At 44.8% G+C, this 115,014-nt stretch carries 123 protein-coding genes and 1 tRNA gene (1 of these 124 only partly in view); 42 read left to right on the plus strand and 82 right to left on the minus strand.

Annotated elements, in window-relative coordinates; genetic code table 11:
• Positions 1–533: 533 nt before the first annotated feature.
• The 3 genes from B5D54_RS11065 to B5D54_RS11075 all read right to left on the minus strand — a co-directional run bounded on the left by B5D54_RS11065 (position 534) and on the right by B5D54_RS11075 (position 4,607).
• Positions 534–1,796, minus strand: a complete 1,263-nt coding sequence (locus B5D54_RS11065; RefSeq protein ID WP_078926612.1) for a cyclic di-GMP phosphodiesterase — start codon at positions 1,794–1,796, stop codon at positions 534–536.
• A gap of 86 nt (positions 1,797–1,882) precedes the next feature.
• Positions 1,883–4,330 (minus strand): EAL domain-containing protein, encoded by a 2,448-nt coding sequence (locus B5D54_RS11070; RefSeq protein WP_078926613.1) that lies wholly within the window; start codon positions 4,328–4,330, stop codon positions 1,883–1,885.
• 192 nt (positions 4,331–4,522) lie between these two features.
• A tRNA-Leu gene (locus tag B5D54_RS11075) sits at positions 4,523–4,607 on the minus strand.
• A gap of 191 nt (positions 4,608–4,798) precedes the next feature.
• On the opposite strand from B5D54_RS11075, the gene B5D54_RS11080 reads away from it, so the two are divergent.
• Entirely contained in the window at positions 4,799–5,272 is a 474-nt protein-coding gene (locus B5D54_RS11080; protein ID WP_078926614.1) for an RDD family protein, read from the plus strand.
• 109 nt (positions 5,273–5,381) lie between these two features.
• Here B5D54_RS11080 and lptG read toward each other — a convergent pair whose 3' ends face one another.
• Together lptG and lptF are read right to left on the minus strand one after the other, a co-directional pair.
• Positions 5,382–6,452 (minus strand): LPS export ABC transporter permease LptG, encoded by a 1,071-nt coding sequence (gene lptG, locus B5D54_RS11085; RefSeq protein ID WP_078926615.1) that lies wholly within the window; start codon positions 6,450–6,452, stop codon positions 5,382–5,384.
• Between the two features lie 3 nt (positions 6,453–6,455).
• Positions 6,456–7,559 (minus strand): LPS export ABC transporter permease LptF, encoded by a 1,104-nt coding sequence (gene lptF, locus B5D54_RS11090; protein WP_078926616.1) that lies wholly within the window; start codon positions 7,557–7,559, stop codon positions 6,456–6,458.
• Between the two features lie 191 nt (positions 7,560–7,750).
• Here lptF and pepA point away from each other — a divergent pair, with 191 nt between their 5' ends.
• The 3 genes from pepA to B5D54_RS11105 all read left to right on the plus strand — a co-directional run bounded on the left by pepA (position 7,751) and on the right by B5D54_RS11105 (position 12,719).
• Positions 7,751–9,259 (plus strand): leucyl aminopeptidase, encoded by a 1,509-nt coding sequence (pepA, locus tag B5D54_RS11095; RefSeq protein WP_078926617.1) that lies wholly within the window; start codon positions 7,751–7,753, stop codon positions 9,257–9,259.
• Between the two features lie 53 nt (positions 9,260–9,312).
• On the plus strand, positions 9,313–9,762 hold the full coding sequence (locus B5D54_RS11100) for a DNA polymerase III subunit chi (RefSeq protein WP_078926738.1): 450 nt from the start codon (positions 9,313–9,315) through the stop codon (positions 9,760–9,762).
• Between the two features lie 95 nt (positions 9,763–9,857).
• Entirely contained in the window at positions 9,858–12,719 is a 2,862-nt protein-coding gene (locus tag B5D54_RS11105; RefSeq protein WP_078926618.1) for a valine--tRNA ligase, read from the plus strand.
• Between the two features lie 66 nt (positions 12,720–12,785).
• On the opposite strand, the gene B5D54_RS11110 is transcribed toward B5D54_RS11105, so the two are convergent.
• On the minus strand, positions 12,786–13,748 hold the full coding sequence (locus B5D54_RS11110; protein ID WP_078926619.1) for a D-2-hydroxyacid dehydrogenase: 963 nt from the start codon (positions 13,746–13,748) through the stop codon (positions 12,786–12,788).
• Positions 13,749–13,778: 30 nt separating this feature from the next.
• A complete protein-coding gene (gene rluA, locus B5D54_RS11115) occupies positions 13,779–14,516 on the minus strand; it encodes a bifunctional tRNA pseudouridine(32) synthase/23S rRNA pseudouridine(746) synthase RluA (RefSeq protein WP_078926620.1) in 738 nt (245 codons plus the stop codon).
• Between the two features lie 375 nt (positions 14,517–14,891).
• Between rluA and B5D54_RS11120 the strand changes: the two genes are divergently transcribed.
• On the plus strand, positions 14,892–16,163 hold the full coding sequence (locus B5D54_RS11120; RefSeq protein WP_078926621.1) for an Nramp family divalent metal transporter: 1,272 nt from the start codon (positions 14,892–14,894) through the stop codon (positions 16,161–16,163).
• Between the two features lie 68 nt (positions 16,164–16,231).
• On the opposite strand, the gene rapA is transcribed toward B5D54_RS11120, so the two are convergent.
• Entirely contained in the window at positions 16,232–19,141 is a 2,910-nt protein-coding gene (rapA, locus tag B5D54_RS11125) for an RNA polymerase-associated protein RapA (RefSeq protein WP_078926622.1), read from the minus strand.
• A gap of 415 nt (positions 19,142–19,556) precedes the next feature.
• Between rapA and B5D54_RS11130 the strand changes: the two genes are divergently transcribed.
• The 5 genes from B5D54_RS11130 to B5D54_RS11150 all read left to right on the plus strand — a co-directional run bounded on the left by B5D54_RS11130 (position 19,557) and on the right by B5D54_RS11150 (position 24,245).
• Positions 19,557–20,933, plus strand: a complete 1,377-nt coding sequence (locus tag B5D54_RS11130) for a PhoH family protein (protein ID WP_078926623.1) — start codon at positions 19,557–19,559, stop codon at positions 20,931–20,933.
• A 120-nt stretch (positions 20,934–21,053) separates the two neighbouring features.
• The gene (locus B5D54_RS11135) at positions 21,054–22,058 is read left to right on the plus strand and encodes an ornithine carbamoyltransferase (RefSeq protein ID WP_078926624.1); all 1,005 of its coding nucleotides are present in this window, start codon (positions 21,054–21,056) and stop codon (positions 22,056–22,058) included.
• 250 nt (positions 22,059–22,308) lie between these two features.
• Complete coding sequence (gene pyrB / locus B5D54_RS11140; RefSeq protein ID WP_078926625.1) at positions 22,309–23,238, plus strand: aspartate carbamoyltransferase; 930 nt, start codon at positions 22,309–22,311, stop codon at positions 23,236–23,238.
• 12 nt (positions 23,239–23,250) lie between these two features.
• Positions 23,251–23,718, plus strand: a complete 468-nt coding sequence (pyrI, locus tag B5D54_RS11145) for an aspartate carbamoyltransferase regulatory subunit (RefSeq protein WP_078926626.1) — start codon at positions 23,251–23,253, stop codon at positions 23,716–23,718.
• A gap of 137 nt (positions 23,719–23,855) precedes the next feature.
• Positions 23,856–24,245, plus strand: a complete 390-nt coding sequence (locus B5D54_RS11150; protein ID WP_078926627.1) for a RidA family protein — start codon at positions 23,856–23,858, stop codon at positions 24,243–24,245.
• Between the two features lie 54 nt (positions 24,246–24,299).
• Here the strand turns inward: B5D54_RS11150 and B5D54_RS11155 are convergent, their stop codons facing one another.
• The 8 genes from B5D54_RS11155 to mlaF all read right to left on the minus strand — a co-directional run bounded on the left by B5D54_RS11155 (position 24,300) and on the right by mlaF (position 29,688).
• A complete protein-coding gene (locus B5D54_RS11155) occupies positions 24,300–25,043 on the minus strand; it encodes a 1-acylglycerol-3-phosphate O-acyltransferase (protein ID WP_078926628.1) in 744 nt (247 codons plus the stop codon).
• A 71-nt stretch (positions 25,044–25,114) separates the two neighbouring features.
• The gene (gene murA / locus B5D54_RS11160; RefSeq protein ID WP_078926629.1) at positions 25,115–26,380 is read right to left on the minus strand and encodes a UDP-N-acetylglucosamine 1-carboxyvinyltransferase; all 1,266 of its coding nucleotides are present in this window, start codon (positions 26,378–26,380) and stop codon (positions 25,115–25,117) included.
• Positions 26,381–26,390: 10 nt separating this feature from the next.
• Positions 26,391–26,645 (minus strand): BolA family iron metabolism protein IbaG, encoded by a 255-nt coding sequence (ibaG, locus tag B5D54_RS11165; protein WP_078926630.1) that lies wholly within the window; start codon positions 26,643–26,645, stop codon positions 26,391–26,393.
• 3 nt (positions 26,646–26,648) lie between these two features.
• Positions 26,649–26,966 carry an STAS domain-containing protein gene (locus tag B5D54_RS11170; RefSeq protein ID WP_078926631.1) on the minus strand — a complete coding sequence of 106 codons (318 nt, stop codon included), beginning with the start codon at positions 26,964–26,966 and terminating at the stop codon, positions 26,649–26,651.
• Positions 26,966–27,604: an MlaC/ttg2D family ABC transporter substrate-binding protein gene (locus B5D54_RS11175; RefSeq protein WP_078926632.1), complete on the minus strand. Its 639-nt coding sequence runs from the start codon at positions 27,602–27,604 to the stop codon at positions 26,966–26,968. Before B5D54_RS11175 ends, B5D54_RS11170 begins: the two co-directional genes overlap by 1 nt.
• A 2-nt stretch (positions 27,605–27,606) precedes the next feature.
• On the minus strand, positions 27,607–28,101 hold the full coding sequence (gene mlaD / locus B5D54_RS11180) for an outer membrane lipid asymmetry maintenance protein MlaD (protein ID WP_078926633.1): 495 nt from the start codon (positions 28,099–28,101) through the stop codon (positions 27,607–27,609).
• 2 nt (positions 28,102–28,103) lie between these two features.
• Positions 28,104–28,895 (minus strand): lipid asymmetry maintenance ABC transporter permease subunit MlaE, encoded by a 792-nt coding sequence (gene mlaE / locus B5D54_RS11185; protein ID WP_078926634.1) that lies wholly within the window; start codon positions 28,893–28,895, stop codon positions 28,104–28,106.
• Positions 28,885–29,688, minus strand: a complete 804-nt coding sequence (gene mlaF / locus B5D54_RS11190) for a phospholipid ABC transporter ATP-binding protein MlaF (RefSeq protein ID WP_078926739.1) — start codon at positions 29,686–29,688, stop codon at positions 28,885–28,887. Before mlaF ends, mlaE begins: the two co-directional genes overlap by 11 nt.
• A gap of 358 nt (positions 29,689–30,046) precedes the next feature.
• On the opposite strand from mlaF, the gene B5D54_RS11195 reads away from it, so the two are divergent.
• From B5D54_RS11195 to mgtE, 12 genes are all read left to right on the plus strand, one after another.
• Complete coding sequence (locus tag B5D54_RS11195) at positions 30,047–31,012, plus strand: calcium/sodium antiporter (RefSeq protein WP_078926635.1); 966 nt, start codon at positions 30,047–30,049, stop codon at positions 31,010–31,012.
• Between the two features lie 19 nt (positions 31,013–31,031).
• Positions 31,032–32,006, plus strand: a complete 975-nt coding sequence (kdsD, locus tag B5D54_RS11200) for an arabinose-5-phosphate isomerase KdsD (RefSeq protein ID WP_078926636.1) — start codon at positions 31,032–31,034, stop codon at positions 32,004–32,006.
• Positions 32,006–32,563 carry a 3-deoxy-manno-octulosonate-8-phosphatase KdsC gene (gene kdsC, locus B5D54_RS11205; protein WP_078926637.1) on the plus strand — a complete coding sequence of 186 codons (558 nt, stop codon included), beginning with the start codon at positions 32,006–32,008 and terminating at the stop codon, positions 32,561–32,563. The genes kdsD and kdsC overlap by 1 nt, the downstream gene beginning before the upstream one ends.
• Positions 32,560–33,123, plus strand: a complete 564-nt coding sequence (gene lptC, locus B5D54_RS11210) for an LPS export ABC transporter periplasmic protein LptC (RefSeq protein ID WP_078926638.1) — start codon at positions 32,560–32,562, stop codon at positions 33,121–33,123. The genes kdsC and lptC overlap by 4 nt, the downstream gene beginning before the upstream one ends.
• On the plus strand, positions 33,104–33,601 hold the full coding sequence (gene lptA / locus B5D54_RS11215) for a lipopolysaccharide transport periplasmic protein LptA (protein ID WP_078926639.1): 498 nt from the start codon (positions 33,104–33,106) through the stop codon (positions 33,599–33,601). Before lptC ends, lptA begins: the two co-directional genes overlap by 20 nt.
• A 2-nt stretch (positions 33,602–33,603) precedes the next feature.
• Positions 33,604–34,329 (plus strand): LPS export ABC transporter ATP-binding protein, encoded by a 726-nt coding sequence (gene lptB, locus B5D54_RS11220; protein WP_078926640.1) that lies wholly within the window; start codon positions 33,604–33,606, stop codon positions 34,327–34,329.
• A gap of 166 nt (positions 34,330–34,495) precedes the next feature.
• Entirely contained in the window at positions 34,496–35,959 is a 1,464-nt protein-coding gene (locus tag B5D54_RS11225; protein ID WP_078926641.1) for an RNA polymerase factor sigma-54, read from the plus strand.
• A 23-nt stretch (positions 35,960–35,982) separates the two neighbouring features.
• The gene (gene hpf, locus B5D54_RS11230) at positions 35,983–36,270 is read left to right on the plus strand and encodes a ribosome hibernation promoting factor (RefSeq protein WP_078926642.1); all 288 of its coding nucleotides are present in this window, start codon (positions 35,983–35,985) and stop codon (positions 36,268–36,270) included.
• Between the two features lies 1 nt (position 36,271).
• Positions 36,272–36,724, plus strand: a complete 453-nt coding sequence (gene ptsN / locus B5D54_RS11235) for a PTS IIA-like nitrogen regulatory protein PtsN (RefSeq protein WP_078926643.1) — start codon at positions 36,272–36,274, stop codon at positions 36,722–36,724.
• Between the two features lie 8 nt (positions 36,725–36,732).
• Positions 36,733–37,593, plus strand: a complete 861-nt coding sequence (rapZ, locus tag B5D54_RS11240) for an RNase adapter RapZ (RefSeq protein ID WP_078926644.1) — start codon at positions 36,733–36,735, stop codon at positions 37,591–37,593.
• A gap of 8 nt (positions 37,594–37,601) precedes the next feature.
• Positions 37,602–37,883, plus strand: coding sequence for an HPr family phosphocarrier protein (locus tag B5D54_RS11245; protein ID WP_078926645.1), 282 nt, complete (start codon positions 37,602–37,604; stop codon positions 37,881–37,883).
• Between the two features lie 190 nt (positions 37,884–38,073).
• The gene (mgtE, locus tag B5D54_RS11250; RefSeq protein WP_078926646.1) at positions 38,074–39,429 is read left to right on the plus strand and encodes a magnesium transporter; all 1,356 of its coding nucleotides are present in this window, start codon (positions 38,074–38,076) and stop codon (positions 39,427–39,429) included.
• An 85-nt stretch (positions 39,430–39,514) separates the two neighbouring features.
• Here the strand turns inward: mgtE and pmbA are convergent, their stop codons facing one another.
• Positions 39,515–40,858, minus strand: a complete 1,344-nt coding sequence (gene pmbA, locus B5D54_RS11255; protein ID WP_078926647.1) for a metalloprotease PmbA — start codon at positions 40,856–40,858, stop codon at positions 39,515–39,517.
• Positions 40,859–40,967: 109 nt separating this feature from the next.
• On the opposite strand from pmbA, the gene yjgA reads away from it, so the two are divergent.
• The gene (yjgA, locus tag B5D54_RS11260) at positions 40,968–41,495 is read left to right on the plus strand and encodes a ribosome biogenesis factor YjgA (protein WP_078926648.1); all 528 of its coding nucleotides are present in this window, start codon (positions 40,968–40,970) and stop codon (positions 41,493–41,495) included.
• Between the two features lie 124 nt (positions 41,496–41,619).
• Here yjgA and thiQ read toward each other — a convergent pair whose 3' ends face one another.
• From thiQ to mpl, 5 genes are all read right to left on the minus strand, one after another.
• Positions 41,620–42,324, minus strand: a complete 705-nt coding sequence (gene thiQ / locus B5D54_RS11265; protein ID WP_078926649.1) for a thiamine ABC transporter ATP-binding protein — start codon at positions 42,322–42,324, stop codon at positions 41,620–41,622.
• Positions 42,318–43,916, minus strand: a complete 1,599-nt coding sequence (gene thiP, locus B5D54_RS11270; protein ID WP_078926650.1) for a thiamine/thiamine pyrophosphate ABC transporter permease ThiP — start codon at positions 43,914–43,916, stop codon at positions 42,318–42,320. Before thiP ends, thiQ begins: the two co-directional genes overlap by 7 nt.
• Positions 43,917–43,922: 6 nt before the next feature.
• Positions 43,923–44,918 (minus strand): thiamine ABC transporter substrate binding subunit, encoded by a 996-nt coding sequence (gene thiB / locus B5D54_RS11275; protein ID WP_078926651.1) that lies wholly within the window; start codon positions 44,916–44,918, stop codon positions 43,923–43,925.
• Between the two features lie 224 nt (positions 44,919–45,142).
• Entirely contained in the window at positions 45,143–45,775 is a 633-nt protein-coding gene (locus tag B5D54_RS11280) for a flavin prenyltransferase UbiX (RefSeq protein ID WP_078926652.1), read from the minus strand.
• Between the two features lie 14 nt (positions 45,776–45,789).
• Positions 45,790–47,157 (minus strand): UDP-N-acetylmuramate:L-alanyl-gamma-D-glutamyl-meso-diaminopimelate ligase, encoded by a 1,368-nt coding sequence (gene mpl / locus B5D54_RS11285; RefSeq protein ID WP_078926653.1) that lies wholly within the window; start codon positions 47,155–47,157, stop codon positions 45,790–45,792.
• Between the two features lie 262 nt (positions 47,158–47,419).
• On the opposite strand from mpl, the gene fbp reads away from it, so the two are divergent.
• Positions 47,420–48,433, plus strand: coding sequence for a class 1 fructose-bisphosphatase (gene fbp, locus B5D54_RS11290; RefSeq protein ID WP_078926654.1), 1,014 nt, complete (start codon positions 47,420–47,422; stop codon positions 48,431–48,433).
• Positions 48,434–48,678: 245 nt separating this feature from the next.
• On the plus strand, positions 48,679–49,209 hold the full coding sequence (ppa, locus tag B5D54_RS11295; protein ID WP_078926655.1) for an inorganic diphosphatase: 531 nt from the start codon (positions 48,679–48,681) through the stop codon (positions 49,207–49,209).
• Positions 49,210–49,277: 68 nt separating this feature from the next.
• On the opposite strand, the gene B5D54_RS11300 is transcribed toward ppa, so the two are convergent.
• From B5D54_RS11300 to tamA, 3 genes are read right to left on the minus strand one after another with little or no spacing between them, the layout of a single operon-like run.
• The gene (locus tag B5D54_RS11300; RefSeq protein ID WP_078926656.1) at positions 49,278–49,622 is read right to left on the minus strand and encodes a gamma-glutamylcyclotransferase family protein; all 345 of its coding nucleotides are present in this window, start codon (positions 49,620–49,622) and stop codon (positions 49,278–49,280) included.
• A gap of 11 nt (positions 49,623–49,633) precedes the next feature.
• Positions 49,634–53,389, minus strand: a complete 3,756-nt coding sequence (gene tamB / locus B5D54_RS11305) for an autotransporter assembly complex protein TamB (RefSeq protein ID WP_078926657.1) — start codon at positions 53,387–53,389, stop codon at positions 49,634–49,636.
• Positions 53,386–55,053 carry an autotransporter assembly complex protein TamA gene (tamA, locus tag B5D54_RS11310; RefSeq protein ID WP_407834911.1) on the minus strand — a complete coding sequence of 556 codons (1,668 nt, stop codon included), beginning with the start codon at positions 55,051–55,053 and terminating at the stop codon, positions 53,386–53,388. The genes tamB and tamA overlap by 4 nt, the downstream gene beginning before the upstream one ends.
• A 299-nt stretch (positions 55,054–55,352) precedes the next feature.
• Between tamA and msrA the strand changes: the two genes are divergently transcribed.
• From msrA to B5D54_RS11350, 8 genes are all read left to right on the plus strand, one after another.
• Positions 55,353–56,000: a peptide-methionine (S)-S-oxide reductase MsrA gene (gene msrA / locus B5D54_RS11315; RefSeq protein ID WP_078926659.1), complete on the plus strand. Its 648-nt coding sequence runs from the start codon at positions 55,353–55,355 to the stop codon at positions 55,998–56,000.
• 163 nt (positions 56,001–56,163) lie between these two features.
• Positions 56,164–56,718 (plus strand): YtfJ family protein, encoded by a 555-nt coding sequence (locus B5D54_RS11320; protein WP_078926740.1) that lies wholly within the window; start codon positions 56,164–56,166, stop codon positions 56,716–56,718.
• An 84-nt stretch (positions 56,719–56,802) separates the two neighbouring features.
• Positions 56,803–57,108 (plus strand): DUF2607 family protein, encoded by a 306-nt coding sequence (locus B5D54_RS11325; protein WP_078926660.1) that lies wholly within the window; start codon positions 56,803–56,805, stop codon positions 57,106–57,108.
• 60 nt (positions 57,109–57,168) lie between these two features.
• A complete protein-coding gene (zrgA, locus tag B5D54_RS11330; protein ID WP_078926661.1) occupies positions 57,169–57,840 on the plus strand; it encodes a zinc uptake protein ZrgA in 672 nt (223 codons plus the stop codon).
• A 54-nt stretch (positions 57,841–57,894) separates the two neighbouring features.
• Positions 57,895–58,617, plus strand: a complete 723-nt coding sequence (locus B5D54_RS11335) for an ABC transporter ATP-binding protein (RefSeq protein WP_078926662.1) — start codon at positions 57,895–57,897, stop codon at positions 58,615–58,617.
• Positions 58,608–59,867 (plus strand): ABC transporter permease, encoded by a 1,260-nt coding sequence (locus B5D54_RS11340; protein ID WP_078926663.1) that lies wholly within the window; start codon positions 58,608–58,610, stop codon positions 59,865–59,867. Before B5D54_RS11335 ends, B5D54_RS11340 begins: the two co-directional genes overlap by 10 nt.
• Before the next feature lie 9 nt (positions 59,868–59,876).
• The gene (locus tag B5D54_RS11345; RefSeq protein ID WP_078926664.1) at positions 59,877–60,377 is read left to right on the plus strand and encodes a DUF3299 domain-containing protein; all 501 of its coding nucleotides are present in this window, start codon (positions 59,877–59,879) and stop codon (positions 60,375–60,377) included.
• Between the two features lie 298 nt (positions 60,378–60,675).
• Complete coding sequence (locus B5D54_RS11350) at positions 60,676–61,572, plus strand: TIGR03899 family protein (RefSeq protein WP_078926665.1); 897 nt, start codon at positions 60,676–60,678, stop codon at positions 61,570–61,572.
• Between the two features lie 45 nt (positions 61,573–61,617).
• On the opposite strand, the gene cysC is transcribed toward B5D54_RS11350, so the two are convergent.
• The 4 genes from cysC to cobA all read right to left on the minus strand — a co-directional run bounded on the left by cysC (position 61,618) and on the right by cobA (position 65,539).
• The gene (gene cysC / locus B5D54_RS11355) at positions 61,618–62,235 is read right to left on the minus strand and encodes an adenylyl-sulfate kinase (protein ID WP_078926666.1); all 618 of its coding nucleotides are present in this window, start codon (positions 62,233–62,235) and stop codon (positions 61,618–61,620) included.
• Positions 62,232–63,665, minus strand: coding sequence for a sulfate adenylyltransferase subunit CysN (cysN, locus tag B5D54_RS11360; RefSeq protein WP_078926667.1), 1,434 nt, complete (start codon positions 63,663–63,665; stop codon positions 62,232–62,234). Before cysN ends, cysC begins: the two co-directional genes overlap by 4 nt.
• 17 nt (positions 63,666–63,682) lie before the next feature.
• The gene (gene cysD, locus B5D54_RS11365; RefSeq protein WP_078926668.1) at positions 63,683–64,591 is read right to left on the minus strand and encodes a sulfate adenylyltransferase subunit CysD; all 909 of its coding nucleotides are present in this window, start codon (positions 64,589–64,591) and stop codon (positions 63,683–63,685) included.
• Positions 64,592–64,657: 66 nt separating this feature from the next.
• Positions 64,658–65,539 (minus strand): uroporphyrinogen-III C-methyltransferase, encoded by an 882-nt coding sequence (gene cobA / locus B5D54_RS11370; protein ID WP_078926669.1) that lies wholly within the window; start codon positions 65,537–65,539, stop codon positions 64,658–64,660.
• 289 nt (positions 65,540–65,828) lie between these two features.
• On the opposite strand from cobA, the gene cpdB reads away from it, so the two are divergent.
• On the plus strand, positions 65,829–67,805 hold the full coding sequence (gene cpdB / locus B5D54_RS11375; RefSeq protein WP_078926670.1) for a 2',3'-cyclic-nucleotide 2'-phosphodiesterase: 1,977 nt from the start codon (positions 65,829–65,831) through the stop codon (positions 67,803–67,805).
• Between the two features lie 68 nt (positions 67,806–67,873).
• Here the strand turns inward: cpdB and dbpA are convergent, their stop codons facing one another.
• Positions 67,874–69,256, minus strand: coding sequence for an ATP-dependent RNA helicase DbpA (gene dbpA / locus B5D54_RS11380; RefSeq protein ID WP_078926671.1), 1,383 nt, complete (start codon positions 69,254–69,256; stop codon positions 67,874–67,876).
• Positions 69,257–69,428: 172 nt separating this feature from the next.
• Between dbpA and B5D54_RS11385 the strand changes: the two genes are divergently transcribed.
• A complete protein-coding gene (locus tag B5D54_RS11385; protein ID WP_078926672.1) occupies positions 69,429–69,887 on the plus strand; it encodes a GNAT family N-acetyltransferase in 459 nt (152 codons plus the stop codon).
• 5 nt (positions 69,888–69,892) lie between these two features.
• On the opposite strand, the gene B5D54_RS11390 is transcribed toward B5D54_RS11385, so the two are convergent.
• Complete coding sequence (locus B5D54_RS11390; RefSeq protein WP_078926673.1) at positions 69,893–70,492, minus strand: LysM-like peptidoglycan-binding domain-containing protein; 600 nt, start codon at positions 70,490–70,492, stop codon at positions 69,893–69,895.
• Between the two features lie 230 nt (positions 70,493–70,722).
• Between B5D54_RS11390 and bamJ the strand changes: the two genes are divergently transcribed.
• Positions 70,723–71,343 carry a BamJ family beta-barrel-assembly machinery protein gene (gene bamJ / locus B5D54_RS11395; RefSeq protein ID WP_078926674.1) on the plus strand — a complete coding sequence of 207 codons (621 nt, stop codon included), beginning with the start codon at positions 70,723–70,725 and terminating at the stop codon, positions 71,341–71,343.
• Between the two features lie 82 nt (positions 71,344–71,425).
• On the opposite strand, the gene B5D54_RS16930 is transcribed toward bamJ, so the two are convergent.
• The 37 genes from B5D54_RS16930 to kefG form a co-directional block, all read right to left on the minus strand.
• Entirely contained in the window at positions 71,426–71,647 is a 222-nt protein-coding gene (locus B5D54_RS16930; RefSeq protein ID WP_139364781.1) for a hypothetical protein, read from the minus strand.
• Positions 71,648–71,743: 96 nt separating this feature from the next.
• Complete coding sequence (gene rplQ, locus B5D54_RS11400) at positions 71,744–72,124, minus strand: 50S ribosomal protein L17 (protein ID WP_005383141.1); 381 nt, start codon at positions 72,122–72,124, stop codon at positions 71,744–71,746.
• A 26-nt stretch (positions 72,125–72,150) separates the two neighbouring features.
• Positions 72,151–73,143, minus strand: a complete 993-nt coding sequence (locus tag B5D54_RS11405) for a DNA-directed RNA polymerase subunit alpha (protein ID WP_078926675.1) — start codon at positions 73,141–73,143, stop codon at positions 72,151–72,153.
• A 24-nt stretch (positions 73,144–73,167) separates the two neighbouring features.
• Positions 73,168–73,788, minus strand: a complete 621-nt coding sequence (gene rpsD / locus B5D54_RS11410) for a 30S ribosomal protein S4 (protein ID WP_078926676.1) — start codon at positions 73,786–73,788, stop codon at positions 73,168–73,170.
• Between the two features lie 27 nt (positions 73,789–73,815).
• Complete coding sequence (rpsK, locus tag B5D54_RS11415) at positions 73,816–74,205, minus strand: 30S ribosomal protein S11 (RefSeq protein WP_001118870.1); 390 nt, start codon at positions 74,203–74,205, stop codon at positions 73,816–73,818.
• A 19-nt stretch (positions 74,206–74,224) separates the two neighbouring features.
• Entirely contained in the window at positions 74,225–74,581 is a 357-nt protein-coding gene (gene rpsM / locus B5D54_RS11420) for a 30S ribosomal protein S13 (RefSeq protein ID WP_004394544.1), read from the minus strand.
• Between the two features lie 148 nt (positions 74,582–74,729).
• Positions 74,730–74,843 (minus strand): 50S ribosomal protein L36, encoded by a 114-nt coding sequence (gene rpmJ, locus B5D54_RS11425; protein WP_000868186.1) that lies wholly within the window; start codon positions 74,841–74,843, stop codon positions 74,730–74,732.
• A 39-nt stretch (positions 74,844–74,882) separates the two neighbouring features.
• Positions 74,883–76,217: a preprotein translocase subunit SecY gene (gene secY, locus B5D54_RS11430; protein ID WP_078926677.1), complete on the minus strand. Its 1,335-nt coding sequence runs from the start codon at positions 76,215–76,217 to the stop codon at positions 74,883–74,885.
• Positions 76,218–76,237: 20 nt separating this feature from the next.
• Positions 76,238–76,672 (minus strand): 50S ribosomal protein L15, encoded by a 435-nt coding sequence (gene rplO, locus B5D54_RS11435; RefSeq protein WP_078926678.1) that lies wholly within the window; start codon positions 76,670–76,672, stop codon positions 76,238–76,240.
• Between the two features lie 5 nt (positions 76,673–76,677).
• Positions 76,678–76,854: a 50S ribosomal protein L30 gene (gene rpmD / locus B5D54_RS11440; protein ID WP_078926679.1), complete on the minus strand. Its 177-nt coding sequence runs from the start codon at positions 76,852–76,854 to the stop codon at positions 76,678–76,680.
• A gap of 6 nt (positions 76,855–76,860) precedes the next feature.
• Positions 76,861–77,364, minus strand: coding sequence for a 30S ribosomal protein S5 (rpsE, locus tag B5D54_RS11445; protein ID WP_078926680.1), 504 nt, complete (start codon positions 77,362–77,364; stop codon positions 76,861–76,863).
• Positions 77,365–77,378: 14 nt separating this feature from the next.
• Entirely contained in the window at positions 77,379–77,732 is a 354-nt protein-coding gene (gene rplR / locus B5D54_RS11450) for a 50S ribosomal protein L18 (RefSeq protein WP_078926681.1), read from the minus strand.
• Between the two features lie 9 nt (positions 77,733–77,741).
• Positions 77,742–78,275: a 50S ribosomal protein L6 gene (rplF, locus tag B5D54_RS11455; protein WP_078926682.1), complete on the minus strand. Its 534-nt coding sequence runs from the start codon at positions 78,273–78,275 to the stop codon at positions 77,742–77,744.
• 17 nt (positions 78,276–78,292) lie between these two features.
• Positions 78,293–78,685: a 30S ribosomal protein S8 gene (gene rpsH / locus B5D54_RS11460; RefSeq protein WP_078926683.1), complete on the minus strand. Its 393-nt coding sequence runs from the start codon at positions 78,683–78,685 to the stop codon at positions 78,293–78,295.
• A gap of 29 nt (positions 78,686–78,714) precedes the next feature.
• Entirely contained in the window at positions 78,715–79,020 is a 306-nt protein-coding gene (rpsN, locus tag B5D54_RS11465; protein WP_078926684.1) for a 30S ribosomal protein S14, read from the minus strand.
• 17 nt (positions 79,021–79,037) lie between these two features.
• Positions 79,038–79,577, minus strand: a complete 540-nt coding sequence (gene rplE / locus B5D54_RS11470) for a 50S ribosomal protein L5 (protein WP_078926685.1) — start codon at positions 79,575–79,577, stop codon at positions 79,038–79,040.
• 22 nt (positions 79,578–79,599) lie between these two features.
• Positions 79,600–79,917 (minus strand): 50S ribosomal protein L24, encoded by a 318-nt coding sequence (gene rplX / locus B5D54_RS11475; protein WP_078926686.1) that lies wholly within the window; start codon positions 79,915–79,917, stop codon positions 79,600–79,602.
• A gap of 13 nt (positions 79,918–79,930) precedes the next feature.
• On the minus strand, positions 79,931–80,302 hold the full coding sequence (gene rplN, locus B5D54_RS11480) for a 50S ribosomal protein L14 (protein ID WP_004394532.1): 372 nt from the start codon (positions 80,300–80,302) through the stop codon (positions 79,931–79,933).
• 160 nt (positions 80,303–80,462) lie between these two features.
• The gene (gene rpsQ, locus B5D54_RS11485) at positions 80,463–80,717 is read right to left on the minus strand and encodes a 30S ribosomal protein S17 (protein ID WP_078926687.1); all 255 of its coding nucleotides are present in this window, start codon (positions 80,715–80,717) and stop codon (positions 80,463–80,465) included.
• The gene (gene rpmC / locus B5D54_RS11490; RefSeq protein WP_078926688.1) at positions 80,717–80,908 is read right to left on the minus strand and encodes a 50S ribosomal protein L29; all 192 of its coding nucleotides are present in this window, start codon (positions 80,906–80,908) and stop codon (positions 80,717–80,719) included. The genes rpsQ and rpmC overlap by 1 nt, the downstream gene beginning before the upstream one ends.
• The gene (gene rplP / locus B5D54_RS11495) at positions 80,908–81,318 is read right to left on the minus strand and encodes a 50S ribosomal protein L16 (RefSeq protein WP_004394529.1); all 411 of its coding nucleotides are present in this window, start codon (positions 81,316–81,318) and stop codon (positions 80,908–80,910) included. The genes rpmC and rplP overlap by 1 nt, the downstream gene beginning before the upstream one ends.
• 11 nt (positions 81,319–81,329) lie before the next feature.
• Complete coding sequence (rpsC, locus tag B5D54_RS11500) at positions 81,330–82,028, minus strand: 30S ribosomal protein S3 (protein WP_004394527.1); 699 nt, start codon at positions 82,026–82,028, stop codon at positions 81,330–81,332.
• 19 nt (positions 82,029–82,047) lie between these two features.
• Positions 82,048–82,380, minus strand: a complete 333-nt coding sequence (gene rplV, locus B5D54_RS11505) for a 50S ribosomal protein L22 (protein WP_078926689.1) — start codon at positions 82,378–82,380, stop codon at positions 82,048–82,050.
• Between the two features lie 10 nt (positions 82,381–82,390).
• Positions 82,391–82,669 (minus strand): 30S ribosomal protein S19, encoded by a 279-nt coding sequence (gene rpsS / locus B5D54_RS11510; RefSeq protein WP_004394525.1) that lies wholly within the window; start codon positions 82,667–82,669, stop codon positions 82,391–82,393.
• 20 nt (positions 82,670–82,689) lie between these two features.
• Positions 82,690–83,514, minus strand: coding sequence for a 50S ribosomal protein L2 (gene rplB / locus B5D54_RS11515; protein WP_078926690.1), 825 nt, complete (start codon positions 83,512–83,514; stop codon positions 82,690–82,692).
• Positions 83,515–83,530: 16 nt separating this feature from the next.
• Complete coding sequence (gene rplW, locus B5D54_RS11520; RefSeq protein ID WP_004394523.1) at positions 83,531–83,833, minus strand: 50S ribosomal protein L23; 303 nt, start codon at positions 83,831–83,833, stop codon at positions 83,531–83,533.
• A complete protein-coding gene (gene rplD / locus B5D54_RS11525; protein ID WP_078926691.1) occupies positions 83,830–84,432 on the minus strand; it encodes a 50S ribosomal protein L4 in 603 nt (200 codons plus the stop codon). Before rplD ends, rplW begins: the two co-directional genes overlap by 4 nt.
• A 16-nt stretch (positions 84,433–84,448) precedes the next feature.
• A complete protein-coding gene (gene rplC / locus B5D54_RS11530) occupies positions 84,449–85,078 on the minus strand; it encodes a 50S ribosomal protein L3 (protein ID WP_078926692.1) in 630 nt (209 codons plus the stop codon).
• Between the two features lie 14 nt (positions 85,079–85,092).
• On the minus strand, positions 85,093–85,404 hold the full coding sequence (gene rpsJ, locus B5D54_RS11535) for a 30S ribosomal protein S10 (protein ID WP_001181007.1): 312 nt from the start codon (positions 85,402–85,404) through the stop codon (positions 85,093–85,095).
• 351 nt (positions 85,405–85,755) lie between these two features.
• Positions 85,756–86,496: a 23S rRNA (guanosine(2251)-2'-O)-methyltransferase RlmB gene (rlmB, locus tag B5D54_RS11540; protein ID WP_078926693.1), complete on the minus strand. Its 741-nt coding sequence runs from the start codon at positions 86,494–86,496 to the stop codon at positions 85,756–85,758.
• A 7-nt stretch (positions 86,497–86,503) separates the two neighbouring features.
• Entirely contained in the window at positions 86,504–88,954 is a 2,451-nt protein-coding gene (rnr, locus tag B5D54_RS11545) for a ribonuclease R (RefSeq protein ID WP_078926741.1), read from the minus strand.
• A 326-nt stretch (positions 88,955–89,280) separates the two neighbouring features.
• Positions 89,281–89,916, minus strand: a complete 636-nt coding sequence (gene motX, locus B5D54_RS11550) for a flagellar protein MotX (protein ID WP_078926694.1) — start codon at positions 89,914–89,916, stop codon at positions 89,281–89,283.
• Positions 89,917–90,142: 226 nt separating this feature from the next.
• Complete coding sequence (locus tag B5D54_RS11555) at positions 90,143–91,441, minus strand: adenylosuccinate synthase (protein ID WP_078926695.1); 1,299 nt, start codon at positions 91,439–91,441, stop codon at positions 90,143–90,145.
• A gap of 116 nt (positions 91,442–91,557) precedes the next feature.
• Complete coding sequence (gene slyD / locus B5D54_RS11560; RefSeq protein WP_078926696.1) at positions 91,558–92,151, minus strand: peptidylprolyl isomerase; 594 nt, start codon at positions 92,149–92,151, stop codon at positions 91,558–91,560.
• Between the two features lie 93 nt (positions 92,152–92,244).
• On the minus strand, positions 92,245–92,445 hold the full coding sequence (locus B5D54_RS11565) for a YheV family putative zinc ribbon protein (protein ID WP_078926697.1): 201 nt from the start codon (positions 92,443–92,445) through the stop codon (positions 92,245–92,247).
• 9 nt (positions 92,446–92,454) lie between these two features.
• On the minus strand, positions 92,455–94,245 hold the full coding sequence (gene kefB / locus B5D54_RS11570) for a glutathione-regulated potassium-efflux system protein KefB (RefSeq protein WP_078926698.1): 1,791 nt from the start codon (positions 94,243–94,245) through the stop codon (positions 92,455–92,457).
• Positions 94,238–94,798: a glutathione-regulated potassium-efflux system ancillary protein KefG gene (gene kefG, locus B5D54_RS11575; protein WP_078926699.1), complete on the minus strand. Its 561-nt coding sequence runs from the start codon at positions 94,796–94,798 to the stop codon at positions 94,238–94,240. The genes kefB and kefG overlap by 8 nt, the downstream gene beginning before the upstream one ends.
• A 216-nt stretch (positions 94,799–95,014) precedes the next feature.
• Here kefG and B5D54_RS11580 point away from each other — a divergent pair, with 216 nt between their 5' ends.
• The 6 genes from B5D54_RS11580 to crp all read left to right on the plus strand — a co-directional run bounded on the left by B5D54_RS11580 (position 95,015) and on the right by crp (position 100,620).
• Positions 95,015–96,937 (plus strand): ABC transporter ATP-binding protein, encoded by a 1,923-nt coding sequence (locus tag B5D54_RS11580; RefSeq protein ID WP_078926700.1) that lies wholly within the window; start codon positions 95,015–95,017, stop codon positions 96,935–96,937.
• Positions 96,934–97,413: a TIGR02444 family protein gene (locus B5D54_RS11585; RefSeq protein WP_078926701.1), complete on the plus strand. Its 480-nt coding sequence runs from the start codon at positions 96,934–96,936 to the stop codon at positions 97,411–97,413. Before B5D54_RS11580 ends, B5D54_RS11585 begins: the two co-directional genes overlap by 4 nt.
• 81 nt (positions 97,414–97,494) lie before the next feature.
• Positions 97,495–98,469, plus strand: a complete 975-nt coding sequence (locus B5D54_RS11590) for a hydrolase (protein ID WP_078926702.1) — start codon at positions 97,495–97,497, stop codon at positions 98,467–98,469.
• Between the two features lie 95 nt (positions 98,470–98,564).
• The gene (locus B5D54_RS11595) at positions 98,565–98,774 is read left to right on the plus strand and encodes a YheU family protein (RefSeq protein ID WP_078926703.1); all 210 of its coding nucleotides are present in this window, start codon (positions 98,565–98,567) and stop codon (positions 98,772–98,774) included.
• Between the two features lie 104 nt (positions 98,775–98,878).
• Positions 98,879–99,748 carry a phosphoribulokinase gene (locus tag B5D54_RS11600; protein ID WP_078926704.1) on the plus strand — a complete coding sequence of 290 codons (870 nt, stop codon included), beginning with the start codon at positions 98,879–98,881 and terminating at the stop codon, positions 99,746–99,748.
• 239 nt (positions 99,749–99,987) lie between these two features.
• A complete protein-coding gene (gene crp, locus B5D54_RS11605) occupies positions 99,988–100,620 on the plus strand; it encodes a cAMP-activated global transcriptional regulator CRP (protein WP_004394497.1) in 633 nt (210 codons plus the stop codon).
• Between the two features lie 66 nt (positions 100,621–100,686).
• Here the strand turns inward: crp and B5D54_RS11610 are convergent, their stop codons facing one another.
• The 14 genes from B5D54_RS11610 to B5D54_RS11675 form a co-directional block, all read right to left on the minus strand.
• Complete coding sequence (locus B5D54_RS11610) at positions 100,687–101,481, minus strand: DUF1338 domain-containing protein (RefSeq protein WP_078926705.1); 795 nt, start codon at positions 101,479–101,481, stop codon at positions 100,687–100,689.
• Positions 101,482–101,517: 36 nt separating this feature from the next.
• A complete protein-coding gene (astD, locus tag B5D54_RS11615; protein ID WP_078926706.1) occupies positions 101,518–102,981 on the minus strand; it encodes a succinylglutamate-semialdehyde dehydrogenase in 1,464 nt (487 codons plus the stop codon).
• 17 nt (positions 102,982–102,998) lie between these two features.
• Positions 102,999–104,018, minus strand: a complete 1,020-nt coding sequence (astA, locus tag B5D54_RS11620) for an arginine N-succinyltransferase (RefSeq protein ID WP_078926707.1) — start codon at positions 104,016–104,018, stop codon at positions 102,999–103,001.
• A 94-nt stretch (positions 104,019–104,112) separates the two neighbouring features.
• Positions 104,113–105,324 carry an aspartate aminotransferase family protein gene (locus B5D54_RS11625; RefSeq protein ID WP_078926708.1) on the minus strand — a complete coding sequence of 404 codons (1,212 nt, stop codon included), beginning with the start codon at positions 105,322–105,324 and terminating at the stop codon, positions 104,113–104,115.
• A 366-nt stretch (positions 105,325–105,690) separates the two neighbouring features.
• On the minus strand, positions 105,691–106,269 hold the full coding sequence (locus tag B5D54_RS11630) for an aminodeoxychorismate/anthranilate synthase component II (protein WP_078926709.1): 579 nt from the start codon (positions 106,267–106,269) through the stop codon (positions 105,691–105,693).
• A 58-nt stretch (positions 106,270–106,327) separates the two neighbouring features.
• Positions 106,328–107,350: a tryptophan--tRNA ligase gene (gene trpS / locus B5D54_RS11635; protein WP_078926710.1), complete on the minus strand. Its 1,023-nt coding sequence runs from the start codon at positions 107,348–107,350 to the stop codon at positions 106,328–106,330.
• Positions 107,351–107,481: 131 nt separating this feature from the next.
• On the minus strand, positions 107,482–108,162 hold the full coding sequence (locus B5D54_RS11640; protein WP_078926711.1) for a phosphoglycolate phosphatase: 681 nt from the start codon (positions 108,160–108,162) through the stop codon (positions 107,482–107,484).
• A gap of 28 nt (positions 108,163–108,190) precedes the next feature.
• Positions 108,191–108,862: a ribulose-phosphate 3-epimerase gene (rpe, locus tag B5D54_RS11645; RefSeq protein WP_078926712.1), complete on the minus strand. Its 672-nt coding sequence runs from the start codon at positions 108,860–108,862 to the stop codon at positions 108,191–108,193.
• A 126-nt stretch (positions 108,863–108,988) separates the two neighbouring features.
• Complete coding sequence (locus tag B5D54_RS11650) at positions 108,989–109,810, minus strand: Dam family site-specific DNA-(adenine-N6)-methyltransferase (RefSeq protein WP_078926713.1); 822 nt, start codon at positions 109,808–109,810, stop codon at positions 108,989–108,991.
• Positions 109,811–109,879: 69 nt separating this feature from the next.
• A complete protein-coding gene (locus B5D54_RS11655) occupies positions 109,880–111,343 on the minus strand; it encodes an AAA family ATPase (protein ID WP_078926714.1) in 1,464 nt (487 codons plus the stop codon).
• 21 nt (positions 111,344–111,364) lie between these two features.
• Entirely contained in the window at positions 111,365–112,456 is a 1,092-nt protein-coding gene (gene aroB / locus B5D54_RS11660) for a 3-dehydroquinate synthase (RefSeq protein ID WP_078926715.1), read from the minus strand.
• Positions 112,457–112,483: 27 nt separating this feature from the next.
• Positions 112,484–113,002: a shikimate kinase AroK gene (gene aroK / locus B5D54_RS11665; RefSeq protein ID WP_078926716.1), complete on the minus strand. Its 519-nt coding sequence runs from the start codon at positions 113,000–113,002 to the stop codon at positions 112,484–112,486.
• A 186-nt stretch (positions 113,003–113,188) separates the two neighbouring features.
• Positions 113,189–114,910 carry a type IV pilus secretin PilQ gene (locus B5D54_RS11670; protein ID WP_078926717.1) on the minus strand — a complete coding sequence of 574 codons (1,722 nt, stop codon included), beginning with the start codon at positions 114,908–114,910 and terminating at the stop codon, positions 113,189–113,191.
• 24 nt (positions 114,911–114,934) lie between these two features.
• Positions 114,935–115,014, minus strand: the 3' portion of a protein-coding gene (locus tag B5D54_RS11675; protein WP_078926718.1) for a pilus assembly protein PilP. The gene runs 439 nt beyond the window's last position; the window shows 80 of its 519 coding nt (coding positions 440–519); its start codon lies beyond the right edge, outside the window — the gene reads right to left on this strand; the stop codon is at positions 114,935–114,937.

Consider the following 115,014-nt stretch of genomic DNA (forward strand, 5'->3'; position numbering starts at 1 on the left):
AAACTCTTCAATTAAAGTTTTTTTGGTCTTGCGACCGGCTCAATGAATACTGACTTCAACTTACCTTAGTAAATTAAAGCTATTATCGTTCCAACAGAACGATAATGAATTGACTGTGCCAAAATCAAGTAAACTTGATTCTGATTGGTCACTCAGTTCATCGATAAATCTTTTTGATTATCATCAACGAGTGCCCACACAGATTGATTGGTTTAAATTGTTAAAGAGCGGTGCTTGCGAGTCTCATGAGAGCTTCGAAGCGGAGGTGAATTCTAGCGAGATAACTGAAAGAGTCAAACACTTTTTCAAATTTTCTTTTTTAGAAGTTTTCCCTCAACTGATACTGCCAGAAGCCTTGCGGCGCCTGCCGTGTCAGTGAGGGCGCATTATAGGGAGTTGTGCTCACTTAGCAAGTCGAATTTGCATTTTTTCTCAAAAAAATAGTTCGTTAGACCAAATTATCAGCACCTCTTATTTTACCCATAGGTTTTCATTATCTAGCTAACAGATTACTCACAAAATGCTGTGGATAACTAATCATCGCTATCAAAGAAATAGCTAATTCTTGCTCTAGGATTAAGGTAGTCTCGTACTCTATCTGGTAATTTGTTGGGTAGAATGGCACTGATTATTTTTATCTCTTTATCAGCAAGGTCAATAATAGGGGCTTGTGTCCTAGGTACAGAAGGGTCGTAGATAAGTACATTCGGAGATAATAAATGTTTAGCGTTCACAGAAACCACTAACCCAACTGTGTTATTAGAAAGCTGTACAACCGTGCCCGGAGGAAACACCCCCATAAACTTAACTAAAATACTCAGGTTTTGGTGGTTATAAAGATGTTTACAATTCTTATAAAGATGCGAGAGTGCAATGTACGGTATTTTTTGTTCTGCCACTATGGCAGGATGGCATAAGTTATCAAAAGCATTAGCAACTGAAATAACTTGGGTAATTTCATCAATTTCTTGCTCTTTCAACCCGAGTGGGTAACCCGAGCCATCATTCAGTTCATGATGCTGTTCAATCACCGTTTTCGCTTTTTCAGGAAAACCATCTATTCCATTAGCGATATCGCTGCCATAACGAGTATGCAGTTTAAGATAATTATGTTCAGGCTCAGTCAGAGGAGTCACTTTACGTACAATTGCGCTGGGAACTCTCATCTTACCAATATCGTGAAACAGTGAAGCAAAAGCGACTTCTTTGATCTGCTGCTCAGTTAGCCCTTTTGCTTTAGCAATCATCATTGCGAGTACCGAGACGTTCAACGAATGGAAATAAACATCCTCATATTCGCTCTTACTATTAATTAAATGCAGAGTGACACTTTCATTGCTTAGTAATTTATCAACGGCATCATCAACCAGTTGTAGAGCCTCATCGATAGCTTCTGTTGGACGATTACGAATTTTATTCATCACCGATCTCATTCTAGCTAAGGATCGTTCGAACTCTTTTTCACACTGAATGACTCGCCGCCGATAGCGACTAAGCTTTTCAATTCGATCTTGTTTTTCTTGCCAAAGTTTACCGACTTCCTCATCCAATTGCTGAGAATCGGTAGGCTCCATCATCTCGTTATCATCAGTTGGAGTTGTGGGTAAAGGCGCAGCATCACTTTGAGCCGGATTAAGAAAAACATGTTGGATACCCAAATGTTTAATCAGCTGAATCTGATCGCTAGACTTGATCTTGAAGCTATTAAATAAAAAAGGATGCTCATTCCATTTTACGGGTAATCGAATATGTAATCCCGGTTGCAACCTATCTACGGTAATCTTAATACTTGCCACGGTTAGCTCGATGTCTCATTGGTTATTCCATTATTTTAGAAGAACTCTCTGCTGAGATCTCCTTTCATCATCACTCTGCTTTCCAGCTAAATACTAAACTCCGCTTCTGCCACGGATGCATGTTGTAATTGAGCAAGGTGGTTGACGATAATTTGTTGAGTAATAATTCCTTTAAATTGTTTACCATCAACCAGTATCCAAGGAAATGCTAAATTTTGTTCACAAATTAGGTAAGTAATTTGCTGAATATCTGTATTAGCATCTAGTTTGGTAAATGAAAGATCCATAATTTGATTAACAGGTCGATGCCAACGCCCCGCCTCCTTCATCGTTTCCAATTCAGTTCCCATTGTGGGGGTCAAATGAAGGTTCAGAGTTTGTCGCTCAACGATACCTACGCATTCGTTAGCATTAATAACAGGTAATACTTCAGTCTCGGGGGTTTGGAAATATTGAAAAGCCAACGATAGAGGATCACCAGGATCAAGCCGTGGGGTATGGGAATGATGAAGTGTCACTAAACGGAGCGGCTGCTTATCTTCTCGATGATTCAGCAAGGGTTTAATTTTCTCGATAATTTGACTGCTCACCGTTTTTAAATTCGATGCAGCTGAGGGGGGAGAAAATAAGAAACCTTGCATGAAGTCTACCCCAGCATCAGCCAGCAAAGAGGCTTCTTCAAGCGATTCCACACCATCCGCTATCACTTGTACACCTAGGGAGTGACATAGTTCAACCAACATCTTAATGACTTTATATCGATTACTTTTGCTCTTGATCGCATCTAGGCAACGCCGGCTAATTTTTAAATAATCAAATTCAGAAAGGGGTAAGTGCTCCAACAGAGAGTAATCAAGCCCCATATCATCGATGGCCACTTGTACACCCTTAGATCGTAGCACTTTCAGTTCAGTTGACTGAACAATGCTGGCGGTATGCGTATTGGCTTGGATCAGGTCAATGATGATCTGATCAGCTCTCACTGAATGGTTATCAATCAACGCAATTAAATAGCCAAGCAGTTCAGGAAACCCTTGCTTCGTATTCGCCGAGATATTAAATGTTAAACGAATAGGATAATCATGCAGTTCTTGCAGTTCAGATATCTGATCTAATGCCGTATGTAAGACTTGTATATCTAGATCAGAGACTAAATCGAGATCTTCAGCAATGGCAATCAATTCGCTATTACTAACATTTAATGAAGTAGGCAGTGAAAAACGACACAAAGCTTCGTAACTGCTGATTTGCCAGGTTTGTGTTTCTACTATCGGTTGATATCGAACCGTTAATGTTTGTTTTTTGATCGCCTCACTCACCAGTTCTTCTAATAACCGGCGCTTTTTGATTTGTCGGTGAAGTTGTGAGTCAAAAAAACGAATTTTCTGCAAACCGGATTCTGATTGTTGCTCTAATATCGCTTGGACTGAATGGGTCACTGCCATTTTAGTGCTGCGGGCATCTAAACCAAGAATTGAAACACCGATTTTTCCTGATGTACAAAGTTTATGTAAATGGCTATCTACCTTACGTAGTTCATGAAAAAATGTACGAATTCTTGCATGAACATAGCGGTATGCTTCCCCAGAAAAAGGTAAAGGGCAGGTAACGCACACTAAATACAATCCCTCTTTTATCTGCCCAAACAAGCGGCTTTCTTTCAAACACGCCATCACCTCATTTAATGACGTCTGTTGAGCCGAGGAAATAGGATGCTCAATATTTAACGTCATCACAATATAAAGTTCATCAACCAATCGCTGTTGATATAAAGCTTCAAACTGCTCAAGGAACCACTGTTTATTCGCAATAGAGCCATTAACTGCTTGCTTATTTTCTTCAATTTGTGGTGAATAAAAACTCACATAGACGGCCTGACCTTCAGCAGGCATCAGCAATACTGAGCAATAGTAATGGTGCTCTTGACCACTGGCACAAGTCATGGTTACTTTTTGTGGCAAACTATCCACATAAGCATTTAAAGGCAAAGCCTCATCAGAGAATAAAAATTCACTATTCAGCCCTAGAAGATCAATTGAATGAAAACCAGTAAATTGCTCAAAAGTACGATTACAGCCTAGAATTTTATTATCCTGATCAGAAATTAACACTCCCCACGGAGCGAAGCTCAATAAGTTATCCAGCCATAACCCCTGCTGATGTGATTGAGTGAGCTCAAAAATCGGCAGGATCTCTCCTTGTAAAACATATTTAGAGAGTTTTTCTACCGAAAAAATCGCATAGCAGAAACGTTCGGAAGCCATAAGTAAGGCATTAATAGAAAGCTTATCTCCACTAGTGAGTGCGGCCTCTAACAACTGTTCAACCTTTTCCTGAGTTGCCACATTCATTAAAGCCAGCCACTCTTCCAATGTTTGAAAACAAAAGGGGGAACTCCGCTTACTTGCAGGTGAGTCACTCGTACAAGTAAAAGTTTGAGTATCAATATCTAAAGTCCAGTGAACAGGGGCAAATGATTTTGACGACAACGGATCCAGCTCGCCAGCGCGAGGTATATTATGGCTATCTTGCATTCGTTCACCTTAGGCGATAGAGATCGCAGCTAATGGAAGCCTTCTCTTTAAGTTTAGACTAACAAATAGAGCGAGAAAAAAGAGACAACTTTTCTGGGAAGAAATACAAAATAGAGACTTGAGTCACGTAAAATGAAGTAGGACAAAAACAACAAAGCCCCGACTTTCGTCGAGGCTTTGTTGTATAAATAATGGTACCGATGGGCGGACTTGAACCGCCACTCCCGAAGGAAACGGATTTTGAATCCGTCGTGTCTACCAATTTCACCACATCGGCATTTTTAGGCTATTGCCCTTTGATGGTTGGCATTATACGTAAGAAAGTGAGCGGCGCAATAACAAAATATTGAAAAACAAATCGTTTGCTGAATATTTCGCCATAAAGATTCATGCTGTGCTCTTGCTCTCTTTTCAGTAGAGGAAAGTCCCGATATGCTGACAACCATTAATGATTGACTTTGGTCTCCTATGAACACTTCAAACTTACCACCCGCAGGGCTATTTCGACGTTTAGGGGCACTTTTATATGATTCGTTGATTGTAATGGCCATTTTAATGGTGGCTGGCGGTATTGTCATTGCCGTTTTAGAAGCACTGGTTGCATTCAACGCAATGAGCTACGCTCCTTACCAAGATGCAGGTGAACTGCTTAGCCGTCACCCAATTTGGAGCCCGGTCTATACACTTTATCTTGCTACTACTTGGATCTACTTCTTTGTTTTCTTCTGGACGAGAGCAGGGCAAACACTTGGGATGAGAGCTTGGAAAATTATGGTTCGTAATACTGACGGTTCACTGATAAGCCCAACTCAAGCGCTAATTCGCTTAGCTACCTCAGTGTTTGGTTTGGGAAATTTTACCGTTCCAATTGATCCGCAAAAGCGCAGCTTTCAAGATATGTGGGCCAAAACGGAAGTAGTGAAACTCGATAAGATTGGTTGATCTTTTTACACCACACAAAATTCATTCCGTGACTATGAGTGCGTAAGAAAAGGAACAAGGGAGGCATCACACCTCCCTTGTTCAATCATATGGTCACAATTTCAAGCGGTTATAACTTTCTACGCAGTAACATCACGGCAATCGTTAAGAAAACCAAGCTAGGGGCAACAGCACCAAATACAGGCGGAATGCCATACACCAAACTTAAGGGGCCAAAAAATTCACTAGAGATATAAAAAGTAAATCCAGCAATCACCCCTGATAAAATTCTGGCTCCCATGGTCACACTTCGTAGCGGACCAAAAATAAATGACAGAGCCATCAGCATCATAACGGCAATGGAGAAAGGTTGAGTCACCTTGCGCCACAAAGCCAACTCATAACGAGAAGCATCTTGCTCAGAGGCTTTCAGATAATGAACATAATCATACAAACCACTGAGTGCAAGCTCTTCCGGCTTCACCGTCACCACAGCTAATTTATCTGGAGCTAAAGCCGTCTTCCATGGATATTCGTCCAATGACTGTTTGGTGATCAAAAAATCATTCTGAAAATCGGTCAACTCAACGTTCTTCATGACCCATTGATTATCACCGAGGTAATCGACTTGCTCAGCAAACACAACATGACGCAACTTTTTATGTTCATCAAAACGCCACATGTTTAATCCATACAAGTGTTCACTATCAATCTTACCAACGAAAATAAAGTCATTCACATCTCTAGCCCATACCCCCGTTCTCACCGACATAAGGTTTCCACCAGAGGTAGCAAAGGCACGCATATCACGAGCCATTTTTTGTGCTTGAGGAGCCCCCCACTCGCCTAACAAGGTTACAATGATCATCAAGGGCACTGCGGTTTTTAACACGGAAAGACCAATATCTAATTTGGAAAATCCCGCAGCCTGCATGACCACTAATTCAGAACTTGCAGCTAATGCTCCTAAGCCAATCAAGGCTCCTAACAATGCCGCCATCGGGAAAAACATTTCCACATCTCTTGGTACACTGAGTACAACAAATAGCAAGGCTTGCAAAAGATCGTAGGTACCATCCCCTACTTTTCTGAGCTGTTCAACATATTTGATTATGCCGGACAAACCAACAAAGGTGACGAGTACCAATGTCGTGGTGGCAATAATGGTTCTGCCGATATACCAATCCAATATCTTAAACACGACTTAAGCCACCTTTCTCTTTTGTTTAAATCTGTCTTTTATTCTTCTCACCATCACACTATCTAGTGTGTTTACTATGATAGCTGCCATCAGCAAAGCAGCGTTTATTGGCCACATTCCGACAGCAACAGGAATGGAGCCATCTTCCAATGCGGACTTCGTTGCACTGATCGCTAAGAAATAGGTTAGATAAATAAGAATGGCAGGCCCCATCTTGGCAAATCGCCCCTGTCTTGGGTTGACCGCAGATAATGGCACCACCAGCATGGTTAATAACGGAATACAAACCACTAGAGAGATCCGCCATTGTAGCTCAGCTTGAGCCCGTTGATCAGAATTACGAATTAGGTCCAAGGTCGGTATTTCTTCCCAATCTCGCCCTTTACTTTTCACTTCTCGTTGGCCAATTAATCCTTCATATTGCTCAAAACGCGTGATCATATAATCCACACGAGTCGGCACGCCTTCATAACGAACACCATGATGCATCGTGATCACTTGCCGACCGTCACTCAGCTCTTGAACTTCTCCTGAGTCGGAAAACATCACACTCGGTAAAATAGATTCTCGCGGAGAAAGCTGAGCAACAAAAACATTACGTAGTTTTTTATTTTCTATATTGTCAATAAAAACAACTGAAGAGCCGTCAGGAGAACGTTGGAACTGCCCTTTTTGTAATAGGTCAACACTATTTTCCGCCGCAAGTTGCTCAATCAGTTGAGCTTCTTTATTTTGACTCCAAGGTGATAACCAAAATGCATTAAATGCGGCAACACTCGAAGTGATAATCGCCAAATACAGTGCCGCTCGGATGAGAAACTTATTCCCAATCCCAGTGGCATTCATTACGGTAATTTCGCTTTCCGCATATAGGCGACCAAAGGTTAATAGAATGCCAATATACAAACTCAGCGGTAGCATTAGCAGCCCCATTGCAGGCATATTTAAACCCACAATAGATAAAATCATCCGAGCAGGGATTTCACCGTCTGAAGCGTCAGCCAGCACACGGATAAATTTCTGGCTTAAAAAGACCAAAAACAGGACGAAAAATATCGCAAATTGGCTTTTTAGTGTCTCTCGGATCAAATATCTAACAATAATCACGCTGAAATAACCTATGCAAAACTTGTTTTTTTGATTGAATCACTATAATTTCCTGTTGAATCGTTTGTTTTTTTAAATTTTTACTATCTGTTAGAACACCTAACTCAAGGTCGATTCCCAAAAGGATTCATCCAGTAAGAATTCATTATCTAACATTTAGTTCTATTTGTCTTTAAGATGTAGGAGTACGCATGGAGTTCAGTGTTAAAAGTGGTAGCCCTGAAAAACAACGTAGCGCATGTATCGTTGTTGGAGTCTTTGAACCACGCCGCCTTTCTCCAGTAGCAGAACAACTTGATAAAATCAGTGATGGCTACATCAGTTCACTACTTCGTCGTGGTGATCTCGAAGGAAAACCCGGACAGATGCTGCTACTGCATCAAGTACCCGGAGTGCTTTCAGAACGAGTGTTACTTGTCGGTTGCGGCAAAGAACGGGAACTGGGTGAACGCCAATACAAAGAGATCATCCAAAAAACCATTAGCACACTTAATGAAACTGGGTCAATGGAAGCGGTCTGCTTTTTAACTGAGTTACATGTTAAAGGTCGTGATACTTATTGGAAAGTTCGCCAAGCCGTAGAAGCCACCAAAGATGGTTTATACACTTTTGATCAATTCAAAAGCGTCAAGCCAGAAACCCGCCGGCCACTACGTAAACTGGTTTTCAATGTGCCAACCCGACGAGAACTCAGTTTGGGTGAACGAGCCATTAATCATGGTTTAGCCATCGCCTCAGGGGTTAAAGCGTGTAAAGATCTCGGCAATATGCCGCCTAATATCGCTAACCCTGCTTATCTTGCCTCCCAAGCTCGTCGCTTAGCCGATGACTACTCGACGGTGACCACCAAAATTATTGGTGAAGAAGAGATGGAAAAACTGGGCATGACCTCTTACCTTGCCGTAGGTCGAGGTTCTAAAAATGAATCCATGATGTCAATCATTGAATACAAAGGCCATTCAGACCCAGAAGCTAAACCTATCGTTTTAATTGGGAAAGGGCTCACTTTTGACTCAGGCGGTATTTCTCTAAAACCCGGTGAAGGGATGGATGAGATGAAATATGACATGTGTGGCGCCGCCTCCGTCTTTGGTGCCATGAAAGCATTAGCAAAATTGAACCTTCCACTGAATGTGGTTGGGGTGCTGGCAGGATGTGAAAACATGCCTGGTAGTAATGCTTATCGCCCTGGTGATATTTTGACAACGATGTCTGGCCAAACGGTCGAAGTACTCAACACCGATGCAGAGGGTCGCCTAGTCTTGTGTGATGCACTCACCTATGTTGAACGTTTTGAACCAGATTGTGTCGTCGATGTCGCCACCTTAACAGGCGCTTGTGTTATCGCACTCGGTCACCATATCAGTGGCGTGATGGCCAATCACAACCCATTAGCGCACGAACTCGTCAACGCTTCCGAACAAGCCAGTGATCGAGCTTGGCGTTTACCATTGGCCGATGAATACCATGAACAGTTGAAAAGCCCCTTTGCCGATATCGCTAATATCGGTGGCCGCCCTGGTGGAGCGATCACCGCTGGCTGTTTCTTATCAAAATTTACGAAGAAATATAACTGGGCCCATCTTGATATTGCGGGCACGGCTTGGAAATCAGGTGCGGCAAAAGGCTCCACTGGTCGCCCTGTTTCCCTGTTAGTCCAGTTCCTGCTCAATCGCAGTGGCCAATACACTGAGGAATAGACCTCATAAGAAGGGCCAACCGGCCCTTTTTTATTCACTCTGAGTAGGTCATGATGGCAACAGCAACTTTCTACCTTATTTCTGCTGATAGCCCACAAGCAACCCAAAGCGGGTTTGAGCAATATGTGGTTTATCTCGCACAATATTTTGCTAAGCAAGGGGCAAAAGTCTATGTACAAGGCCATGACAAGCCCCATGCAGAAAGGCTTGCTGAGCGGTTTTGGCAAGTTGAGCCTGAGGATTTCCTTGCTCACAACTTGGTCGGCGAAGGCCCCAGATATGGGACTCATATTGAAATTGGGTACCCAGAAGTCGCCCCTTCTCGGAACCGACAACTGGTAATAAATGTGGCCGATAATCATACAACCTTTGCGAACGCCTTCGCAGAGGTGGTAGACTTCGTCCCCAGTGAAGAAAAGGCCAAGCAACAAGCTCGAGAGCGGTATAAGCAGTACCGTCAAGCAGGGTATCAACTGCAAACCATCGAGATAAATTACCCTTGAATCCTTTATCCTTATAGTTAAGCTCTCTTACCCAGAGAGAACTCACTTATAGTGATAACCCGAATTAACCATCAATGTATCCATTTAAGAGCACTATGGAAAAGACATACAACCCAACATCCATCGAACAAGATCTATATAAGACTTGGGAAGAACAAGGCTACTTTAAGCCTCACGGTGATACAAGCAAAGACGCGTACAGCATCATGATCCCGCCGCCAAACGTCACTGGTAGCCTACATATGGGACACGCATTCCAAGACACCATTATGGATACCTTGATCCGCTGTCAGCGCATGAAAGGTAAAAATACCCTATGGCAAGTCGGTACTGACCATGCGGGTATTGCAACTCAAATGGTCGTTGAACGTAAAATTGCTGCCGAAGAAGGCAAAACCAAGCACGATTACGGCCGTGATGCCTTTATCGATAAAATTTGGGAATGGAAAAAAGAATCGGGGGGAACGATCACTAAACAGCTACGCCGTCTTGGAGCTTCTGTTGACTGGGATCGTGAACGTTTCACTATGGATGATGGTTTTTATAAAGCCGTACAAGAAGTGTTTGTTCGCCTCTACAAAGACGATTTGATCTATCGCGGCAAACGTTTAGTAAACTGGGATCCTAAACTGCATACCGCCATTTCTGATCTTGAAGTGGAAAACAAAGAAACCAAAGGCCATATGTGGCATTTCCGCTACCCATTAGCCGATGGCGCAAAAACCTCAGAAGGCAAAGATTATATCGTGGTTGCTACCACTCGCCCTGAAACCATGCTTGGTGATACCGGTGTAGCGGTAAACCCAGAAGATCCTCGCTATAAAGATCTGATCGGTCAACAAGTTGTACTGCCCGTCGTTAACCGCCGTATTCCAATCGTCGGTGATGAGCATGCGGATATGGAAAAAGGGACTGGTTGTGTAAAAATCACCCCAGCACATGATTTTAATGACTATGAAGTAGGTAAACGCCATCGCCTGCCGATGATCAACATCTTCACCTTTGATGCCAACGTACGTGATGTCGCCGAAGTCTTTAATACTAATGGTGAACCATCAGAGGCTTATAGCTCAGAGATTCCTGCTCAATATCAAGGCATTGAACGCTTTGCGGCTCGTAAAGCGATCATAGCAGAATTCGACGCTCTAGGATTACTAGAAGAAGTCAAAGATCACGATTTAACCATTCCTTATGGTGATCGGGGTGGCGTAGTCATTGAACCGATGCTGACGGATCAATGGTATGTTCGCGCGGGTATTCTTGCCAAACCTGCGGTTGAAGCGGTTGAAAATGGGGATATTCAGTTCGTGCCTAAGCAGTACGAAAATATGTACTTCTCATGGATGCGTGATATTCAAGATTGGTGTATTTCTCGCCAGCTTTGGTGGGGGCACCGTATCCCTGCTTGGTATGATGAGCAAGGTAATGTTTACGTTGGCCGCAATGAAAGCGAAGTGCGCAGTGAAAATAACCTTGCTGAAGATATCGTGTTACGCCAAGACGATGACGTTTTGGATACTTGGTTCTCTTCAGCGCTATGGACATTCGGTACACTTGGCTGGCCAGAACAGACCAAAGAACTCAACGTTTTCCACCCAACGGATGTGCTCGTTACTGGGTTTGATATCATTTTCTTCTGGGTTGCCCGGATGATCATGATGACCATGCATTTTGTCAAAGATGAGAATGGTCAACCTCAAGTTCCGTTCAAAACCGTTTATGTGACAGGCCTTATTCGTGATGAAAATGGCGATAAAATGTCAAAATCTAAAGGGAACGTACTTGATCCTATCGATATGATCGATGGTATCGATCTCGAATCTTTGGTTGAGAAACGCACTGGCAACATGATGCAGCCGCAATTAGCCGAGAAAATTGAGAAAAACACACGGAAAACCTTTGAAAATGGTATCGAAGCTTACGGTACAGATGCTCTGCGCTTCACGCTAGCCGCGATGGCTTCCACTGGCCGTGACATCAACTGGGATATGAAACGTTTAGAAGGCTACCGTAATTTCTGCAATAAACTGTGGAACGCAAGCCGCTATGTTCTGATGAACACTCAAGAGCAGGATTGCGGTTTTGCAGCTGGTACTGAGCTTGAATATTCATTGGCCGATAAGTGGATCGAGTCACAATTTGAATTAGCCGCGAAAGAGTTCAACAACCACATTGATAACTACCGTCTGGATATGGCTGCCAATACACTGTATGAGTTTATCTGGAACCAATTCTGTGACTGGTATTTAGAGCTGACCAAGCCTGTACTTTGGAAAGGGAGTGAAGCCCAACAACGAGCAACTCGCCGAACCTTGATTACGGTACTTGAGAAAACGTTGCGCTTGGCTCACCCTGTTTTGCCATACATTACCGAAACCATTTGGCAAAGTGTGAAGCCACTGGTAGAAGGCATTGAAGGTGATACCATTATGCTGCAAGCGCTACCACAATATGATGAAACGAACTTCCATCAAGAAGCGCTAAATGACATAGAGTGGGTAAAAGCCTTTATCACCAGTATCCGTAACTTGCGTGCTGAGTATGACATTAATCCGGGTAAACCACTGGAAGTCATGCTTAAAGCAGCCAGTGAACAAGATGCGGATCGCCTTGCCGCCAACCAACAAGTACTGATTGCTCTAGCGAAGTTAGACAGTGTTCGTGTGCTGGCGGCAGGAGAAGTCGTTCCTGCCTGTGCAACCGCCTTAGTGGGTAAATCAGAGCTAATGATTCCAATGGCAGGCTTGATTGATAAAGAAGCTGAACTGGAACGTTTGAGTAAAGAAATTGCGAAAACGGAAGGGGAAATTAAGCGCATTGAAGGCAAATTGGGTAACCAAGGCTTCGTTGCTAAAGCCCCTGAAGCGGTCGTTGCCAAAGAGCGTGAAAAACTCGAAGGTTACCAAGAAGCACTAGTGAAATTAGTTGAACAAAAAGCGACGATTGCCGCGCTTTAATCCATCTCTTTTCACTGATGAAATGATGATAAGGCAGCGAATTCGCTGCCTTATTTTTATGCTAGATTAGACTAAACGGTGACGAGACTCACCAGCGATAAACCCTTCAATGTTATCGATTAAAATCGCCACTAAGCGCTCGATAGCACTGTCGCTTCCCCACGCCACATGTGGTGTCAGCAATAAGTTGGGCAATTCCATATTCGCCAATAAAGGGTTGTTTCTATCGGCAGGTTCTTGAGTAAACACATCAACCCCCGCACCCGCAATGCGACGCTGTTTTAATGCATCAACCAAGGCCTGCTCATCGACTAACCCACCTCGGCCAGTATTGATAAGAATGGCATTCGGTTTCATCAACGCAAATTCATCAGTACTGAGCAAATGATGAGTAGAATCCGTTAAAGGGCAATGTAAGGAGAGCACATCAGCATTCGCCACGACTTGCTCAAAGGGCGTATATCCAGCGCGACAATGCTGTGCGCCTTTATGTTCAGCCAGTAACACTTGCATTCCTAACGCTTTCGCCAGCTGTGCCGTTGCTTTGCCTAACGTTCCACTGCCGATGATTCCCATGGTACTGCCCGCAATATCACCAATAGGATGCGTAAAAAAGCAGAACTGCTTATTGCGCTGCCACTCACCCGCTGCAATATCTTGATGGTAACCCAATAAATTACGCCGCAGAGCAAACAGCATGCCGATCACATGTTCAGGAACCGATTGAACTGCATACCCTTGCACATTGCACACCGCAATCTTGTGTAATCGACAGTAGTCCACATCAACATTATTCACGCCAGTGGCTGAAACCGCGATTAAGCGCAACTGAGGTAATTGAGCCAGCACATCTGCCGTTAGCCGAACTTTATTAGTAATGGCAATATCGGCTCCCGCTAAGCGCTCGACCACTTGATCGGGTGAGGTGAGTTCATATTCTTGCCAATGGTGAGCAAAATTGAGCGAAGGTAACGAGATATGGCGTGGAATCGTCGCACGATCTAAAAAAACCACCGTAGGTAGTGACATAGCTTCTCCTTGCGCTATCCACCACCCATATTATGGTCGCGGCAGCGTTTTGTAGTCAGGTAATTTCCGCTCAGGATCAAAGTGGCGTAAAATTTCTTCCTGAGCTTCAGGGTAAAAATCACAAGGTACGAACAGGGTTCGTAACCAATGACTGCGCGGATGATAAAAACTCAGTTCAGCGGCATGCAATTCCAAACGGTTTGCAAACGCTAACGCTTCAGGAGAAGCATAAAACTCATCTCCTACAATTGGATGACCAATCGCAAGCAAATGAACCCGGAGTTGATGTGAACGTCCAGTGATAGGAAACAGACGCACAATTGCCGTTTTTTCTTCTTGTTTTACCACCTGATAAAGGGTTCTTGAGGCTTTTCCCTGTTCAAAACAGACTTTTTGCTTCGGGCGATTAGGCCAATCACAAATCAATGGGAGATCTATCTCTCCTTGTGTCTGTTCTACTTTCCCCCATACCCGAGCGTAATAGACTTTATGGGTTAAGCGATATTGAAACTGTTTTTTTAATGCCGCTTCCATGTATTTATTTTTGGCAAACAACATTAGTCCTGAGGTCGACATGTCAAGCCGATGCACGACCTGAATATCAGAGTAACGTTCGACCAATCGGCTCCACATACTGTCATAATGCTCAGCATGCTTACCGGGAACCGAAAGCAACCCTGATGGCTTATTGACAGCCAGAATATGGTCATCTTCGTACACCACATCAATCCACGGCTCAGTTGGTGGATGGTACTCAATCATTGCCATCAATTACATCTCATTTGCTCAAAACGCTGCATTATATACGTAAAGCCTATGCCGTTACAGCGACAGAAACGCTCCCGTCGCCACCTAACACTTCCTCTTATCATTGAGGTCTAACCCCGTAGAATGCATAACAAACCATGTAAATACAAATTGACACTTTAGCAAAGTATGATATTGGTATGAATTGTTGACAATAAAAACAACCCAACGACATCGCATCGTTCGGGTAACAACACTAAACAAACACAACCATAATTTATACCTAACGATTAAAGCGAGCAGCAACAAGCCGTATCACTTGTTTGCCCCTTTACCGAGGAGTCGGTAGACAGACCCTTCGCCTCATTCAATCGTTAAGGTATATAAGGAACAAGAATGGAAAATACCGTCCCTTATACATCAAACACTAAGCTCCCTTTCGCTCAACTGATTCGTTCGCTTGGCCCCGGTATTATGATGGCCGCAGCCGCCGTCGGTGGTTCACATCTGGTGGCTTCAACCAAAGCAGGGGCTATCTATGGCTGGCAATTAGCGGCTTTAATCTTACTGGTCAATCTCTTTAAGTACCCCTTCTTTAAAGCCAGCGTACAATACACCATGGGAACGGGCGAAAGCTTAGTCGAAGGGTATGCTAAATTAGGCAAACCATACTTGTGGATCTTTGCCATTCTCAGCGTCTTCTCTGGCATCGTCAATACGGCGGCACTACTGATGTTCAGTGCCAGTTTACTGGGATACTTTATTCCTTTTGAGTTATCTATGCCGACACTCAGTGCACTGATTCTTATCACTTGTTTGGTCATTCTATTGGCGGGACATTATCGAGCATTAGATGTGTTATCCAAAACCATTATGGCGGTGCTCACTCTTGCCACATTAACAGCGGTATTCATTGCGGCAACCAACCCTGCGCCAGTTACCATCGCAACACAAGCGCCTTCCCCTTGGAATATTGCCGCCATCGGTTTTATTGTCGTAACCATGGGATGGATGCCAGCCCCCATTGAAATTTCCAGCCTAACCTCGATGTGGCTGAAAAGTCAGCGCAAGCAGCAATCCGTTACCCCTCAATCCGCCTTATTTGATTTCAATGTCGGCTACATCGGTACAGCCATTTTAGCGATTGTCTTTCTTGCATTGGGTAGCTTAGTGCTTCATGGCACAGGCGTCGAATTATCTAAATCCGGAGTGGGCTTCTCTCATCAATTGGTTAGCCTATATGCCTCTACCATTGGTGAATGGTCAAGATACTTAATTGCTGTTATCGCTTTTTTCTGTATTTTTGGCAGTACCATTACGGTAATTGATGGCTATTCCCGAGTGATTGCTGAATCTCAACGACTACTAAACAATCGAGTACAGCAATCCCCACGAATTTTCCAGTCATGGATGTTTTTGGTTTCAGCATCGGCCTTAGCGATTATTATCTTTTGGGCATCAGCATTAATGCCGATGCTAGACTTTGCCATGGTGATGGCCTTTATGACCACTCCGGTTTTTGCCCTGTTGAACTATGTTCTGGTCACTCGAACTCCGCTGCCCGAAGCGCTACAAGTTGGACCAAAACTAAAAGCCCTATCCCTTTTTGGGCTCATCTACTTATTTGGCTTTCTTGCACTATTTATTTGGTGGAAGTGGTTAATGTAACGAGTGCTCTACTCTAGAAAAAATAAAGGCCTTCATGTACGAAGGCCTTTATCATTAAGAATTATTCCTTAGTTATGAGTCACCACAATCAATCGCAAGGAATCTAATTGATATTGAGCTTGTGCTATATACCCGCTCAATGCCGCAATTTGCGCTTCCAATGCCCGAATTTCCTCATCTCGAATGTTAGGATTCACCGCCTTCAACGCTAATAAACGCTCAAGCTCCGCATTCAGGCTATATTGCATCTCTTTTTCAGCCTGCTCACGAATCGCTACCACTTTTTCGCTCACCAATACATCACTTTCTGTGATCAAGCGATGAATTTCAGCCTGTACAGAGCTGACCAGCTTGCTGGCTAAATGACGATTTACTGGGCTTAATTGACGATTAAATGCTTCAAAATCCACTTGTGCAGAAAGATCATTACCACGAGCATCGAGTAAAATACGAATCGGCGTTGGGGGTAAAAAGCGGCTGATACCACTACTTTTCGGCGCTTGAGCATCAACAAGATAAACCATCTCTAATAAGATAGTTCCCACTGGCAGCGCTTTATTTTTAAGTAACGAAACGGCGCAAACCCCAACCCCTTCACTCATCAGTAAGTCGATACCCCCTTGGATCATTGGGTGCTCCCAACTGATAAAGTGCATATCTTCTCGAGAAAGAGCGGTATCACGATCAAAGGTAATCGTTGCCCCTTCATAAGGCAGGCCCGGATAACTAGGCACCATCATATGCTCAGAAGGCGTCACAACCAGCGCATTTTCACCACGATCATCTTGGTTAAGGCCAACCGTATCAAATAAACTCAAGGCAAAAGTGACTAAGTTGGTATCCCCATCTGTCTCAGCAATCGACTGAGCAATTTGCTGCGCTTTTTCACCTCCATTGGAGTGCATTTCCAGCAATCGGTCACGCCCTTGTTCTAATTGGCTTTTCAACGATTTATTCAGCTTCGCGGATTCCTCAATAACGGCATCAAGCTCACTGCTTTCTCCTGCGGCGAGCATTGGGATCAAACGCTCAGCAAACTGATCATACACCGCACGGCCAGTCGGGCAGGTTTCAGCAAAAGCATTCAAGCCTTCATCATACCAACGGGCTAAAATCGCCTGAGACGTCCCTTGTAAATAAGGCACATAAATATCGATATCATTTTGTTGGCCTATTCGATCCAAACGACCAATACGTTGCTCTAGCAGATCCGGGTTAAATGGCAGATCAAACATCACCAACTGATGAGCAAATTGGAAGTTACGCCCTTCAGATCCGATTTCACTACAGATCAGAACCTGCGCACCACCTTCTTCCTGAGCGAAATAAGCCGCCGCTTTGTCCCGATCTAAAATCGACATCCCTTCATGAAAAACCGTCGCTCGAATGCCTTCACGTTCACGCAGTGCTTGTTCTAACTGCAATGCAGTGCTCGCTCTTGAGGCAATCACTAAAATCTTTTCACTACGCTTGGCTTTAACTTTGTCAATCAACCAGTTAACACGAGAATCAAATTGCCACCAACTCGCATCATCACCTTCAAACTCTTGGAAAATCTCTTCGGGATAGAGCATTTTCATCGCTCGAGCTTCAGGACTTAGCTTGCCACCAATCATCCCTGACACTCGCATGGAGGTCGTGTACTGCTCTGGGATAACCATCGGTAGTAAATGCACATTACGCACAGGGAAACCTTTAATGGCCGCTCGAGTATTTCTAAACAGCACACGTCCCGTTCCATGGCGATCCATCAAGTTACTGATCAATTCATCACGGGCAATCGCTTTCTCTTGCTCATCCGCTTGGCTTTCTAATACCTTCAGCAGCGGCTCAACATCCTGTTCGCTCAGCAGTTCACCAATTTGGTTCTTCGCTTCATTACTAAGCACGGCACCAGAAAGTAAAGTGCTCACCGCATCAGCCACTGGGGCATACTGCGCTTCCTCTTTCACAAAAGCATCATAATCGTAGAATCGATCGGCATCGAGCAATCGTAAACGAGCAAAGTGGCTTTCACGTCCTAACTGTTCTGGCGTTGCCGTTAACAGCAATACTGCTGGTGTTCGTTCAGCCAGCGCTTCTATGACTTGGTATTCACGGCTGGGTTTTTCTTGGCTCCACAGTAAATGGTGTGCTTCATCCACCACCAACAAATCCCATTCAGCGTCTAATGCTTGCTCAAAGCGTTGGCGACTTTTGCGTAGAAAATCGAGTGAACAAAGAACGTATTGCTGAGTATCGAAAGGGTTATCCGCTTCACTAAAGGCTTCTACACAACGTTCTTCATCAAACACAGAAAAGTGAAGGTTAAAACGGCGCAGCATCTCCACCAACCATTGATGCTGAAGCGTTTCTGGCACCACAATTAAAATACGTTCGGCCCGCCCAGAAAGCACTTGTTGATGAATGATCATGCCCGCTTCAATGGTTTTACCTAGCCCAACTTCATCGGCTAAGAGCACTCGAGGGGCATAACGACGCCCCACTTCATGGGCAATGTATAACTGATGAGGAATCAAACCAGCACGCATACCACATAAACCCCGCATCGGGCTTTTATGTTGTTGATATTGATTACTCAGTGCCCGGTAACGCAGCACAAAATTGTCCATACGATCAATTTGACCGGCAAACAATTTATCTTGAGGCTTGTTAAAACGAATTTGATTACTGAGGAAAATTTCCCGAAGTGCTACGCCCGACTCATCCGTATCTTCACGAGTTCCCAGATAAGTGAATACACCTTGATCTTCAACGACTTGATCAACATGGAGTGACCAACCTTCTTGGCTATCAATGCTATCCCCCACATTAAACGTCACTCGTGTCACCGGTGCATCATGACGAGCATAAACTCGGTTTTCTTCTGATGCGGCGAACATTAATGTCACCGTGCGAGCGTCCATACCCACCACAGTGCCTAAACCTAAATCGCTTTCCGTATCACTTATCCAGCGTTGCCCCAAAGCAAAAGTCATTAATCGACTACCTCATCAATGTGGATTAGACATAAAAGTTATTAAGAACTCTACACCTGTAAAAGAAAAGTCTAATCGCTCTATTATTCCAGTGCAGAAAAAGACCGCTAATCTTACTTGAAGGTATGAAGTAGGTCACGTCCATTCCCGGCTTTTTTTCCCCAATTTCCCCTCTGACATCAAATGGTCATCTTTCCATGTCATTGGTGAATCAGTACATTGCGATACTTTGCTAGATAGCACACCTTGAAGGCAGGTAACCTGCTACGCTAAGAAGGTAAGTTCAAGCAGAGTATCAACACAGGTTTGTCTTCAGGCCACAGTGATCGAAAGTCTGACTCCAGCATACGGTGATTGTTGGCAAGTGAATGCAAACATCCATTGCACAAGGCTACTCAGTAGCAAGGAGACGCTTATGGGCGATACCGACCGGAAACTGTTTGTTCTGGATACCAACATCCTACTCCATGAACCACTCGCTATTTACTCCTTCCAAGAACATGATGTGGTCATTCCGATGACCGTCCTCGAAGAACTTGATCGAATCAAAGACAGCAAGCGCGACGTCGCCCGAGATGCCCGCGTTGCCATCCGAGCTTTAGAAACCGTCTTTCATGATGCTACTCCCGATGAAATTTCTGCTGGAATTCCACTGGTGCAGCAAGGGGCACGCGGAGGAACGATTGCCATCTTAGCGGACTACGATGTGCATGAAACCGTAAAAGCCTTCACGGATAAAGAAGGGGATAACCGAATTCTCAATGCCGTTTTACACCTACAAAATAAGCGGGCTCCCCGCGCTGTCGTGTTAGTCACTAAAGACATTAACATGCGCTTACGAGCCAAAGGAGCGGGGGTGCGTTTTGTTGAAGATTACCGTACCGATCAGCTCATTGATGACGTGCAGTACCTCACTAAAGGTTTTCAAACCCGCGCTGGAAATTTCTGGAGTAGCGTGGAAAATGTCGAAAGCTATACCTTATCGGGCAAAACCTTCCACAAACTGGCTCGGCAACCTTTCGAACCCACTTACTTAAACCAATACGTTCTGGATGAAGAGAGTGATTTTGCTGCTCGGGTAGAAAATTTGACACCAGAGTCTGTCACTCTGCGAGATTTAAGCCGAGAACGCATGATGCACCGTAAAGTCTGGGACATCACTCCGAAAAATATTTATCAAGCGATGGCATTCGATGCCTTGCTGGATCCTGACATTGATTTAGTCATTCTCACCGGAGCAGCCGGCAGTGGTAAAACTTTATTGGCCATGGCGGCGGCTTTAGAACAAACCATCGAACGGAAGATGTTCGACAAAATTATCGTGACTCGCAATACCCCTGACATTGGTGAATCCATCGGTTTCTTACCCGGCAGTGAAGAAGAAAAAATGATGCCTTGGCTTGCCGCCATTACCGATACCTTAGAAGCGCTGCATAAACACGATCACTGTACGGAAGGTTCACTTAAATACATCTGTGATAAAGCCAACATTCAATTTAAATCCATTAACTTTATGCGAGGCCGATCCATTCAAAATGCCTTTGTATTGCTCGATGAATGTCAAAACCTCACCGCTTCACAAATTAAAACCATCATTACTCGCTGCGGCGAAGGGACCAAAATAGTCTGCTCGGGTAACTTAGCGCAAATTGATTCTCACTATCTCACTCCTGTCACCTCAGGGCTCACTTACATGGTTGAGCGATTCAAAAACTTTGAAGGCAGTGCTAACATCCACCTTAATGGAGTGGTACGTAGCCGTTTAGCCGAATTTGCAGAAGAGAATTTATAACCACTAACGGCGAACAACTGAGGGTGTTCGCCATAACTATATAAAAAAAATAATTATTCACTTTTTGCGTGTTTTTATGCTTTACTAGTGCCACTATTGATCGACGACTAAGGACTGGGTATGGCTTTTAATTTACGTCATCGTAATTTTCTTAAACTGCTTGATTTCACCTCTAAAGAAATCCAGTTTCTATTAAACCTTTCAGCTGAATTGAAACAGGCAAAATACGCTGGTACCGAGCAAAAAACCTTACTCGGTAAAAATATCGCCCTGATTTTTGAAAAATCTTCCACGCGAACTCGCTGCGCATTTGAAGTTGCCGCCTTTGACCAAGGGGCTCAAGTCACGTATCTCGGGCCATCGGGCTCACAAATCGGCCATAAAGAATCCATGAAAGATACCGCCCGTGTTCTTGGACGCATGTATGATGGCATTCAATATCGTGGCTATGGACAAAAAATTGTTGAAGAATTAGGACAATACGCTGGCGTCCCTGTGTGGAACGGGTTGACCGATGAATTTCATCCGACTCAAATTTTAGCCGACTTCCTCACGATGCAAGAGCATTCACACGGAAGGCCACTTCATCAAATTAGCTTTGCTTACCTCGGTGATGCTCGTAACAATATGGGAAATTCACTCATGGTGGGCGCGGCAAAAATGGGGATGGATATTCGTTTAGTCGCCCCGAAAGCTTTTTGGCCTGAAGAAGCACTAGTGGCTACCTGTCAAACCATAGCACAGAGCACTGGCGCCACTATCACCCTAACTGAAGACGTCGCACAAGGTGTTGAAGGCTGTGATTTTCTCTATACCGATGTTTGGGTTTCGATGGGAGAAGAGGCGGCCGCTTGGGATGAACGAGTTGCTCTAATGAAACCTTATCAAATTAATATGGACGTTATCCAAGCAACGGGTAACCCTCAAGTTAAATTTATGCACTGCTTACCCGCTTTTCATAATGATGAAACCACCGTAGGCAAACAAATCGCAGAAAAATATGGTATGAACGGTTTAGAGGTCACGGAGGATGTCTTTGAATCCGATTACTCGATTGTTTTTGATCAAGCAGAAAATCGGCTGCATACCATCAAAGCGGTCATGGTTGCTACACTAGGTGCCTAACTGCGTTATTCGAGCGTAAAAGCGCTAAAGCAAACGCTTGCCTTAGCCAAAGTTCGGCGTATAATGCGCAGCAATTTGTCTGAGGGGTAGCCAATGGAAACCAGCCACATTCATCATGTTGCTAATATTCATTTCAGTGAGCAAGGGTGCTCACTTTGTATGGCGTTATTTCCTCTTACCAGAGATTGAATAGCCTCCCAGATCGGGAGGCTTTTTTATGGCTTAAAGAAAAAAGATAGGGAAGAAGATCATGGCGAATTCGCTTTACCAAAAGCACATTATCTCCATTTCTGAGCTTTCACGAGCAGAGCTGGAATTAATAGTCAAAACCGCAAGCCAATTGAAAGCGGAACCGAAGCCGGAACTGATAAAGAATAAAGTCGTCGCAAGCTGCTTCTTTGAACCATCCACCCGTACTCGCCTCTCTTTTGAAACCGCGATCCAACGCATTGGCGGCAGTGTGATTGGCTTTGATAGTGCAGGCAATACTTCACTCGCCAAAAAAGGGGAAACGCTTGCCGACTCTGTTCAAGTAATTACCGCTTATGTGGATGCCTTTGTGATTCGTCATCCACAAGAAGGAGCGGCTCGTTTAGCTTCCGAGTTTTCCAATGGTGTTCCCGTGATTAATGCCGGTGATGGTTCAAACCAGCACCCCACACAAACCTTACTTGATCTCTTTACCTTATTTGAAACCCAAGGTCGTTTAGATAATCTCAATATCGCCTTTGTGGGCGATCTCAAATACGGCCGTACGGTTCACTCGTTAACCCAAGCCTTAGCTAAATTTGATAATAACCGCTTCTTCTTCGTGGCACCGGAAGCGCTGGCCATGCCTGATTATATTTGTGAAGAACTCGATGAAGCCGGCCTGCAATACAGTTGCCATAATGATATGGAAAGTATCATTCCCGAACTCGATATTCTGTATATGACCCGAGTTCAGAAAGAACGTTTTGATGAATCAGAATATGCACATATCAAATCTGCCTATGTGTTAACAGCATCACTCTTAGAAGAGGCTCGAGACAACATGAAAGTGCTGCACCCACTTCCTCGTGTTGATGAAATCACCACCGATGTCGATAAAACGCCACATGCGTACTTCTTTCAACAAGCAGAAAATGGCGTCTATGCCCGTGAAGCCTTACTCGCCCTTGTGTTAAATGAGTCACTGTAATTGGAGCCTATGATGAACAAAGAAACCAAACTGCAAGTTGAAGCCATCAAGAATGGTACAGTGATTGACCACATTCCCGCTAAAGTCGGCATTAAAGTGCTGAGACTGTTTGATATGCATAACAGCAACCAGAGAGTAACCATTGGGTTAAACCTGCCCTCTTCCGCTCTCGGGCATAAAGATTTGCTAAAAATTGAGAATGTCTTTATCAGCGAAGATCAGGCCAACAAATTAGCCTTGTATGCTCCTCATGCTACGGTTAATCAAATTGAAGATTATCAAGTCGTTAAAAAGCTCGCCCTTGAGTTGCCAGAAAAGATCAATAATGTCTTTGCTTGCCCGAACAGCAACTGTATTTCCCATAATGAGCCCGTTGAAAGCAGCTTTTGCATTGTTGAAAAAAACAACGACATTCGCTTGAAATGTAAATATTGCGAGAAGGTCTTTTCACGTGAAGTGGTGACAGAGCGCGAAGCCTAAACTCAGCCTCACTCCCGATGTGATCCCACATCGGGAGTGACAAGTTTGCACCGATTCTACTTTATTGTCTCTTTACCTCATTCACCTTTAAGGGCACACTAAAACTTCTTTTCAATCACCAAGATGGAATCACCAGCATGACAAAAGTTCTGCATACTGACTCAGCACCCGCTGCAATAGGTCCTTACGTTCAAGGTGTCGATTTAGGTAATATGGTCCTCACTTCAGGCCAGATCCCAGTTAACCCCGAGACAGGCGATATTCCGACAGGTATTGCCGCTCAAGCGCGCCAATCTTTAGAGAATGTCAAAGCCGTGGTTGAATCCTCCGGTTTAACAGTGGGTGATATCGTCAAAATGACGGTCTTTGTTAAAGATTTGAATGATTTTTCAACCGTCAACCAAGTCTATGGACAATTTTTTGATGAGCATAATGTCGCTCATTACCCCGCTCGCTCTTGTGTGGAAGTAGCTCGCTTGCCAAAAGATGTGGGCATTGAGATTGAGGCGATAGCGGTCCGAAAATAACGGCAATCAACAATATTCCAATAAAAAAGGTTGCTTAAAAGCAACCTTTTTTATTTATTGATGTGAATGCACATTCGGTCCATTAAGCATGGAGACTTCAGCATCTAACTCGGTTAATTTCTCCAACATATCCTGATGGCACTGTCGAGAAAGCGCACGAACATCCTCTTTGCTTAACCCTTCTGTACTAACCGGAGAAAGCATTTCCACAATGACGTGTCCATTATTCCATCGATTCAGTTTTAGGTGATCCGTTGAGCTGCACACAATGGGAATAATCGGAACTTGAGCGCCAATCGCTGCATGAAAAGCTCCAGCTTTAAAAGGCAATAACCCTCGACCACGCGAACGTGTTCCTTCCGGAAACATCCAGACGGAAACATCACTCTTTCTCATACTGTCAACCACTTGATCAATCGTTCCTTTGGCTTTGGATTTATTGGCACGATCAATCAAAATATTCCCCGTCAACCAATACAACTGACCAAACAGTGGCATCCAAGCTAAGCTTTTCTTACCCACAGTCACCACTTTGGGTGTGACTGCCGCCGATACAGTAAAAAGGTCCCACGTATTTTGATGGTTCGCAATATAAATGGCTTGACCTCGTTGATAAGCATTTTCTGGGATGCGCAGTTCCAACGTGATACCAAAAACTTTCGACATGGCAGCAAACATGCGGCCAAAGGTAAAGACATGCTTTGGGTTGCGAGGGCTCAATAGACAGTAGCCACACCCAAAAATAAACATAATGATAGCAAACAACATTACTGCCAATATGCGAATTAAAGCAATCATTCAGATTCTCCGAAGCGCTTAAATAAAAAAGCCGAAACCCTAGGATTTCGGCCCACAGAGAGCTCAGTAGTTTAGCTTGACTCTCGAATGCGCTCAATACTAGCGCCCAAAGCGGAAAGCTTATCTTCGATACGTTCATAACCACGATCGATATGGTAAATACGATCCACAATGGTTTCACCTTTAGCAATACAACCTGCAATGACTAAACTGGCCGAAGCGCGTAAGTCGGTTGCCATCACTTGTGCTCCACTGAGTGATTCTACATCACCACAAATCACTGTATTGCCTTCAATTTCAGCTTTTGCACCCATACGCATTAACTCAGGCACGTGCATAAAACGATTCTCAAAGATAGTTTCCGTGATCACACCACCACCTTTGGCAATCATATTCAATAAGGTAAATTGTGCCTGCATATCGGTTGGAAAGCCTGGGTGAGGGGCAGTGCGAATCGAAACGGCTTTAAGCTCTCGCCCTGTCATATCGAGGCTTATCCAATCCTCACCCGTTTCGATCAACGCTCCCGCTTCTTCCAGTTTGGCCAGTACTGATTCAAGTAAACTGGCTTTGGTATTACGACAAACCACTTTGCCATGAGAAACGGCCGCGGCAACTAAGAAGGTCCCCGTTTCAATACGATCAGCAACGACAGCATGACGCCCACCCGCTAAACGTTCAACACCCTCAATGGTAATGGTGTCGGTTCCGGCACCTGAAATCTTCGCCCCTAACGTATTAAGAAACGCAGCCGTATCGACAATTTCAGGTTCACGCGCAGCATTATCTAAAATGGTTTTGCCTTCCGCTAAGGTCGCTGCACACATAATAGTGATGGTCGCCCCAACGCTAACTTTATCCATGACGATATGCGCACCTTTTAAACGCCCATCCACTTGCGCTTTGACATAACCATCTTCAAGAGTAATGGAGGCACCCAATTGCTCTAAACCATGGATATGCAAATCAACCGGACGAGCGCCAATCGCACAGCCGCCAGGTAAAGAAACTTGCCCTTGGCCGAAACGCGCAACCAGCGGACCTAATGCCCAAATAGAAGCGCGCATTGTTTTCACTAAATCATAAGGTGCACAGTATTGATCAATTTGGCTAGCATCGACATGAACGGAACCATTACGTTCTACTTTTGCGCCTAAACGCTTAAGCAATTCCATCGTCGTATTAATATCGCGTAGATGAGGTACATTAGCCACTTCAACGGGTTCTTCCGCCAAAATAGACGCAAATAAAATAGGCAGTGCAGCGTTTTTTGCACCAGAAATAGTCACTTCACCTTGAAGGGGGGAATCTGACCCAATAACTCGAAACTTTTCCATTAAAAAAACCTTACAGCGACATCAACTTCTTATTGCGGGCCCACTCTTGCGGAGTGAACGTTTTGATTGAAACAGCATGGATGTCATTACGCTGGATATATTCCATCAGAGGCGCATAGATCATCTGTTGTTTCTTCACTCGGCTCATATTTTCGAAGCTTTCATCAATAGCGATGACTTCATAGTGGCTCCCTTCACCTTTTACGTGAAGCTCTTGAAGGTTGAGTGCTTGTTCTAATATTTGTTGTACTTGTGCGCTATCCACAATTCACTCCGGCTGGTGAGTAATATGTTGAGCCATCATGGTTTCAATATTGCTCAACTGAAATAATGTGCGCAATTGTTGAGGCACAAAGCTCAGCATTATATGACAATTTTGTCTTTTTGCATGCTCTATTAAATGAATTAACATCACCATGCCCGCCGAGTCAATGCGTTCTACGTCGGCTAAAGAAACATCACATTGAGGAGCACTGGCTCGCCATGATTGAATCACAGGCCACAATTGAGGGACGGTATCTCGGTCTAACGCTCCACGTAATATAACGGATTCAGCGCTAATAACCTGCCACTGAGGATGACTCATTAGTGATTGCTCTCAAAACGAATGGGTTGATCTGCCAGAGATTGCAGCTCTTTTGCAACGGCTAAAATCCCCTCTTGGCGAATTTTGCCACTCCATTCAGACTGCTTGCTTGACAATAAACTAATGCCCTCAGCAATCATATCAAAGGCTTTCCAATCACCTTCTCTTTCTTTACGTAATTTAAATTCCAAGTTGATGTTAGGACGAGGGGAATCAATAATTTCCACCTTTATGCTGGCAATTCGACGATCATCAGGGAGAGGAACTTCTGGCCCAAAAACAATTTCTTGATCCGTATACTGCGTGAGCACTTGTGCATAACTGGTCACTAAATAGGCTCGAAAAGCCTGAATAAAGGTTCCCACATCTTCTCGTTTTGCCCCTTTAAGATGAGGGCCTAGTAACTTTAATGCTGCATATTGCTCATTGATATAAGGCATCAGTTCATCTTCAACGATCACTTTCAAATGCTCCGGATTATCACGGATGATCCCTTGATCCGCTTTGAGACGATCAAAGGAAATCTGGGCCACTTCTTTCATCATCAAATACGGATTTGTTTTATCTATTTCAACTTGTGCCGTAGTGAACCAAGACCAAAAAAGAGTCATCACTAGTATCATCGAACGTTTCAACATGGTTACTCTCCATCTTTACTGTTACTGGTTCCACCACCAACACTGTACAAGACTTGACCAATCAAATCTTCCAAGACTAAAGCTGACTTCGTATCCTCGATACGATCCCCATCTTTGAGCATCTGCTCATCGTCAAACACAAATCCGGGCATAAACCCGATATATTGCTCACCAATCAATCCTGACGTTAGGATTTGAAGGCTCGATGTCTCAGGAAATTGATTGTAGCGACTATCAATCGCTAAAGTGACTTGAGGTAATAGCCGATGTTGATCTAAATTGATCGCAACCACTCTTCCCACAACCACACCTCCGACTTTCACTGGAGATCGCACTTTCAAGTTACCAATATTGTCAAATTCTGCGGTGAGTGAATAAGTATCGTTGGCTCCGAGTCCTTTCACGTCAGCGACTTGAAAAATCATCACCAGAATTGCGCAAATTCCTGCTAGCACAAAACTGCCTACCCAAAATTCTAGTTTACGAGTTTGTTGCATGTTTAATTCCCAAACATCAATGCGGTCAGTACAAAATCCAGCGCTAATACTGCCAGAGAAGAATGCACCACGGTACGCGTGGTTGCTCGACTAATGCCTTCCGAAGTCGGAATGGCATCATAGCCATTAAAAAGTGCAATCCAAGTGACAGTAATGGCAAACACCACACACTTGATCAAGCTGTTACCGATATCTGAACCCAATTCAACAGAAGACTGCATGGTTGACCAGAAGCTACCATGATCAATTCCCTTCCATTCCACTCCCACTAACTGGCCGCCCCAAATGCCGACCGCCATAAAAATCATGGCCAGAAGAGGCATTGAAATAAGACCAGCCCAAAGACGAGGAGCAATAATGCGTTTTAAGGGATCAACCGCCATCATCTCTAAACTTGAAATTTGTTCTGTTGCTTTCATTAAACCAATTTCAGCCGTCAATGCCGATCCCGCTCGCCCCGCAAATAATAATGCGGTCACAACCGGGCCTAATTCACGCAATAGTGATAAAGCCACCATCTGACCAAGGCTAGTTTCAGCCCCATAATCAACTAAAATCACATACCCTTGCAGACTTAACACCATGCCAATAAAGAGGCCTGAGACCACAATAATCGCTAAAGATTGAACACCTACACTGTATAGCTGCTTAATCAACAAAGGTAAATGTTGAATGGGCCTTGGCCGAGCGGCTATTGCACCAACGAGCATTAGACTTGCTCGCCCCAAAGACTCACTCACGCCCAGACAACGCCGCCCAAAATGGGTAACCCACTGTTTTCCACTATTCAACATCAAATAGATCCTTTTCTATCGATTGAGCCGGAAAACGGAAAGGGACCGGACCATCGGCTTGACCACATAAAAATTGTTGAACCCGAGGATCACGGTTCTGCTCCAATGCTTGTGGCGTGCCCGAGGCGATCACTTTGCCATCGGCCAATAAATATACCCAATCCGCAATACTCATCACTTCTGGTACATCATGGGAAACCACCACAGAAGTCACCCCCAAAGCCTGATTAAGATTGCGAATGAGTTCGACCAAAACGCCCATGGTGATCGGGTCTTGCCCCACAAAGGGTTCGTCGTACATGATTAGCTCGGGATCAAGTGCTATCGCACGAGCTAAAGCGGCTCGACGAGCCATCCCTCCCGACAATTCACTTGGCATTAGATGCGCAGCTCCTCGCAACCCAACCGCTTCTAATTTCAGCATGACTAAGGTTTTAATCAACGATTCATTCAGTTGTGTGTGCTCGCGCAGAGGGAAGGCCACGTTATCAAAGACATTGAGATCGGTAAAAAGCGCCCCCGACTGGAAAAGCATGCTCATTTTTTTACGCGATTGATATAACTGACGCCGACTTAAGCGAGGAATGTTTTGACCATCAAACCAAATCTCACCTTGCTCGGGTAATAATTGCCCACCAATCAGGCGCAGCAAGGTCGTTTTACCGATCCCTGAAGGGCCCATGATAGCGGTGATTTTCCCTTTTGGCATACACAAACTAATGTCATCAAAAATGACTCGGTTTGAACGAGAAAACGTCAGGTTATTAATAGTGACTAGATTGGTTTCAGGCATATTCACCATTCGCTATTGTCGATTTCCATCTAGGAGATGAGCAATCATAAGCAGATTAATCCCAAATTAAAAGCACTGTTCAATTGCTTAGCCTCGGATCGCCGCTGATACCATGAGGCCCCAACCTCAAAGTCAACCGAGGCTGGCTCCCCTCAGCCTCTTTCTATGCTCCCAACCGCTACTTAGAAATTCCGTAACAAAGTGTAAGATAAGGTTTAAGGTATTGAATTTTCGTCATCACACAAAAAGGATGCATGAAAATGAGACAATAAATGCTATCTTCGACTTCCCTTTTAGTGATCAACACGTCAAAATTAGCGGTTACTTATTCTGTTTTTTCATCAAACTAGGAATTGTCATGCTCGAATCGGTTGCCTTACTCATAGTTGGCCTCATTTTACTGGTATGGAGCGCCGATAAACTGGTTTTTGGTGCCGCTGCAATAGCAAGAAACATCGGTATTTCACCTTTAGTGATAGGGATGACCATTCTAGCAATGGGTTCTTCTGCGCCAGAAATGATGGTCTCGGCAACAGCAGCCTTAAGCGGAAAGACGGATACGGCTGTCGGTAACGTATTGGGTTCGAATATAGCTAATATCGCCTTGATCTTAGGCATTACAGCATTGATTAAGCCTTTGTCTATCAGCTCAACCGTATTGCGTCGTGAGCTTCCTTTGATGATCATCGTAACGCTGATTGCTGGCGTATTACTGTGGAACAACCACCTCGGTTTTTATGAAGGGACGTTACTGTTCGTATTATTTGTGATTTTTTTGCTTGCGATGCTACGAATCAGTCGTAAAGAACAACAAAAAGGCGATATTTTATTAACCGAAAGGGAATCTGAAATTCCTCAAGATGTTAGCAATAAAAAAGCGGTGATGTGGGTCGTCTTCGGATTAATTCTTCTTCCTTTTGCCGCTAATATGCTAGTGAATAACTCGGTCATTATAGCGAAATACTTCGGCATGAGTGACTTGGTGATCGGGTTAACCATTATTGCCGTGGGAACCAGCCTTCCTGAACTCGCCGCCTCCTTAGCGGGCGTCTTAAAGGGAGAAGATGATATGGCGGTCGGTAATATCATCGGTTCCAATGTCTTCAATATTTTAGCCGTGATGGGGCTACCTGGAATATTGAACCCCTCCATGCTCAGCGAAAATGCCATGGGCCGGGATTTTTGGGTCATGCTAGGCGTCTCATTACTGTTGGTTGTCATGGCCTTGGGTAAATCTCGTAGTATTAATCGCCTAGAAGGTGCCATCTTGTTTATCGTGTTCCTCGGTTATCAAGGGTATTTACTGATGAATATGGCCGCTTAATTATTTTTAGGAGTTAAAGATGTTTGATAACTTTGACTATCGAGGTGCAGCTCAGCAAGTACTGGCTACCGAGATCGCCGGATTACAACAATTAGACCAGTATTTTAATGATAACTTCTGCCAAGCGTGCCAAATGATATTGGCCAATCAAACGGGTAAAGTTGTCGTGATGGGGATTGGTAAATCGGGGCATATCGGAAAAAAAATTGCGGCCACATTAGCGAGTACTGGAACCTCTGCTTTTTTTGTTCATCCTGGTGAAGCCTCACACGGTGATTTAGGAATGATTGATGCGGGAGATATCGTTTTAGCTATCTCTAACTCAGGCGAATCATCTGAAATTCTAGCGCTATTTCCTGTGCTTAAACGGTTAAATAATCGCATCATCAGTATGACGGGCAACCCACAATCCAATATGGCTAAATGGGCAGATCTTCACCTGCAAATCACGGTACCCAAAGAAGCATGCCCTCTTGGCTTGGCTCCCACAACCAGCACCACCGCGACGCTAGTCATGGGGGATGCTTTGGCGGTCGCCTTACTCCAAGCCAGAGGATTCACTGCTGAAGATTTTGCCCTCTCACACCCCGGTGGTGCACTCGGGCGCAAACTACTGTTAAAACTCTCTGACATCATGCACCAAAGAGACGAGTTGCCCAAAGTGTCACCTACAACCTTAATCCGCGACGCTCTGCTTGAAATCAGCCAAAAAGGGCTCGGTATGACCGCCGTGGTTGATGAACATGATCACTTGCTGGGAATTTTTACCGATGGTGATTTACGCCGAATTTTAGATAAACGGGTTGATATCCACACAGCGTCGATTCAAGAAGTCATGACACAGCACCCGATTGTCGCCTCTCCTCACCTTCTTGCTGTCGAGGGATTAAATCTAATGCAAGAGAAACGTATTAGCGGCTTAATGTTGGTGGATAACCAAAAGTTAGTCGGTGCGTTGAATATGCATGACTTGCTAAAAGCAGGAGTGATGTAATGTCCCAACAGGTAAACACACTTTACGGCCCAGTTGAAACCTCAATTCTGGATATAGCACAACAGATCCAGTTATTAATCTGTGATGTCGATGGAGTGTTTTCTGACGGCCTTATCTATATGGGCAATCAAGGGGAAGAGTTAAAGACCTTTCACACTCGTGATGGGTATGGGGTAAAGTCACTGATGAACGCAGGTATCCAGGTAGCCATCATTACAGGCAGACAATCGAAAATTGTCGAGAATCGAATGAAAGCGTTGGGTATTTCACTGATTTATCAAGGCCAAGATGACAAACTGAGCGCTTATTACGATATTTGTCAAAAACTGGCGATACAACCTGAGTATACAGGGTATATTGGTGACGATTTAATTGATTGGCCCGTGATGGAAAAGGTAGCACTCAAAGTCTGTGTCGCCGATGGGCACCCTTTGTTAGCTCAGCGAGCCAACTATGTCACCCAAATAAAAGGGGGCCATGGGGCAGTGCGAGAAGTGTGTGATTTAATTTTACAAGCACGCAATGAACTGGATCTTCATAAAGGCCTGAGTATATGAGTTTGTCTCGTATTCTTTATCTCTGCCTTTTCTTCGTTGCAGTTTGGTCAGGCTACTATCTATTGGACAAAAACCAAAGTACGGCAATTCAAGTCGCCCCTAACTTTGAGCTTCCCATGTTCAGTGGCCAGTCACTTGATAATGTCTCTTACAATCAACAAGGTGTTCGTAGCTATGTAATCACCTCACAACATCTTGATTATTATGCAAACAGTGGTAGCACCACTTTTGAATATCCGGTACTTAAAGTATTTCGTGATGGCACAAACCAAGAATGGGAGTTAACGGCTAAACGTGGAATTCTAACGAAAGATCAAGTTTTAATCCTTTATGATGAAGTGGTAGCCAATAATCTGCTACCCGATTCGGGGTTTGATCAACTCACCACAACAAAGTTGAATATTCAACTCCATAGCCGTGACTTTTGGGCCGACAGCCAAGTTGAACTGGTTGGCCCACAATTTAAAACTCAAGGACAAGCGATGACAGGAAACTTTTCCAATCATTCAGCGGTTCTGTATAACCATGTACAAGGCAGATATGAAACTCTCACACCTTAGTCTTATTGCTTGTCTGTTCACTTCTGGGGCGGCATTTGCGCTCTCAACAGATACTCAACAACCTGTCTACATCGACTCTGATAGCCAACAATTGGATATGAGAAGCAATCGTGTCACCTTCATTGGTGATGTCAAATTAAAGCAAGGTAGCATTAATATTAATGCCGATAAGCTGATTGTGCAGCGTAATCAACAAAGTGGGAAAATAGAAAAGATAGAAGGTTATGGGAATCTCACCACCTTCTCTCAGTTGACGGATGAAGGAAAAACCTTGTACGGTGAAGCCAAACAACTTCACTATATAATGGCAGATGATGAATTGATCATGATAGGTCAAGCCATGCTATCCCAAGATGATAGCCAAATTCGAGGTAATGAAATTCGTTATAAGATTTCCTCTCAAAAGTTGATCGCAGACAGTCAAGGCGGCGGGCGCGTATCCACCGTTCTTCAACCTCAAGCCGCACAGCAAGAATAATTATGGCCATACTTAAAGCAGAACATTTAGCCAAAAGCTATAAAAAACGCAAAGTCGTCTCTGACGTAAGTTTACAAGTCGAATCGGGACAAATCGTCGGTTTACTTGGGCCCAACGGCGCAGGTAAAACAACCTCCTTCTATATGATTGTTGGTTTAGTGGCGAGAGATGAAGGCACCATCAGCATTGATGATAAAGACATCAGTATTCTGCCCATGCACAGCCGTTCACGAATGGGGATAGGCTATCTGCCGCAAGAAGCCTCTATTTTTCGTAAATTATCGGTTGAAGATAATATTATGGCCGTCCTACAAACTCGTGATGAAATGACTCGTGAGGAGCGGCAAGATAAACTCGAAGACCTTCTTGAAGAATTCCATATTCAGCATATTCGTCACAGTGCAGGGATGGCACTGTCTGGCGGAGAGCGTCGCCGGGTCGAAATCGCTCGAGCATTAGCCGCCAATCCACAGTTTATTTTGCTAGATGAACCGTTTGCTGGTGTTGACCCTATCTCGGTCATTGATATTAAGAAAATCATTGAACACTTACGTGATAGAGGGTTAGGGGTATTGATTACAGACCACAATGTTCGAGAAACATTAGACGTGTGTGAAAAAGCCTACATTGTTAGCCAAGGCCGTCTGATTGCCGAAGGCACACCTCATGATGTTCTGAATAATGAACAAGTAAAACAGGTTTATCTTGGTGAACAATTCCGTCTATGATTAAAATTAAAGTAACTCATCAATTATCGTTCGCTTAACAGCAAAGCGATAAATGGAGGAATCCTGAAAACTGTCCCACCCATGCGTGGCCACAGAAAACCGAATGATCACTTCAGTACGATAAATGTTAGACAAGGTATCACTAAAACAAGGTAGTTAATACTGAATGAAACCCTCATTACAGCTTAAGCTTGGTCAACAGTTAGCGATGACTCCTCAGTTGCAGCAGGCGATACGCTTACTGCAACTGTCTACATTAGATCTTCAACAAGAAATTCAAGAAGCATTAGAGTCAAACCCTCTACTGGATGTTGAAGAATCCACTGACGAGTTACCAACACTAGACAATGCATCATCTCGCAATGAGGATTCCGAGGTCAGTGCTGATATCAGTGAACCTGAGCCTCAAGATAGCTCATCGTTGATTGAAAAATCAGAGATCAGCGCAGAGTTGGAGATCGACACCACTTGGGAAGATATCTACAGTGCCAATACGGGGAGTACAGGCATTGCACTGGATGAAGATATGCCTGTATACCAAGGTGAGACCACACAAACACTGCAAGACTACCTATTGTGGCAACTTGACTTAACCCCATTTAGTGACACAGATCGGAGTATCGCCTATGCGATCATTGATGCCATTGATGACTATGGCTATCTCACAACAACACTTGAAGATCTACTCGATAACTTTAACCGTGAAGAGGTCGAGTTGGATGAAGTCGAAGCAGTAAGAAAACGTATTCAACAATTTGATCCCCTTGGTGTGGCTTCACTTAACTTACAAGACTGCTTATTGCTCCAGTTAGCCACCTATCCAGAAAATACGCCTTGGCTGAATGAAGCCAAAATGCTGCTCAGAGACTACATTGATTTACTTGGCAACCGTGATTTTAAACAAATAGTCAAAGAGAGTAAGCTGAAAGAAGAAGATCTCCGTGAAATACTGCAGCTTATTCAAGAACTTGATCCAAGACCTGGCAGTAGAATCTCTCAAGAACATGCCGAATATGTCGTCCCCGATGTTTCCGTTTATAAAGAACGTGGGAAATGGCAAGTCAGTATTAATCCGGATAGTGTTCCTCGGTTAAAAATCAACCAACAATACGCCAGCCTTGCTCGTGGCAATAATGCCGACAGCAACTACATTCGTTCTAATTTGCAAGAGGCAAAGTGGCTAATTAAGAGTTTAGAAAGTCGAAACGAGACTTTGCTCAAAGTTGCCAAGTGCATAGTTGAACATCAACACGATTTCTTCGAATATGGTGAAGAAGCCATGAAACCGATGGTCCTTAATGACGTCGCACAGGCGGTAGAAATGCATGAATCCACCATCTCTCGAGTCACGACTCAGAAGTACATGCATACCCCTCGTGGCATCTTTGAATTGAAGTACTTTTTCTCAAGCCATGTCAGTACCGATAATGGGGGAGAATGTTCATCGACCGCAATTCGCGCTTTAATCAAAAAACTGGTGGCAGCGGAAAATCCGGCAAAACCATTAAGTGATAGTAAAATTGCGGCTCTACTCGCTGATCAAGGGATTCAAGTAGCAAGACGGACGATTGCTAAATACCGAGAATCATTGGCTATTGCGCCATCCAGTCAGCGGAAACGCCTGCTATAAGGCCTAACAGAGAAGGAAAGTCTATGCAAATCAATATCCAAGGCCATAACATTGATCTTACCGATTCAATGCAAGACTATGTTCATTCGAAATTTCAAAAGCTTGAACGCTTTTTCGACCATATAAATACCACTCATGTGATTTTACGTGTTGAAAAATTGCGCCAGATCGCCGAAGCTACGCTCCACGTTAATCAAGGAGAGATCCACGCCACTGCGGACGACGATAATATGTACGCAGCAATAGATGGCCTAGTGGATAAACTCACTCGTCAACTCAACAAGCATAAAGAAAAGCTAAGTAGCCACTAACATGCAATTAAGCGAAGTACTTTCATTGGACTGTACGAAAAGTGCAGTCCAATGTTCTAGCAAAAAACGCGCGCTGGAAATTATCAGTGAAATCGCAGCCCAACATACCGGGCAAAATCCCACTGAACTGTTTGAATGTATGCTCAGCCGAGAAAAAATGGGCAGCACGGGCATAGGGAATGGCATTGCAATTCCTCATGCACGCATGACATCCAGTGACCACGCCGTTGCGGTATTGGTACAATGTGAAGAGCCGATTGAATTTGACTCCATTGATAACCGCCCTGTCGATCTTCTCTTTGCCTTGCTGGTTCCTGAAGAGCAGTGTAAAGAACACTTAAAAACCTTATCTTGCATGGCAGAACGCCTCAATGATAAGCAAACCCTTAAACAACTGCGTAGCGCACAAAGCGATCAAGAGTTGTACGACATTATGGTTAACCCACCTCAATAGGTCTTCCGATGCGTTTAATTGTTGTCAGTGGTCAGTCCGGCGCTGGTAAAAGTGTCGCCTTACGAGTCTTAGAAGACTTGGGCTACTATTGTGTGGATAACTTACCCGTAAGCCTACTGGAAGCGTTCATTCAGTCCGTACAAGGCAGTAAACAGAATGTCGCGGTCAGTATCGACATCCGAAACCTGCCAAAAGAACCCAGTTTGGTTGAAGATGTACTGGCGCAGCTTAAACAGAATAACGACGTCAGTGTGTTATTTTTAGATGCCAGTAAAGAAACCTTACTCAAACGCTACAGTGAAACTCGCCGTATCCATCCGCTCTCTTTAAATGAAGATAAACCCACGCTTGCCCAAGCCATTGAACGTGAAAAACGTTTATTGGAACCCTTAAAAGAACAAGCTGACTTACTGCTAGATAGCAGCCACCAATCACTGCATGAACTGAGTGAAACGGTGCGGATGCGTGTTGAAGGACGAGAGCGTAAAGATCTCGTCATGGTGTTTCAGTCATTCGGATTTAAATATGGCTTACCTAGCGATGCTGATTATGTCTTCGATGTTCGTTTTCTCCCCAACCCTCATTGGGAACCGGATCTACGTCCATTAACTGGATTGGATGCGCCAATTAAATCTTTCCTAGAAAGTCATAGCGAAGTGATGGAACTTAAACAACAGATCCAAAAGTTCATCGAATACTGGCTACCGATGCTGGAAAAAAACAATCGCAGTTACTTAACCATTGCGATTGGCTGCACAGGGGGAAAACATCGCTCTGTCTATCTGACTCAACAAATTGGTGAATACTTTTCGCAATTGGGTCATCAAGTACAAATTCGCCATCACTCATTAGAAAAAGAACACTCATAAGGTTCGATATGCCACAACAAGCTAGCCGTACGGTATTCATTCAAAATCGATTAGGCCTACATGCTCGGGCAGCCGTCAAGCTCGTTGAACTTGCCCAATCCTTTGATGCAGTGATCACCATCCAAAGCCAAGAGGGTAAACAAGCCACCGCCGATAGTGTAATGGGATTACTGATGCTCGATTCAGCCCAAGGCCAAATGATCACTATTTTAGCAAAAGGCTCTCAAGCCGATCTTGCACTTGATGCCGTTTGCCATTTGATTGAAGCTAAATTTGATGAAGATGAATAACTCATTTCTATCAAAATCACGCCTATAAGGCGAAACAGAATGGCGATGATAGAAAAATTAAATGGGCTCTGCCTTCAGGGCGCTCAATAAATAAGCAACCTTTTCTCTAGCAAATATCTTCAGGTTACTTGCCTTAAAAATTAAGTTACTATTCAACCCATTGTCCGAATTCAAGCATTAGGAGGAAGCGATGGCCGAGCAAATTGAGTTTGACCAAGCTCACAACACCCTCCAAGAAATTACTGAAGCCCTAGAAAATGGCCGATTCGTCCATGTCCGTCGTCAATTACAGGATATGGAACCGGAAGATATTGCTCATCTGTTAGAAGCTTCCCCCCGCAAAGCCCGTGATGTGCTATGGCAACTGACCGATCCTGAAGACTACGGTGAGATCCTTGAGGAACTCAACGAAGATGTCAAAGATGCGCTCGTATCAAAAATGGCCCCCGAGACATTGGTTGAAGCAACGGAAGGGATGGACAGTGATGATGTTGCCTATGTTTTGCGAAGCTTACCCGATGACTTATCCCGTGAAGTGCTGTCACAAATGGATGCGGCAGAGCGGCTACGCGTTGAAATGGCACTCTCCTACCCAGAAGACACTGCGGGTGGATTAATGAATACCGATGTCATCACGATTCGTGGTGATGTCGATGTCGATGTGGTATTACGCTACCTTCGAATGAAAGGTCAACTGCCTTATGCCACAGATGCTTTATATGTGATAGATGCAGAAAGTAAGTTGATCGGTTACTTACCCTTATCGACCTTGATTACTACCCAACCCGATATTCCCGTCAGCGAAGTGATGGAGGATGCCGATGAAGCGATCAAAGTCGATGCCAAAGACTCTGACGTGGCAAGCCTGTTTGAGCGGCGTAACTGGGTTTCTGCTCCTGTGGTTGATGAAAACCAGCACCTTGTCGGACGTATTACTATTGATGATGTGGTTGACGTCATTCGAGAAGATGCCGAACACTCAATGATGAGTATGGCGGGGATGAATGATGATGAAGATACCTTTGCCCCAGTGGTCAAATCAGCACGTAAGCGCAGTGTTTGGCTAGGGGCTAATGTCCTTGCCGCCTTAACAGCCGCGTCAGTGTCTAATATGTTCGAAGCCACACTCGAACAAATGGCCGCGATTGCCATCTTAATGACCATCGTACCTTCAATGGGTGGTGTAGCCGGTAACCAAACGGTGGCCTTGGTCATTCGTGGCTTAGCACTGGGGCATATCGGTGACAGTAACAAACGGGAACTTCTGCTAAAAGAAGCGGCGATTGGCTTTCTCAATGGTATTCTTTGGGCATTGATCATTGGCGCAATTGTAGTGGTTTGGAAAGGGGAATGGCTGTTAGGGGGCATTATTTCTGCCGCAATGATGACCAACCTCTTTATTGCGGGTGTTGCAGGAGTCACTATCCCAGTGATTCTCAAAAAGATGAATATTGATCCCGCACTGGCAGGCGGAATGGCCTTAACCACCGTCACGGATGTGGTTGGATTATCGGTTTTCTTAGGCTTAGCGACCTTATTGATTTAACTTTTCTGCTTTGCTTCTTGCCGTTTTCCCCAATAAAAAGCGCTGAGTCATTCAGCGCTTTTTTGTACTCTTACATCGACAAGGATTACTCTCCGGCCACTTTCATTGATTCAATCAACATGGAGCCGGTTTGGATTTGAGAACGGGTTTCCACATCATGACCCACAGCGAGGATTTGGTTAAACATGGTTTTTAAATTTCCAGCAATGGTCACCCCAGAGACGGGATATTGAATCTGTCCATTTTCAATCCAGAACCCCGAGGCTCCACGAGAATAGTCGCCCGTCACGGTATTAACCCCTTGCCCCATCACTTCCGTCACCAATAACCCGCGATCCATCGTTTTGAGTAACTGTTCAAAATTTTGTCCGCTACTTTTCACAAACCAGTTATGAATACCTCCAGCGTGGCCAGTTGGCTGCATCTTCATTTTACGAGCGGCATAACTGGTTAGTAAGTAACTCTCAAGCACGCCGTTGGTAATAATTTCACGATCTAAGGTTTGCACCCCTTCGCTATCAAATGGGCTGGAAGCCAAACCACGCAATATATGGGGGCGCTCACTGATGTTAAACCAGTCAGGTAAAATTTGCTGTCCAAGATGATCAAGCAAAAAGGAGGATTTTCGGTACAAATTGCCACCGCTGATCGCCACGACTAAATGCCCCATCAAGCCGGTCGCCACATCCGCAGCAAACATCACTGGGTACTGCCCTGTTTTTAGCTGCTGAGCATCTAAACGTTGGGCGGTTTTTTCTGCCGCTTGTCGCCCAACCTGTTCTGGGGTCCATAAATCATCGCTATGGCGTGCAACGGTATAACTGTAGTCCCGCTCCATCTCACCATTTTGCCCTTCACCAATCACACAGCAGCTGATGCTATGACGGCTAGACGCATAGCTCGCCAATAAACCATGGCTGTTGCCATACACTTTAACACCATAATGGCTATCATAACTGGCACCGTCGCTTTGCTTGATTTTACTGCTGTAGTTTAGCGCTTCTCGCTCTGCGGCAATGGCAATCGTAGCCGCACGATCAGGGTTCGGTTCATCAGGATGAAACAGATCCAGATCGGGAATAGTCTGCACCATTAACTCTTTCGGTGCGGGTCCGGCATAAGGGTCTTCAGAAGTATAATGAGCAATATCTAACGCGGCTAGCACGGTTTGCTGAATCGCTTTTTCACTCAAATCAGAAGTGGATGCGCTCCCTTTGCGCTGACCTCGATAAACCGTAATACCTAACGCGCCATCACTGTTAAATTCGACATTTTCAACCTCACACATCCGAGTTGATACACTGAGTCCAGTGCTTTTACTAATAGCAACTTCGGCGGCATCAGCTTGAGCTGACGCCATATCAAGGGCTTTGGCTACCGCCGCTTCCAATTCACGGCTCTGCATCGCTACTTGCTGTCTTATATCCATCTCTCATCCAACTAATTGAGCTTTTATGCTCGTAGGATAACAAGAATTTCGCTTTCTCCCCACGATTCTTGCTAAAATAGCCAAGATAAATAACTTATTAGTGAAGACTATGGCGCGTAAAAACCAAAAAGCTCCTTGGGAAGAGGAAGAAGAAATCATCTGGGTTAGTAAAACCGAGTTGAAAAATGACATGATTGAGCTGCAAAAGCTCGGGGAAGAGCTGGTTGATTTAAAACCATCAGCACTACAAAAAATCCCGATGCCGGAAGATTTGCTGGATGCGATTAAAGATGCTCAGCGTTTCAAAAATGAAGCTCGTCGTCGCCAATTGCAATACATTGGCCGAGTCATGCGCAATATTGATCCGGAGCCGATTCAAGCCGCATTAGATAAACTGCGTAATAAACATTCGCAGTCAACCGCGGTCCTGCATAAGCTAGAACAGTGGCGTGATCGTATTGTAGACGATGGCGACAGTGCGATTGAAGAATTGATACAGCAATATCCCAACGCTGATCGTCAGCGGCTACGTCAGTTAGCCCGTCAAGCAAGTAAAGAGAAAACGGCAGGAAAAGCCCCGAAAGCCTCACGAGAAATTTTCCAAATGCTCAAAACACTCAATGATGAAGCAATCTGATTCATCATTGAGTACGGAATGATTGAGGGTTGGGCTCAACAACAAATACACACCAAGCGATCGTGCTCAACCTCGCTTGGTGAGGTATCGCTCAACCTTTTTTCATCATAAATGTGAAAATTCGTTAACTACCCGCTCGAATAAACTCGGCAAAAGCAGGATGGTTTTGTGGCTCAGGCAAGGCAGAAACCTCTCCGACGACTTCCACTTTCCCTTGATCCATAAAAGCAAAATGGCTGGCAATGGTTTTGGCGTCATTCAAATGGTGTGTCACCATCAACACCGTAATTTTTCGCGCTTGAGCCAGCGATTTCACGAGTTGTAACATTTCTTCTCTCAGCAGCGGATCTAACGCGGAGAAAGGCTCATCCAACAACCAGATAGGATGAGACTGAACAAAACAGCGAGCCAAGGCCACACGTTGTCGCTGCCCACCTGAAAGCTGTTCCGGTAACCGATCAAGAAATGATTCAATACCGACTTGCTGGGCCGCCCATTGCACTTGATTTTTCTGCTGCGCATTCAATTTCAGCCCAGGATGCAGCCCCAGTGCAATATTCTCTCTCACGGACAAATGACTAAATAGATTATGTTCCTGAAATAGCATAGAGAAAGGACGCTGATAAGGCGCTTTAGCCAATATGGACTGGCCATCAACCCATATGTCACCACTCTGTGGGGCAATAAATCCAGCCAACAAACTTAATAGGGTCGATTTCCCCGCCCCACTCGGCCCCATTAAGGCAATAATACAGCCTCGTTCAACCTGTAAATCAAACGAAAACCAGGCTTGTTGATACTGATAAGTTAGCTGATTAATCACTAACATGACGAACCTTTGTGATGCCGATGAAATAGACGCTCAACCCCATAATAAATACCGACGCTAAGCACGAGTAAAGCTAAAGAGACCACCGCCGCAGCCGGCATCTGATAACTGCCCAGTAACTGATAGAGATAAAGAGGCAAGGTGGTCAATTGCTGGCTACCGAATAATGCGATGGCACTGAGATCGCCCATCGATAATAAGAAGCTAATTGATAAAGCATGCGCAAACGGTTTTTGTAGTGCCCGCCATTCAATGAGCCTTATCCTTGCCCAGCCGCGAATACCTAAGCTGGCACATAAAAATTGGTATCGCTGCTCAAGATGTAGCATGGGTTGAGCCAAGGTTTTGATGACATAAGGAAGAGCCATTAAGCTATTGACCGCCACCACTAACCAGTAGGCCATACTAAAAACATCCATGACTTGTCGAAGTAATAAGAAAAGCCCGGTACTAATCACTAACCCCGGAGTCACCAGAATAATAGCGCCAACCAGTTCGATACCATTGGCTTTTGCTGGTTGACAACGTATTCGCCAATGACGGCTGGTCAGCACAATCACGCAACCAACAGCAACCGCAATGCTTCCCGCTAAGCTGGCAATCTGTAAGGAAGCCATCACGGCCGACCAAAACTCTTGGCGACCTAATAGAGTAAAGAGTTGAGCGTTCAGCCCACTGATGATCACCATCAACAAAGGGGGTAAAACCAATAGCAGCACCATTCCAATCCAGAATCCATCCCAAAGCTGGCTACGGATAGTCTCTCGCCCCCATTGATTCAGTTCTCCCATATGCCCTTGGCTAGCGGGTAATGGGCGTGCAAAGCACTGCATCGTAAGATAAAGCAAAGCGCATAACACCATTTGCCATAAGGCTAGCAAAGCTCCGGTAGCTAAATCAAATTCAAACTTAATCGCCTGATAGATAGCCAGTTCAATCGTGGTCGATTTCGGCCCGCCCCCCAGTGCCATGACGGTGGCAAAGCTAGTAAAGCAAAGCATAAAAACTAAACTGCCGACCTGAGGAAGCTGCTGACGTAAGCGAGGCCACTCAACCCATTTAAATTTTTGCCATTGGCTCATCCCCAAATGGGCACACAACTTATGTTGTTCAACTGGAATGCCTTCTAAACTTTGCAACAAAAGGCGGCTGGCATAAGGCAGGTTGAAAAACACATGGGCCAGTAAAATGCCATTTAAACCATAAATGGAGAAAGGTAATGGTTGTTGCCACTGGCTAAGCAGCTTGGCCAATAATCCGCTATTACCATAAATCGCCAATAAGCCAAACACCCCAACCAACACGGGTAAGACTAAGGTCATGGCAAACAGTTTTAGTAGCAGATCTCGTCCTTTGAATCGCCGACGATGCAAAGCATGAGCAACAGGGATCGCCAACCCAACGCTGATCAAGGTAGACAGTAACGCTTGATAAAAACTAAACCAAGTAACATGACGAAAATAGGCATCACGCCAGATTTCTTCAAACGCTAATGAAGGAGAATGCCAGAATAGAGCGCCAAGGGTGCCAGCAATAAAGAGAGCGACCAAACTCGCTAACACGATCCCCCATTTCGGGGCTGCTGTCTTCATATCCAGTTAAAATGTTAAAGCATGTTGCCATTCACGAATCCAACTCCGTCGCTGTTTAGCGACTTCTTGATCCGCAAAAGAGAGGGCTTTACTCGGAATCGATAAATTTGTATAGCCTTCAGGAAGAGGAACGTCGGTTACGGGATACATCCAGTTTGTGGTGGGGATCACCGACTGAAAATCATCGCTCAAAATAAACTGCATAAAGGCATCCGCCAATGCCGGATTTGGGCTACTGGTGACTTTGGCTGCCACTTCAATCTGCATATAGTGTCCTTCTGTAAAATCAGCGGTGGCATAGCGCTGATCACTTTCGGCTATCGCATGATAAGCCGGAGACGTAGTATACGAAAGCACCATATCCGCCTCCCCTTTTAAAAACATCGAGTAGGACTCAGACCAGCCTTTTGTCACCGTGACCGTCTTATTCGCCAACTGTTTCCATGCCTCACTGGCTTTATCACCATACACAGACTTCATCCACAGCAGTAATCCTTGCCCCGGTGTTGACGTGCGTGGATCTTGGTAAATAATCTTAATGTCGGAGCGTTTTTCCACTAATTCACGTAGGCTAGTCGGTGGATTTAACAGTTTTTCTCGATTATAGACAAAAGCAAAATAACCATAGTCATAAGGAATAAACGTCTTATCACTCCAGCCGTTAGGTAGCTGTATCGCGGAGGTATTGACTTGATGCTCGGTCAATAATCCCGTTTTGTTAGCTTCAGCCATCAAGTTATTGTCTAACCCCAATACGACATCAGCTTGGCTATTACGCCCCTCAAGGCGTAAGCGGTTGAGAATGGAGACGCCATCATCCAATGCGACAAAGTTAAGCTGACAATCACATTGCGCTTCAAAAGCTTGTTTAATAGCGGGTCCCGGCCCCCAATCCGCCACAAATGAGTCATAAGTGTAAACGGTTAAGGTTTCGTTACCTGCCCATGCCAGTGATGAGCAAAATAGGCTAGCAACAACAGCAGAAGTAAGTTGGTTATTCAAGGCTTGCGCTCCTTAGTGAGCGGCACAGGCTTGAGAGAGAATGGATAAATGCCTCATTCTGCTCAATTCCTACGCCAGCATTATCTGGTTCAGGTGTTTAACCACACAAGGTGTGACTAATGCGGGTCCCAAGCTTGGCTTGATCTCAGCGCCATCACTTTTCGCAATGGTAAGCTCCCCGATGAGTGAAGAAGATTGTAATAGTAAATGAATAAAGAAGCTACTTACGGACGTTGATCATAACCCCAACGAGGCACAAGCCCTTGCTCAATACCTAAGTGATCCAAAATACGTGCAACCATAAAATCAACCAAGTCCTCAATCGAGGTTGGCTGATGATAAAATCCCGGCGCAGCCGGCATGATGGTGACCCCCAGTTGTGACAACTTATGCATATTTTCTAAATGCAGTGTTGAGAATGGCGTTTCACGGACCACCAACAAGAGCTGACCGCGCTCTTTGATCACCACATCGGCAGCACGCTCAATCAAGTTGTCTGACATGCCATGCGCGATGGCAGCGACACTCCCCGCCGAGCATGGGCACACCACCATCTGTTTTGGTGCGGCCGAACCGGATGCCACAGGAGAAAACCACTCTTCTTTACCACACACCACTAACTGATTAGGGTCACAATCAAAAAACGCCACTAATTGCTGCTTGGCCGCATCAGGCTGACTCGCCAATTGCAAACCATGCTCGGTCGCCAGCACCACACGAGCCGCTGAGGAAATCAGTAAGTAAACCGTGTAATCCGCTGCCAGCAAACACTCTAAAAGACGCAGCCCATAAGGCGCACCAGAAGCCCCTGTCCAAGCCAATGTGATGGCTTGTTTCTGTTTGGTTAATTGTGCCATGAAATCGCAACCTTTTATTTTTGCTGAGCGTGCTCACGCAGCGTTGCCAACAGCTTGCTATGAATACCACCAAACCCACCGTTACTCATCACTAAAATATGATCGCCGGGCTGCGCTTCTGCACAAATTTTGCTCACCAATTCGTCCAATTGATCGGAAGTATAAGCCGGAGCTTGACATTGCTTAGCGACGTCAGCCACTGACCACCCAATATTGTCCGGTTGATAAAGGTAAACCGAATCGGCTTGCTGTAAGGAAGCAGCTAACGTGGTTTTGTGTACCCCTAATTTCATGGTTGCAGAACGTGGCTCTAACACCGCGATAATTTTCTGTTTGCCAACTTTGTTTCGTAGCCCACCTAAGGTCAGTTCAATCGCCGTTGGGTGGTGAGCGAAATCATCATAAACCGTCACCCCATTTTCTTGGCCTTTCAGCTCTAAGCGGCGCTTCGTATTAATGAAACTGGCCAAGGCTTGGCAAGCTAAATCAGGCGTTACCCCGACATGTCGCGCCGCGGCAATCGCCATGAGGGCATTATTAACATTATGGTCGCCAATCAGCTCCCAATTGACATCCCCTACCGCTTCTCCATGAAAATGAACCGTAAAGCGAGAACCTTCCGGATTGTGCTTTTCGGCCTGCCATTCACCGTGTTGACCCGTAAACTCCGTTTCACTCCAGCAACCTCGAGTTAAAACATCGGCTAAAGCATCATCTTGTTTAGGTAGCAACAAACGTCCATTCCCCGGCACCGTTCGCACCAAATGGTGGAATTGTCGCTTGATCGCTTCCAGATCATCAAAGATATCCGCATGATCAAACTCTAAATTATTCATCACCAAGGTCCGAGGATGGTAGTGAACAAACTTAGAACGCTTATCAAAAAAAGCACTGTCATATTCATCAGCTTCCACCACGAAAAACATGCTTTCACCTAATCGTGCTGACAGGCCAAAATTCCCCAATACCCCGCCCACCAAAAAACCGGGCTGATAGCCACAATGTTCAAGAATCCAAGCCAACATGCTGGATGTGGTGGTTTTACCATGAGTACCTGCCACAGCCAGTACCCACCGGTCCTGAAGTAAGAAATCATGTAACCACTGAGGGCCAGAGGTATAACGAAGATTATGATTCAGCACATATTCCACACAAGGATTACCGCGACTCATCGCATTGCCTATCACCACTAAATCCGGTTTGGGATCTAATTGCGCCGGGTCAAACCCTTCAATAATGTCGATCCCTTGGGTTTGTAACATTGTGCTCATCGGGGGGTAAACATTCGCATCACTGCCCGTCACCTTATGACCAAGCTGGCGGGCCAACATCGCCACGCCGCCCATAAAAGTGCCACAAATCCCCAAAATATGAATGTGCATCAAGCTAGCCTCATGAATGCTGTGTTTTCTACTGATCATTATCCTGATTCAAGCCATAAAAGCGAGTATCGAAAATCAGCGTAATGTAATTTTAAAATAGTCGACAACCAAATTGAGATCTCAGTCGGTTAGTTTATTACTCGTAAAAAGATATAAGCCCTAAAATCGTCGCTAGGCGCGAGTGAATACAATTCCGATACCAAACCCATATCCATCACCGCGTTCATTATCCCCCCATGACAATAAGTGTTAAGGAAATTACATGTCAAAGATGCGCACCCTTGGTGAGTTTATCGTTGAGAAACAACATGACTTCCCCCATGCAAGTGGTGAACTTTCCTCTCTGCTTGCTTCTATTCGCTTGGCCGCAAAAATCGTTAACCGTGAAATCAATAAAGCGGGACTAGCAGATATTACCGGTGCTTCAGGTAAAGATAATATTCAAGGAGAAGAACAGCAAAAGCTCGACCTCTATGCGAATGATAAATTCAAAGCCGCCTTAGAGGCACGCGATCAAGTCTGCGGCGTAGCAAGTGAAGAAGAAGATGAGGCCGTAGCCTTTAATAAAGATCTCAACCAAAATGCAAAATATGTCGTACTTATGGATCCGTTAGATGGTTCCTCCAACATCGATGTGAATGTTTCGGTGGGAACCATCTTTTCCATCTACCGTCGAATTTCCCCTGTAGGAGCCCCACCTACGGCTGAAGATTTTTTACAACCCGGTCATAAACAAGTAGCGGCTGGGTATGTTATCTACGGCTCTTCAACCATGCTGGTCTACACAACAGGGAATGGGGTGAATGGGTTTACTTACGACCCTTCTATCGGTTCATTCTGTTTATCTCATGAAAATATGCGTATCCCAGAGCAAGGGAAAATTTACTCCATTAACGAAGGAAACTATATTCGCTTTCCAACTGGTGTAAAAAAATACATCAAATACTGCCAAGAAAGCGTCCCTGAAGAGAACCGCCCTTATACCTCACGCTATATTGGTTCTTTGGTGGCAGACTTTCACCGTAACCTACTCAAAGGCGGTATTTACCTTTATCCAAGCACACAGAGCCACCCAAATGGGAAATTACGTTTGCTGTATGAATGTAACCCGATGGCATTTTTAATTGAACAAGCAGGTGGCTTAGCCTCTGATGGTGTTCATCGTATTCTTGATATCAAACCAACCGAACTGCACCAAAGAGTGCCATTTTTTGTTGGATCAAAAGCCATGGTTGAGAAAGTCGAAAGCTTCCTCGCCAACCATCCTGATGAATAACGTTATTCCCATATTTTGCATCCCTGCAAATGGTTAAAACATTCCCCAACACGATCACTTAGATAGGGTTGGGGAATCGATCTCTCTCATCCATTTATGGACACTCTCTGCCAACATCCTCTTGGGGATCGGCATATTTACAGGTAAACTTTGCCCTTTATTGTGTATCGGTTTTGCACCTTTACTCAGTTTGCATAATAATTAATGACGTTTTTTGAAGTCCGGTTAACAAAAAGGAAACCTTAATGAGTTTAAATCATGTGCCAGCAGGCAAATCACTGCCTGACGATATCTATGTTGTGATTGAAATCCCAGCCAATGCTGATCCTATCAAATACGAAGTCGATAAAGACTCTGGCGCGGTATTTGTTGACCGCTTCATGTCAGCACCTATGTTTTACCCATGCAACTACGGCTATGTGAACCATACTCTATCGTTAGATGGTGATCCTGTGGATGTTCTTGTGCCAACCCCATTCCCACTGATGCCAGGTTCGGTCATTCGTTGCCGCCCTGTGGGTGTGTTGAAAATGACGGATGAGTCGGGTGAAGATGCGAAAGTAATCGCGGTTCCACATTCAAAACTCTCCAAAGAATATGACCACATCCAAGATATCAATGATGTGCCAGAGCTGCTTAAAGCACAAATTACTCACTTCTTTGAACATTATAAAGAATTAGAAAGTGGTAAATGGGTAAAAGTAGACGGTTGGGAAGATGCGGCCTCTGCCCGTGCTGAAATTTTGTCTTCTTACGAGCGTGCTCAGAAGAAATAGACTGTCACTGGTTAAAGATAAACAGCCAACTCGAAAATGTTGGCTGTTTTATTTCTCACCTTTAAAACTTAAATACGCTGACACCAATCTCCTGACTCAATCACAGCCGTGAGTCGGCTCACATCTTGATAGATATATATCCAAGCTAGGCCATAAGGGGTATCAAGGCTTTCCCGCCGATATTCCACGGGGACATCTTCCAGAATATCGAGTTTCGCCAAGGTTGAATCATCAACCTGATAGACTTCACCATGAATCGATTGATGTCCAGCACTCAAACCAGGGTAAGGCCCTAGATCATGCAACGCGTATTCGGGAGGGGTAACCCAGGATCCCAATAGTGGGCTTTCTTCTAAATAATGATGATTCGCCTCTCCTTGGCGTAAAGTGCCATAAACAAAAACAAGGTGCATGGCTTCTCTCCTTAGTTAAATTCGAACCGGTAAAGTATATCAATTGCACTATCGACACCTGAAACCGCTTCGAGATAGAGATCTTTCATCAAGCGATAACGCACAGTAAACTCACCGACTGAATTGAAAATCCCCACGCCATATTTCACCTGTAAACCTGGTAAAATATACCCACTGACTGTGACCTGAGAATCATCACCAGAACCGGCGGTATCGAGTTGTAAATCTTGAACGCCAAGGCCCTCACCAATTTTTCCGACCACCTTGCCACTCTGAGCTAAGCTTAGCCCAATCAGTGTGGTTGTCATGGCGTTTCCACCGGCTTCACCATCAATGTCTTGGCCTCGTAATAGATAAGACAGTGCATTGGCTTGAGGCATCACCGGTTCAGAGAAAATAGAGACGGCCGGCTCATCCGCTGAACCGGTCACTTGTACACCAGCAATAACATCGTCTTGTGTATTGTCTGGATTACGGATCGCTTTGATTGATAAATAAGGTTGATCCACCGGCCCATTCATTAAAATTTTGCCTTCTTGAATCAATAAGTCTTGTCCAAATGAACGATATTGCCCTTTGAGAATATTCACTTCCCCAACAATAAATGGGCCTTGATCTTTTTGGGTCACATTAAGTCGGCCAATGAGCTCCCCCTGAAGACCAAACGCACTAAGCCGAACATCATCACCAATCATAATCGTGACTTCCGTTTCAACCCGTAACGGAAGCGGCGTTGACTCATCAATAGGGATCAAATCTCGACTTAACAAGACTTGATCTTTCGATACCTCAACTGCACTGGGAGGAAGCTCTTCTACAGTAATTCTTCCCCATGGTAGGGAAATAGATCCCGTAATATTGGCTTTTTCTGGTTGCATTGCCAAGGTAAGATCGGGAACCACTTTCATCTTTACCATCGGTGGTAAATCCACCATTAACGATTCCGCAGCAACATGGCTATTTACCCGCCAATCATCTAAATCTAGCCAGTCAGCATCACCGGTAATATTCAAAGTCCCATCGGCAGTCTCAATCCCAGCATTCAGCACCGCTTGATAGCCAGTAAAGTCGATAGTCAATTGGCCGGAATGAATTTCTAATGGCGAAATGTCTCCCGTTAGTGCCATCTCATGAATAGCGAACTGTCCGAATGCTTGAGGGTGTAACAAATTACCTTGTACGGTTAAATCCGCAGTAATGGTCGATTTTGCTTGGCTGTACTCCCCAATCAACGGAGCAAGAAAATCAATATTCAATGGCGTCAGTTTAATCGCTGCTTCTAATTGCTTCTCATCTTGCGTCACATCCGGAATAAGGAGTTGTCCGGAAAGATCGCCATTGTCTGTCATGTTCAACTGCCAATCTGCATTCAGCCTATTGTTAGCAAGCTGAGCATGGATCACGATATTATCCCATCCGAGGATGACCGGCTGGTCTAAAGTTTGCTGGACTTCTCCTGACGGCAATTGCACAGAAAGATCAATCTGAGGTGGCGATTCTGGGGACCATTTTGCCCAAAGGTGGGCATTCAATTCACCTCGGAGCTGGGTGTCTTGTGGAAGAAAACCCGCCATTTGTTGGAAGGCAAACTGCGTGATCGCCAGATCCACTTCGCCTTGTTCACCTAAGGTGACTTCTTTAGTTAAACATAAGGAGGATGCACCTTGTAACCAGCAGTGAGGTGCAATAGTCACTGCTGGTTGATCCAGATCAGCATGAATGTCTGTCGCTTGATTCAGTACCCAGCGCCCTTGTTCAGAAAGCACATCCATACGTTCCAACTGCCCTTGCCAAATAAGGCGAGGTGAATCGTCTAACCGTCCTTGAACCGCAAGATGAGTCGCTGCGAGTTCCGATTCAACCGCTAAGGTCAGTTGATGTTTTTTCTGCTCTCCTGCCAGGGTAAGTACAATATGATCAATAGTTTGATCTTGATACCCAATACCATCGACGGTCAGGCGAAAATTGCCATTCGGCACAGGCATAGGGACAACTTCACCCACAACATTCATCTGCTGGATGGTGACTTGTTCTTGCCAAGCCAGTTTATTGGCCTGCAATGCTAAACGAACATTCGGCTCAGTAAACGCACCTCGCAAAACAATATCGCCTTGAACCTGACCAAAAAGATCCGGTACCGTTTTATCCAGCTCCTTTAAATTTAAAGCAATATTCATTCGCCAGTCTTTGTCCAAACGCCCTTTTGCTGTAATAGCATTTGGACCATGGGCCAGAGTTAACCCTGATGTACTCATCCGAAATTCACCACGACCCACTACATCATCTGCGGTCAATTGCCCTTTAATATCGAGTGGATAACCACGTATTTCCCCCTGAATATCTAACAGGGGCAAATCGACTTTCCATCCCCCCTGAGGCGTCAACTGACCCGATGTTTCTAACTGACCACTCACTCTTCCTTGTATATCTGGCCACTGAATCTCTGGCTGGATCTCGCGCATCTTCAGTGTGGCTTGCCAATGAACAAGATCCGCCCAGTCAACCATGGCCTGACCTTGAATCTCACCACCTAGGGTGTTTAATTTCAATTGATGTAAAATCAACTGGGTCAGCGATCCTTCCCCTTGTAAGGTCACCGCTTGATCAGGGATATCTTGACCTGAAAATTCACTTTGCAATTCAAGTTGGTAGTGTTCCAATGAACCTTTGGCTGCCATATGAGGCGCAACAATAAAATATTCCCCATCGCCATTGATTGGCCACTGAGCATCCAATTGTTCAATCCGTACATCAAAGGGAAGCTCGGTTTTCAAAGGCTCTATGCGTGCCGCTATTGTCGCTGTTGCTCGACCTGCCAATTGGGCATTTAATGAAAGATCAGCCACACTACCTGTGGCTTGTAATTGTAAGGTTTGCCCCTTGACCTCATCCAGTTTCAGTAATGAGCTCAAAGTTAAATTTAGAGGATAATCGCCTTTTAAGGTGGCTTTTGCCGATAAACTCGCTTCGAGTTCCGGCATATCTAATTCAAGGCTTTTAATATTCACCTCAGACTGAGATGCCTGCGCTTGCAATGCCAAACGATGAATGCGTATTGGCGTTGCTTGCTGAAGCGTAAAATCATTCAATTCAAAACGGCTCAATTCTACTCGTAAAGGAATGATCACCTCAGGTAAAGAAATCGGCGCATGTTCGGTATCTGACGCATGACGGCTTTGCGTTTCAGAAGCGCTCTCCACCAGCGCCACTCGCACCCCCTTCCATCGTGTTGGATCAATTCTCAACCGATTATTTTGTAGCGAGGCCCCTGTTGAAAAATGTTGCCACGCAATACGGTTGCCTACGAGATTAAGATCAATATTCTCCAGCGTTAAACGCCCCAGTTTGATGGGAATTGGACTAGAAAAATGAGTGATGGGGTCAGAAGGTTCTACGTCGGTATCCTCACTCGCTTCTGGCCATTGTGGCAAATTAACCGCCAAGCCAGAAATGACGACATCATTAATACAGACCATAGGCTCTAGCAAACAGTTAACATTCAAAGCGAGCGTTAACTTTTCCAGTTTTACATTCAAAGCTAAATCTTCATCATTGAATGCCACGCCATGTAAAGTAAAACGTGGAAATAAAGCGCCTTCTGTTTCGTGAACTGACAATTCAGGTAATGCTTTTTTTACCCCCCAAAGCACGGTATTTAAGCCCTGATTCGTAAAGAGTATGCCTGCCACGGCTAAAAGCAGCACAATCACTATTCCGGCTAGGCTGGCCGAAAACCATTTTATACACGTCATTACCCGCTTGATCATAATTCAGGCCCTAACGTGAAGTGAATTTTAAACTGGTCACCGGGATCAGAATCAAGCCCCCAAGCAAAATCAAGTCGCAGTGGTCCTACTGGTGAAATCCAACGAATACCAAAGCCTGCCCCTGTTTTCCAATCGGGGGTATCGTTAAAAGCATCACCATAATCCACAAATAAAGCTCCCCACCAATTCCCGGTTAAACGATATTGATATTCCAATGAACTGGTCGCCATATATTTAGCCCCAGTTAATGAATCACTCGCATCACGAGGAGAAATCGACTGGTAGCTATAACCTCGGAGGTTATTATCGCCCCCAGCAAAAAAGCGTAAAGAAGGAGAGAGTTTGGAAAAGTCTTCCGCAAAGTTAGCTCCACCATCAATCCTAGCCAACCCACGGTGGTTATTACCTAGGCTCCTTAACCACGAACTTCCTGCTTGAACTCGCGTCACTCGAGTTTCAGAAACAAACGCGGGATCACCATATTCAAGCGTGATGGTTTGTTTATCTCCCCAAGTCAGTAAAGAGCGGTTCATTCGAGTTCGAGTTCGGGTATAAGTGACCCCAGGTAAAACAAATTGAGCAGTATCATCAAGCAAACCTTGCTCATAATTTTCAATCAAATAACGAATGAATACGGTGCGATGCCACCCTGAATCCAGTAACCAATGTCGCTCTAGTGATAAGTTCGACTCAAGGCTTTTTGTATCTCGGCTGTCTACATGTTTCATCCCGTATTGAATGCGGTAATACTGATGCAAAACATCCTCTAGCGGAATTTTATAACCTGCCGTAATACTCTGTTCTGGATTTGAAATGGAAAAACTACTGTCAAAACTGTGGCCTAAGTCATTGACCCATGGTTTTTTCCACTTCAAAGACCCTCGAACCCCCACATCCGTCGAATAACCAATACCGGTTTCCAACTGATTACGAGCTTTAGGCGCTAAAGAAACCACCATCGGTAATTCACGCTGTCCCGGATCAAGTTGACTGATATCGGGTTTCACAAATACAGAAGAAAACCAATCGGTGTTGGCTAAATTAAGGTTGAACTCTCCGACTTGAGAAACGAGGTAGGGATCACCTTGCTTAAAGGGTTGTAGGGAGCGAACTCGAACTTCTTCTATTTGACTACCGTTGATTTCCGTAGCACCAAAATGGTAACGAATACCGCTATCAAAATGTAAACGCACAAAAGCCTGATAGAGATCCGGAGCCACTTCTAATCGACTCACTTGATAATTACCATCAAAATAGCCTTTTTGTAGCGATAAATTACGTAAGGAAGATTTCAAGCTGTCATAGTGGCTATGATTAAGTGGCTCTCCAACCGAAAGTCCACTACGCTGGATTAAACGCGCAAAATCCTCATCTTGCTCCGCTTCCCCAACAATCACAATGTCCACTTCAGCCAAGCGAACCACCTCACCGGGGTCGACGGTAATCGTCATCGCTTTATCTGGTTCTGTCACCTGAAAAGTAAAATATGGGTGATAGTACCCAAGCGCATTGAGCGCTTCGGTCATCATCTTTTCTAAACGAGACTGAAAACGGAGTTGTGTGGAATAATCCGCATCGGGAATCGACGATAGATAAGCATCGACATTGTCTTTAACCTCTCCCTTTAACCCATTAATGGTGACATTCACTTTGGCTAAAGTCATGGAAGAAAAAAACAAGGTTATCAACAATGTTGGTAATAGAATGTGTCTCATGCGGAATTAATCGGCGTCACTCGCAGTTAGCGTTTACTGGTTCAGAATCATACCGTCAATAAACGTGGAAGTCTGTATGAGAATTATCAATTTATCGTTCCTTTTTCTCAACACCGCCGACAGATAAGCGATGGCATTAAGCATGAAAGCGCTCTATGTTAAAGCCGGAATGCGAATTGTTGATATACCACTTAGGCTATCACTATTTGCTATCATTGATGAACAATCACAGTGAGAGAGATAAAAGCATGTTCAAACAAGATCACGCTATCGATACCACACAAGCTTCACCCAATACCACTATACCGACTCAATTAGAAGATAAACATTTTGTCACCTCAGTACCGCTCACCTATCAACCCAATGCGGATGAAGAACAGATTTTACTGGGAATGGGATGCTTCTGGGGAGCTGAACGCCTGTTTTGGCAACAAGAAGGCATTATCTCAACCTCTGTCGGCTACTCTGGTGGTCATACTCCCAACCCAACTTATGAGGAAGTATGCTCTGGGCAAACAGGGCATGCAGAAGTGGTTCGAGTGGTATACCAACCTCAATTAATCCCCCTCGAGGCACTGCTTAAGCTCTTCTGGGAAAACCACGATCCCACTCAAGGTATGCGTCAAGGCAATGATCACGGCACTCAGTACCGTTCTGCTATTTACACCTATTCATCCGTTCAACAAGCTATCGCTGAACATAGCCTTGCTTGTTATCAAACCGCATTGAAGCAGCATCAGCAAGGCAAAATTACCACCGAAATTATCCCCGCAGGGCCTTACTATTATGCAGAAAGCTATCACCAACAATATCTTGCCAAAAACCCAGGTGGATACTGTGGTTTAGGGGGAACTGGCATCTGCTTTTTCGCTAATAAAGTCGATAAACCTTTATGATATGAGGTGATTTCCATCTAAGCAGAGGCACAATAATGAGCGTGTTCTATACTTGGACTCACGCTGATTGATCGATAAATCGTCGTCAAAATAGGCGGCTTTTTGCTGAGTTAATCACGAAAGACACTTTCACCTTTCGATTCAATAACACGGATAGATAATGATGATAAAAAAAATATTCTTGGCTCTCGCTTTAACCTGCTCTCCTTTCCTCGCTTTTTCACATAACTTACAACTTGGTCACCCCCTCCCTTCCATTGAGGTAAAAAGTGACGGTGAAGTGATGCTTAAGGGCAGTCAAACCAGCTTTACAACATGGAGCAGTGATCAGCTGATTGGAAAAGTACGAGTGATTCAGGCGCTGGCTGGACGCAGTAGCGCCAAAGAAATGAATGCAGCACTGATGAGCGCTCTTACCGCAGCCCAATTCCCTGAGCAGCACTACCAGACAACCTCCATCATCAATCAAAATGATGCGATATGGGGAACCCGATCTTTTGTAAAATCATCTGCACAAGAAAGTAAAAAAACGTTTCCTTGGTCATCCATCGTACTCGACAGTTCTGGCGTTGTTGCACAGCACTGGGCGCTACCAGAAAAATCTTCCACGATCATCGTGTTAGATAAACAAGGGCTGGTTTTGTTTATCAAAGAAGGGGCATTGAATGAAGCGGAGATCAATCAAGTACTGGCGCTCATCCGTGAACACCTAACTTAATCATCACAGATTACCTTCACTCTTTCCTTGCTTGCCTACAGGATTGTTATATTATAACAATCCTGTTTTTCTCAACGGTGTATCATGAAGCTGAGCCTACAACCTTTACGTCTCAAAACTCAGACAACCGCTTTCGTGGCTGTCTTGTTGAGTTTATGGCTAAATGTGGCTTCGCTCGCCCATCAAATGGATTTCGACCCCATCCATCATGAGCATCACCACTGCCAGTTATTTTCAAGCATTCACCATGGGCTTAGCCATGTTATGGTTGAACCGCCCGTTTGGCCAACCCATTACTCGAGCCCATCGTTTGTTCACCCATTTTCTATCGCATTGGTTCAGTTGGCTTATTTAGCCCGTTCTCCTCCATCATTTCACCTTCCACGTTAACAAAGATTTCTCCCTATATCGGAACGTTTTACTTATTTTATTATGATGGAATTAATGACTATGCTTACCAAACCTTTACTCGTTTTAAGTATTTCAGCCGCGATATCGACTTCGGCTTTCGCTCAAGATTTTCGCCAACACGATGCCCATGTCCATGGTCATGTTGAGTTCAATATCGCGCAAGATGGACACGATTTACTGATTGAAGTGACGGCTCCCGGCGCTGATGTGGTGGGTTTTGAACACGCTCCACACACAGAGCAAGAAACACAAAAGCTGAGCCGTGCGATAGAAACCCTAGAACAGGCTAATGCTTTATTTGCCCTAACACCACAAGCAAACTGCCAACTAGAGGAAGCTCAGGTTACCCACACACTCGGAGAGCATCAGGATCACCAGCATAAAGGCCATGATCATGAGCATCATCACGAGCATGAACATGAACATGAACATGAACATCATCACGACCACGACCACGACCACGACCACGACCACGACCACGACCACGACCACGACCACGACCACGACCACGACCACGACCACGACCACAAGCATGGTGAATTTACCGCCCAATACCACTATCATTGTGACCATATTTCTGAACTTCGTCACATAGATCACCAATGGTTTAACTTATTCCCTAGTACAGAAAAAATAAGTGTCAACCTGTTAACAGAACAAGCTCAAACCTCATTAGAGCTAACACCCAAGCAGACTCGTATTTCACTCTAATGCTCATTTGGGTAAGTGATCACTTACCCATTTTTCTCTAAAAAAGGAACCGTGATGAACGCTACCTTTACTCACTCGACATCTCCTATCATTGAGCTGAAACAGGTGCAATTTCAGTGGCCAAATAATCCACAATTAACCTTAGATATTGAAGAGCTCTCGGTGGTAACAGGAGAACACCTGTTTATTAAAGGGCCCAGTGGCTGTGGTAAATCAACGTTATTAAGCTTGCTGACAGGAATACAAGTAGCAAGCCAAGGTAAAGTCAGCTTACTTGGACAGGATTTGGCACAATTGAAATCTGGCGAACGTGACCGCTTTCGAGCTGATCATATTGGTTATATTTTCCAGCAATTTAATCTATTGCCTTATCTCTCTGTGATTGAAAATGTCACATTGCCTTGTCAATTTTCATCCCAACGTCGAAAAAACCTCTCAGGCGCTCTCTCCAGCCGTGCAATAGAACTGCTCACTCAATTGCATTTACCGGAGTCACTATTACATCAACCGGTGGTGGAATTAAGTATCGGCCAACAACAGCGAGTCGCTGCGGCTCGTGCTCTAATCGGTGAACCCGCTTTACTCATTGCCGATGAACCCACTTCCGCCTTAGACCACGATAACCGTACCGCTTTTATTGAGCTTTTATTAGAAGAAGCCAGCCGTGTGGGATCGACACTCGTATTTGTTAGCCATGACCCAACATTAGAAAAACTGTTTAACCGTAGTGTGTACTTACCCTCTTTAAATCGTGTACGAGGTATCCAATGGGTGTAATCGGCAATTTAGCGTGGAAAAGCCTACTTAATCGAAAAACGACGGCCTTATTAACCGTATTAACCGTGGCTATTTCTGTTATCCTTTTAATGGGGGTCGAACGCATTCGAACACAAGCAAAAAACAGCTTTGCAAATACCATATCAGGAACAGATCTCATTGTCGGAGGCCGATCAGGCCAAGTTAACCTACTGCTTTATTCCGTTTTTCGCATTGGTAATGCCACCAATAATATTGATTGGAAAAGCTACCAAGAATTCAGCCAACACCCATCGGTAAAATGGGCGATTCCAATCTCCTTAGGCGACTCCCACAGAGGCTTTCGTGTGATGGGTACCAACCACAGCTACTTTGAGCATTTTCGCTATGGAAGTAAGCAACCACTTACTTTTTCTCAAGGTTCTCCTTTTTCTGGGTTATTTGATGTCGTTCTGGGTTCTGATGTAGCGAAACAACTGGGCTATCAGTTAGGCACTGAACTGATTATTGCCCATGGGATCAATGATGTGGGGTTCAGTCGTCACGATAATTTACCCTTTACCGTAGTTGGCATCCTTGCTCCTACCGGTACTCCTGTAGATAAAACCCTCCATGTTTCTCTGCAAGCTATCGAAGCTATCCATGTTGGCTGGGAGTCAGGAGCAAACTTAGGACATAACCCAAGCAGGGAGCAATTAGAGCAACGCGAGTTTGACCCCCAACAAATTACCGCGATGTTTATTGGTCTGCGCTCTAAAATTCAAACTTTTGCTTTGCAAAGGCAGATCAATCAATATCGAGATGAACCGCTCAGTGCTATTTTACCCGGCGTGGCACTACACGAGCTCTGGAGTATGATGTCCATCGCCGAACAAGCCTTGATGGCCGTCTCTATTTTTGTCGTCATCGCTGGCTTACTCGGAATGCTCAGCAGCTTATTAACCAGCTTGCAAGAACGGCGAAGAGAAATGTCTATTTTACGAGCAATGGGAGCACAACCTAAGCATGTTTTTGCTTTGCTTATCAGTGAGGCAAGTGTACTCACCTTTTTCGGTATTTTAACGGGAGTGGTGGGTTTATATGCTCTGATCGCTTTTGCCAGCCCCATCGTGGCCAGCCAATATGGTATCCAATTATCACTGCAGTCACTCACGGCTTATGAGTGGCAGCTACTCGGCTATGTGCAAACAGCAGGGACCATGATAGGCTTTATTCCTGCCCTGCGAGCTTACCGTCAATCACTGAGTGATGGTATGACCATTCGACTTTAGGAGATATTGATGAATAAAGGGTTACTCAGCCTAACCTTGGCTATACTGGTCCTATTTATACCCAGTGTTTACAGTAATGATGAAGTGCTAAAACTCGATTGGATTGACCTCATTCCTGAAAATGAACGTCATCTACTGGATCAATTGGGTATGCCGATGGTTGACCACACAACAAGCTTACCAGCTCAACAGACGCAAGTCGGCAGCGTGCGTTCAGAACTCAATGGCAGTAAAGTAAAAATACCGGGCTTTGTGATTCCTTTGGAAGGGGATGAAAATAATGTCACCGAATTTTTACTGGTTCCCTACTTTGGGGCCTGCATTCATGTTCCACCCCCTCCCCCCAATCAAATTATTTATGTGAAATTCCCTCAAGGAGCGCCAATACAACAGTTATGGGATGTCGTCTATGTTATCGGGACACTAAAAACTGAAATCGTGAGTGTGGATCTTGCAGAAACGGGATATCTAATAGAAGGGGAAGCGCTTGCTGATTACGATGATATGTAACGAGATGTTACAATAATGTTCACCTATCGATCCATATTCTTTATATCAAATACTTGGCAAGATAACTCAATATTCCCAAGTAAAAAATAAATAATATGGTGGTCGATAGGTACTTAAACCAGCGATTTTCTTTATTGTACTTCATGATTACCCCACAAAAGACGATAACAATTTTAACAAGTTATTATCATTTTTAATAGCGTAAATTTGTGCACTAACACTAAGAGTTTCACTAGTCCCACAGAGCAATCCACGGTACATTTTGATACATTGTTCAAATGGTAAGATTTGGTAAGACATGGCCGAGCTAAAATCCTCAGTCGTGATTGAACACCCAACCACGACTGAATCTCATAAAGAAAAAAAATCCAATTATCTCAAAGATAGCGCCAGCCGTATCTCTACGATTGCTCGGCAACATGGGCTTGATGCCTTATTACTCTCTGAAGCCCCAAAGAAAACCCCATTAGATCGAGCTTTGAAACGCGAACGAGATCGTAAAGAGCAACGACAGAAAAATTTAGAACAGATCATTCACCTTGCTCACGTTTCATGCAATAACGAAACAGCAGGAGATCCCGATCAAGATTGGCTATACCGTTTCTTCGATATGGCGCAAGATATTCATAACTCTTCTATGCAGCGTCTTTGGGCTCAAGTACTCAAGCGGGAAGTGACCAATCCCGGCTTCACCTCCATGAAAGCACTAGCCATACTGCAAAACATGACACCGAAAGAAGCGCAAATCTTGCAACGAGCCGCCACGCTCGCTTGTAGTTTTGGTAGTGATACCAGCTTAAAACTGTTGTTTGGGCTAAAAATGCATAATAGCCTTTTTAGTCTAGGGAAAAGAAACTCGACCATCACACTGAATATTGGCAGCCACCAACTGCCTTACTCCAGCTTGCTTGTGTTAATTGAACTCGGTTTACTATATGCAACCGAGTTGGAATCTGGAGAAATTGAGCTCGACCCACCACTAAGCCTCAGCTATCAAAATAAGCATCTGCTCCTGAATGCCACCTCAAAAGGAGTGCATTTACTTTATTACCGCTTTAGTCCCACAGGCAATGAGTTATGTCGATTACTCGGTAATAAGCCCAATATGAATTACTACGATCAACTGATCGCTTTGCTCAGTCAGAAGTTTGTTGTGCATACCGATACCAACAGTACCATTCATCATACCGTCTAAATGAAAAAAACCAGCGATGAACGCTGGTTTTAGCCTATCGGCTGTTTATGATTTGCTAAGGTGGATAATGCCTCGCTCATGCAAATGATCTAAGCACTGTTCCACTAAAGCGGTCACCGAGGCCTCCCCCGCTGGTAAGTCGATCTCTGCGGCCAGTGGCGCTTCATAGACAGAGTCGATACCCGTAAAGTGGCTTATCTCACCTGCACGCGCTTTTTTATATAAGCCTTTAGGATCACGCTGCTCACAAACCGACAATTGAGTATTTACATAGACTTCAAGGAACTCATCGCTTGGAAAGAGATCCCGTACCTGTTGCCGCTCCTCTCGATGAGGCGAAATAAATGCGGTTAATACAATCAATCCGGCATCAGCCATCAGTTTGGCTAACTCACCAATACGACGAATATTCTCTCGTCGATCTTGCTCCGAAAAGCCTAAATCACCGCATAAACCATGACGGACATTGTCTCCATCCAACAAGTAGGTATGGTAGCCCAACTGAGCTAATCGACTTTCCAAAGCACCAGCAATGGTCGACTTCCCCGCGCCAGACAGCCCAGTAAACCACAATACCGCAGGGCGCTGATTTTTCAGTTGTGCTCGATAGGCTTTATCCACCTCATGTGTGTGCCAAACAATATTTTCTTTCACTGAGCTCATAACCTTCCCTTCAATATCGAGAGATCACGGGCATCCCAATGCGGGAAATGTTTACGGATCAAAGCATTGAGTTCTAGCTCAAAGGCTGAGATAGAGGGTTCATCTGCTTGTGGGGCGGCGAGAGATTCACGAACCAGCCCAGCGCCAACAGTGACATTGGTTAAGCGATCGATAATGATAAAGCCACCAGTATCGGCACAATCTAAATAACGATCTAAGGCAATGGCTTGATGGAACGTCCACTCACAAAGACCAATGCCATTCAGTGGTAATGTTTCACTCTCAAAAGTCGAGAGGTGATTAATATCGTATTGATGACGAACAAACTCCACTCGCCCAACCGTTTTCTTGCCTGCAATTTTAATGTCGTATTCACGCCCAGCTTGTAAGGGCTGCTCTGTCATCCACACCACATCCGCCAGTAAACGCTGCGTACTTTGCAAATTCGTCTCCGCCAACACCAGCAAATCACCGCGGCTGATATCAATTTCGTCCGTCAGGGTTAAGGTTACCGCTAAACCCGCTTCGGCTTGCGGCAAATCCCCATCAAAAGTCACAATACGGGCGATGGTCGAAGTTTTTCCAGAAGGCAAGACTTTGATCTTATCCCCAACCTTGATCGTCCCTGCGGCAATGGTGCCCGAAAAGCCTCGAAAATCAAGATTAGGGCGATTCACATACTGAACCGGAAAGCGAAACTCACCCCGCCCTTTTTGTTTTTCAATATCCACCGTTTCTAGCAGCTCTAGCAATGAAGGCCCTTGATACCAAGGCATCTGCTGGCTTTTTTCCACCACATTATCACCTTCGAGTGCCGAGATTGGGATAAGTTGAATATCAATATCGCCATGTAAATGCTGAGAAAACTCAGCATACTGCTGATGAATTTCATCAAAGCGCTCTGCCGAATATTCCACCAAATCCATTTTATTCACCGCCACCACAAAGTGTTTGATTCCGAGCAGATTGGCGATAAAAGAGTGACGGCGAGTCTGATCTAAAATGCCTTTACGGGCATCAATCAAAATGATCGCTAAATCACAAGTAGAGGCTCCGGTTGCCATATTGCGAGTGTACTGCTCATGCCCCGGTGTATCGGCAATAATGAATTTACGCTTTTGGGTAGAAAAATAACGATATGCCACATCTATGGTGATGCCTTGTTCGCGTTCAGCTTGTAACCCGTCCACCAACAGAGCGAGATCGGGGCGCTCTCCGGTTGTCCCCACTCGCTGGCTGTCAGAGTGGACCGCCGCTAATTGATCTTCATAAATCTGCTTTGAGTCATGAAGTAAACGACCAATTAAGGTACTTTTTCCATCGTCAACAGAGCCACAGGTTAAAAACCGAAGTAATGATTTATGTTGATGTTGGTTGAGGTATCCTTCAATACCAAGCTCAGCAAGTTGAGCATGCACTGCACTGTTCATTTTCTTTCCTCAAATCCTTAGAAGTAACCTTGGCGTTTTTTCAGTTCCATCGATCCTGATTGATCGTGGTCAATCGCCCTTCCTTGACGCTCACTGGAGGTTGTCACCAGCATCTCTTCAATAATTTCAGGTAGCGTACTGGCTGTGGACTCTATCGCGCCGGTCAGGGGGTAGCAGCCTAATGTGCGAAAGCGAACGCTTTTATGTTGAATTTGTTCGCCCTCTTTTAGCTCCATTCGTTGATCATCAACCATGATCAACATGCCATCTCGTTCCACCACAGGGCGAACCGCCGCTAGGTAAAGCGGTACAATCTCAATATTTTCTAAGTAGATGTATTGCCAAATATCCAGTTCTGTCCAATTAGATAAAGGAAATACTCGGATACTTTCCCCTTTATTGATCTGCCCGTTATAAGTGTGCCATAACTCTGGGCGCTGATTTTTCGGATCCCAAGCGTGGTTTTTATCACGAAAAGAGTAGACGCGTTCTTTGGCACGCGATTTTTCTTCATCACGTCGCGCACCACCAAAAGCGGCATCAAACCCATATTGATTGAGAGCTTGTTTTAACCCTTGCGTTTTCATGATATCGGTATGTTTCGATGAACCATGCACAAAAGGATTAATGCCCATCGCCATGCCTTCTGGGTTCTTATGCACAAGCAATTCAAAACCATATTTTTTCGCGGTGGCATCACGAAAGGCGATCATTTCACGAAATTTCCAATCCGTATCCACATGCAACAGAGGAAAAGGAATTTTTCCCGGATAAAAAGCTTTTCGAGCCAGATGCAGCATGACGGAGGAATCTTTACCAATCGAGTACATCATGACTGGGTTGGCAAATTCTGCCGCGACTTCACGAATGATGTGAATACTTTCTGCTTCAAGCTGTTGTAAATGGGTTAAGCGTTGTTGATCCATGTTGCGAGCTTCCTTTTAGCTGCCTTATCGCTGAAAAACCACGACAGGTTTTCTATTAAAATCGGGTTAGGCATATTGATAGTGAGAAGAGTGAACCGCACGTTCACCAAACCAAGCCAGTTTGTCGGCCAAAGACACCACCTCACCAATGACAATTAAAGCCGGAGATTGAGCCATAGCCGCTAGTTGTGGTAACTCATTCAGCATTCCTCGCTGCACTTGCTGAGTTTGCTGAGTCCCTCGTTCAATGATGGCGATCGGGGTGCTGGCACTTCTTCCATGCTTCATTAACTGCTGAGCAATAAACTGAGATTTCATCAACCCCATATAAATCACTAACGTTTGCTGACCACGAGCTAATGTGGACCAATCCATTTCATCCGCAGTTTCATTTTTAAGATGGCCGGTAATAAAAACGGCAGATTGCGCATAATCACGGTGAGTAAGAGGAATACCAGCATAGGCCGTAGCTCCTGCGGCGGCAGTAATTCCGGGGATAACCTGAAAAGAAATTCCAGCATCCACCAAGGCTTCAAGCTCTTCTCCCCCACGTCCAAAAATAAAAGGATCCCCCCCTTTCATTCGCACCACTCGATAACCTGACTGAGCAAAATCTACCAATAGCTGGTTGGTTTTCTCTTGTGGCACACTATGATGGCCAGCACGTTTGCCGACACAAACCAATATGGTGTCAGAAGGAATTAAGCTCATGATTTCATCAGAGACCAAGTAGTCATAAAGAATGACATCGGCCTGCTGAAGATAATTAAGGGCTTTAACCGTCAATAATTCAGGATCGCCGGGACCAGCCCCTACTAATGCCACTTCTCCGGGTTGTAACTGGCTACGTGAAAGGCGAGTAAAAGGATTCGGTGATGCTCCACCTGCTAGTGCCACTAATGGTGGGGGGGTGATAAGCCCGTTAATCATGCTCTTTGTACTCGCCATGTTTGCTATCCATTACGCAATTGATGACCTGCATTATGAGCAGTTCTATTTATTACCTGAAATTCTAAAATTTCATTTTTTATACTAAAAGCTGATAAGAGATGAATAAAAAAGAGAAACGCTCTCCCTTTCTGCATTAGCAACGGGTCGCCAAACAATGTCTCTACCCCCTAAAAACCGCAATAAATCACACTTTGTGATGACGCGAGCTTCTTGTTGCATCGCTATTTGCTACATTTGCTCGGGTAACGCTTTATACCCCCCTTCATTCATATAGGTAGGAGCCCACATGAATTCACCACTTAAGCCTCTTGCTGCCGCACTGTTAGGTGGGCTGCTGAGTCTCGCTGGGCCTGTAATGGCTGAAACTATTCAATTGAGAATTATTGAAACTACCGATATTCACACCAATTTGATGGATTATGATTACTACAAAGACAAACCATCTCAGCAACTGGGCTTAGCGCGAGCAGCCAGTCTGGTCAAACAAGCCCGAGCTGAAGTGGTTAATAGCGTATTGGTCGATAATGGTGATTTAATTCAAGGAAGCCCGATGGGAGACTACATCGCGGCCAAAGGTATTGCGAAAGGAGAGATCCACCCAGCTTATAAGGCTATGAATCAATTGGGTTATGATGTGGGTAACATTGGTAACCACGAGTTTAATTACGGCTTAGATTTTCTCAACCAAGCGATTAAAGGAGCCGCCTTCCCTTACATTAATGCCAATGTTTTTGATCAAAAAACGGGAGATCACGCTTTCCAACCTTATTTGATTAAAGCACATACCTTTACTGATCAAGCGGGAAAAATACAGACCATTAATGTCGGTTATATTGGTTTTGTTCCACCTCAGATCATGCTCTGGGATAAAAAGAACCTTGAAGGAAAAGTCTTTACCAAAGATATAAAGCAAAGCGCAGCAACCCTCATCCCGCAAATAAAACATCAAGGGGCGGATGTGATCATCGCTATTCCTCATTCAGGGATCTCGACCGATCCTTACCAAGCAGGAGCCGAAAACTCGGTTTACTACCTCACTCAAGTCCAAGGGATTGATGCCATTGCATTTGGCCACTCACATGCCGTATTCCCAAGTGCTGACTATGCAAACCTACCGGGTGCCGATATCAATCAAGGCACGATTAACGGTATTCCTGCGGTCATGCCCGGTCGCTGGGGCAGTCATGTGGGCGTGATCGATCTAACACTAAAAAAAGATCATGGCCAGTGGCTAGTGGTGGACGGGCGCGCTGAAGCTAGACCAATTTTCGATCACGTGACCAAGCAGGCGCTAGCCGAGGCAGACCAGAATATCGTGAAAGCCCTAGCCGAGGATCACAAAGGTACTCGTGAGTTTGTCAATCAGCCCATAGGTAAAGCGGATAATGTCATGTATAGCTTTTTGGCGCTTGTACAAGATGATCCAACAGTACAAATCGTCAACCTAGCACAAAAAGATTATGTCGAACGCTTTATTCAAGGCGACCCCAACTTAGCAGGCTTACCCGTTTTATCGGCAGGAGCTCCTTTTAAAGTGGGAGGACGCAAAGATGATCCCCATGGGTTTACTGAAGTGGAATCGGGGCAATTGACCTTTCGCAACGCGGCCGATCTTTATCTCTATCCAAATACCCTAGTCGCGCTCAAAATGACAGGTAAAGAAGTGAAAGAATGGCTAGAGTGCAGTGCCGGTCAATTCAACCAGATTGATCCAACGAGTCAATTACCACAAGCTCTGATTAACTGGGAAGGTTTTCGTACTTATAATTTTGATGTCATGGATGGGGTACGCTATCAGATTGATGTCACTCAGCCAGCTAAATACGATGGTGACTGTAAATTAGTGAATAAAGATGCAGAACGAATTGTCGGCTTAACTTACCAAGGTCAACCAATCAACCTAAAACAACCATTTTTGGTCGCAACCAATAACTATCGTGCCTACAGCAATAAATTTGCAGGTACAGGGAGTGAATTTATTGCTTTTGATTCACCAGATGAAAACCGTACCGTGGTAGCAAACTATATTGCTCGGATCAGTAAAGAAAAGGGCCACGTTACTCCAACGGCGGATAATAACTGGTCATTCGTGCCCATTCGTAGCCATACACCACTAGACATTCGCTTTGAAACATCTCCCAGTGAAAAAGCAGCACAATTTATAAAAAGTAACGGCCTATATCCCATGAGTTACATCACCACGGATGATATTGGATTCGCAGTCTATCAAATCGATCTCACCACACAAGATAAAGCACATTGAGATTGGTTGAGTTATAACGAGAAAAGCCAGTGCTCTGCACTGGCTTTTCTGGAATTGAACGACTCACACTATTTCAATAAACGGGCTCGAAATTGGCGACCTTTAATTTTTCCATTACTCAGTTTTTGTAGCGCCAGCTTGGCCACCTTCTTATTAACTGCAACATAGGCACGCATAGGTAATACGTTAATTTTACCTATCTGCTCCGCAGCAATATGCCCTCCCGCGGTTAATGCGCCCAGAATATCTCCTGGACGAACTTTTTGCTTTTTCCCACCATCAATCTGGAGAGTCACCATTTTTGCGGCATAAGGTTGAGCCTGCGGATTCACCTCAGGAAGCGTTGCGGCCTCAATCGGCATATCCAGATACTCATCAATCATGGCGACTCGATGCATCTCTTTATCGCTAAAGAAACTAAAGGCTAGCCCTTGACTTCCCGCTCGCCCAGTTCGACCAATACGATGCACATGCACTTCTGGGTCACGCGAGAGTTCAAAGTTAACCACGGCATCTAAATTATCCACATCCAAACCACGTGCTGCCACATCAGTTGCGACCAAAATGGAGATACTTTTATTCGCAAATTGAATTAGAGCTTGGTCACGATCCCGTTGCTCTAAATCACCGTGCAGCTCAACGACACTAAACCCTTTATGATGCAGCTCATCGGCCACACTTTGTACTTCTTTTTTGGTATTACAAAAAACGACCGCCGATTCAGGCTGATGATGCAATAGCAACAACTCCAGCGCTTGATCTCTCGCTTGAGTCCCTTCAACTTTATAAAAGAATTGCTGGATACTAGATGTATTGTGAGTCGATTCCACTTTCACCATTTCAGGCTCACGCATGATACGCTGAGCAATCTGTTTGATCTGAGTGGGGAATGTCGCACTAAAGAGTAAGGTTTGACGTGAAATGGGGGTTTCATTGATGATCGCATCTAACGATTCCTGAAATCCCATTTCGAGCATCCGGTCGGCTTCATCTAACACCAAGGTATTGAGCTCTGAAAGATCAATTCGCCCTTTCTCTAAGTGATCCAGAATTCGCCCCGGAGTACCAACCAAAATATGAGCACCATGCTCCAACGAACCAATCTGCGGCCCCATTGGCATCCCGCCGCATAAGGTCAGTACTTTAATATTATGAATCGCACGACCTAAAGTGCGAATTTCGGTCGCAACCTGATCCGCTAGTTCTCTGGTTGGACATAAAACTAGGGCTTGTACCCGAAATCGTTTCACATTAAGGTTCGATAACACCCCCAAGCCAAACGCCGCGGTTTTCCCTGACCCCGTTTTTCCTTGCCCGATAACATCCTTACCCGCCAAAATGCTTGGTAAGCTTAATGCTTGAATTGGCGTCATTTGGGTATAACCCAATGTAGCGAGGTTCGAAAGAAGGTCTGGCTTTAAATTAATTGTAGAAAAAGAGGTATTACTCAAGGAGGCGTCCTTTAGTTAGACGAAAGAAGAACCGCCTATTATCGCTATTTTTCCTAAGACCACCAGTCAATATTGAGCTACGATGGCTCTTTGCCTAGGATAGTGCATATAGACGCCTTTCCTTATCCCGTGCGTTCATCGTGTAAAATGAAGAAAGACAAGGAGTTAACAAATGTACACTTGGCAATGCCGCTCGTTTAACGAACTCACACCTGATGAGCTTTATGAACTATTGAAACTACGAGTAAACATTTTTGTGGTTGAGCAACAGTGCCCTTATCCTGAGTTGGACGACAAAGATAGAATAAAGGAAACACGGCATTTAATGGGGTATCATCAGCAACAGTTAGTCGCTTGTGCCCGCCTACTTCCTCCTGGCGCCAGCTACCCAAGCGTCAGTATTGGTCGCGTCGCTATTGCACAGAGCGCCAGAGGGCAAGGCCTTGCGTATCAATTACTCGAGCAAGCACTGATACACTGTGCCCAACATTGGCCGAAACAAGCCATCGAAATTGGCGCACAAACTTACCTCACCGATTTCTACACCCAGTACGGATTTATTGCGACATCGGAAAGCTATTTAGAAGATGGTATTGCTCATGTTGATATGAAACGCTCCGCAGATAGCTGATCCCGTTATTTACTGCGCCCAAAACCACCATCAGAAAGGCGAAAAAACATTACCGATTGATTATTTTTTTCTAACTGAAGAATATCTAACTGCCCATCTGTAGTCAGCTTAAAACGAATTAATTGCCCGCGTTGAATCTGGCTAAGTGGTTTATCCCCACCTTCAATCTGCACTAAAGCATTAAGATCCGACATCGATAATCCATTACTGCGAAAAACTTGAGATAGCGTATCCCCTTGCTTAACAATGTACTCATGCCAGGCTTTCTCTGCCACTGGGGCAGAAGGCTCCTTATTTTGCTCACTGAGCCCTTGAGTATTGACTGCAATAGCCACCCGTTGATGGGATGATTGGGGATATTCTTTTTGGGCAGAGGGATCCGTTGATGGCCATGGTGCAATCAGTAGAATGACAACCAATGGAATTAACACCATCAATGCTCTTTGATGGTAAATCGGCAAACGCTGCCAAAAGGAAACCCAGCGCTTAAAATTATCACGAGCGGTTAAATGCTGGAATGTCTTTTGCCACTCAATAGCCAGCCACTGGCGTTTCATCAATGCCAAGTAATCCGTTTGTTGTTTTTTCTTATGTCGGCGATTCATTTCTATCCGTCCCTAAAATGCTTGGTACAGTATAAAAACTCACGTGCCAAGAGTATAGAGCATGACCTTGCTTCTACCAAAGGTTGACACAATCTTGAAGTTTTTCCTCTTAGATTCTGCGTCAACTCACACCTTAACACCTTTATAGCAGGATTTATTGACAAGCATTTCATCCAAACGCTGAAACTGGTATTCTGTCGGCTTTCTTTTTGTGACAAAGAGTGACACTTATGTCTGACGTAAAATTTGAAACGGTAGAGCAAAAAGCCAGCTATGGTATTGGTCTACAAATGGGCCAGCAATTGGCAGGTAGTGGTCTAGAAGGCCTAAATGTCGATGCGATTGCTGCGGGGATTGCCACCGCATTAGTCGGTGAAATGCCAGCCATCGACGTTGATGAAATCAACCAAGCACTACAGGCTATGCACATGCGTGCCGAAGAAGCTCGCCAAGCATCGGCAAAAATTGCCGCCGCAGAGGGTGAAAACTTTTTAAAAGATAACGCACTACGCCCAGAAGTGACGGTTTTAGAATCGGGTTTGCAGTACGAAATCATCAATGAAGGGACAGGTGAAATACCGAGCGCAGATAAATCTGTTCGTGTTCATTACCATGGTGAGCTTACCGACGGTACTGTTTTTGACAGCTCAGTCTCTCGCGGTCAACCCGCTGAATTCCCAGTAACAGGTGTCATTAAAGGCTGGGTTGAAGCGCTACAATTGATGCCTGTTGGCTCAAAATGGAAATTATATATCCCGCAAGACCTTGCGTATGGCGAACGTGGTGCTGGTGCTGCGATTCCTCCATTTGCGGCTCTCATTTTTGAAGTTGAGCTACTGGCTATTCTATAAGTTCCACTCAACCCCCATTTCCAGCGGTGCATTGCGCCGCTTTTTATTATCCATCCCCTCGGATAACGGCAGTCTCAAGTCATTAGTTAATCGTCGTAGCAATGTTTGAGGCTAAAACATCAGCGCCATAACTCACAAAACGTGAAGGCCGTATTTTATCCGCTATCTCCATTCCAGTATGGACATTCAATTTCCCCTGTTCTATTGCAATAATATTTAACGCAAAAAACAGCACGAGCAGATTGACGACAAGCGTTGAAAAGGTTGTAACGTTGATAGCTAGAAGGGAGGGAGATGACGACATTAAAACTAAAGCATAAAAGCGCAACAGTGAAAAAGCCGTAACGAAAAAACCAATAAAAAAGCCGAGCTAATGCTCGGCTTTTTATCTGCGAACTGATTACTCAGCAGCTTCTTCAGCAGCTGGGCGATCAACAAGCTCAATGTAAGCCATTGGAGCTTTATCACCAGCACGGAAGCCAGCTTTTAGGATACGCGTGTAACCGCCCTGACGAGCAGCAAAACGTGGACCAAGTTCGTTAAATAGTTTTGCAACAACTTCGTTATCACGAGTACGTGCAAATGCTAGACGACGGTTAGCAACACTGTCAGTCTTAGCTAATGTAATCAAAGGCTCAACGACGCGACGCAGCTCTTTCGCTTTTGGCAAAGTAGTCTTGATAACTTCATGACGTACTAAAGAGCTAGCCATGTTGCTGAACATCGCTTTGCGATGACTGCTGTTGCGGTTGAGTTGACGACCACTCTTACGATGGCGCATGACCAAATCCTTCTAACTAATATCGATTAATCTTCAGCGATAGACGCTGGTGGCCAGTTTTCTAGGCGCATGCCCAGAGACAAGCCACGTGATGCAAGCACGTCTTTAATCTCAGTAAGAGATTTCTTACCAAGGTTAGGCGTTTTCAGTAGCTCAACCTCAGTGCGCTGTACTAGATCACCGATGTAGTGAATCGCTTCTGCTTTCAAACAGTTGGCAGAGCGAACTGTTAGTTCAAGATCGTCTACAGGACGCAGTAGGATCGGATCGAATTCAGGCTTCTCTTCCTTCTCCTCAGGAACACGTACATCACGAAGATCTACGAATGCATCCAATTGTTCAGCAAGAATTGTTGCTGCACGACGGATAGCTTCCTCAGGTTCCAGAGTACCGTTCGTTTCCATATCGATAACGAGTTTGTCTAAGTCAGTACGTTGCTCAACACGAGCAGCATCAACAGAGTAGGCAATTTTGTCTACAGGGCTGAATGTTGCGTCGACCAGCAAACGACCAATAGGACGTTCATCTTCTTCGGTATGAATACGAGCAGAAGCAGGAACATAACCACGACCACGTTCCACTTTAATACGCATAGCGATTTCAGCGTTGTCACTGGTTAAGTGACAGATAACGTGTTCTGGGTTTACGATCTCTACATCACCATCATGGGTGATGTCACCTGCAACCACAGGGCCCGAGCCTGATTTGTTTAATGTAATGAACACTTCATCTTTATTCTCGCCTAAGCGAACTGCCAGCCCTTTCAGGTTAAGGAGTATCTCTAGGATATCTTCCTGAACGCCTTCTTTAGTGCTGTACTCATGAAGTACGCCTTCAATTTCTACCTCTGTTACGGCACAACCCGGCATAGAAGATAGAAGAATTCGGCGAAGTGCATTACCAAGAGTATGGCCGAAACCACGCTCTAATGGCTCAAGAGTTACTTTTGCGTGTGTCGTGCTAATCTGTTCGATATCAACAAGACGTGGCTTAAGAAATTCTGTTACAGAACCCTGCATTGTGTCCTCTCTTTAGTTTAAACCTTACTTAGAGTAAAGCTCGACGATCAATTGTTCGTTGATGTCAGCTGATAGATCAGAACGTTCAGGCAAACGCTTGAATGTACCTTCCATCTGGCTTGCATCTACTTCAATCCAAGTTGGTTTTTCGCGTTGTTCTGCAACTTCTAGAGCTGCTTTGATGCGAGATTGCTTTTTCGCTTTCTCACGGATTGCAACAACGTCATTAGCCGCAACATTGAAAGAAGGTACGTTTACAACGTTACCGTTTACTAGGATAGCTTTGTGGCTAACCAATTGACGTGCTTCTGCGCGAGTTGCGCCAAAGCCCATACGGTAAACAACATTGTCTAGACGACCTTCAAGAAGCATAAGTAGGTTCTCACCTGTGTTGCCTTTTAGGCGAGCTGCTTCTTTGTAATAGTTACGGAATTGCTTTTCTAGAACGCCATAGATACGACGAACTTTTTGCTTCTCACGAAGCTGAACGCCATATTCAGATAGACGACCGCGACGAGCGCCGTGTACACCTGGTGCGTTATCGATTTTACACTTGGTATCAATCGCACGAACGCCTGACTTAAGGAACAAGTCAGTACCTTCGCGGCGGCTAAGCTTCAGCTTAGGACCCAAATATCTTGCCATGATCTTTCTCCAATGTTCCCAGAAACGTTAAACGCGACGTTTCTTAGGTGGACGACAACCGTTATGAGGGATTGGTGTCGCATCAACGATGTTTGTGATACGGAAACCAGCAGCGTTCAGTGCGCGAACAGTAGATTCACGACCTGGACCTGGACCCTTAACCATAACCTCAAGGTTCTTTAGGCCATATTCTTTAGCCATTTCAGCACAACGCTCCGCAGCAACCTGTGCAGCGAACGGTGTTGATTTACGAGAACCGCGGAAACCTGAACCACCAGCAGTAGCCCAAGCTAATGCGTTACCTTGACGGTCAGTGATGGTTACGATTGTGTTGTTGAAAGATGCGTGGATATGCGCTACGCCATCAGCAACTTGCTTGCGTACGCGCTTACGAGCGCGTGTTGGTTGTTTAGCCATTGTACTCTACCCTTCCCGACTATTTCTTGATCGGCTTACGCGGACCCTTACGGGTGCGAGCATTGGTTTTAGTACGCTGTCCACGTAGTGGTAGACTGCGACGATGACGAAGACCACGGTAACAGCCAAGGTCCATTAGACGCTTGATGTTCATGGAAACTTCACGACGAAGATCACCCTCTACAGTGTACTTAGCTACACCATCACGCAGTTGATCGATCTGCTCTTCAGTTAGTTCACTGATCTTAACACTTTCAGCAATACCCACATCGGCTAGGATAGCTTTTGAGCGGGTTTTACCAATACCGTAAATCGCAGTCAGAGCGATTACAGCATGTTTTTGATCAGGAATGTTAATGCCTGCTATACGGGCCACTATGCACTCCTAGTACTTTCTATAAAGAATTATCCGCAGCAAAGCCCGTCGAGGATACGCTGCGGGATACTACTTCTTTTGCACGCAAAAGGTAGGCCGAGGAATATACTCGACCAACCTTTAATTTTCAAGTAAAAATTTCTGCTTATTAGCCTTGGCGCTGCTTGTGCTTTGGCTCACTGCAAATCACGCGAACGACACCGTTACGCTTGATAACTTTACAGTTACGGCAGATTTTTTTAACGGAAGCACGAACTTTCATTGCTAAACTCCGTAAATCTAACTTAAATGGCAGCCGTCATTAACGGCCATAACCTTTTAAATTTGCCTTTTTCAACACAGAGTCATATTGATTTGACATCAAATGAGTCTGTACCTGTGCCATAAAGTCCATGATTACCACAACGACAATCAGTAATGATGTACCGCCAAAGTAGAAACGTACGTTCCATGCGACCATCATGAACTCAGGGATCAGACAGATAAAAGTAATGTATAACGCACCGGCTAAGGTTAAACGTGTCATCACTTTATCAATATATTTTGCCGTCTGCTCACCTGGGCGGATACCGGGTACGAATGCACCAGACTTCTTCAGGTTATCTGCTGTTTCTCGCGGATTGAAGACCAACGCTGTATAGAAGAAACAGAAGAAAATAATTGCTGCTGCATAAAGCATTACATACAGCGGTTGACCAGGGCTTAGAGCAAGAGAGACATCAGTTAACCAACCAAGTCTACTGCTCTCACCATTTTGACCAAACCACTGAGCGAGTGTTCCAGGGAACAAAATAATACTCGATGCGAAGATTGCAGGAATGACCCCAGCCATATTGATTTTCAATGGCAAATGGGTACTTTGTGCTGCAAAAACTTTACGACCTTGTTGACGTTTAGCGTAGTTAACAACGATACGACGCTGACCACGTTCCATGAAAACAACGAAATAAATAACAGCAAAAGCTAACACTGCAATTAACAGCAGAAGAAGCACATGCAGTTCACCTTGACGCGCTTGCTCGATCGTTTGTCCGATTGCCGAAGGCAAACCAGCAACAATACCTGCAAAAATGAGAATAGAAATACCATTCCCAATTCCTCGCTCTGTAATTTGTTCACCTAACCACATTAAGAACATAGTACCGGTTACTAAACTCACGGTTGCAATCAGGGTAAACATGGTTTGGTCAATAACAACCAGATTGTTGACCATGTTTGGTAAGCCTGTTGCTATACCTATCGCTTGGAATGTTGCAAGTACAAGCGTGCCGTAGCGTGTATATTGGCTGATCTTACGACGGCCTGCTTCACCCTCTTTCTTGAGCTCGGCTAACGCTGGATGAACTACAGTCAACAACTGAACAACAATCGATGCCGAAATATACGGCATGATGCCCAGTGCGAATATAGATGCACGCTCAAGAGCACCACCAGAGAACATATTAAACATTTCAATGATGGTGCCTTTTTGCTGTTCGAACAAATCGGCAAGTACAGCAGCGTCAATACCAGGAATCGGCACAAAAGAGCCTGCTCGGAATACTAAAAGTGCACCAATTACGAATAATAAGCGCGACTTTAGCTCACCTAAGCCGCTCTGAGCACTACGAAAATCTTGTCCTGGTTTCTTAGCCATCTGTACCTCAATCCTCGAGATTATTCCTCGATTTTACCGCCTGCAGCTTCGATTGCAGCTTTAGCGCCTTTAGTCACGCGTAGACCTTTTACAGTCACTGCTTTGTTGATCTCGCCAGAAAGTACTACTTTCACGAACTCGATGTTTTTAGTCACAACGTTCGCTGCTTTCAAGCTGTTAAGATCAACGACGTCACCAGTTACTTTCGCTAGCTCAGCTAGACGAACTTCAGCTGTCACTAGGCTCTTACGAGAAGTGAAACCAAATTTAGGTAGACGTTGTTTTAATGGCATTTGACCGCCTTCAAAACCTGGACGAACACTGCCGCCAGAACGTGACTTTTGACCTTTGTGACCACGGCCACCTGTTTTACCAAGGCCAGAACCGATACCACGACCTAAACGCTTCTTAGAAGGTTTAGAACCCGCAGCCGGTGATAGAGTATTCAAAAACATTATGATTACTCCTCAACTTTAACCATGTAGTGAACCTTGTTGATCATACCGCGTACACACGCTGTATCTTCAAGTTCCACTGTATGGTTGATTTTACGAAGACCTAAACCACGCAAAGTAGCTTTATGCTTTGGCAGGCGACCAATTGAGCTTTTAGTTTGAGTTACTTTAATAGTTGCCATGTGTTCTTACTCCGAAATCGCTTCAACAGTTAGACCACGTTTAGCTGCAACCATTTCAGGTGACTTAACATCTACTAAAGCGTCGATCGTTGCACGAACGATGTTGATAGGGTTTGTTGAACCGTATGCTTTAGATAGAACGTTATGTACACCAGCAACTTCAAGTACTGAACGCATCGCACCACCGGCGATAACACCTGTACCTTCTGCAGCTGGCTGCATGTAAACTTTAGAGCCCGAGTGGCGACCTTTCACTGGGTGGTGAAGAGTGCCTTCGTTAAGCGCGATAGTAACCATGTTACGACGTGCTTTTTCCATTGCTTTTTGAATCGCAGCAGGTACTTCACGAGCTTTGCCGTAACCGAAACCTACACGACCATTACCGTCACCAACCACAGTTAGTGCAGTGAAGCTCATGATTCGACCACCTTTAACCGTTTTAGAAACACGGTTAACAGCGATTAATTTTTCTTGCAAATCATTCGCTTGAACTTGTTGTTCTTTAGCCATCTTCCAACCCTACCTTAGAATTTCAGACCAGCTTCGCGCGCAGACTCTGCTAACGCGGCTACTCGACCGTGGTATTGGAAACCAGAACGATCAAATGCAACTGACGATACGCCTTTTTCTAGCGCACGCTCAGCAACAGCTTTACCTACTGCTTTTGCTGCATCGATGTTACCAGTATTCTTCACTTGCTCACGGATCGCTTTTTCTACAGTAGAAGCTGCGGCGATAACCTCAGAGCCATTAGCTGCAATCACTTGAGCGTACACGTGACGAGGAGTACGGTGTACTACTAGGCGAGTTGCACCCAGTTCTGCAATCTTACGACGTGCACGTGTAGCACGACGGATGCGAGATGCTTTCTTATCCATAGTGTTACCTTACTTCTTCTTAGCTTCTTTAGTACGCACATTTTCATCTGCGTAACGAATACCTTTGCCTTTATAAGGCTCAGGCGCGCGGTAAGAACGAATGTCAGCCGCAACCTGACCTACTTCTTGCTTATCGCAACCAGTTAGGACAATTTCAGTTTGGCTTGGACATTCGGCTTTAACACCCGCTGGCAACTCGTGCTCAACTGGGTGAGAGAAGCCTAGAGTTAGACCGACCGCATTGCCTTTAATAGCAGCACGATAACCTACACCCTTAAGAACGAGCTTCTTAGTAAAGCCTTCAGTAACACCAACAACCATGTTGTTCACTAGAGCGCGAGCAGTACCTGCTTGAGCCCAAGCGTTTGCGATACCCTCACGAGGACCGAACGTTAGGTTGTTTTCTTCCTGTGCGATCACTACGCCATTGTGAATAACGCGAGTTAATTCACCTTTAGCGCCTTTAATAGTGATCTCTTGGCCGTTTAGTTTCACCTCTACGCCAGCTGGAATAGCGACAGGTGCTTTAGCAACACGAGACATGTTCTACTCCTATTAAATTAAGCTACGTAGCAAATGATTTCACCGCCAAGGCCTGCTTTACGAGCAGCGCGGTCTGACATCAGACCCTTGGAAGTAGAAATAACAGCAATACCAAGACCGCCCATCACTGATGGAAGCTCGTCTTTCTTCTTATAGACACGAAGACCTGGACGAGAAACGCGTTTGATTTGCTCAATTACTGGTTTTGCTTGGAAATACTTAAGCGTAATTTCCAGCTCTGGTTTCACTTCGCCTTCAACAGCGAAGTCTGCGATGTAACCTTCAGCTTTAAGTAGTGCAGCAATTGCAACTTTAAGCTTTGAAGAAGGCATTTTTACAGCAACTTTATTTGCTGCCTGACCGTTACGAACACGGGTCAGCATATCCGAAATCGGATCTTGCATGCTCATAGACTTTACTCCAAATGATTAAGTGGCAATTACCAGCTAGCCTTACGAAGTCCAGGAATCTCGCCTTTCATGCAAGCTTCACGAACTTTGATACGGCTTAGACCGAATTTACGTAGGTAACCGTGTGGGCGACCAGTTTGGTTGCAACGGTTGCGCTGACGTGATGCACTTGAATCACGTGGAAGAGTTTGCAGTTTAAGAACCGCATTCCAACGATCTTCTTCTGATGCGTTTACATCGCTGATGATAGCTTTAAGCGCGGCACGCTTTTCTGCGTACTGAACTACGAGCTTGGCACGTTTAACTTCACGTGCTTTCATTGATTGTTTAGCCATAACAGTAACCCTTCACCTTACTTACGGAATGGGAAGTTAAAGGCAGCCAGCAGAGCACGGCCTTCCTCATCGTTTGCAGCAGTAGTCGTGATAGTGATATCAAGACCGCGCACACGATCGACTTTATCGTAGTCGATTTCCGGAAAGATGATTTGCTCGCGAACGCCCATGCTGTAGTTACCGCGTCCGTCAAAAGACTTAGCGCTAACACCGCGGAAATCGCGTACACGTGGTAGAGCGATAGAAATCAAACGCTCTAAGAAATCCCACATGCGTTCGCCACGCAAGGTTACTTTACAACCAATTGGGTAGCCTTCACGGATTTTGAAACCAGCAACAGATTTGCGTGCTTTAGTGATAAGTGGCTTTTGACCAGAGATGATCGCCATATCAGAAGCTGCATTTTCTAGTAGTTTCTTATCGTTGATAGCTTCACCAACGCCCATATTGAGGGTGATTTTCTCAATTCTAGGGACTTGCATGACGCTTGTGTAACCGAACTGTTTGGCCAGTTCAGCGACTACAGACGACTTGTAGTAATCATGCAGTTTCGCCATAGTAGAACTCCAAATTACTCTATTAGTTAGAAACGATTTCGCCGTTAGATTTGAAGAAACGAACTTTTTTGCCGTCTTCAAAACGGAAACCGATACGGTCCGCTTTACCAGTTGCTGCGTTAAAGATTGCAACGTTAGAAGCATCAATTGCTGCTTCTTGTTCAACGATGCCACCTTGTTGACCTAGAGCCGGAACTGGCTTTTGGTGTTTCTTAACAAGGTTGATACCTTCAACGATAACTTTACCGGTTGCGAGAACCTTAGTTACTTTACCTTTCTTGCCTTTGTCTTTCCCAGCAAGAACGATCACTTCGTCATTACGACGGATTTTAGCTGCCATTGTTTGCCGCTCCTTACAGAACTTCAGGTGCTAGTGACACAATCTTCATGAATTTCGCGTTACGAAGTTCACGAGTCACTGGACCAAAGATACGTGTACCGATTGGTTGCTCGGTATTGTTGTTAAGCAATACGCAAGCATTTCGGTCGAAGCGAATGACAGAACCGTCTGGACGACGTACGCCTTTACGGGTGCGAACTACCACTGCCTTCAATACATCACCTTTTTTTACTTTACCGCGAGGAATTGCTTCTTTCACAGTAACTTTGATGATGTCGCCCACATGGGCGTAACGACGGTGAGAGCCACCCAGAACCTTAATACACATTACGCTGCGAGCGCCTGAGTTATCAGCTGCGTCCAGCATACTTTGCATTTGGATCATGTTAGTGCTCCGCTAAATATTAAAAAAACTAGACCCATCTCGGGTCGGGCTGCCTCTTTAAAGGGACGCGAATTGTACCACCCTTTTTTGTGGTTGGGTAGTCAAAAAACAAGCGGCCCCAAAAATAATTGGGGCCGCTGTATTCGCATCAAAAGCTCAATTAAATTTTTGCTTTTTCTACTACTTTTACCAATGTCCAAGACTTAGTCTTAGACAGTGGACGACACTCACGGATTTCAACGGTGTCGCCAATGCCACACTCGTTGTTTTCATCATGTGCGTGTACTTTAGTCGTGCGACGAACGAATTTACCGTAAATTGGGTGCTTCACGAAACGCTCGATAGCAACAACGATAGACTTTTCCATCTTGTCACTAACAACACGACCTTGTTGGGTACGAATTTTGTCGCTCATTATGCGCCTGCCTTCTCAGTCAAAACAGTTTTCACACGTGCGATATCACGGCGGACAGCTTTCAGAGTATGAGTTTGTTGTAGTTGACCAGTTGCTGCTTGCATGCGCAAGTTGAACTGCTCTTTTAGCAAACTCAATAGCTCAGCGTTAAGCTCTTCAACGCTTTTCTCGCGTAGATCTTGTGCTTTCATCACATCACCTGCTTAGTTACAAATGTAGTCTTGAATGGCAGTTTACGTGCCGCTAGGCGGAACGCTTCACGAGCCAATTCTTCAGGTACACCATCAACTTCGTACATCACCTTGCCAGGTTGGATTTGGGCTACCCAGTACTCAACGTTACCTTTACCCTTACCTTGACGAACTTCAAGTGGTTTTTCTGTGATTGGTTTGTCTGGGAACACACGGATCCAGATTTTACCTTGACGCTTAATATGACGCGTCATCGCACGACGTGCCGCTTCGATTTGACGAGCAGTTAGACGACCACGGCCTACAGCTTTCAAACCAAAGGTGCCGAAGCTGACTTCAGTACCTTTTGCTAGGCCACGGTTACGACCTGTATGAACCTTGCGGAACTTAGTACGTTTAGGTTGTAGCATCTGTCTACTCCTTACTTACGGCCTTTACGCTGCTTCTTAGGCTTGTCAGCCTTTGGCTCTACTGCGTTAGCAGCTGGCATACCGCCTAGAATCTCACCTTTGAAGATCCAAACTTTAACGCCGATTACACCATAAGTGGTGTGAGCCGAAGAAGTTGCGTAATCAATGTCAGCACGAAGAGTGTGTAGAGGCACACGGCCTTCACGATACCACTCAGAACGTGCAATTTCAGCACCGCCTAGACGGCCACTTACTTCCACTTTGATACCTTTAGCGCCTAGGCGCATTGCGTTTTGTACTGCGCGCTTCATCGCACGACGGAACATAACGCGACGCTCTAGTTGAGACGCGATGCTATCAGCCACTAATTGACCGTCTAGCTCAGGTTTACGTACCTCAGAAATATTGATCTGAGCGGGTACACCTGCAATTTTAGCTACAGCTGCGCGTAGCTTCTCAACGTCTTCACCTTTTTTACCGATAACCACGCCTGGACGAGCAGTGTGAATAGTCACACGGATACTCTTAGCAGGACGCTCGATAACGATGCGTGATAAAGACGCTTTTGCCAATTCCTTAGTAAGGTATTGACGTACCTTGAAGTCGCCGTCTAGGTTGTCAGCGAAATCTTTGGTATTAGCAAACCATGTAGCATTCCAAGGCTTAACGATGCCTAAACGAATACCATTTGGATGTACTTTCTGACCCATTGCTTACTCTCCTAGTCTCTTAGCGATCTGCGACAACCACAGTAATGTGGCTTGAACGCTTCAAGATACGGTCCGCACGGCCTTTAGCACGAGGCATAATACGCTTCATGATTGGGCCCTCATCTACGAAGATTTTAGCGACACATAGATCGTCGATGTCAGCACCTTCGTTGTGCTCCGCGTTAGCGATTGCTGACTCAAGAACTTTCTTGATCAGTTCAGCCGCTTTTTTGTTGCTGAACGTTAGAAGTTCTAGAGCTTGGTCTACTGACTTACCACGAATTTGATCTGCAACTAAGCGAGCTTTCTGAGGCGAAATGCGAGCAAAGTTATGTTTAGCGAATGCTTCCATCATCTACTCCTTAACGCTTCTTAGCTTTCTTATCCGCAGCATGACCGCGGTAAGTGCGAGTTGGGGCAAATTCACCCAGTTTGTGACCGATCATCTCGTCAGTTACGAAAACTGGAACGTGTTGACGACCATTATGGACAGCGATGGTCAAACCGATCATTGTAGGAATGATCATTGAACGACGGGACCAAGTCTTAATAGGCTTTTTGTCTCCGCTTTCCACCGCTTTCTCTACCTTCTTCAGCAAGTGTAGGTCAATAAATGGACCTTTCTTGAGAGAACGTGGCATGGCTTATCCTCTTAAATAGATTACTTAGTGCGACGACGTACGATGTACTTGTCGGTGCGTTTGTTTTTACGGGTCTTGAAGCCTTTCGTTGGCATACCCCATGGAGATACTGGATGACGGCCACCAGAAGTACGACCTTCACCACCACCATGTGGGTGATCAACTGGGTTCATTACCACACCGCGAACGGTAGGACGAACACCACGCCAACGGCTAGCACCCGCTTTACCTAGTTCACGCAGCATGTGCTCAGCATTGCCAACTTCACCGATTGTTGCACGGCCTTCAGCAAGTACTTTGCGCGTTTCACCAGAGCGTAGACGGATAGTAACATAAGCACCATCACGCGCTACAAGTTGTGCATAAGCGCCCGCAGAACGAGCGATTTGCGCACCTTTACCTGGAGTCAATTCAACGTTATGAATCGTTGAACCTACTGGGATATTACGCATTGGCAAAGCATTACCTGCTTTGATTGGCGCATCAACACCAGACTGGATAACATCTCCAGCTTTGATGCCTTTAGGTGCAATGATGTAACGACGCTCACCGTCTGCATATAGAACTAGAGCAATATTTGCGCTACGGTTTGGATCGTATTCTAGACGCTCAACTTTCGCTGGGATACCGTCTTTAGTACGTTTGAAATCAATCAAACGATAGTGTTGTTTGTGACCACCACCGATGTGACGTACTGTGATACGACCGTTGTTATTACGACCACCATTCTTAGAATTTTTCTCTAGAAGAGGGGCGTAAGGCTTACCCTTGTGTAGGTCAGCGTTAACAACTTTAACAACGTGACGACGACCAGCCGAAGTCGGCTTACATTTAACAATAGCCATTTTTCAACTACTCCTGTTATTCCGCGCCGCCAACAAAGTCAAGATCTTGACCTTCTTTCAAAGTAACGTACGCTTTCTTCACGTCTGAACGACGGCCTTGGCGTAGACCTTGACGCTTGGTCTTACCCTTAAGAATAAGAGTATTTACAGACTTAACTTCAACTTCAAATAGCTTTTCTACAGCTGCTTTGATCTCTTTTTTAGTGGCATCTTTTGCTACTTTAAAAACGATAGTGTTCGCTTTTTCAGCAGCCATGGTTGCTTTTTCAGAGATGTGCGGTGCACGTAGAACTTTTAGTAGACGCTCTTCACGGATCATGCCAGCATCTCCTCAACTTGCTTAACTGCAGCAGCAGTCATGAGAACCTTGTCAAATGCGATGAGGCTAACTGGATCAATACCAGCAACGTCACGCACGTCAACTTTGTACAGGTTACGAGCAGCTAAGAATAGATTTTCGTCTACTTCGCCAGTAACGATAAGAACATCGTTAAGCTCAAGTTCTTTAAGCTTAGCTACTAGCTCTTTTGTTTTTGGTGCTTCAACTGAGAAGTTATCAACAACGATTAAACGCTCTTGACGAACAAGCTCAGAAAGAATGCTTTTCATAGCACCGCGGTACATTTTTTTGTTTACTTTAACGCTGTGATCTTGTGGTTTCGCAGCAAAAGTAACACCACCTGTACGCCAGATTGGGCTACGGATTGTACCAGCACGTGCACGGCCAGTACCTTTTTGACGCCATGGCTTAGCGCCACCGCCAGAAACTTCTGAACGTGTCTTTTGAGCACGAGTACCTTGACGAGCACCTGCTGCATAAGCAACAACTACTTGGTGTACAAGAGCTTCGTTGAACTCACGTCCGAAAGTAGTTTCGGAAACAGTTAGTGCGTTAGCACCTTTAACCATCAATTCCATTACTTACTCCTAGACGTTATGCTTTAACAGCTGGTTTGACGATCACGTTAGCGCCAGTTGCACCTGGGACTGCACCTTTAATAAGAAGCAGATTGCGCTCAGCGTCAACACGTACGATCTCTAGGTTTTGAGTCGTTACACGCTCAGCACCCATGTGACCTGCCATTTTTTTGCCTTTAAATACGCGACCTGGAGTTTGACATTGGCCAATTGAACCCGGTGCACGGTGAGACAAAGAGTTACCGTGAGTCATATCTTGAGTGCGGAAGTTCCAGCGCTTAACAGCACCTTGGAAGCCTTTACCTTTAGATGTACCAGTAACGTCTACTTTCTTAATTTCGTTGAACAGTTCAACCGTTAGTTCAGCACCAACTTCGAACTCTTCGCCGTTTTCTAAACGGAATTCCCAAAGACCGCGACCAGCTTCAACACCTGCTTTCGCAAAGTGACCTGCTTCTGGTTTAGTTACGCGGCTAGCTTTCTTAGTACCAGCTGTTACTTGGATTGCTGCATAGCCGTCAGTCTCAAGAGTTTTCACTTGAGAAACACGGTTCGCTTCAACCTCAACAACAGTTACTGGGATAGAAACGCCTTCTTCAGTAAATACGCGGGTCATACCCACTTTACGTCCGACTAGACCAATCATTCTTCTAATCTCCCTTAACCTAGGCTGATTTGCACATCAACGCCCGCAGCAAGATCAAGACGCATTAATGCATCAACAGTCTTGTCAGTGGGTTCAACGATGTCGATCAGACGCTTGTGAGTACGAATTTCGTACTGGTCACGTGCATCTTTGTTTACGTGTGGAGAGATAAGAACAGTGAAACGCTCTTTACGAGTAGGTAGTGGGATTGGACCACGAACCTGTGCGCCGGTACGCTTAGCTGTTTCAACGATTTCCGCAGTAGAAGCATCGATCAATTTGTAATCGAAAGCTTTTAGGCGGATACGGATGCGTTGGTTCTGCATGAGACAGAGCTCCAATAAGTAAAAATTACACAAACAATATCGCCATTCGAACCTGCTAAAGCGGGTGAATGCCGATTGATTTATGTGAAACCGTAGTACCCAGATTGGGCACATTGTCAGCTAATTAAATTAACCAAAGCTAATCATATTAACTGCGAACATAAGCTGAGTATACGTTACCTCACTTGTGTTGCCACAAGCTTGCTCCTCGCTGCTCATTGGTTCACAACTGGCTTAACCAGTGGGGCTGCATTATACAGATCACAGATTCTCTTGCAAGGGGTGTTTGAAAAATAAACGAACAAGAGTAAGAAGAAGGCCAAAAGGTTGAGTGCTTGGCCTTCCTATTGATTATTTGATATTGCGCTGGCGAACCGCTTCAAACAAGCAAATGCCTGTGGCAACGGAGACATTAAGGCTCGATACACTGCCTGCCATGGGGATTTTAATCAAATCATCACAGGTTTCACGCGTTAAGCGCCGCATGCCATCCCCTTCTGCGCCCATTACAATTGCTAATGGCCCTGTCAGTTTACTTTGGTAGATATCATGGGTCGCTTCACCCGCCGTACCCACAAACCAAACGCCTTGTTCTTGTAATGCACGCATTGTACGAGCCAAGTTTGTCACACGAACTAAAGGGACTGTTTCGGCTGCGCCACACGCTACTTTACTAACGGTTGCCGTCATTGGAGCGGATTTGTCTTTAGGGACAATGACTGCGGCAACGCCTGCAGCATCAGCATTACGTAAACAAGCCCCCAAGTTATGTGGGTCGGTCACCCCATCAAGCACCAATAGCAAAGGCTGATCATGTTGGCTAAGGATTGCCTCTAAGTCATGTTCATTGAGCGCTTTTGCAGGCCGAACTTTGGCAATCACACCTTGATGATTTGCCCCTTGTGCTTTGTCATCTAACGCTTTACGCCCCATTTCCTGAATGGACACACCTAAGCGTAATAATTCATTTAATACAGGCAGTAACCTGTCATCTTGTCGACCTTTTAATACATACGCTTCGATGATACGTGCAGGGTCGCGCTGCATAACAGCGCTGACCGAGTGAATACCATAAATTAATTCGTTACTCATGACTTACCTATTTCGATTTCGAGCGACTTTTTGCCGTTTTAGGGCCCGATTTAGCTTTACGAGATTTATTCGGTTTAGCTCGTTTTCCTTTCGGGCTTTTTCCCGTTTCTTGTTCATCTGGGCGTTTAACAGGCTCTATCATCGGAACCGCTTTTGCACCACGAGTAGCCGCTGCTTTTTTCCCTTTTGCTTTGGCTTTCGCTTCCACTGCACGTTTTTTGGCAGTCTTACCCTCGCCGCGTAGCTTACGACTTGTCTCGACTAATTCAAAATCAATTTGTCGATCATCTAAATTAACCGATAGCACTTTAACCTTGACGGCATCACCCAATCGATAAATATGCCCAAAAGATTCACCAATTAATCGTTGACCAATAGGATCAAATTGATAGTAATCGTTCGCCAATGTCGAAATATGTACAAGGCCATCAATATGGAGTTCAGTTAATCGAACAAAGAAGCCAAAACCGGTGACATTAGCAATCACCCCTTCTAACTCTTCTCCCACATGATCTTGCATATACTCACATTTAAGCCAATCAGACACTTCACGAGTCGCATCATCTGCCCGACGCTCGGTCGTCGAGCATTGTTCGCCGTAGTAATCCATGTCATCAAAGGAGTAATGATATCCCCCTGTAGGTGTCCAACGATCTTGATTACGCCCTTCTTGTTTCGCTATCAAATACTTAATCGCACGGTGAAGCAGCAAGTCTGGGTAGCGGCGAATCGGTGACGTAAAATGCGCATAACGTTTCAGTGCTAAACCAAAGTGGCCCGCATTATCAGCGTTGTATACCGCTTGTTTCATTGAACGAAGCAGCATGGTTTGAATCAATTCTTTATCCTGCCGTTCACCAATTTGCTTTATTAAACTGGCGTAATCCGTTGGAGAGGGTTCAAGACCACCGCCCAAATCTAAGCCAAGTTCGCCTAAGAAGTCTCTAAAGCCCATTAAGCGTTCTTCACCCGGAGACTCGTGAACTCGGAAAAGAGCAGGCTCTTTGGCTTTTTCAACCAAAGAAGCCGAGGCAATATTGGCCATGATCATACATTCTTCAATCAGCTTATGGGCCTCATTACGAATGACAGGTTCAATGCTCTCGATCTTACGTTGAGCATTAAAGATAAATTTGGTCTCAACCGTTTCAAACTCAATCGCCCCTCGCTGATCTCTTGCCTCTTTGAGTACAAGATACATCTTATGGAGCTCTTCAAGGTGGGGAACGACCTCTTGATAACGCTCACGTAGCTCTTCATCCCCTTGCAAAATATCATGGACTTTGGTGTAGGTGAGCCGGGCATGTGAATTCATGACGGCTTCGTAGTGTTTATAACCCGAGAGCTTTCCGGTGTCTGAAATCGTCATTTCACAAACCATACACAGACGATCGACTTGGGGGTTAAGTGAGCACAGCCCGTTGGAAAGAACCTCTGGCAGCATAGGTACCACTTGTGAAGGGAAGTAAACCGAGTTGCCTCGATTAATCGCTTCTTTGTCTAGCGCACTATCAGGGCGAACATAGTAACTAACATCAGCAATCGCAACCCATAAGCGCCAACCTCCACCCTTTTTCGCTTCACAATACACGGCATCGTCAAAATCTCGCGCATCTTCGCCATCAATCGTTACCAAGGGTAAGTCACGTAAGTCTACACGCCCTTGTTTGGCTTCTTCAGGTACCTCTTCACTGAGGTTTTCAACCTGTTTAAGCACTTCACTCGGCCATTCATGAGGAATTTGGTGTGTACGAATAGCAATTTGGGTTTCCATACCCGGTGCCATATTTTCACCGAGCACTTCCACGACTTTCCCCATCATTCCTCGGCTGCGTGATCCACGATCGGTAATTTCAATCACCACCACATTGCCCATCCGAGCCCCTTCACGCAACTCATTAGGAATTAAAATATCTTTATGAATACGGGAATCGTCAGGAACAACATACGAATAACCATGCTCAAAGAAAAAGCGGCCGACGATCTGAGTGTTACGTTCTTCAAGAATACGAACCAAACGCCCTTCTTTTCTCCCGCGTTTATCAGTACCCGTTGGTTGAACTAAGACGAAATCACCATGAATCAGGGTACGCATTTGGTGGTGAGGCAGCAGGATATCGTTCTCTTTATTAAGGCTACCTTCTGGGCGAACCCAACCATGTCCATCTTTGTGCCCGATGACGGCCCCTTTCACCATTTCAAGTTTTTCAGGTAAGGCATAGCATTGACGGCGGGTAAAAACCAACTGCCCATCACGCTCCATCGCACGCAAGCGACGGCGCAAGCCTTCATATTGGTCTTCACCATTAAGCTCAAGCGCTTCAAATAAATCATTACGATTCATAGGCACATTGGCTTGAGTAAGAAATTCTAAAATGTATTCACGACTTGGGATGGGATTCTCGTAGTTATCGGCTTCTCGATCCGCAAACGGATCAGTATGGGTTGTATCAGACATAGGCAGACCTGCTTTTCTAGGAAGGTACATAAAGTATATCCTACTGTGTTCTTAAGCTTAATAGCTAATCCCAACCGGCAGAAGCGTAACAACTTTATGCATTACGTGACCGCTATCAAGTTGTCACAATAATCACAAGAAAGTTAGTCGTGTTGTATGATGACGAAATGTTGGAGAAAGTGGTAAAGCGAGCGCCAAAACGCTGAGTAGGAAATCATAAGATAGGCTTGAATATTTATTATCTAAATCTATCACTTACCACCAAGTTTTTGAGTGGGGTAAGCGATAGGATGATAGAGAAAGAGACCGTATTAAACAAGCGTTATTTACCAAAAGCTACCTCGGCGCTTAGCGCGTGCAATAATATTTTCTGGCATTCGCAGCTCTAGCCCTTGTCTTAATAAGGCGATGCGATGATGAGTTCGTTGATCTGCCGTTACAGAGTTATATAGCCAGCGATAAGCATCTTCGTAATCTAACGGGCTGCCATGATCACGCAGCAATAACTCGGCTAACTGGATACGAGCATTCAAATTACCCATTGCTGCTGCTTCACGCAGATAAGGAATCGCACGTTCTTTATCCTGTTGGACTAAAGTCCCCCGAGAGTAGTAACGCCCAAGCTGTTCAAGTGCTGAGGGTAACCCTTGGTGAGCCGCATTTTCCATATAGTATAAGCCGAGTTCGACATCTTGGGCGACACAGACGCCCCAAGCCAGCATATCACCATAAAGAAACTCATAGGCAGGCAAGCTAATACGTGTCGCTCGAGCAACAATATCTTCAACCAACTGACAATTATCCGCTTTAACACGCGCTAAATGTTGATTTTGTTCAATCAGTTTGATTAGCTCAGCTTCAGAATAAATCGGCACGGGTTCTCCAACATCCGCCACATTGGCGTGGCTGAATGCAGAGTGTAATGCGAATAATAATGAAGTGGCTACCATACGTAACTTCATACATGCACTCTTGGTTAACTCCGATAGCCATAACAGTATAGCGCGAGAGTGCGCAAAGGCTCGGTTTGATTCCTATATCGGCCAACCGACAGCACTCTTTAGCGAAAATTACCTATCAGCGGCAGTTTTTTGCCACTAAAAATCACGGACGGTAACCCGTGATAAAAGCCAATAAAAAAGCCAACTCAAGAGTCAGCTTTTTATGTTAAGTGTTTAAAAAACGTTATTATACCGCGTATGGATGCACTTTAATGATGGTTTCATTTCGATCAGGACCCGTCGAGATAATATCGATAGGAACACCCGTTAATTCTTCAATACGCTTGATATAATTCAGAGCAGCTTGAGGAAGATCGGCCAATGATTTCGCACCAAAGGTATTTTCTGACCACCCCGGCATGGTTTCATAAATCGGGGTTACAGCTTCAAAAGCATCCGCCGCCATCGGTGATACTTGGGCCACTGAACCGTCTGGCATTTGATAACCCGTACAGATTTTTAGCTCTTCAAGCCCATCAAGCACGTCTAACTTGGTTAAGCAAAAGCCAGTGACTGAGTTGATTTGAATTGCACGGCGCATAGCGACCGCATCAAACCAACCACAACGGCGCTTACGACCTGTCGTTGCACCAAATTCATGGCCTTTAGTACCTAGATGGTTACCCACTTCGTCATCTAATTCCGTTGGGAACGGACCAGCACCAACACGAGTACAGTAAGCCTTAGCAATACCAAGAATATAACCTAAATGACGAGGGCCAAAACCTGAACCCGCAGCAACACCACCAGCCGTTGTATTAGAAGAAGTCACATAAGGATAGGTACCATGGTCGATATCAAGCAACGTCCCTTGCGCACCTTCAAACATGATTTTATCACCACGCTTACGAGCCGCATCTAACTCATCGGTCACGTCAATGACCAGAGAGGTTAATAGCTCGGCATAGCCTTCAACTTGAGCAAGCACATCATCATAACTGACGGGTTCTGCTTTATAGAAGTGCTCAAGCTGGAAGTTATGGAATTCCATCACTTCTTTCAGTTTTTCAGCGAACGCAACCATATTGAAAAGGTCACCCACTCGTAAACCACGGCGTGCCACTTTATCTTCATAAGCAGGGCCGATACCACGCCCCGTAGTACCAATGGCTTTTTTACCACGAGCAGCTTCGCGTGCTTGGTCAAGCGCAATATGGTAAGGAAGAATGAGTGGACAAGCTTCAGAAATGAAAAGACGTTCACGAACGGGAATACCACGCTCTTCAAGAGGCTTCATTTCATTGATAAGGGCATCCGGTGAAAGTACAACACCATTACCGATGATACATTTCACGTTATTACGGAGAATACCGGACGGAATTAAATGAAGAACGGTTTTTTCACCGTCGATAACCAGAGTATGCCCTGCGTTATGACCACCTTGGTAGCGAACGACATAGTTAGCATCTTCTGTTAAAAGGTCAACTATCTTACCTTTACCTTCGTCACCCCATTGGGTGCCTAGAACGACAACGTTATTTCCCATCTTTCCAAGTCTGATTGCTAGTTAAAAAGGGATTCTAGCACTGAATAAAAAAAAACGCTAATCACCAAAGTGATTAACGCTTTCTACATCAATATATTGCAGTTATTGATGTGTAATTAATGGGAGCCACAGCTTCCGCCACCGCAGCAGCCATCTTTCTTACCATGATGATGTCCATGATCGTGACCTTCACCACCACAGCAACCACCTTCATGATCATGATCGTGGTCATGACCACAACCGCCTGATTGGTGGATATGCCCATGGGAAATTTCATCATCTGTGGCTTCACGCAGAGAAACAACTTCAACGTCAAAAGTCAAAGTATGGCCAGCCAACATATGGTTACCATCCACCACAACTTCATCACCATCGACTTCGGTGATCTCTACAGGAATAGGACCTTGATCGGTATCGGCTAAGAAGCGCATACCAACCTCAATCTCATCAACACCTTGGAATACTTCCGCAGGAACACGTTGAACGAGTTCATCACTATGTTCACCGTAAGCATCTTCGGGAACCACCGTTGCGCTGAATTTATCACCGACAACTTTGCCTTCTAATTCGCGTTCAAGGCCTGTGATTAGGTTGTTGTGACCATGTAAGTACTCCAGCGGGGCTTCCGCTGTGGATTGGTCTACCACAATGCCATCTTCGAGTTTTACTTGATAGGCAATGCTAACAACCACGTTTTTTTCAATTTTCATAACGGCTCCAAGGAGGTGGGGTTGGTTCTTCTCATCTCTCGACAAAAAAGATAGAGTTAACCACTATTATGGGGATTATACACAGAAACTCAATTATTCTGGCTTAAAAATCCCGATCATTTGTTCACTTGCGTGGGGCGTTTTTTCAACAGATTGTGGTTTTCTCTGCTCGGTATAATCACATTCCACACATTCAACCAACTCAATATTATTCTCTATCCACCAACGAAGCGTATCTTGCATCTGGCAATTCGGGCAACTGGCCCCAGCAATAAAGCGTTTTTTTCCTTTCACGTTTTGGTCCTACTTTTTTTCCCAATCATCTCGAGTTTGACGATCATTCGCCATCTCTCGGCCAAAAATTTCTTCTAATTCTTTCCGCGCTTCTTTCGTTCTCAAAGCTAAGGCTTTATCGTCATTATGTTGAGGCAACAGTTCTTTGAGCATATAAGTATCTAATCGGCGAAAATGGGCTTCAGCTCGTTTGGCTTGATAGGGATGCATACCGAGTTCCGTCAGTACTTGGCGCCCTAAATCTAATGCCCCTAGAAAGGTTTCTCTTGAGTAACCATGAATACCTTGATTCAGTAGCTGGTAAGCCTCAACCCGACTACGAGCTCGAGCTAAGATTTTCAGTTGCGGGAAATGCTGCTGACATAATCCGACAATTCGCATCACTTCATCAGGATCATCCGTGCAAATCACTATCGCTTGTGCTTGTTCCGCACCAGCGGAACGCAATAATTCGAGATGAGTGGCATCACCATAGAACACTTTATATCCATATTTTCTCAGCAATTTAATTTGGCTGGCATCACTTTCTAATACGGTGATTTTAATTTTATTGGCGTACATTAATCGACCAACAATCTGCCCAAAACGACCAAAACCTGCGATGATCACCTGTGGGTTTTGCTTTTCAAAGCTCTCATCCAACTTCTCCTCTTCATTATTCAATGTGCGACGATACCAAATGCTTTGTAGTTTAAGTAAAAATGGGGTCGTCATCATAGACACACTGATGACAAGAATAAGCAGAGCCGATTGCTGGGAAGAGATCAATTGTTCATCACTTGCTGCCGTCAAGATAACAAAGCCAATTTCGCCACCTTGGCTTAACAGTAACGCACTGCGACTTCGAGCTTTAGATCGAATGTGGGCCACTTTTACTAATCCATACATGATGGCCATTTTTATACTGATCAAAGCCATCACCGCCAAGGTTATTGTTGCCCAGCGTTCTGTGAGTAAATCAATATCAACAGACATCCCCACAGCAATAAAAAACAGGCCAAGTAATAATCCCTTAAAAGGTTCAATCGTGACACTCAACTCATGCCTAAATTCACTTTCAGCCAGCAATACTCCCGCTAGAAAAGCGCCTAATGCCATTGATAAGCCTAAAGTATCCATGAGTAAGGCAATAGAGATAACCAGTAATAAGGCGGCAACGGTAAATAACTCTCTGACTTGGCTATTAACGATCCAACGAAACAAGGGTTGTAAGGCAAAGTGCCCCACCACCAGTAAAGCGGTAATAGCACTGATCATCCAGACAAATTGCCAACCATCTCCGATGGTCGAGCCAGCCAATAAAGACAACAACGCTAATGTGGGAATAACGGCTAAGTCTTGAAAAAGAGACACAGCAAAAACGACTCGCCCTGTATCACTGAGCGTTAAACGCATCTCATCTATCGTTCGTAAAGCAATCGCCGTGGAAGATTGGGCCAGCAATAATCCAACTACCACACTCGCTTGCCAACTTACCCCATACAGTATCAGAGCAGAACTCAACACGGCACTGGTCAACAGCATTTGTGAACCACCGAGGCCAATGATAGGCCCACGCATTTGCCATAACCGGTGAGGGTTCAGTGAGAGGCCAATTAAAAACAGTAATAACACCACCCCAAATTCAGCAAAACGCAAAATGGCATTAACATCGGTAATTAGCTTAAGCCCCCAAGGGCCAATCACAATCCCTGCCAATAAATAGCCTAAAATCGCGCCAAGCCCTAACCGCTGAGCAATCGGTACCGCCACCACCGCCGCCGTTAAGAAAACGGCAGCATTGGTCAAAAAATCATCCATTGGTAACCAATCCTTTCAGCCAAAGAAAATAGCGTTCTGCATGCTGCTGACGCTCTTCTGCGCTGATATTTCTCGCCCAATAAAGTACTAATGGATCTAGCCAATGCATGCGACATAAAGCGGCCGTGAGTTCGAAAGGTTGTAATAGTTCATTCAATGAATAACGATTGTATCCTTGTTCAGTAAAGGCATCTTGCTGTCCTCCCGCCGTGATCACACTGCGCCAATATTTACCCTGCAACGCACTCTCTGGCCCAAATGCAAAACCTTTTCCTAACACCGTGTCCATCCACTCTTTTAGCAAAGCTGGGCAAGAATAGAGATAAAGAGGGTGTTGAAAGACAATCACATCATGCTCAAGCAACCGCTGGTGCTCTTGATGAACGTCGATAAAAAAATCTGGGTAGGTCGCATAAAGATCGAACACCGTGACATGAGAAAGTGTAGAGATACGCTCAATCATCCCCTTATTGGCTACTGAGTGGTCAGGATCTGGATGAGCATAAATCACTAAAACATTTGGCTGATGAGTACAAGAGGGATCCTTCGTCATTCCTTGACTCCCTAAGATGGTCGGATAGAGAACAACAGTAGCCTGTCTTCCTTGTTTAAAGCATCGACTCCTGAGGAGCCAAATACACGATTAACCGATTCCACTGATGAACAAACTATAAGCATCATAACGTAATTTGTATAATGATCGACATTTATCCTTATTGCCCCTACTATTCGCGGCGACACTCTCACGGCTAAACAGATACGATTTATTATGATTACCTTCTCTGACATTCAATTACTTCGCGGTGGAAAACCTCTGCTTGAGCAAGCCTCAGCCACCATTCATCCAGGCGACAAAATCGGCTTGGTCGGGAAAAATGGCTGCGGTAAATCAACCTTATTCGCCCTGATAAAAGAGGAGATCTCCATTGATGCGGGATCGTTTAGCCTACCTGCACATTGGGAACTGGCTTGGGTTGCCCAAGAAACTCCCGCACTCGAGCGACAAGCTTTAGAATATGTCATTGATGGCGACAGAGAATACCGCCAGCTAGAAAAACAACTCAGTGAAGCAGAGCACATGGATCATGGCACTCGGGTGGCAGAGTTACACGGACAAATCGAAACCATTGGCGGCTATAGCATTAAAGCCCGAGCCTCCGAATTACTCGATGGGTTAGGTTTTAGCCAAGAGCAGATGAGTTGGAATCTCACTCAATTTTCGGGTGGCTGGCGTATGCGCCTTAACTTAGCTCAAGCCCTGATTTGTCGCTCCGATTTACTTCTGCTCGACGAACCCACCAACCACTTAGACTTAGATGCCGTGATGTGGCTAGAACGCTGGCTACAAAGTTACCCTGGCACATTGGTTTTAATTTCCCATGACCGTGACTTTCTCGATCCGATAATTAATCGCATTATTCATATCGAAAACCAGCAGCTCAACGAATACACCGGAAACTATTCCTCTTTTGAAGTGCAACGCGCTCAAAAGATGATGCAGCAACAAGCACAATTTCAAAAACAACAAAAACAGATGGCTCATATGCAGAGCTACATTGACCGTTTCCGTTATAAAGCGTCAAAAGCACGCCAAGCACAAAGCCGAATTAAAGCACTCGAGAAAATGGAAAAAGTGCTACCAGCACAGTTTGATAACCCCTTTAGTTTTGAATTCCGTGAGCCCAGCGCCTTACCTAACCCTATCTTAATGATGGATAACGTCAGTGCCGGTTACGGAGACCATCTTATTCTTGAGAAAATTCGACTGAACTTAGTGCCCGGTAGCCGCATTGGTCTACTTGGCCGTAATGGGGCGGGAAAATCAACCCTGATTAAGCTTCTATCCAGCGAACTTAAAGCGCAAGGAGGCGATCTCACTTATTCTCAAGGGGTAAAAATCGGTTACTTTGCTCAGCATCAATTAGAAACCTTGCATCCGCAAGAAACACCGCTACAACATATGATGCAGCTTGCCCCCGATAAAACCGAATTAGAACTGCGCAATTATCTCGGTAGCTTTGGATTCCATGGGGATAAAGCATTAGAAAATGTCGGCCCTTTTTCTGGGGGGGAAAAAGCTCGCTTGGTACTGGCATTAGTAGTATGGCAAAAACCCAACCTGCTCTTGCTTGATGAGCCAACCAACCACCTCGATTTAGATATGCGTCAAGCTCTCACCCTTGCTTTACAAAGCTTTGAGGGAGCAATGGTCATCGTCAGCCACGACCGCTACTTACTACGAGCGACCACCGACGATCTCTATCTGGTACACGATAAGCAAGTTGCCCCTTTTGATGGTGATCTTACCGATTACTATAAGTGGCTGACCGATCAGCAAAAAATGGCACGTAAAGAGGCACAAGCCACTCAACCCAATAAAAACACTGGTAACAGTGCTGCGGCCAAAAAAGAGCAAAAACGCCGAGAAGCCGATTTTCGTAAGCAAATGGCGCCAATTCGCAAAAAACTGACACAGCTTGAAGAAAAAATGGATAAGTTGACTGCCACTCTTGCTCAATCGGAACTCGCCTTATCCGATACTTCTCTGTATGAAGCAGAAAACAAGGCTAAACTGACCGAAGTGCTTGCGACACAAGCCAGCAGCAAATCTGAGTTAGAGCATATTGAAAGCGAGTGGATGACCGAGCAGGAAAATCTGGAACAGATGGAACAGGAGTTCAACAGTCAATGAATGATACGCACGCCCCCCCTTTACTCACACTGGAAAATCTATGGCAATTTAGCTTACGTTATTACAGTGTGCGAGAAGTCAAAGAAGCGTGCTTATGCCTACAAAATCGGTTTCATGGCAATGTGAATGTGCTGTTGCTGCTCAAATGGTTAGACGAGCAGCAACTGACCTTTCCTGAACAAGGTTGGGCAACCATTGCCGATGCGTTAGCGCGCACTGAAAATCTAATTGAACATTACCGAGATCTTCGCCGTAAACTAAAATCTCATCTACCCGATACCCTGTATCGAGAAGCACTACAATTTGAACTACAAATAGAAAAACAGCAACAAGCCGATCTCATCGCCTGTATTGAGCAACTGCCTCTCACAGCCCAAACTGAGCAGCCACTTACTTCTCACTATTGCCAGCAGCTAGGAGCCCAAGGCCTTAGCAAGATATTTTTACCCTCCATTTCCACATTAACGAAAGCTTAGTCCACTCACCATCGCTTCCTGTAGGAAGGAAATATGACTTAGGTATATACTTACCGTTAAATAATACTTCAGGGTGAAATAATGCCTCACTTCGTTGCTGCTAGTGGTTTACAAAATCCACACTTACAAACACTGCTTCCTCGTCTCATTCGGAAAAAAGCCCTGTTCGAACCGGTTTGGCAAACACTCGATACCCCCGATGGTGATTTTCTCGACCTCGCTTGGAGTGAAGCTCCTGAAACAAAAGAAGCGAAAAATAAACCCATTTTTATTCTGTTTCACGGTTTGGAAGGATGCTTTTATAGCCCTTATGCTAACGGATTAATGGATGCCTTTGCCAAGCAAGGCTGGCTTTCTGTAATGATGCATTTTCGAGGCTGCAGTGGGAAACCCAATCACTTAGCTCGCGCTTACCACTCTGGTGAAACCGAAGATGCACGCTGGGTACTCGAATATTTACGCCAACAGTTTCCAAAGCAAACCATTGTTGCCGCTGGTGTTTCCTTAGGGGGAAATATGTTGATCAATTACCTTGCCGATTATCAATCAGACCCCATTGTTACCGCTGCAACAGCCATCTCCGCTCCTTTAGATTTAGCCGCTTGCTCACAACGTATTGAACAAGGGTTTTCTAAGCTTTATCGCCGTTATTTACTCTCATCGTTAAAACACAATGCCTTAAAAAAACACCATTTGCTCAAAGGCGAGCTAGGGCTCTCTTATCACAGTATTAAACGTGTGACCAAGCTGTATGAGTTTGATGAACTGATTACCGCCCCGTTGCATGGTTTTAAAAATGCACAAGACTACTATCACCGCTGCTCTGGCATACACAGACTGAAAGAAATACGAGTACCAACCCAAATTATCCATGCAAAAGATGACCCCTTCATGACTGAAGCGGTTATCCCAAAATTTGTTCTCCCCAACAATATTGATTACCGATTATTTGCCAAAGGGGGCCATGTCGGCTTTTTATCGGGTAGTTTAACAAAACCTGAATTTTGGTTAGAAAAAGCCCTACCCGCCTACTACGCAGGGTTGCAAACCACTTAATTCGTTTTACCACTACATTCACCGTTGATCCATTTTATCATCCTTAAGTGGTGGGTAAGCAATTCACCTTCGAACATAAAATAGATGAGGTATTTATGATCGTTCCTTGGCAGCAGATTGCTGACGACACACTAGAAAACTTGATCCGAGAATTTGTATTACGAGAAGGGACAGACTACGGTGAAGCTGAAGTCGCCCTACAGGATAAAGTGGAACAGGTGAAGGCTCAGCTTCACGCTGGTGAGGCTGTGATCGTCTACTCCGAATTACATGAAACCATCGATATCAAAAGCAAACTTCGCTAATTGAGCAAAAAAATGTCATTTTCTGCGGCGAATTTTCCATGATATAGTGAAAAACAACAATAGGATCACTGTGATCTGTTGAGGATTTATAGACAAGGTTTGTCATGTCAGCGAAATACCCGATTATTGCCGTTACTGGCTCTTCAGGAGCAGGAACCACCACCACATCAGAAGCATTTCGAAAAATGTTCAATATGATGGACATTAAACCCGCTTGGGTTGAAGGTGACAGTTTTCACCGCTTTACCCGCCCAGAAATGGACATTGAAATTCGCAAAGCCCGTGAACAAGGCCGCCATATTAGTTACTTTGGCCCACAAGCGAATGATTTTCCAGCGCTACAAGAATTTTTTCGAGAATATGGTAAATCGGGCACGGGGCAGATTCGCCGCTATCTGCATACGTTTGATGAAGCGGTTCCCTATAATCAAATGCCGGGTACCTTTACGCCGTGGCAACAATTGCCTGAAGATACCGACGTGCTGTTTTATGAAGGGTTACATGGTGGCGTGGTTGATAAAGAGATCAATGTCGCACAGCATGTGGATTTTTTGATAGGCATGGTCCCTATTGTCAACTTGGAATGGATTCAAAAATATGTACGAGATACACGAGATAGAGGGCATTCTCGTGAAGCGGTGATGGATTCCATTGTTCGCTCAATGGATGATTATCTCAACTATATTACTCCGCAATTCTCTCGTACACATATTAACTTCCAACGCGTCCCCACCGTCGACACCTCGAATCCACTCAATGCTAAAGGTATTCCCAGCTTAGATGAAAGCTTTGTGGTCATCCGACTCCGAGGGATCAAAAATGTCGACTATCCTTACCTCTTAGCTATGATTGATGGTTCATTTATGTCCCGCCACAACACCATTGTTGTACCTGGTGGAAAAATGAGTTTTGCGATGGAATTAATTGTTCGGCCGCTACTGCAACAGTTGATCGAATCAGGGAAAATTGGTTAATTATTCAGTACTAATGACGATTACTTTTCATACCGTGATCATGTGCACACTTTTGCGTAGATTATCCGTGGTTTGACACGATTAAAATCAAGAAATCGCATTAGAAAAAGGATACTATTCCATACCGAACACAAGATAGCTTGCAGCAATTAAGAAGTCCTCTTATTCTAGTTAATCCATTAAGGCTTCGCTACAATACGGACAGCAGCGAGCGTACCCTGCAGAGGAAGTGAGATATTATGGTTCTAGGTAAACCTCAAACCGATCCAACACTAGAGTGGTTTCTTTCACATTGTCATATTCATAAGTACCCTTCAAAAAGCACGCTGATTCATGCGGGCGAGAAGGCTGAAACCTTGTACTACATTGTCAAAGGTTCTGTGGCTGTACTGATCAAAGATGAAGAAGGTAAAGAGATGATTCTTTCTTACCTTAACCAAGGAGACTTCATCGGCGAACTGGGCTTGTTTGAAGAAGATCAAGAGCGCACCGCTTGGGTTCGAGCGAAATCGCCTTGTGAAGTGGCAGAGATCTCATTTAAAAAATTCCGTCAACTTATTCAAGTTAACCCAGATATTCTCATGCGTTTGTCTGGCCAAATGGCCCGTCGTTTGCAAGTAACCAGCCAAAAAGTGGGAGACCTTGCTTTCCTAGACGTAACCGGCCGTATTGCACAAACGCTTCTCAACTTAGCAAAACAACCTGATGCAATGACTCATCCCGATGGGATGCAAATCAAAATCACTCGTCAGGAAATTGGTCAGATCGTGGGTTGTTCACGTGAAACCGTAGGCCGTATTTTGAAGATGCTTGAAGAGCAGAACTTGATTTCCGCACACGGTAAAACGATTGTGGTTTACGGCACTCGTTAACCAATACTCAGCGAAAAATATCATGAAGCCACTTTAGCCACTCTAAAGTGGCTTTTTTATTTGGATTTATTTTCTATCCGTACTTTCAAAAATCTTATCCGCGGAGGCAGCAACAAACCCTTGATATAACTGCCCATTTTTCATTGGATAACGTTTGGCAAACTCATAAAACCCCCCAGGAATTCTCTCACTACGATCACTAAATTCAACAGGAACACGATCAGCCATAGTGGATGACTGTTCAAGCAACACTACCGGAGAGCCTTTCACTTCACCACCACTGTCATTAATAGAAAAACCCGCATGCCGTAAATGATCATTAATGGCTTTCACATCATCAAATGCACTGAGCTGATTGATACTGACGGTAAAATGGTTTGCCCCATAGCCATGCGCAGCCACCCAAGCCGCATATTCACTCTCTTGAGCCAAGGTTAGATAATCGGCATAGCAGATATCCCAAAGGCGACCTGCGAATAAGAAGTCATGACGAGTTAGCGGGGTTATTTCCACTTGCTCTATCAACTTGGTCACAATGTGCTGTAAAGCCGTGGAACACTCTGACACCTTCAGCTCACTAATGAAGACCTTTGGCTGTTGGGGATCAGGATGTTCAAAATGTTGAGCCTGCAATTTTTTACTGGGAAACGAATAATCACCAGCAACCTGATAACCCAGTGATAAAAAAGGTTCAGCCAACTTTGCTAACGGAAGCGGGGCAAGATTAAACGTTCGCAGAGCAATATGGTCATTAATGAGAGGATGTCCCTCTTGTAGCAGTTGATGGACTTTCTCTGCCGAAGGACAAAGCCTCGACGTGTAATCGTTCCATAATGATTGAAATAGTTGTTCAATGGTCATAACCGCCTCCTTATCTTCATTCCGTCATTCGTTCTTTTAGTAAGTAAGATCGATCCCCGGAGTTAATATCGCTGGTAATTGTGTCCTCTCTCCCTCCATCGAGGCCATTGGATAGGCACAGTAGTCGGCTGCATAATAAGCACTAGGGCGTAAATTCCCGGAAGCGCCGGGCCCACCAAAAGGTGCATCGCCACTGGCTCCGGTCAGAGGGCGGTTACGGTTCACAATTCCAGCACGAATGTGGTCAATAAAATAGTGCCACTCATTATCTTCGGTAGAGATCAGGCCAGCAGATAAGCCAAAGCGAGTCTGGTTAGCGAATGTGACGGCCTGCTCGAACGTCTGATAACGGACCACTTGCAGCAATGGGCCAAAATATTCTTCATCGGGTAAATCATCAATTTCCGTCACATCAAGAATGGCGGGGGTAACAAAAGCAGAATGAGAAAACTGAGCCGCCAACAATGGCTTAGCTCCAAGTGAACATAAATGTTCCTGCGCTTGTATGATTGTGCGTGCGGCAGCAACCGAGATTAGCGGCCCCATAAAAGGGGCAGGATCGGCAAACGGTTCATCAACGGTTAATTTAGCGGTAGTACTGACTAATTTGGCTAATAGTTGATCGCCAGAGTCATCAGCCGGAAGATACAAGCGACGAGCACAAGTACAGCGCTGCCCTGCACTGATAAATGCAGACTGAATAATGGTATAAACCGTAGCATCTATGTCACCATACTGCTTCGATACCACCAGCGGGTTGTTACCGCCCATTTCTAATGCCAACATTTTTTCAGGTTGCCCAGCAAATTGGCGGTGCAAGACATGCCCAGTATTGGCGCTCCCCGTAAACAATAACCCATCAATATTAGCAGAGCTTGCTAGCGCAATGCCCGTCTCTTTGCCTCCTTGCACAAGGTTCAGCACACCATGAGGCAATCCCGCTTCTTGCCAAAGCTTCGCCGCCAATTCCCCACACCAAGGTGTTTGTTCTGAGGGTTTAAACACGACGCAATTCCCCGCCAGCAAAGCCGGAACAATATGCCCATTAGGTAAGTGAACAGGAAAGTTATAAGGGCCAAACACGGCCATGACACCAAGCGGTCGATGGCGTAATACCAACTGATTTTCCGCACTTTCACGATGTCGTTCCCCAGTGCGTTCATGATAAGCCCGGATGGATATGGCAATTTTTCCTGCCATCGCAGCAGCTTCAGTACGTGTTTCCCACAATGGTTTTCCAGTCTCTTTGGCAATGATCGCAGCAATGTGCTCACTGCGTTCTTTAACGAGATCCGCAAAGGCAAGGATAATTTTCTCTCGCTCATGATAAGGGCGATGCTTCCAAGCAATAAAAGCGGAACGAGCGGCCGTTATCGCTTGTTCAACTTGATCTTGGCTGGCGCAATGCCCCTGCCAAACCACCTGACCGTTATATGGGCTGAGTGAGGTAAACGCTTCGCCTTCCCCTGTTTGCCATTGCCCGTCAATCCACTGAGTCATGATCTTTCCCCTTTTCTTTATTGAGAGAGAATTCGCAACCACTCTCCTTGTTCCACTTCGAGCGCTTTCGCCACTTCAGGAGTAATAACCACTTCCTCTCGCTCTCGGTTATACGCCGCTTTAGCAGCCGTTGCCCGAAAATTTTTAAAGGTGCTATTACACATTAAATAGTTTTGCCCACTGGAATGGCGAGCAATCTCAACCCGTGCACGCACAGAATGACGCACAGACTCAATATGGCGTAAATCGCACTCTACCGTTGGACCCGCATCAAAAATGTCAACGTAGTTACGACAAGTAAACCCTTCTTGTTCAAGCAAGGTTAATGCTGGGCGAGTATTGTCGTGCACTTTCCCAATCACCGCTTGTGCTTCAGGGCTGAGTAAATTGATATAAATCGGCAGTTTTGGCATCAAATCTGCAATAAAACCTTTTTTGCCAATGCCAGTTAAATAGTCTGCAAGGGTGAAATCAATCGAGAAAAAATGCTGTTGCAACCACTGCCAGAAAGGGGAGTTGCCCTTCGCATCCGAAACCCCGCGCATTTCTGCAAAAATGGTGGGGGAAAAGCATTCAGGATGTTCTGCCATCATTAGAAAACGGCTTTTCGATAATAAACGGCCATTGGTACCTTGGCGGTAAGGTTCGCGCAGAAACAAGGTACAGATCTCGGTGCATCCGGTGTAGTTATTGCCAAACGTTAATAACTTCACCGTATTATGCACCCCGAGCTTATGGGATGAATGGACAATAGTGCTAATGTGATAGGAGTAACTCGGACGGTCCCAACCAACGGCAGCTTCAATTCCGGTTGTCCCCACCACCTCGCCTGTCTCTGAATCAACCCCTACCATCAAATAGCCTTCATCACTCGGATGTGAAACTTCGGCTTTCGAGAAGCTGTATTCTGAGTGTTCAATACGTTTTGTCAGTAATTCTTGATTGACGGGTAATGAGGTAAAACCATAACCGGACTCGACTGCACAGGTATGTAGAGCATCGTAGTCTGAGATAGCAATTGGGCGAATAATTAGCATCAATATTCCCTCCCGATGCATGAAGAATCTAGGTAGAGATGAAACCTAGAGGCACACCCACCGACTCCATGGTGGGTGTGGTGAATCAAGCGATTTAAACCAGTGAAGCAATCGCTTGATCCAATTTTTCCAAACCAAGCTCGATCTCTTGCTGACTAATAATCAGTGATGGGGTAATGCGTATCACACTGGCTCCCGCCACCAACATCATTAAACCTTGCTGACCGGCTGCGACAAGAATATCTCTTGCTCGGCCTTGCCATTGCTCATTAAGCTCAGCACCAACCAATAGACCTTTCCCACGAATTTCTTTAAAAACTTGATACTTATCATTTATTTTAGCCAAACCTTGACGAATCCACTCACCGCGCTCCGTCACGCCAGCTAACGTTTCAGGCTGGCTTACGATATCGACTACTGCTTCTGCAACAGCACACGCTAATGGGTTTCCGCCATAAGTCGAGCCATGCGTACCGACACTTAAATGTTTTGCCAGCTTATCGGTCGTCAACATTGCGCCAATGGGGAAACCTCCTCCGAGCGATTTGGCCGTACTAAGAATATCAGGTGTCACACCGATACCTTGGTAGGCATAAAAATCTCCCGTACGCCCATTACCCGTTTGCACTTCATCAAAAATCAGTAATGCATTATGTTTATCACATAGCTCACGTACGGCTTGAGCAAACTCTGCCGAGGGTGAAACAATTCCCCCCTCTCCTTGCAATGGCTCCATGATCACCGCACAGGTACGATCCGAAATTTGTGCTTGCAACGCGCTAATATCATTATAAGGGAGATGAGTAATATTGCCGGGCTTTGGACCAAAACCATCAGAGTATGTCGATTGCCCCCCCACAGTGACCGTAAAGAAGGTTCGACCATGAAACCCTTGGTAAAAAGCGATGATTTCTGATTTTTCCGGGCCAAAATTATCCGTGGCATAACGGCGAGCCAGTTTCAGTGCCGCTTCATTCGCTTCTGCTCCTGAGTTAGCAAAAAAGACCTTCTCAGCAAAGCTGATCTCCGTTAATTTTTTTGCTAACCGTAAAGCAGGTTCATTGGTCATGATATTGCTTAGATGCCACAACTTATTCGCTTGCTCTGTTAATGCTTGAACCATCGCCGGATGACAGTGCCCTAAGCAACTGACCGCAATGCCTCCCGCAAAATCGATATATTCACGGCCTTGCTGATCCCAGACACGAGAACCTTGCCCTTTGACTGGAATAAAGTCCATTGGGCTATAACAAGGCACCATCACCTCATCAAATAAACTACGATCCACATTTGTTTTCACTGTCATTACACATTCCCTCTCGATACTGCATGCCAAGCAGCCCAACAATGGGGTGACAAAACCTTAGTGGAAGATTTTGTATTGCATTCTAGCTTGCTAAGCATTTTATTTACAAAATATTAACCATTTCAATAGTGAATTATTCTTTTTGATTGTCGTTCAAATTAGCAACCACCATTCAATATGATTATTTATGCATTAAATCGAAATATTTATAAAGATCTTTTTCTCTTTCATTAAAAAATAGCGAGTAATCGTGGAATGAATAAGGGAGGGAAGAGAATCAGCAGAAAATTTGGCGCATAAATTTTCAAAAATGACGATGACTGCCAAAAACAAAATAAATGTAAAAAAAGTGATCAGGCTCGATGATTAACGGCGTAAAAAATTGGCCAATAATTGATGGCCTTGCTCTGTTTTTATCGATTCAGGATGAAACTGTACAGCCTCTATCGGCCATGTTTTATGTTGATAGCCCATGATTTCATCCATGGAGCCATCGGAATGTTCAGTCCAAGCAGTCAATTCAAATGCCTCTGATAACGTTCCTTGCTCAACGACTAATGAATGGTAGCGAGTAACGGTCAGTGGGTTATTTAATCCGGTAAATACGCTTTTCCCCGTATGTCGTATCTGTGAGGTTTTACCATGCATGACTTGTCGGGCGCGAACGACCTTTCCCCCAAACACCTGTGCAATCGCTTGATGACCCAAGCAAACACCCAACATCGGGATCTTTCCAGCAAAATGTTCAATCGCGGCGAGAGAGATCCCCGCTTCGTTAGGGGTACAAGGCCCCGGTGAAATCACTAGGTGGCTGGGAGCAAGGGCTTCAATCTGCTCAATATTGATCGCATCATTACGCACGACTTGAACGTCTGCCCCTAACTGGCAAAAGTACTGGTATAAGTTATAGGTAAAAGAGTCGTAGTTATCGATGATCAGCAACATGAGCAATTAGCAGACAAATAATAAAAAATAGGCCAGTCTCACTGGCCTGAGAGATCAATTAAGTACGAGGAACAAAACCAACCGCATCAAAGACTTTTTCCAAAATCATCGAAGCTTGAGCCGACGCTTTCTCCGCCCCTTGGCTCATAACACTATTAAGATAACTGCGGTCATCACGAATTCGGTGATATTCAGCTTGAACCGGTTCCAGCATCGCAACTAAGGCTTCCCCAACCTCTTTCTTAAATGGTCCGTACATTTCAACCCCTGCATACTGGGCTTCAATGTCAGCAAAAGATTTACCCGTCGCCGCAGAATAGAGCCCCATTAAGTTAGAGATACCCGCTTTATTTTCCACATCATAAGCAATACGTGGTGGCGTTTCTGTGTCGGTTTGTGCCTTATTGATCTTCTTGATGATCGATTTAGGATCTTCCAGCAAAGTGATCACATTTTTGCGGTTATCATCCGATTTCGACATTTTCTTCGTCGCATCTTGTAGACTCATAACACGAGCGTTCACTTGCGGAATGTAAGGCTCTGGAATAGTAAAAATTGGCGTTTTCGAATCAGGACAGTAAATATTATTAAATCGAATCGCAATATCTCGCGCCAATTCCAGATGCTGTTTTTGATCGCTACCCACAGGTACTTGGTGTGCACCATACAACAAAATATCGGCAGCCATAAGCACCGGATAGTCAAATAAACCAGCATTGACATCATTGGCGTAACGCGCAGATTTGTCTTTGAACTGAGTCATACGGCTCAATTCGCCCATTTGCGTGTAACAGTTAAGAATCCAACCCAATTGAGCATGCTCTGGTACATGTGACTGAACAAATAGCGTGCTCTTTTGTGGATCAACACCAACCGCTAAACAAATTGCCAATGCATCTAAGGTTGCTTCACGCAATGCTTTCGGATCTTGACGAACCGTGATCGCATGGAGATCAACCACACAATAGTGACAATCATAATCGTCTTGCATCTGTTGCCATTGACGTAGAGCACCCAAGTAATTACCGATACTTAGTTCACCTGACGGTTGAACACCACTCAATACGATGGGTTTGCTCATGGGTATGATTTCCTTGTTACTGAATATGAGATAAGACTGAAAACTCTGTGAACAAATGTGCTCGCCAGTAGCGAGCACAAGATAGCAGTGTACTCATTGATGAGTATTTTACTAGTGGCAAGTGACAATTTTTACGCGTAAACCATAACCACATCAATGAGCTGAGCAATATCGTCTGCAACGACATCCGGATCGGAATCGGAAATGGGCTCACCGTGGTTATAGCCATAGGTTAAACCAAACGACGCACATCCAGCATTTTTAGCCGCTAAAATATCATTTTTAGAATCGCCCACCATCAACATCTGTTGTGGGGCAAGCTGATACTTTTCGAGTAGCCACTCTAACGCCATCGGGTTCGGTTTTTTCTCCGCGAAGGTATCCCCACCAATAACATCACTGAAAAATTCACGAATACCATGTTGCGCTAATACATCCGGCACAAACTTACTGGGTTTATTGGTGACTAACGCCAAGATGAAACCCGCTTGGTAAAGCTGCACTAATGTCTGTTTAACATGCGGGTAGAGGTGGCTCAATTTATGCCCAGTTTTCGCATAATAATCATCAAACCGCTCACGTGCCTGCTGGCGTAAATCAGGGGTCAATGAGGGGTCTATATGTAAACTTTGGCTTAAACAGCGAGCGATCAATACATCGGCACCATTACCGACATAATCGCGTACTTGGTGTTCAGACACACCAGAGAACCCTAGTGCTTGAACCGCTTGATCCGCTGCCATCGCTAAATCTGGCACACTGTCTAACAAGGTGCCATCGAGATCAAAGGCAATTAACTTTATCGGCTGCAAAACATCTTCCTAATCATTAAAATGAGGGTTACTTCACCTTGGCCAGTTCTGTACGCATCGCATGAATGACGGCTTGGTAGTCAGGTTGACCAAAAATCGCCGAACCGGCGACAAACATATCGGCCCCCGCTTGAGCGATTTCAGCAATGTTGTCGACTTTAACACCGCCGTCGATTTCTAAACGGATAGAGCGACCACTTTGCTCAATGCGTTCACGCACAGCACGCAATTTGTCTAACGTATGAGGAATAAAAGATTGGCCGCCAAATCCAGGGTTGACCGACATCAATAGAATAAGGTCAACTTTGTCCATGATGTAGTCAAGGTGGCTCAATGGTGTCGCAGGGTTTAATACCACTCCCGCTTGGCAACCATGCTCTTTGATCAACTGCAATGTGCGATCCACATGATCAGAGGCTTCCACATGAAAGGTAATCATGGATGCGCCCGCTTTCGCAAAATCAGGAATGATTCTATCGACAGGTTTAACCATTAAATGGACATCAATAGGGGCGGTAATGCCATAGTCTCGTAACGCTTTACAAATTGGAGCGCCAAAAGTGAGGTTGGGTACATAGTGATTGTCCATCACATCAAAGTGGATCACATCAGCCCCTGCTGCCAATACTTTTTCAACGTCCTCTCCTAAACGAGCAAAATCGGCTGAGAGAATGGATGGGGCAATCAGGAAATCTTTCATAGCTAACCTCTTTGGTGATGGAATGCGCAGAACGGCGGTAATGCATTCTAACCTAAGGAAGTGTTGAGATCCTAGTATGCAGCCAGATCTCTTTCTGAAAACAGGCTCGAAGAATCCGCGAACAAATTACTTATTAGGCGTAAACAGCGCGAGTAATTCATCGACTTTATTGCGCCCAGCACCATTACGACTGATGGTGCGTTTCACCTTCACCGCATTCAATTGAGCTCCATGATACAGGCGACGAGTTAAAATCGTATCATGATTGGAGATAAGCACAGGGATACCACGTTCTTGAGCCGTTTTTTCTGCGACATCTGCCAGTGCGGCTTGATCGTCGAGTGAAAAGCCATTCCCCGAATATGAGGTGAAATTTGCCGTCGTCGACAGGGGAGCATAAGGAGGATCGCAATAAATCACGCTCTCTTGCGCAGCTTGGCTGAAAGTTTGATGGTAACCCGCACAGATAAACGTTGCTCGTTGTGCTTTTTCAGCAAAAAATTCGAGTTCCGCTTCAGGAAAATACGGTTTTTTGTACGAACCAAAAGGCACATTAAAACCGCCTTTTTTGTTATAACGGCACAAACCATTAAACCCAAACCGATTCATATAAAGAAAAGCCAGTGAGCGGTACATAATATCATTACAGCCATTGAACTGTTTACGAACATCCAAATAGGCTTCTTTACGATTATTCTCTGGCGTGAACCAACGCTTCGCCTCACGGATGTAATGTTCCGGATCCGTTTTTAGCAAATTGTATAAATTGATTAAGTCGGGATTAATATCCGCCAATAAATAGTGTTCAAAATCACTATTTAAGAAGATTGAGCCTGCACCAACAAAGGGCTCAACCAACTCTTGGGCAGGTGGCAAATGGCGTTGGATCTCTTCGACTAGGCCAAACTTCCCCCCAGCCCATTTCAAAAAGGCACGCTGCTTTTTCATCTACCGCTCTAATCAATCACCGAAAAATAAGGGAGCGGAATGTAACATATTTTCCGCTCAAACTCAGCGTTATTTCGCACGCTCAATCTCTCGTTGTACTTGGCTGAGCGATTTTGCCCACGGTCCCAACGCTTGAATGGCTGAAGGCAAGGTCGCTACCGCATCACGCGCCAACTGAATAGTAGGGTAATTACTGTAGGTGACGATATACCAATCAACCTCATTACGTAAGGTAGGATAGACGTTCACCTGCCCTTCTAACTGGTATTGATCAATAAATGCTTGAACTTCTTGCAACGAATTAACCGCGGCCAGTTGTAACGTATAACTACGAGGAGACATCTCAAGTAACGTTTCTCGGGCAAAAGAGAAGCGAATGAGGTTGGATTGTTCATTCGCACTCACTCGAGCATCCGATTCATCAGGCAACATCTCTTTTGCCACAAGATCACGATTAATCTTTGGCTCAATCGGCGGCGTTGGTTCTTCCTCTAATAATGCGTCCACCACATCAGAGCTAATCACGATACGTTGATGCTCAGAATCCGCCATTCCCACCCCTTCTGATCTTTCTTTAATATCAGGGGGGAGCGAGGCAGAATCATCGTCCACACCGCTTAGATCGGGGAGAGTTGGCGACGTTTTTTCCACGGTTTCAGCTTGGCTTAACGCCACATCATCCTGCGATAAAGTAGGAATAACGGTTTGCTCAATGCTTTTTTGGCTCTGAATCCATTGCTGACTTTTTTCATCCGCAGAAGGTTGCGACCACATCCACCAATACCCTCCTCCAATTACGAGGAGAAGCAGAATGATCACCAGTGCTATCTTGAATGGCGAAGCAATAATAGAACGAATGATGATCCTTTTTTCACTTTTCTGATCGGTTAGTGCCATGATCTCCCCCGGAAAGCGTTTGACCTTCTTGAATGCCGCACGTACCTGACGCTCCATTTCAGGCTCAACATAACGCATCACTCGCTGTTCAAACAAACGATCAGCCTCATATTGGCTCAGCGGCTCAATTTCTAGCTCAATCGGTTTGTGTTCTTGGCCATAAGTTAAGCGAGTCAGCAAAGCATCAAGACTGTTTGCCTGAGCGAATAACACAACATTAATCGTCCAACGAGGCTCACTTTGTGCCTCTAATACCCACATCCATAACTCGGAAAGTAAGGTATCGGATAATAGATGAGCATCATCAATGGCAATAACGATATCACACGTTTCTTCTTCAATAAGATAGGAAAAGCTATCCAATAAAGCATCATTTGGATTAAAGAGAGGGTCTGAAACAAGCTGGTTTAAAATCGTGAGCCTACGCTGTTCATCCGTTTGATTGGGATGACAGAGTAACAGAGATTGATTCTTATCCTCGGCCCAATGCTCTAAGTAGCGTTGAGCCAACCAAGATTTTCCCGCACCTAACCCACCAAAAACATTGACGAAGTTGGAACCAAAACGGGTCAAGAGCTGCAAACGCTCTAGCAGCTCGACTTGTGAATCTAACTCTAATTCATGTGCTAAACTCATCAACGATCCTAATGATGCCACTTAATTATGGGTTATACGACACGCTTCAATGGCTTGTTTTATCACCGCTTGAGGCACACCTTTCACTACTTCTGAACGTCCAATTGCCGTAGGTAATACCAGTCGTAATTCTCCCGCTAACACTTTTTTATCTCGCATCATATGCTCGATAAAATCCTCAAACGTCATGCTGTCTGGGGTATGTACGGGCAAATGCGCTCTTTCTAGTATGGCACGAATACGTGCTTGCTGCTGCTCAGTGATCAGCCCTTGTAGCTGAGCGGTGACGGTAGCCATCATGGTTCCTGCGGCAACCGCTTCGCCATGCAGCCAACAGCCGTAACCTAACTCAGCTTCAATCGCGTGACCAAAGGTATGACCTAAATTAAGCAGCGCACGAATCCCCGACTCTTTTTCATCCAAAGCCACGACTTCCGCTTTAATTTGGCAACAACGCGCAATAGCATAAGACAACGCTTGTTCATCTAACGCATATAAGGCATCCATATGTTCTTCTAACCAAACAAAGAAGTCATAATCATAGATGATGCCATACTTGATCACTTCCGCCATTCCCGCAGCAAATTCACGTTCAGGGAGAGTGGCTAAACAGTGAGTATCAATAATAACGGCTTTAGGCTGGTAAAAAGCCCCTATCATATTTTTACCCAAGGGATGATTCACTGCGGTTTTTCCGCCGACAGAAGAGTCCACTTGAGCCAATAATGTCGTCGGTATCTGAATAAAGTCGATTCCCCGCTGATAACACGCAGCAGCAAATCCGACTAAATCCCCAATCACCCCTCCACCCAAAGCAATCACCGTCACATCACGGCTATAATTATGCTCAAGCAAATAACTCATGATGGTGTTAAAAGTCTCTAAACTTTTATATTGCTCACCATCAGGAAGCTCCAGCACAGATGACACACATCCACGCTGTTCCAGTAATGAAAGCATTTGTTTAGCATACAATGGCGCGACTGTGTGGTTAGTGATCACCAACACTTTTTGCTTTTCAGAAAGAGGAAGAAGGGCCGGATTATTAAATAATCCGGCACCAATTGAGATTGGGTAGCTACGCTCACCTAAACTGACCGTAATCCGTTCCATGGTTTGCACTCCGAATAAAAGAACTGGTTAGTGTTCTTCTAGCATTTTTACGATCTGGTTGGCTACCACTTTTGCACTTTGATCATCGGTACGTACGGTAATATCTGCCATTTCTTCATACAGCGGATTACGCTCACCAGCCAGTGCTTCTAAAACTTCACGAGGATTGTCCGTTTGCAACAACGGACGTTTTTTATCACGGTTAGTCCGTGCTAATTGTTTTTCGATTGTGGTTTCTAAGTAAACAACCACGCCACGAGCAGAAAGACGATTACGATTTTCTTTGCTCATCACCGAACCACCACCCGTGGCAAGAACAATACCTTGTTCTTCAGTGAGATCATTGATCACCGCTTCTTCACGTTTACGGAAGCCTTCTTCACCTTCAACATCAAATACCCAAGCGATATCTGCGCCGGTGCGCTCTTCAATGACAGTATCAGAATCAACAAACTCCATATGCAGTTGTTGAGCTAAGTGTCTACCAATTGTACTTTTGCCAGCACCCATTGGGCCAACAAGAAAAATATTGCGTTTTTCAGCCATGTTTAGCAGTAATTTACAACGTTAATTCAATGACATCGCCACAAAGTCCGCCATACTAATGTTAGCGATGGGAATGCTTGTGGCACCGATTCCTCACAGATAATTCGTGATAAGACCCGAAATTATCTAGATAAGGTGCCACTAATGCAACTTTAATTTTACTTTAGCGGAAATAATGACGCTAAGTCATTGAATCACCACCTGAGGCGTGACAAAAATCAGCAATTCACTTTTACCCAATTGCTGATAACTACGGCGAAAGAGTGCTCCAAGAAAAGGGAGATCACCCAGTAAAGGCACTTTATCTATGGTATTAGTCAAGCTATGTTGGAAAATACCACCCAGAACAACGGTTTCTCCATTATTGACCAACACTTGGGTACCAATCCGTTGAGTATTAATCGCTACCGCTTCCCCTGTGCCGGTTTTAACCACATCACCAGGGCGATCCTGTGTGACACTTAAATCCAGTACCAAACGGTTATCTGGGGTGATTTGAGGTGTCACTTTCAAGCTGAGAACCGCTTTTTTAAATGCCACCGTCGTTGCCCCGCTAGAAGAAGATTCTAAGTAGGGGATTTCCGTACCTTGCTCAATGTAAGCGGGTTTTTTATTGGTGGTGATCAACCGTGGGCTCGAAATGATTTCAGCTTTAGACTCGCGCTGCATCGCTGATAATTCAAGATCTAGCAAAGTCCCTGACCCCAATTTTGCGACCTGAAACGCAATGCTTGAGGCGTTAGCAGCCGTGGCCCCCAAGTTAACGTTCAAGAAGTTATTGATCATTTCGGTACCATCTTCCGGCTCATATAAGCCAATCGTGTTCATGTTTCCTTCAATAGAACCGCCCACGGTATGACTGCCGTTTTTCGATGACATCCCCCACCGGATCCCTAATTCGTCTAAGTTGCCTTCATTCACCGTCACAATTCTGGCTTCAATCTGTACTTGTTTGACAGGAATATCCAGTGACTCAATGATTTCACGAATCACTTTAATGTTTTCAGGTAATTCGCGGATCAAGAGGGCATTCGTTCGCTCATCAATACTAATAGAACCACGCTCTGATAACATATTGACAGTTCCACTTCCACCTATCATCTCAGCAATATCCGAGGCTTTCGCAAAATGTACTTTGATGATGTCCGAGCGTAAATCACCCAGTTCTTCCGCTAAACGCGCTTTCTCGAGTTGTTGCTTTTCTCGTAAATCCAACTCCTCTTTCGGTGCAACGAGAATCACGTTTCCATCAACGCGCTTATCAAGCCCTTTGACCTGTAAAATAATATCAAGCACCTGCTGCCAAGGAACACCATCCAAACGTAGGGTTAAGTTCCCTTTAACTGAGTCAGAAACCACTAAATTAAATTGGTTGTAATCCGCAATTAACTGTAAGACATTTCGAACAGGAATATCTTGGAAGTTAATGGAGATAAGCTTACCTTGTTTTTCCATCAAATTAGGAAGAGGGGCGGGTTCTTCCTTCTTTAGTTCGGTAATGACCACCTCTAAATATTGGCTGCGTAAAGAATAATCATACTTAAAGGCCCCTTGAATACTCACTTCGAGCAAAGTACTTGGCTCTTGACGAAACACTTCAATCGTTTCCACCGCTGAAGCAAAATCTTTTACATCGAATAAGTAGAGCTGATCATCAGCAACTTCCGTATTGAGTAGTTCAATCGTTAATCCTTGAGCTTTTTTTTGTACGTCCACTACCGTTGAGGGAGAGGCCAACTCGACGATCAAAACCGCCTCTTTATTTTTATTTAAACGAAAATCAATATTCTTTAATTGATTCGCTCCTGTTAATTCACTGGCAACAACGCTGACAGCCGACAGTGTCCACACGCCTATACACAGGTAACGCAAACTACGTACCACTACCGAATTTAATCCTTTAATCATAGTTAGGTCTCTAAACTGAAAAACTTATTTCAAAGCCAATTTGACATTACGCTGATTCCAGCACCCTAAGCCATCAGGCAGGGTTTCTTTTATCAATAGATAAT

This window comes from Vibrio cincinnatiensis DSM 19608, assembly GCF_900167345.1.
In the GTDB taxonomy this organism is placed as follows: Bacteria; Pseudomonadota; Gammaproteobacteria; order Enterobacterales; family Vibrionaceae; genus Vibrio; species Vibrio cincinnatiensis.

What these genes read in the sequence shown, in the direction of transcription:
- hpf (WP_078926642.1), top strand. Translation starts at nt 35,983, where the DNA reads ATGCAAATCAATATCCAAGGCCATAACATTGATCTTACCGATTCAATG.
- pmbA (WP_078926647.1), bottom strand. Translation starts at nt 40,858, where the DNA reads ATGGATATAAGACAGCAAGTAGCGATGCAGAGCCGTGAATTGGAAGCG.
- kefB (WP_078926698.1), bottom strand. Translation starts at nt 94,245, where the DNA reads ATGGATGATTTTTTGACCAATGCTGCCGTTTTCTTAACGGCGGCGGTG.
- rpe (WP_078926712.1), bottom strand. Translation starts at nt 108,862, where the DNA reads ATGAAAGATTTCCTGATTGCCCCATCCATTCTCTCAGCCGATTTTGCT.
- rapZ (WP_078926644.1), top strand. Translation starts at nt 36,733, where the DNA reads ATGCGTTTAATTGTTGTCAGTGGTCAGTCCGGCGCTGGTAAAAGTGTC.
- B5D54_RS11650 (WP_078926713.1), bottom strand. Translation starts at nt 109,810, where the DNA reads ATGAAAAAGCAGCGTGCCTTTTTGAAATGGGCTGGGGGGAAGTTTGGC.
- B5D54_RS11135 (WP_078926624.1), top strand. Translation starts at nt 21,054, where the DNA reads ATGGCTTTTAATTTACGTCATCGTAATTTTCTTAAACTGCTTGATTTC.
- B5D54_RS11580 (WP_078926700.1), top strand. Translation starts at nt 95,015, where the DNA reads ATGATTACCTTCTCTGACATTCAATTACTTCGCGGTGGAAAACCTCTG.
- rnr (WP_078926741.1), bottom strand. Translation starts at nt 88,954, where the DNA reads ATGTCTGATACAACCCATACTGATCCGTTTGCGGATCGAGAAGCCGAT.
- yjgA (WP_078926648.1), top strand. Translation starts at nt 40,968, where the DNA reads ATGGCGCGTAAAAACCAAAAAGCTCCTTGGGAAGAGGAAGAAGAAATC.
- rpsK (WP_001118870.1), bottom strand. Translation starts at nt 74,205, where the DNA reads ATGGCTAAACAACCAACACGCGCTCGTAAGCGCGTACGCAAGCAAGTT.
- rplR (WP_078926681.1), bottom strand. Translation starts at nt 77,732, where the DNA reads ATGGATAAGAAAGCATCTCGCATCCGTCGTGCTACACGTGCACGTCGT.
- rplD (WP_078926691.1), bottom strand. Translation starts at nt 84,432, where the DNA reads ATGGAATTGATGGTTAAAGGTGCTAACGCACTAACTGTTTCCGAAACT.
- zrgA (WP_078926661.1), top strand. Translation starts at nt 57,169, where the DNA reads ATGCTTACCAAACCTTTACTCGTTTTAAGTATTTCAGCCGCGATATCG.
- mlaD (WP_078926633.1), bottom strand. Translation starts at nt 28,101, where the DNA reads ATGCAACAAACTCGTAAACTAGAATTTTGGGTAGGCAGTTTTGTGCTA.
- astA (WP_078926707.1), bottom strand. Translation starts at nt 104,018, where the DNA reads ATGCTAATTATTCGCCCAATTGCTATCTCAGACTACGATGCTCTACAT.
- lptC (WP_078926638.1), top strand. Translation starts at nt 32,560, where the DNA reads ATGAGTTTGTCTCGTATTCTTTATCTCTGCCTTTTCTTCGTTGCAGTT.
- ppa (WP_078926655.1), top strand. Translation starts at nt 48,679, where the DNA reads ATGAGTTTAAATCATGTGCCAGCAGGCAAATCACTGCCTGACGATATC.
- rpmD (WP_078926679.1), bottom strand. Translation starts at nt 76,854, where the DNA reads ATGGCAACTATTAAAGTAACTCAAACTAAAAGCTCAATTGGTCGCCTG.
- mlaF (WP_078926739.1), bottom strand. Translation starts at nt 29,688, where the DNA reads ATGCCTGAAACCAATCTAGTCACTATTAATAACCTGACGTTTTCTCGT.
- B5D54_RS11150 (WP_078926627.1), top strand. Translation starts at nt 23,856, where the DNA reads ATGACAAAAGTTCTGCATACTGACTCAGCACCCGCTGCAATAGGTCCT.
- B5D54_RS11155 (WP_078926628.1), bottom strand. Translation starts at nt 25,043, where the DNA reads ATGATTGCTTTAATTCGCATATTGGCAGTAATGTTGTTTGCTATCATT.
- motX (WP_078926694.1), bottom strand. Translation starts at nt 89,916, where the DNA reads ATGAAGTTACGTATGGTAGCCACTTCATTATTATTCGCATTACACTCT.
- ptsN (WP_078926643.1), top strand. Translation starts at nt 36,272, where the DNA reads ATGCAATTAAGCGAAGTACTTTCATTGGACTGTACGAAAAGTGCAGTC.
- B5D54_RS11670 (WP_078926717.1), bottom strand. Translation starts at nt 114,910, where the DNA reads ATGATTAAAGGATTAAATTCGGTAGTGGTACGTAGTTTGCGTTACCTG.
- murA (WP_078926629.1), bottom strand. Translation starts at nt 26,380, where the DNA reads ATGGAAAAGTTTCGAGTTATTGGGTCAGATTCCCCCCTTCAAGGTGAA.
- thiP (WP_078926650.1), bottom strand. Translation starts at nt 43,916, where the DNA reads ATGAAGACAGCAGCCCCGAAATGGGGGATCGTGTTAGCGAGTTTGGTC.
- pyrI (WP_078926626.1), top strand. Translation starts at nt 23,251, where the DNA reads ATGAACAAAGAAACCAAACTGCAAGTTGAAGCCATCAAGAATGGTACA.
- cysD (WP_078926668.1), bottom strand. Translation starts at nt 64,591, where the DNA reads ATGGATCAACAACGCTTAACCCATTTACAACAGCTTGAAGCAGAAAGT.
- B5D54_RS11300 (WP_078926656.1), bottom strand. Translation starts at nt 49,622, where the DNA reads ATGCACCTTGTTTTTGTTTATGGCACTTTACGCCAAGGAGAGGCGAAT.
- rplW (WP_004394523.1), bottom strand. Translation starts at nt 83,833, where the DNA reads ATGATCCGTGAAGAGCGTCTACTAAAAGTTCTACGTGCACCGCACATC.
- kdsD (WP_078926636.1), top strand. Translation starts at nt 31,032, where the DNA reads ATGTTTGATAACTTTGACTATCGAGGTGCAGCTCAGCAAGTACTGGCT.
- B5D54_RS11590 (WP_078926702.1), top strand. Translation starts at nt 97,495, where the DNA reads ATGCCTCACTTCGTTGCTGCTAGTGGTTTACAAAATCCACACTTACAA.
- rpsE (WP_078926680.1), bottom strand. Translation starts at nt 77,364, where the DNA reads ATGGCTAAAGAACAACAAGTTCAAGCGAATGATTTGCAAGAAAAATTA.
- B5D54_RS11130 (WP_078926623.1), top strand. Translation starts at nt 19,557, where the DNA reads ATGGGCGATACCGACCGGAAACTGTTTGTTCTGGATACCAACATCCTA.
- B5D54_RS11595 (WP_078926703.1), top strand. Translation starts at nt 98,565, where the DNA reads ATGATCGTTCCTTGGCAGCAGATTGCTGACGACACACTAGAAAACTTG.
- aroK (WP_078926716.1), bottom strand. Translation starts at nt 113,002, where the DNA reads ATGGCTGAAAAACGCAATATTTTTCTTGTTGGCCCAATGGGTGCTGGC.
- rplV (WP_078926689.1), bottom strand. Translation starts at nt 82,380, where the DNA reads ATGGAAGCATTCGCTAAACATAACTTTGCTCGCATTTCGCCTCAGAAA.
- B5D54_RS11625 (WP_078926708.1), bottom strand. Translation starts at nt 105,324, where the DNA reads ATGACAGTGAAAACAAATGTGGATCGTAGTTTATTTGATGAGGTGATG.
- rplE (WP_078926685.1), bottom strand. Translation starts at nt 79,577, where the DNA reads ATGGCGAAACTGCATGATTACTACAAGTCGTCTGTAGTCGCTGAACTG.
- B5D54_RS11340 (WP_078926663.1), top strand. Translation starts at nt 58,608, where the DNA reads ATGGGTGTAATCGGCAATTTAGCGTGGAAAAGCCTACTTAATCGAAAA.
- B5D54_RS11335 (WP_078926662.1), top strand. Translation starts at nt 57,895, where the DNA reads ATGAACGCTACCTTTACTCACTCGACATCTCCTATCATTGAGCTGAAA.
- rpsC (WP_004394527.1), bottom strand. Translation starts at nt 82,028, where the DNA reads ATGGGTCAGAAAGTACATCCAAATGGTATTCGTTTAGGCATCGTTAAG.
- rplP (WP_004394529.1), bottom strand. Translation starts at nt 81,318, where the DNA reads ATGCTACAACCTAAACGTACTAAGTTCCGCAAGGTTCATACAGGTCGT.
- B5D54_RS11225 (WP_078926641.1), top strand. Translation starts at nt 34,496, where the DNA reads ATGAAACCCTCATTACAGCTTAAGCTTGGTCAACAGTTAGCGATGACT.
- B5D54_RS11610 (WP_078926705.1), bottom strand. Translation starts at nt 101,481, where the DNA reads ATGACCATTGAACAACTATTTCAATCATTATGGAACGATTACACGTCG.
- B5D54_RS11405 (WP_078926675.1), bottom strand. Translation starts at nt 73,143, where the DNA reads ATGCAGGGTTCTGTAACAGAATTTCTTAAGCCACGTCTTGTTGATATC.
- kefG (WP_078926699.1), bottom strand. Translation starts at nt 94,798, where the DNA reads ATGACGAAGGATCCCTCTTGTACTCATCAGCCAAATGTTTTAGTGATT.
- rpsH (WP_078926683.1), bottom strand. Translation starts at nt 78,685, where the DNA reads ATGAGCATGCAAGATCCGATTTCGGATATGCTGACCCGTGTTCGTAAC.
- B5D54_RS11555 (WP_078926695.1), bottom strand. Translation starts at nt 91,441, where the DNA reads ATGGGAAATAACGTTGTCGTTCTAGGCACCCAATGGGGTGACGAAGGT.
- B5D54_RS11350 (WP_078926665.1), top strand. Translation starts at nt 60,676, where the DNA reads ATGGCCGAGCTAAAATCCTCAGTCGTGATTGAACACCCAACCACGACT.
- rpsD (WP_078926676.1), bottom strand. Translation starts at nt 73,788, where the DNA reads ATGGCAAGATATTTGGGTCCTAAGCTGAAGCTTAGCCGCCGCGAAGGT.
- B5D54_RS11245 (WP_078926645.1), top strand. Translation starts at nt 37,602, where the DNA reads ATGCCACAACAAGCTAGCCGTACGGTATTCATTCAAAATCGATTAGGC.
- msrA (WP_078926659.1), top strand. Translation starts at nt 55,353, where the DNA reads ATGTTCAAACAAGATCACGCTATCGATACCACACAAGCTTCACCCAAT.
- B5D54_RS11630 (WP_078926709.1), bottom strand. Translation starts at nt 106,269, where the DNA reads ATGTTGCTGATCATCGATAACTACGACTCTTTTACCTATAACTTATAC.
- bamJ (WP_078926674.1), top strand. Translation starts at nt 70,723, where the DNA reads ATGTCTGACGTAAAATTTGAAACGGTAGAGCAAAAAGCCAGCTATGGT.
- B5D54_RS11105 (WP_078926618.1), top strand. Translation starts at nt 9,858, where the DNA reads ATGGAAAAGACATACAACCCAACATCCATCGAACAAGATCTATATAAG.
- rplX (WP_078926686.1), bottom strand. Translation starts at nt 79,917, where the DNA reads ATGGCAGCTAAAATCCGTCGTAATGACGAAGTGATCGTTCTTGCTGGG.
- rpsN (WP_078926684.1), bottom strand. Translation starts at nt 79,020, where the DNA reads ATGGCTAAACAATCAATGAAAGCACGTGAAGTTAAACGTGCCAAGCTC.
- lptB (WP_078926640.1), top strand. Translation starts at nt 33,604, where the DNA reads ATGGCCATACTTAAAGCAGAACATTTAGCCAAAAGCTATAAAAAACGC.
- rpmJ (WP_000868186.1), bottom strand. Translation starts at nt 74,843, where the DNA reads ATGAAAGTTCGTGCTTCCGTTAAAAAAATCTGCCGTAACTGTAAAGTT.
- rplC (WP_078926692.1), bottom strand. Translation starts at nt 85,078, where the DNA reads ATGATTGGTCTAGTCGGACGTAAAGTGGGTATGACCCGCGTATTTACT.
- rplQ (WP_005383141.1), bottom strand. Translation starts at nt 72,124, where the DNA reads ATGCGCCATCGTAAGAGTGGTCGTCAACTCAACCGCAACAGCAGTCAT.
- B5D54_RS11325 (WP_078926660.1), top strand. Translation starts at nt 56,803, where the DNA reads ATGAAGCTGAGCCTACAACCTTTACGTCTCAAAACTCAGACAACCGCT.
- crp (WP_004394497.1), top strand. Translation starts at nt 99,988, where the DNA reads ATGGTTCTAGGTAAACCTCAAACCGATCCAACACTAGAGTGGTTTCTT.
- rapA (WP_078926622.1), bottom strand. Translation starts at nt 19,141, where the DNA reads ATGACTTTTGCTTTGGGGCAACGCTGGATAAGTGATACGGAAAGCGAT.
- B5D54_RS11110 (WP_078926619.1), bottom strand. Translation starts at nt 13,748, where the DNA reads ATGTCACTACCTACGGTGGTTTTTTTAGATCGTGCGACGATTCCACGC.
- rluA (WP_078926620.1), bottom strand. Translation starts at nt 14,516, where the DNA reads ATGGCAATGATTGAGTACCATCCACCAACTGAGCCGTGGATTGATGTG.
- slyD (WP_078926696.1), bottom strand. Translation starts at nt 92,151, where the DNA reads ATGAAAATTGAAAAAAACGTGGTTGTTAGCATTGCCTATCAAGTAAAA.
- B5D54_RS11345 (WP_078926664.1), top strand. Translation starts at nt 59,877, where the DNA reads ATGAATAAAGGGTTACTCAGCCTAACCTTGGCTATACTGGTCCTATTT.
- B5D54_RS11600 (WP_078926704.1), top strand. Translation starts at nt 98,879, where the DNA reads ATGTCAGCGAAATACCCGATTATTGCCGTTACTGGCTCTTCAGGAGCA.
- B5D54_RS11655 (WP_078926714.1), bottom strand. Translation starts at nt 111,343, where the DNA reads ATGAGTTTAGCACATGAATTAGAGTTAGATTCACAAGTCGAGCTGCTA.
- B5D54_RS11170 (WP_078926631.1), bottom strand. Translation starts at nt 26,966, where the DNA reads ATGAGTCATCCTCAGTGGCAGGTTATTAGCGCTGAATCCGTTATATTA.
- B5D54_RS11175 (WP_078926632.1), bottom strand. Translation starts at nt 27,604, where the DNA reads ATGTTGAAACGTTCGATGATACTAGTGATGACTCTTTTTTGGTCTTGG.
- rplF (WP_078926682.1), bottom strand. Translation starts at nt 78,275, where the DNA reads ATGTCTCGTGTTGCTAAAGCACCTGTCGCTATTCCAGCTGGCGTAGAG.
- B5D54_RS11070 (WP_078926613.1), bottom strand. Translation starts at nt 4,330, where the DNA reads ATGCAAGATAGCCATAATATACCTCGCGCTGGCGAGCTGGATCCGTTG.
- trpS (WP_078926710.1), bottom strand. Translation starts at nt 107,350, where the DNA reads ATGAGCAAACCCATCGTATTGAGTGGTGTTCAACCGTCAGGTGAACTA.
- lptA (WP_078926639.1), top strand. Translation starts at nt 33,104, where the DNA reads ATGAAACTCTCACACCTTAGTCTTATTGCTTGTCTGTTCACTTCTGGG.
- B5D54_RS11585 (WP_078926701.1), top strand. Translation starts at nt 96,934, where the DNA reads ATGAATGATACGCACGCCCCCCCTTTACTCACACTGGAAAATCTATGG.
- pepA (WP_078926617.1), top strand. Translation starts at nt 7,751, where the DNA reads ATGGAGTTCAGTGTTAAAAGTGGTAGCCCTGAAAAACAACGTAGCGCA.
- secY (WP_078926677.1), bottom strand. Translation starts at nt 76,217, where the DNA reads ATGGCTAAGAAACCAGGACAAGATTTTCGTAGTGCTCAGAGCGGCTTA.
- tamB (WP_078926657.1), bottom strand. Translation starts at nt 53,389, where the DNA reads ATGATCAAGCGGGTAATGACGTGTATAAAATGGTTTTCGGCCAGCCTA.
- rpsS (WP_004394525.1), bottom strand. Translation starts at nt 82,669, where the DNA reads ATGCCACGTTCTCTCAAGAAAGGTCCATTTATTGACCTACACTTGCTG.
- B5D54_RS11320 (WP_078926740.1), top strand. Translation starts at nt 56,164, where the DNA reads ATGATAAAAAAAATATTCTTGGCTCTCGCTTTAACCTGCTCTCCTTTC.
- cysC (WP_078926666.1), bottom strand. Translation starts at nt 62,235, where the DNA reads ATGAGCTCAGTGAAAGAAAATATTGTTTGGCACACACATGAGGTGGAT.
- B5D54_RS11080 (WP_078926614.1), top strand. Translation starts at nt 4,799, where the DNA reads ATGAACACTTCAAACTTACCACCCGCAGGGCTATTTCGACGTTTAGGG.
- thiQ (WP_078926649.1), bottom strand. Translation starts at nt 42,324, where the DNA reads ATGTTAGTGATTAATCAGCTAACTTATCAGTATCAACAAGCCTGGTTT.
- fbp (WP_078926654.1), top strand. Translation starts at nt 47,420, where the DNA reads ATGTCAAAGATGCGCACCCTTGGTGAGTTTATCGTTGAGAAACAACAT.
- B5D54_RS16930 (WP_139364781.1), bottom strand. Translation starts at nt 71,647, where the DNA reads ATGTCGTCATCTCCCTCCCTTCTAGCTATCAACGTTACAACCTTTTCA.
- B5D54_RS11100 (WP_078926738.1), top strand. Translation starts at nt 9,313, where the DNA reads ATGGCAACAGCAACTTTCTACCTTATTTCTGCTGATAGCCCACAAGCA.
- rpmC (WP_078926688.1), bottom strand. Translation starts at nt 80,908, where the DNA reads ATGAAAGCACAAGATCTACGCGAGAAAAGCGTTGAAGAGCTTAACGCT.
- B5D54_RS11390 (WP_078926673.1), bottom strand. Translation starts at nt 70,492, where the DNA reads ATGAATCGCCGACATAAGAAAAAACAACAAACGGATTACTTGGCATTG.
- mgtE (WP_078926646.1), top strand. Translation starts at nt 38,074, where the DNA reads ATGGCCGAGCAAATTGAGTTTGACCAAGCTCACAACACCCTCCAAGAA.
- rpsJ (WP_001181007.1), bottom strand. Translation starts at nt 85,404, where the DNA reads ATGCAGAACCAACGCATCCGTATCCGCCTAAAAGCTTTCGATTACAAA.
- rplB (WP_078926690.1), bottom strand. Translation starts at nt 83,514, where the DNA reads ATGGCTATTGTTAAATGTAAGCCGACTTCGGCTGGTCGTCGTCACGTT.
- pyrB (WP_078926625.1), top strand. Translation starts at nt 22,309, where the DNA reads ATGGCGAATTCGCTTTACCAAAAGCACATTATCTCCATTTCTGAGCTT.
- rplN (WP_004394532.1), bottom strand. Translation starts at nt 80,302, where the DNA reads ATGATCCAAATGCAAAGTATGCTGGACGCAGCTGATAACTCAGGCGCT.
- tamA (WP_407834911.1), bottom strand. Translation starts at nt 55,053, where the DNA reads ATGACTTTAGCCAAAGTGAATGTCACCATTAATGGGTTAAAGGGAGAG.
- mpl (WP_078926653.1), bottom strand. Translation starts at nt 47,157, where the DNA reads ATGCACATTCATATTTTGGGGATTTGTGGCACTTTTATGGGCGGCGTG.
- rpsQ (WP_078926687.1), bottom strand. Translation starts at nt 80,717, where the DNA reads ATGAGCGACAAAATTCGTACCCAACAAGGTCGTGTTGTTAGTGACAAG.
- astD (WP_078926706.1), bottom strand. Translation starts at nt 102,981, where the DNA reads ATGACTCAGTGGATTGACGGGCAATGGCAAACAGGGGAAGGCGAAGCG.
- rplO (WP_078926678.1), bottom strand. Translation starts at nt 76,672, where the DNA reads ATGTTTTTGAATACTCTATCACCGGCTGCGGGTTCTAAACCTTCTAAG.
- B5D54_RS11385 (WP_078926672.1), top strand. Translation starts at nt 69,429, where the DNA reads ATGTACACTTGGCAATGCCGCTCGTTTAACGAACTCACACCTGATGAG.
- B5D54_RS11280 (WP_078926652.1), bottom strand. Translation starts at nt 45,775, where the DNA reads ATGGCACAATTAACCAAACAGAAACAAGCCATCACATTGGCTTGGACA.
- rlmB (WP_078926693.1), bottom strand. Translation starts at nt 86,496, where the DNA reads ATGAGTAACGAATTAATTTATGGTATTCACTCGGTCAGCGCTGTTATG.
- aroB (WP_078926715.1), bottom strand. Translation starts at nt 112,456, where the DNA reads ATGGAACGGATTACGGTCAGTTTAGGTGAGCGTAGCTACCCAATCTCA.
- cobA (WP_078926669.1), bottom strand. Translation starts at nt 65,539, where the DNA reads ATGGCGAGTACAAAGAGCATGATTAACGGGCTTATCACCCCCCCACCA.
- cysN (WP_078926667.1), bottom strand. Translation starts at nt 63,665, where the DNA reads ATGAACAGTGCAGTGCATGCTCAACTTGCTGAGCTTGGTATTGAAGGA.
- kdsC (WP_078926637.1), top strand. Translation starts at nt 32,006, where the DNA reads ATGTCCCAACAGGTAAACACACTTTACGGCCCAGTTGAAACCTCAATT.
- cpdB (WP_078926670.1), top strand. Translation starts at nt 65,829, where the DNA reads ATGAATTCACCACTTAAGCCTCTTGCTGCCGCACTGTTAGGTGGGCTG.
- mlaE (WP_078926634.1), bottom strand. Translation starts at nt 28,895, where the DNA reads ATGTTGAATAGTGGAAAACAGTGGGTTACCCATTTTGGGCGGCGTTGT.
- B5D54_RS11195 (WP_078926635.1), top strand. Translation starts at nt 30,047, where the DNA reads ATGCTCGAATCGGTTGCCTTACTCATAGTTGGCCTCATTTTACTGGTA.
- B5D54_RS11120 (WP_078926621.1), top strand. Translation starts at nt 14,892, where the DNA reads ATGGAAAATACCGTCCCTTATACATCAAACACTAAGCTCCCTTTCGCT.